This window comes from Pseudomonas sp. S3(2024), from assembly GCF_036861315.1.
Lineage (GTDB): Bacteria > Pseudomonadota > Gammaproteobacteria > Pseudomonadales > Pseudomonadaceae > Aquipseudomonas > Aquipseudomonas putida_A.
The window spans coordinates 1-112,202 of the sequence record NZ_JAZAQQ010000004.1 but is presented as its reverse complement, the minus strand read 5'-3'; the positions used below and the strand labels follow the sequence as shown (position 1 = coordinate 112,202).

The window sequence follows — 112,202 nt, the reverse complement described above, 5'->3', positions numbered from 1 at the left end:
CAGACCGATACCACCGATCACGCCAGAGCCGATCCACATCAGCCAGATCTGGTGGGTATAAATCCCCAGTGCCGAGATCAGCAGACCGCCGCACCAGCACAGTGCCGATACCACACCGGCCTTGCGTGGCCCGGCGTGTTCCAGCCAGCCACCCCAGATCGCTGCCGAGCAGCCGAGGAAGATGAAGAACAGGGTGTAGATCCAGCCGAGCATGGAGATCGGCCAGTCGCATTGCGAAGAGAAGACCTGAGCGATGAAGCTCATGTCCGGTGCGCAAGCCACCGGAGCCGTGACGCCCAATGCCTTGGACAGCGGCAGCCAGAACACCGAGAAACCGTAGGCCATGCCGATGCACAGGTGGATGGCCAGAGCGGCCGGTGGAACCAGCCAGCGGTTGAAACCGGGCTTGGCGATGATGCGTTCCTTGGACAGGAACGCAGGCTGGTCGGCGCGAAGGCCGTCCGCCGTGATGCTCGTGCTCATTGTGTATCCCCCAATTATTAGTATGGTTCGCCAGCCACTGCTCACCCTCGGCCTTTATGCACGCAGGCATGACCGTTTTTTCGGGTGAAGCTCCTTGAAGGCGCGACGTTAAGTCGCAGAAGGACGGACGAACCGGCGAAGGTTACCATTTGCACGTGACAGAAAAACCAAACTGATATCACCTTTTTCATGTCATCTGATCTCGTCCCCACAGGAAAAAGCCATGCCGATCGCTGTCCAAGCGCTGAACGATGCCAGTTACCAGGATCAACAGGACCTGCAAAAAATCTATCGTGACGCTCCGCAATGGCTGTTCGCACCGTATTCCGGGGACGCTCAACTGATCGAAAACAGCCTGGCTGACGGCTCTTTGATTGCAGGACGTTTCAACGATCGCCTGCTCGGTGCAGCACGCCTGACAAGGCACGACAGGATTTGGTACTTGTCACATTTGTGTGTACGAAAAGTCACCCGGCGCCGTGGGGTAGCCGAGAGACTGGTGAACCAAGCACAGAAAATGGCGTCGCAAGCGGGTGCCCAACTGCGCCTGCTGGCACCGGCCGGACACCTTGAAATCCAGGCGCTGGCCGCCAGATTGCAATTGCCGCTGGACGTGATCGCGACATGACAGCGCCCCGAACCGGGCGGATGCAGCGCTATACTCCCCGGCTAAATTACGAATTCGACTAACTACAAGGACTCGCCCATGAAAGCGTTCGGCAAAATCCTGGGTCTGGTACTTCTCGGGCTGTTGCTGATCATTGTGGCGGCGGGCTTCGCCCTGACCCACCTGTTTGATCCCAACGACTACAAAGACGAGATCCGCCAGATAGCCCGCGACAAGGCCCACATCGAGCTGACGCTCAATGGCGATATCGGCTGGAGCCTGTTCCCGTGGCTCGGCCTGGAACTGCATGAGGCCAGCATCGCCACCCTGATCAACCCGACCGAACCGTATGCCGACCTGCAGATGCTCGGCCTGTCCGTGCGCGTGCTGCCACTGTTGCGCCGCGAAGTGCAGATGAGCGATGTGCGCGTCGAAGGCCTGAACCTGCGCCTCAAACGCGACAAGAACGGCCACGGCAACTGGGAAGACATCGGCAAGCTGCCACCTCCCGCCACGCCTGCCGGCAGCCCGACGCCTGCCAGCCCGCCTGTTGCAGAGGCCGCCCAGCCGGAAAAACCGCCGCAGCCCATCCGCCTCGACATCGACAGCCTGACCGTCAACAACGCCCGTGTTGAATACACCGACGAGCAGACCGGCAAGCAGTACAGCGCCGAAAGCATCCAGCTGAGCACCGGTGCAGTACACGACTCAACCAACATTCCGCTGAAAGCCACGGCGTTTCTCAGCACCAATCAGCCTGTGCTGCGGGTGCGCACCGAGCTCAACGGCGAACTGCGCATCGAACGCGCCCTGCAACGTTACAAGTTCGAAGACATGAAACTGTCCGGCGAACTGACTGGCGATCCGCTGCAGGGCAAGGCCATGACCTTCTCCGCCCAAGGCCAGATTTCCCTGGACAAGGCGGCGAACGTCGCCGAATGGACCGGGATCAAGATCTCCGCCAACCAGTTGCGTGCCCTCGGTGAGCTGAAAGCCAACGACCTCGACAAGACCCCGCAGATCACTGGCGGAATCTCGATCGCCCAGTTCGATCTGGCAAAATTTGTCGACAGCATCGGCCAAACGCTGCCAGCCATGGCGCCCGGCAGCCTGAGCAAGGTCGAACTGGTCAGCCGCGTGGCCGCCACGCCAACCAGCGTGGCCTTCGACAACATCAACCTGAAACTAGACGACAGCAGCTTCAGCGGGCGCATTGCCGTGGAAGATTTCGCCAAGCAGTCGCTGCGGGCGATCCTCAAGGCTGACACGTTCGACGTCGACCGCTACCTGCCGCCGAAATCGGAAAAAGCCAAAAACGCCACGCAAGTGCGTCAGGCCGAAGTCGCCAGCACCGAAGCCGATGCCATGGCCGGCGCTGGCAGCACACCGTTGCCGGACAAACCAAGCAAAAGCGCCTGGAGCACCGAGCGTCTGCTGCCGGTCGAGCGTCTGGCCAAACTCGACGTTGATGCCGATCTGAGCTTCGGCCAACTGACCCTCGACAAACTGCCAATCCAGAACGCCGCGCTCAAAGCCACCGGCCAGGGCGGCCTGCTGACGTTGGAAAATCTGCGTGGCGGCCTGTACAACGGCGACTTCGAAGCCAAGGGCACCCTCGACGTACGCCCAAGTGCGCCGGTGCTGAACCTGCAAACCAGGATCAACCGCGTGCCGGCCGAGAAAATCCTCGAAAGCCAGGGCAAGAATCCGCCGGTCAAAGGCCTGGTCACACTGACCAGCAGCCTCACCGGCAGCGGCAACAGCCAGCAGGCGCTGATCGAAACCCTCAACGGCAACGCCAGTTTCGTGATCAACAACGGTGTGCTGCTCAACGCCAACCTTGAACAGCAACTGTGCAAAGGCATCGCCACCCTCAACCGCAAAACCCTCAGCGGCGAGCCACGGGGCAAGGACACGCCGTTCCAGGAACTCAAGGGCAACCTGACCTTCCGCAACGGCATCGCCAGCAACCCGGACCTGAAAGTGCGCATCCCCGGCATGACCGTCAACGGCGATGGCGACATCGACCTGCGGGTGCTGGGCATGGATTACCGCGTCGGCATCATCGTCGAAGGCGACACCAGCGCGATGCCGGATCCGGCCTGTCAGGTCGGCGAGAAATTCGTCGGCATCGAGTGGCCGCTGCGCTGCCGCGGCCCATTGGAACTGGGCGCCAAGGCCTGCCGTGTGGACAACGAACGCCTCGGCCAGGTCGCGACCAAAATGGCCGGTGACAAACTCAGCGAGAAGATCGATGAAAAACTCGGCGACAAGGTCAGCCCGGAATTGAAAAACGCATTGAAGGGGCTGTTCAAGCGATGACAGCGGAGCAGTTTTCCACGGCGGTGCTGGAATGGTTCGACCGCCACGGCCGCCACGATTTGCCTTGGCAGCAAGACATCAACCCGTATCGGGTGTGGGTGTCGGAGATCATGTTGCAGCAGACCCAGGTCAGCACCGTGCTCAATTACTTCGACCGCTTCATGGCCGCGCTGCCAACGGTGCAAGCGCTGGCCGAAGCGCCGGAGGACGAAGTGCTGCACCTGTGGACCGGGCTCGGTTACTACACCCGCGCGCGCAATTTGCAGAAGACCGCGAAGATCGTCGTCAGCCAGTACGGCGGTGAATTTCCGCGAGACGTCGAAAAGCTGACGGATCTGCCGGGGATCGGCCTGTCCACCGCCGGCGCCATCGCCAGCATCAGCATGGGCCTGCGCGCGCCGATCCTCGATGGCAACGTCAAACGCGTTCTCGCGCGTTTCACTGCGCAAGAGGGTTACCCGGGTGAACCGAAGGTCGCCAAACAGCTGTGGGCCAACGCAGAGCGTTTCACGCCGCACGATCGGGTCAATGCCTACACCCAGGCGATGATGGATCTCGGCGCCACGCTGTGTACGCGCAGCAAACCGAGCTGTCTGCTGTGCCCGCTGGAAAAGGGCTGCGAGGCGCACATGCTCGGGCTGGAGACGCGCTACCCGATCCCCAAACCGCGCAAGGCCATCCCGCAGAAACGCACGCTGATGCCGCTGCTGGCCAACGGCGAAGGCGCAATTCTGCTTTATCGCCGCCCGTCCACGGGGCTTTGGGGCGGCTTATGGAGCCTGCCGGAACTCGACGATCTCGACGACCTGCAACATCTGGCCGACCAGCACTCGCTGACCATGGGCGAGCAGCAGGCGCTGCCAAGCCTCATCCACACCTTCAGCCATTTCCAGCTGTCCATCGAACCCTGGCTGGTTCAGGTGCAGGAGGCCGGTCAGCACGTGGCCGAGGCCGACTGGCTCTGGTATAACCTCGCCACCCCGCCGCGCCTGGGCCTTGCCGCCCCGGTCAAAACCTTGCTCGAGCGCGCGGCCGCCGTATTGAACGCAGGAGAGTCGTCATGACCCGCACCATCATGTGCCGCAAGTACAAAGAAGAACTGCCCGCGCTGGAACGCGCTCCTTTCCCGGGCGCCAAAGGTCAGGATATTTTTGACCACGTCTCGGCCAAGGCTTGGGCTGACTGGCAGAAACACCAGACCCTGCTGATCAACGAAAAGCGTTTGAACATGATGAACGCCGAAGACCGCAAATATCTGCAGGGCGAAATGGACAAGTACTTCTCCGGCGAGGAATACGCCAAGGCGGAAGGCTACGTTCCGCCTGCGGAGTAAACCCGCAAAATCGGGGGGCGGATCGTAAGCGACGGAATTAATTTAAGAAATTTTAAAAAAGTCGTTGACGTAAATCCGAAAAACCCTTTTAATGCGCCCCGTTGCCCAGATAGCTCAGTCGGTAGAGCAGGGGATTGAAAATCCCCGTGTCGGCGGTTCGATTCCGTCTCTGGGCACCAAATACCGAAAACCCTGAATCGCAAGATTCAGGGTTTTTTTATGCCTGCGATTTGATGGCGGCTCAATCCAGTCTTTTTTCTGGGCTGCGCAAATGCGCGACGGGTTTCGAACAAAGGCGATCCGCGCTACTTTGGCCGCACCTTAAGGAAGAGGGTCATCCGCTCGATGAACCAGAAAAGAACCCGCATCCCCCTGCCCCATCCGCCACCCTATCGCCAGAGCCGGATTACATTCTGGCTGACGGTGCTGGTCGGCGTATTGATCGCCTTCCTCATCGGCGCGTCGATTTATCTGATCATCCACAGCTTGATCAGCGGATCCATCACTACCTGGAACCGAACCGGCCCGCGCCATACCTACACCCTCGCGCAGCAACCCCGAATGTTCTGGTTCGAGATCGTGTCGCAATGCATCGGCACCGTATTCCTGATAGCCGTCGGCTGGATCGGACTATGGATTCACCGAATGGCGCGCGAGCCCAGTGACAAGCAGCAGGCCAAGCGTACGCGGGGATAAAGGAAGGCGCGGGATACCCGCGCCTCGATTCCTCAATGCACCCGAGGTTATCCAGCGTCATTCCAATGGAACACCAGATTGCGTGCAGTGCCGCTGCCAACGTCTGTCACGTCACGCCGTGTTTCGCCATTGCGCGTGGCGACCACGGTGTACTTACCGGGTGGCAGTTGCACGTACACCAGCGGCCCCGTTTGGGTGAGAGTCAGCACGGTTTGCCCCGGCGACTTTTGAATCACCACATCGACATCAGCGGTGTACTGGTCTTGCGCGCCCACCGCGAACGTCATGTGCAGGTTGTAGCCGGGGGTTTGCTGAATGGCTTTTGACTCGTCCAGGCCAATCCCGCCGGACAGGTAGTTGATGCCGTTTTGCTGTTGTTGCTGGACTTGCACGCCGGCACTGTCGACCGGGTCCAGGTTGGCTGCCTGCAACATCGCCGGAAAGGCCAATGCCGCCACCGCCGCGATGGGCAGCAGGAATGAAAGAACGCGTTTCATGATGACAACTCCCGGGCTCTTGTAGAGCCCAACCGTTACTCCTTATTTGATCCGGCCAGGGAAGCACGTGTTTTAGAATGATTGGAACTTGGCCAGGGTGCGAAAGGGACTAATTCGAGACGCACTGCGGCTCGAATTCACAGAGTCGCCAACCTTCAATCCGGAATGCACTGCGTTTCAAGTGATTGCGCAGCCGGGCGTTGAAGCTCATTCTCGATCCGTCTTCGCCAAGGCCAAGTCCATATGAATTCACGCAGTCCCGCGTTTACGCCCGACACCGCAACCGTGAACGAACCTTTCAAAGAAGCTGCCGCAGATGGCTTTATGGTCGGCGGCTTCACCTGGCGTCACGCCCTGCCCGATGCGCAACGCCCGGTAGTCATCATCAATGCCGCCACCTCGGTACGCTGCCGACACTATTCATGCTTCGCCGATTACCTGTTCGCCAACGGCTTCGACGTGATCACCTACGACTACCGCGGCATCGGCGAATCGCGTCCGGCAACCCTGAAAGACCTTGAGGCTACATGGACCGATTGGGGCGCGCTGGATTTCGAAGCGATGCTCAAGCGCGCTCAACGGGAATTCCCCGGCCAGCCAATCGATGTGGTCGGCCACAGTTTCGGCGGTTGCGCGGCTGGGCTCGGCGAGTCCGGGCAGGTCATTCGTCGACTGGTGACAGTCGGCGCGCAGTTCGCTTACTGGCGCGACTATGCGCCGGCACAGCGCTGGCGCATGTTTGGTAAATGGCATTTGCTGATGCCGCTGCTGACGCGGCTCTGTGGCTATTTCCCGGGCAAACGCCTCGGCTGGCTCGAGGACACGCCAGCAGGCGTCGTACGCGACTGGAGCACGCCTGCCGCGCGCTACGAGCAGCGTCCGAGCGGCCGCCGACTGCTGAAAGCAAGCGGTCGCCTGCCCTTCGCCAATGTCCGCGCAAAGACCTTGGCGATCAGCATCAGCGACGACCCTTACGGCACGATCCCGGCCATCGAACGCCTGCTCGGCTACTTCAGTCATGCGCACAAAACCCACTTGCGCATCGAGCCGCAGGACATCGGCGAACAACAAGTCGGACATTTCGCCTTTTTTCGCAGCGCATACCAAGCCACACTATGGCCCATTGCTCTGACCTGGCTGCAAACCGGCGAGTTGGCCCCCGACACACTCGGGCGGCCAGTGCCACGCAGCTGAGCCCTTTCAACGCACGACGGAACACACCATGGCCTCCGCCAACAAGCAGCAAAAACGCGCCGCCCGGGCCAAGACCAAGGCCAAGCAGAACCGCAGCAAACGCGCCGAGGCGCCGGTCGAACTGGACCCGAACGATGACCGTATCGACTTCGAGTCGGTGGACCTGACCGAGCTGTTCAAGAAAATGATCGACGCCGAGAAGATCAGCCAGCAAGCCATGTGCACCGCGTTCCTCGAAGACCCGCTGCTGGAACTGGTCTACGAGCAGGAAGGCGAAGAAGGCGCGATGGATTTCATCCTCGCCGCGCTGATCGAGTATCGCCAGTGGTCCCAGGAAACCGACGAAGCCGGCGCCCTGGCGTGGATCGAATCCCCGGCCTTCCAGGCCGACTATGTGGCGGCGTCCGACGCGATCGCCGCACAAACCCAACAGAAGAACTGAGTTCCCATGGCATCTCTGAACAAGCAACAGAAACGCGCCAAACGCGCCAAGGCCAAAGCCAAACACATCCGCATGGTCGGCCGTAAGCCGCTGGACCAGAACGACAGCCTCGGGTATCTGGACGAGCCGATCCCGGAATACACCCTGGCGATGTTCAGCAAAATGCGCGAAGCCGAAGCCGTCAGCCGCAACGAAATGCTGCTGACCCTGCTGCGCGAACTGGCGTTCATCATCGTTGACCATCCAGAGCTGCTGGACATGGAAAACGCCGAGAACGAAGGCATGGCCGCCACTCACCTGGCCGCCGACATGCTGATCGACTACCGTATGTGGGCCGACGGCATGGACATCGAAACCGCCCAGGCCTGGCTGACCGAGCCACAGTTCATCACCGATTTCGGGGTTGCGCTGGATACTTATGGCAAGTCGGTTGAAGCGCAGGAAGACAAGAGCGAATAAATTACGCTCACAAACAAAAACGGCCGCTCGTCATCACTGACAGCGGCCGTTTTGCATTACGCGTTGCGGATCAGTTCAACACCACCGCACCACGGTTTTCCAGCTTGCGGCGGCGCGCCACCAGCAGGCCTGCGGCAACGACCATGAGGCTCAGCAGGCCGGTTGCGAGGATTTCCACGCGATGGGCTTCCTGGAACAGCATGATGGTCAGGGCGGCGACGATGAAGATGATCACCGCGTAGGTCAGGCCCGGGAACAGCCACATGCTGAAGACGATTTTCTCGCCGCGGGCCATGCGTTGTTTACGCATGCGCAGTTGCGAGAACGCGATTACCAGGTACACCAGCAGCGCGATGGCGCCGGAGCTGGCCAGCAGGAATTCGAACACGGCAGCCGGGGCCACATAGTTGGCGAAGGTGCAGAGGAACGCCGCGCCGGTCGAAAGCATGACGGCCCAGTAAGGCGTACCGCTTTTGTTGACCCGAGTCGACATCGCCGGTGCATCACCGCGCTTGCCGAGGGAGAACAGCATGCGCGACGAGGTGTACAGCGCCGAGTTCAGGCAACTGGTGACCGCGACCAGCACCACGATGTCGACGATCATTTTCGCGTTCGGAATGCCCATGCGCTCAAGCACGGTCTGGTAGGAACCGAGGTTGGCCAACGTAGGATCGTTCCACGGTACCAGGGCCACAACGATGAAGATCGATACGAGGTAGAACAGGCCGATCCGCCAGATCACCGAGTTGGTGGCCTTGGAAATCTGCTTGCCCGGGTTCTTCGATTCCGCAGCCGCGATGGTCACGATTTCGGTACCCATGAACGAGAACATGGTGGTCAGGATTGCACCCAGCACCGCGCCCATGCCGTTTGGCAGGAAGCCGCCGGAATCAAACAGGTGCGAAACACCGCTGACCTGGCTGTTCGGCAGGAAGCCGAAAACGGCCGCAAGACCCAGCGCGATGAAGCCTATGATCGCCAGGACTTTGATCAAGGCAAACCAGAATTCGAATTCACCGTAGTTTTTCACGCTGAACAGGTTGGTGACCGTCAGCAGCATGGTGATGATCAGTGCAAACGCCCAGATCTCGATCCCCGGGAACCAGGCATGGAGAATGGTCGCGGCGGCGTTGGCTTCCAGTGGAATCACCAATACCCAGAACCACCAGTACAACCAGCCGATGGTGAAACCGGCCCAGTGCCCGATGGCGCGGTCGGCGTATGTCGAGAACGAGCCGGTGTCGGGCGAGGCGACAGCCATCTCACCGAGCATGCGCATCACCAGCACCACCAGGGTACCGGCGGCGGCGTAGGCCAGCAGCACGGCGGGGCCGGCGGCAGCGATCGCGTGGCCGGAGCCAACGAACAGACCGGCGCCGATAACACCGGCGATCGACAACATGGTCACATGACGCGGTTTGAGCCCCTGTTCGAGGCCATTGGAGCTTGGGGTACTGCTCATCGGAACTACCTTTGCGAGGAAAGCGATTGCGTCCGTCCTGTCTGGTTTTCCTTCTCGTAAAAAGAAACCAACAGGGCGTTCCAGATTCTGCACGCAATAAATGCGCCAAAATGTTTCAAACTCTTCTGGGCCGCGGTTTTCAGCGAGACCGGACAGTCATCGCAAGTCATTGGAATGAATGGCAATTCGCCAGAGCGTTACCCTGCGACTCACTTTTCAGACGATTCAGCGCACCAGAAACACACTGAAAAAGTGTGGGATGCACAATTAGAGGGCGAATCGTGTACGTTCAGCCGGATAGCGCTTCCAACACCCCGCCAAAGCTGGCAACATCGCGCCTTTTTTTACGCAACACCCACGGGTTTGCACGTTCAAACACCCGTTCGGTTGTTGATGTGGCGACAGTCTGCTGTGCCGATGCGACAACCTGCCACACGCCATCCGCTTACCGCTCGTAGCGCTGTTGGCTGCCATTGAAACGCTATGCTAGCTTGGCCGCCTCGCCAGGAAGGCCCGCCAACAGCAGGAGCGCAACATATATGAGGAACGCACATGGCTGAGGCCACGCCCGCGCTTGAAATCCGCAACTTGCACAAACGCTACGGACAGCTTGAGGTGCTCAAAGGTATCTCGCTGACCGCCCGCGACGGCGATGTGATCTCGATCCTCGGTTCCTCCGGTTCCGGCAAGTCCACGTTCCTGCGTTGCATCAACCTGTTGGAAAACCCGCACCAGGGTCAGATTCTGGTGGCCGGGGAAGAACTCAAGCTCAAGCCCGCCAAGAATGGCGAACTGGTTGCCGCTGATGGCAAACAGATCAATCGCCTGCGTTCCGAGATAGGTTTTGTATTTCAAAACTTTAATCTGTGGCCGCACATGAGTGTGCTCGACAACATCATCGAGGCCCCGCGCCGCGTGCTCGGCCAGAGCAAGGCCGAGGCGATCGAAGTCGCCGAAGCGCTGCTGGCCAAGGTCGGTATCGCCGACAAGCGCCACGCCTACCCGGCGCAACTGTCCGGCGGTCAACAACAACGCGCGGCGATTGCCCGCACGCTGGCGATGCAGCCGAAGGTGATTCTGTTCGACGAGCCCACCTCCGCCCTTGACCCGGAAATGGTTCAGGAAGTACTTAGTGTCATCCGCGCACTGGCCGAAGAAGGCCGCACCATGTTGTTGGTGACCCACGAAATGGGCTTTGCCCGTCAGGTCTCCAGCGAAGTGGTGTTCCTCCACCAGGGGCTGGTGGAAGAGCAAGGATCGCCTCAGCAGGTGTTCGAAAACCCGCTTTCGGCGCGCTGCAAACAATTCATGTCCAGCAACCGCTAACGGAGCAACATGCATGCAGAATTTTAAAAAGGTCTTCCTGGCCGCCGCCGTCACCCTCGCGTTCAGCGCCGGAGCCATGGCCGAGACCCTGAAGATGGGCATCGAAGCGGCGTACCCGCCGTTCAACAACAAAGACGCCAGCGGCAACGTGGTCGGCTTCGACAAGGACATCGGCGACGCCCTGTGCGCCAAGATGAAAGTCGAGTGCAGCGTGGTTACCTCCGACTGGGACGGCATCATCCCTGCGCTGAACGCCAAGAAGTTCGACTTCCTGGTCTCCTCGCTGTCGATCACCGAAGAACGCAAGGGCGCGGTGGATTTTACTGACCCGTACTACTCGAACAAGCTGCAGTTCATCGCACCAAAAGATAAAGAGTTCAAAACTGACAAGGATTCGCTCAAAGGCAAGATCATCGGCACCCAGCGCGCAACGCTCGCCGGTACCTGGCTGGAGGACACCTACGGTAGCGATATCGAAGTCAAACTCTACGACACCCAGGAAAACGCCTACCTGGACCTGACCTCCGGTCGTGTCGACGCCATCCTGGCCGACAAGTACGCCAACTACGATTGGCTGAAAAGCGACGCCGGCAAGAACTATGAGTTCAAGGGCGACGCGGTCGTGGAAAGCGACAAAATCGGCATCGCCGTGCGCAAAGGTGATCCACTGCGTGAGAAGCTGAACGCCGCGCTGAAGGAAATCGTCGCTGACGGTACCTACAAGAAGATCAACGACAAGTACTTCCCGTTCAGCATCTATTGATCTGACCTGCGGGACCGGCACCGTGATCCGACGGCGCCGGCTCCCGGCCTTGCCTGCCGCGATTTGAAAAGAAATCCATGATTATCGACCTCTACGGATTCGGCCCGGCCCTCGCCGCCGGTGCGCTGATGACCGTCAAACTGGCGCTGACGGCCCTGTGCCTGGGACTGGTGCTCGGTCTGCTCGGCGCCTTGGCCAAGACTTCCCCGTACAAGCCGCTGCAATGGCTTGGCGGCACTTATTCGACGCTGGTGCGTGGCGTCCCGGAATTGCTCTGGGTGCTGTTGATCTACTTCGGTACGGTCAACCTGATGCGCAGCCTCGGTGAGTTTTTCGGCAATCCCGACCTGCAACTCAGCGCCTTCGCCGCCGGCGTGATTGCGCTGGGCCTGTGCTTCGGCGCCTACGCCACGGAAGTGTTCCGCGGCGCGATCCTTGCCATTCCCAAAGGCCATCGCGAAGCGGGTGTGGCGCTGGGCCTGTCGAAATGGCGGATCTTCACCAAGCTGATCATGCCGCAGATGTGGCGCATCGCCCTGCCCGGCTTGGGCAACCTGTTCATGATCCTGATGAAAGACACCGCGCTGGTGTCGGTGATCGGCCTGGAAGAGATCATGCGTCACGCACAGATCGGCGTGACCGTGTCGAAACAACCGTTCACCTTCTATCTGGTGGCGGCGGTCATGTACCTGGGCCTCACCGTGCTGGCGATGACCGGCATGCACTTCCTGGAAAAACGCGCCGCTCGCGGCTTTGCGAGGAGCGCTTCATGAACTGGGAAGTGATCATCAAGTGGCTGCCGAAACTGACGCAGGGCGCGACCCTGACCCTGGAACTGGTGGCGATTGCCGTGATTGCCGGCCTGTTGCTGGCCATTCCGCTGGGCATCGCCCGCTCCTCAAAGCTGTGGTATGTGCGCGCCTTGCCCTACGCCTACATCTTCTTTTTCCGTGGCACGCCGTTGCTGGTGCAACTGTTCCTCGTCTACTACGGCCTGGCGCAATTCGATGCAGTACGTAACAGCGCGTTGTGGCCGTACCTGCGCGATCCGTTCTGGTGTACCACCGCGACCATGACCCTGCACACGGCGGCGTACATCGCGGAGATCCTGCGCGGCGCGATTCAGGCGATTCCACCCGGCGAGATCGAAGCGGCGCGAGCGCTGGGCATGTCCAAACCCAAGGCGATGTTCTACATCATGCTGCCGCGAGCGGCGCGCATCGGCCTGCCGGCCTACAGCAATGAAGTGATCCTGATGCTCAAGGCCAGCGCGCTGGCGAGCACCGTGACCCTGCTGGAACTGACCGGCATGGCCCGCACGATCATTGCCCGCACCTACCTGCCGGTGGAAATCTTCTTCGCCGCCGGCGTGTTCTATCTGCTGATGTCCTACGTGCTGGTGCGCGGCTTCAAGCTGCTGGAGCGCTGGCTGCGCGTCGATGCCTGCCAAGGGCGTTGAAATTTCCCACGTGCTGACGGGCGAGGCCCTACTCGCCCGCTTCACCGCGCTGGATGCTTTTTTGCTTGAGCATCAGGCGCTGTGGAAACCTCGTCCGTTCACTCATCTTTCGCTCCCATGGGAAACCGCCTACCCCGAGCTGGCTTCGTGGCTACGCGGACGATCGCTGGAAGATGCAGAGCTTGTGCATAACCACCCTGCCGATCTCATCGATGCGCCGGAGCCGTTCGCTTCATTGGCGGCGTTGTCGGCTGAGCTGAGCGCAGTCGGAGAGTTGCCGGAACATGCGCTGGAAACCTCAGGCCATCGATTGAATGTCGATGTGCCGGGGCGCAAGTGGCGGCAGATCGAAGCCTTCGCCAGTCGCTTGTCTTTCACCTCGCAGCCGACGCACTGGCTGGACTGGTGCTCCGGCAAGGGACATCTGGGCCGACGCCTGTTGGGTACGGGGCAACAACTGACTTGTGTCGAATACGATCCGGCGTTGGTCGCCAGTGGTCAGGCATTAAGTCAGCGCCATCATTTGCACGCCCTGCATGTCGAGCAGGATGTACTGGCGGCAGACGCAGCGAGCGTTATAAGCGCTCAGCACACCCCGGTCGCCCTGCATGCCTGCGGCGACCTGCATGTGCGCCTGATGCAACTGGCAAGCGCTGCCGGATGTCAGCAGATGGCCATCGCCCCGTGCTGCTACAACCGGATCGATCGCAGCGAGTATCAGGCCTTGTCCTGCGCCGGCATGCGATCCGCCCTACAACTCTCGCTCGAAGATCTTTCGCTGCCCATGAGCGAAACCGTCACCGCCGGTGCAAGAGTCCGACGTCAGCGCGACACCTCCATGGCCCGACGTTTGGCCTTTGATCTGCTGCAACGACAAGTGCGCGGAATAGACGAATACCTGCCCACCCCGTCCCTGCCCAGCGCCTGGCTGGAAAAACCCTTCGCCGATTACTGCCGCGACCTGGCAGCGCTGAAAGAGTTATCCACAATCGGCACGCCAGACTGGCAGGCACTGGAAGCCGCCGGTTGGCAGCGGTTGGCCGAAGTTCGCAACCTGGAATTACTGCGCGGACTGTTCCGACGACCGCTGGAGCTTTGGCTGAATCTTGATCGAGCCATTTTCCTCACCGAACAGGGATACGTCGTACGCCTCGGCACCTTCTGCGACGCACCGCTGACTCCGCGTAATTTTCTGCTGCTGGCCGAGCGCGCTTGAAATCTATACAGCCTGTGGATAACTCTGTTGATGGTTTTCCCGTGGATCCAATATTCACGGCCGTTAGACCGCTTAAACAGCATTGGTCATTTTTTGTTCATATTGATAAAAAACCTGTAAAACAGGGATTTGCGCACAAAATGAGAACGTGTCCACAAAATCCCCTGCAATACTGCAGTTGCGTCGATCCGTTGTGCATAAGCTTCCAATCAAAACGACATAAACGGGTGAAATGGGTGCTTGAACGGTGCAGAAATCCTGCCCTAACGCTCATTCTGGCTTGATCGCGTAGCACCTCGGTTTTGCGGCTAAAAACTCGGCGACACCGCTCACGCCAAGCCTGATCCAGCGCCTGCGTAAAAATAGTCTGAATTCAGGGGTTTACAGAACCAACCCAATCGCTATAATCGTCGCCCACACGCCGGTATAGCTCAGTTGGTAGAGCAACTGACTTGTAATCAGTAGGTCCCGGGTTCGATTCCTGGTGCCGGCACCATATAGAACAACGACTTAGGCTCACCTTGCGGTGGGCCTTTTTCGTTTTAAGCCTCTGCAAGACAAAATTTTCCCCGTTTGTTCCCCGTTTCTCAAAAAGCCTAGGGCTCACAACTCGTCAGAATCCTCAACGACACCATCTGAAGTCGAGTTACGTTGAGCACGAGCACCACCCCGGATCGAGGTAGTGGTCGATCGTTGAGTGGATTCGTAGGTACCGTGATTACCGGTCAGAAGGCTGGAGCGGAAAAGTATTTAAGACTTCAATATTGCGGAGCGAGAACGGATCAACCGTATGCTCATGCTCTCCGAGATGAATGCTGTCCGCATTTGGACCTGCGAGTATTGAAGACTGATCTGCAATAACCGTGAGCAGGATTCCGCCATTGCCATGATATGCATTCAGGCCTCTTCCAAACATTTCGGCTTTATCAACGCGGGGCGTCCAACAGAAACCGACTTTGCCAGCTTCATAGCGTTCTGAGTTTTCTCCTCTGTAAAGCCGAATTTTCTCCCCTCGGTATTTGGGTAGCAGCGCACCCAGCATCATTGCAAGAGTCTTGTCGTCACCGACCTGATCCCGAATCCGCCGGCCTAGCTCAATCCACACTGAATGGAATTGATTTTTTGCTTCATCTGAAACCGCGACGCCATCCAAAAGCCTGGTCATGAAATAACTCCACTCCCCTTTTCTTTCGCCTATGTCGAAAATAAGCTTCCTGGTAGCTTCGTGATCCGAGCGAAGTATTGCTTCCACCAAGTCATGGGTATTTGTGCGACTAACCATCTGAGCAAGCCTTTTTGGGTTGTCGGGAGGATAGAGTTTGCCACCGCCAGCTTTTTGAATTTTCGACCTGACCTCCCAGTTCTGTAGGTCAGGTGCTGGAAAACTACCGGAATTCAGGTGATTCGAGCGGGAAGCCTAGAGACGCATTTTCCTGATGACTCGCCTTTGATCAGTTTCCCGCGAATGGGCGCGCCGGGCATCCGTGGTGAGCTGGTTGAGAGCTTGCACCTCGAATGCCGCCGCCATCGCGCTGGCCTTCCTGATAATTAGCAGCGCTAGTTCCGGCGGAAACACCACCTTGTCGGCGGGTAGGCAATCACACTCAATAACGGACACAGCTCTACCCTCAGTTCGCGGTTGATGCTGGCGCCGTAACGAGGGACAGCAGATGGCCTGCAAATGTTACCAGTTGAACGTGCGCAGCTACCTGGTTTCCGAGCGCTGACCAATCTGGCAATCCGACCAGTTTCCACTCCAGGGGGAGCAGCTCGTTCAAACCCTGTTCCGGCCTACTGTCAGGTCGCTGGAGATCTGGCAAATACTTGACGAGCATTAAGCGGCGGCATGCGGTCTTTAACGCTGGAGGCAGTGTAGGACGTGGACTTTGGAGGGATTGACCGGCTCCTGCTGCCGAAAATCCGTCAAGGCTCTGTCAAGAATTCATTGGCGCGCTAAGCATTTGTATGGCCAAGCATTTGACAGCCCAGCTGCCGTCCTCGCCCGCGGCTTTTAAGATAACTCCGTAAAAGTCTGGCGGCGATTCCAAATCTCATGAAGATGCCGGGCCGACCGACTGCGCCACGTTCGATGTATACCCCGATCTCATCGTAATTTCGAAAGGCTACCTGCAATGCTTGACGAAACTGAAGGCACTTCGCCATGCTGCGAGCCATATTGTGCAAGAGGTTTTGCGCTAACTCGAAGTGAACCAACAAGGATGGTTGTATGCCAAAAGGCAATCCAACAGCAGCCCAGCTTTGGCAGGGTGATGTCTCTTTCTTCTCCCTCGATACGGACCTAATCCAAGCAGCCGGGTACAACTTTGAGGGCGGAGCGCTGAAGCAACTTCCTAAACAGTTGCCTGACACTATGAGCCTCCAGCTATCAGAGGTCGTTGCGCAGGAAATAGTCTCTCATCGCATGGCAGGTGTTACGAAAGCAGTCGACGGCTTTAAAAGCTCCTCCAACGAGTTAAAGAGACTGGCTTCTATCAGCATGGACGACATCGACCAGTGCTTCGAAAAGCTCACGGTCGGAGCCAATGCATGGGCTTACTTTTATCAACAGATCAAAGACTATACCTCTACCTGCCAAGGTCAAATTCTGCCAATAGATGGTCATCTCTTGGCGCAACGCATATTCGATCTTTACTTTGATACCTCCCCGCCATTCGGTACGCGTAAGGATAAGAAAACTGAGTTTCCAGATGCCACGTCTCTACTTCTACTCGAAGATTTTGCGAAAGACAAAAAAACAATGGGCCTGATCGCATCTGGGGATGATGGTTGGAGTAAGTTTGCCGATGCGTCTGATTATTTGTACTGTGTCAGGTCAATCGATGATCTAGCTGCTCTTTTCTCCGCAACAGATGCTTATGCAAAAGCTATCGAAAGTAAAGTTATCGAGTCTGTTCAAAGTAATGAGTCATCTCTTAGAGATAGCCTCCACGATGCACTAGTTGAGCATGTAAGTGACTCGTCTTGGAGTGCGACTGACGTAGTAAGCCACACAGTTAGTAGAGTCGAAGCCGAAGTCTATGACACTAAATTCAAAGACTATAAGATAGAGTCTGCAGAGGTGTGGTCTATCAGCCCAGATAAGAAAACCTGGGTTATTGAGCTCAACATCACTGCGGCAGTCGAGCTTTCAATTAGCGCAGAGTTTTTCGCATGGGATTCTATCGATCGGGAGGAGGTCTCTCTCGGGGTAGATGTTTTCCCCTCTGAAAGCACAATCGAGATTCAAGTGTATTTTACTTGCGGCGGAGTGGAGGAAGACTCCCAACCGGAAGATTGGGATATAGAGATTGAGATCGCTAAGGGGCACTATGAATGCGATCCGATGGATGTTGAGCCGGACTTCTACGATTGAGATGGAATCCGTCCAGAGCCTGTCCAGAATCCGTCTGGGGTGTGAGACGGCCACGTCCTCTACTTTGACGTGGCCTAGGCGGAATGAGCCTCGGATGGCCAACCCGCTCGGGTTTCGTCTCATGCTGTCTCACATTCCGTCAAAGCGTGGTCAAAGTGCCGCAGGCCTTCATGGTACGGACTACAGAACCGTGCCGCGGCTACTATGGTCGCTCCGAGCTATTTGGAAGATCCGATTACTCTGCTTCTGATTCTCGACTTTGCGGCGGGAGGAACGTTTCGGGATGGGCGATCAGATACTGTTCAAACCGTTTTGCATTCCTGTATTCGTTGTATCCGGTTGCGAATAAAGCACTACCGCAGGTAAACGTAAAAACGAGACAAATCCCTATGAAAAATCCGTAAGGCGGCCCCGCTTTCAACATGACTGCGATGCCCAAGGTAGCTCCAATAACCATGAAAATCATAGCTGCGAGCATTCCGACCCAAGCGCCAATCACGTCTGAGCACCGGATTCTGATAAAAGGAGTGGGGTTCTCTGGAGTAATGACCAAGTATTTGGCGACTTGTCGAATCTGCTTCCTATCCCAAAGCCCCAGCTGGGAGAGCCTCAGTAACGCAGCTGCCTTCAGGGAGCTGGCACGAATACCCGAAGCGATGTGAAACCCTTCAAGCTGGATTGCATCATCGAGATACGTAGTAAAGGGGCTCTCCACTACCCGATCACTGCGTAGCTCTTTCAACCGTTTGTATCGCTTATGTACGAAGTGGTTATCGTAAAATTCCAGCGCCTTTACCAAGGCTGTGATCAGAATTACGACGATCCCTGCAAGTGCAGTAACGATTGCAGAACTGCTATTGGAAAAGTTTTGAATTTGCTCAAGCATCATTGTCACTATTTTAGATGGCGGAAAAGGTCATATTGCCTTCATCCCCACTACCATTCTACTTCGATCAGGAAGCTATCTGTATTGGCTATAGAGCAGTGGTGTTTTATTTAAAGTACGCGATTGAACCATGCGGTCTAACAGACTGGCATTCAGTTTGGTGTCCGTCATGGTGGCTCTCCGAGTTTCGAGAGAGCGTATCAACGGCACCGTGATTGCTGGCAATCAGTTTCGGGGCTTTATTTGTAGATACAAAATGCGCTGCCTCATCGAGACGGTCTTTCCGGGTCTAATACGCACGCTCTATCTCAAGGGACGCGAGGCCGTTAGATTAGGCCAATGCGGGCCCGGTCCACCTCTCAACATCTGGTTCTGGATCGATGCAAAGCCGTGCCGTCTTTGCTAAAGCTTTGCACCGAGCGTTTAACGCTTTGTTTAGCTCTGGTGATAGGGGGTTGCTGGACGGCACCGGAGGGTCAATATGATCAATATGCAAATGACCCTCAAAATCTTCCGGTGCGTCCACTACATCCGCTTCGAGGGCACGTACCTCAGCAGCCCTAATCGCAGCCATGCCAATATAATCGGCACTGCATATATGTTTGGACTTGGCTTTGCAGAAGTCATCCCCCATCAGCCCGGATAGAACCGACACTACTGTGACTTCTGGTGGGGGGCGAAACGCTCCATACTGAAGCTGACCTTTCTTTACCCACCCCTTTCTTAAGCCTCTAACGATCAATTCTTCATCCGTAATAGGTCTAGGCATAGGCATATGCCTGCGCCATCGAACTACGCCCACCCGAATAACTTACAGGTAGCGTGCGCTGTACTGGCGCAGCGGGCGCGAAAAAGTGCGAGATAATTTCTGCAATCTCCAGAGCGGGGATCATTCTGCTTGAGCCAGACAACGGCAAAAACGCTCCTTCTAAATCAAGGTAGAACGAAAAGTTGTCTGCTCCGATTTCAAGGTTTGCCGCGCCCGAAGCAGTTTCCCAGTCAAAGGCTATGGTTCCATTGGGCATGGCTGAGATGTCTGGTGACAGAGTCAGGAATCTTGGCGATGACGCAGTAGCCTTTGCGATCGCCAGAATATTCCTATCTGGAGCCAGCGAACCAGGTCCTGCCCAGCCGTCTTCCAAATTGGAGAGTTCATCTATGAGATTCAGCGCGTGCTGCGTCTCGAAATAACCTTGCGCTGATGTCGAAGCGGCGACAACCACAAACGATGACATTGAAATGGCTGACTGATTCAAATCTCCTGATTTTTCAAACATTTCAAACCTCCTTGGGTTTCATCATCTGGTGGATCGGAGCGGTCATGTCCATGAATATCTTCTCGATCAAGTCATGAGAAGCATTGATTACCTTCCGCAGTTCACGTGGTGATGAATCAACATTTTCGTATGTCGAGGCGAGCTCGACGACTTGGATAGGCTTTCCATCCTTCGCGCCTTCACCAATGTTCACTTGTAGTTTGGCACCGGTTTGAAGACTCGTCACATAATTCATGTTGAAAAACGTGGTTTGGTCCTCTTTAGAAACTTTTTCAAGCTCATCAGGGACTTGGAGCACGAAGCCCAAACTTCGAAGAAATGCCATTCTAGAAGTGCCTTCAAAATACTCAGTGCCGAAACCATTAATGAATCGGACATTGACAGAGAGAAACTCCGATTTTTTTTCCGTCGAACTGCGAGAGGCCAATAAAGCATCAATTCCTGAAGCTACAAGCGTCTCGAAGCTTGGCCATCCGTGATAGGGCGGTAATGCATTTACCGTGAACACCCCGGGCCCTACCTGTAAAAGGTTCTGATTGGAGCGATCGTTAGATCTAAATCGATAAACTACCTGCCCAGGAAGCGCTGGGAAACCAGGAGGAACGATACGCTCAGCTCTCTGTAAACCTCGAGCACCGCACTCTGAACCGAAGTTCATGAAGAACTCTTCGTGCTGAGACGTTTCGAGATTCATATGGAACTGCTGACCAGGGATGCCGGACAGGCCTTGAGGGGGGAACGAAATACCGGCACCCCACCTCAACTCCACAATGACCTCAATCAGCGGAGCGTTTTCAAAAGTAATTGCCATAGGCTCACATGAGAATGCTGTAGCAGTGGAAGGCTTGCTGACGAAACTCTGACAGCGCTAGAAGGCCTCGCTTCAGTATCGGACACGCCAATGAGAACGAATGCTTCGCTGCTTTCGCAGATTCGTATTCAGCATTGAGTACTGGCTCATGGCGGCTTCCTACCTGATGTGGGCGCGCGGTTCGGGATCGCAATCAGATCTACACGGGAGAGTAGCAGATGATTGCTCAATCACCGTGCCTGCATGCGTCACCACTACACGCGCATATCAGGCGTTAACAGCAGACTACATCCGGTGCGCGCCCAACGCAATCGGCCTCAATGGCGGGTGCATTGCAGTGGATACCAGCCTCGTCCCAATCGTCCCATTGCTCGAGCGCTTGTTCACGCTTTCATTCTTAGATCTGAGCGGAAAGGACAACAGTAGCTTCTTCAGCAGGCCATCAACTGTCTTGGGTCTGTCAGGGTATGAGACGTCCAGAAAGCCTACCTTGACGCAGTCTGCACGGAACAAGCCTAAAACGGCACCCAGCTTGGATTTCGTCTCATGCCTTTCTCGCATCCGTCAAAATGTGGTCAAAGAGGTGAGCCAGGTTTCACTCGCATTGCGAAGCGCCGAGGAACAGTGTGGATCTCCAGGGCCGCACTCCACGCTTCCACCACCTCATCGCTAGCGAGAAGCCCGGTGAAACTGACGCTTCCGCTCGCCTGGATCGTTATGTCTCCCAGCACGGCCATATACGCAGCGATGGTTTGCGGAAGAACAAGATGGCCGGAGCCATGACTGTCGTGAACCATCAGATCGTCTCGGCCGAGCGACACGCTGTGGAGAAGTGCTCGATACGTGCGGTGTGTGAACTTAGACAGTTCCTGGTAAAAGACTCTGCGATGAGTGGCTGCTTCCACGCCGTCCAGCTCTTCAATCAACTTGCGGATTTCGCCGTGAGAAATCGTATCGTTCCGGTACCACTTCTTCAGCGCCGATTCAGCCTTTGGGGAGCCCGCGTGCAAAAAACGCATCACGTCGATCGCTTCAACCGCATCTCGGAAGACTCGCGCAACTGGCCGGTGCCTCGTGTCCTTCAGCAGCTCCACGCAATCCAGCAATGATGCCAGCAAGTCCATAGTGATCAACCAAGTCGCCTTTTGCAGGGATTGCTCGTCGCGATGGTATTTCAGCGTATGCGGCCTGAGGCGTCTGATGATTTCACGAAGCAGGGCATCGCATTCCCTGAGGAACTGGCGCTGGGCTTCGTGCTCGTACGGGTTATCGTAGGCCTCTTGGGGATGTCGACCCCAAACGATGCTGGGCATTCTATTCTTACCGATGGTTTCGATGGCCAATCATGTGTGTTTCCCCAGTGAGGGTAAACGCCGATACCGACCATCCAGACAATATGCCGGCACTTCCTGAGCTGACCAGTTAAAACCCCTGCATTTTGATGGAAACAAAAGTGGAAACTAGCGACTGGCAACCGCTCGTTTGGTTCGCGCCAGCCTCGCGTAGGAGGGTGCGAACCAGAAGTGCGAACCTCAGTGCGAACTTGCGGCCTGCATGCATCGTTGGGTGCGTACCTATCGTGCGTACCTGGCTGCGTACCGACGCCAAACAGCTCGCCCCCACAGGTGTTTCCAACTCCATGCGTGCGTGACGACGCTGCGTGAAGGGTGCGTGAAAATTTGCCGGGAGATGGCTTCGCGCATTGACCAGGTGCGCGACGGACGTTTGCGAAGCGATTCACGCAGAGGCATTAAGTCGAAGCAAGAAGTCTCCTACCCTCAAGCACGCGTTCTTCTGCCCCGGTAGACAGATTTTGCCCGACTCGCTAACGTCCAGGCTCTTAAGAGCACCGCGCGATGGCATTTAAATGGATGTATTGAAACAACTGCAGGCAGATCTGGCCTCGTTTGCTGCCGAACGAGATTGGGGGCAATTCCACACCCCGAAGAATCTGGCGATGGCGTTGTCAGGCGAAACAGGAGAGCTCCTAGAGCTTTTTCAGTGGCTCACTCCTGAGCAAAGCGAGCGTGCGGCTCTTTCCGACGAAGCCGCACAGGCCGTTGAAGAAGAGATGGCGGATGTTTTGCTTTACCTGTTGAGACTAGCCGACAGACTGGAAGTAGATATTGCAGCGGCCGCCCAAGCAAAGATCAAGCGTAACGCAGAGAAGTATCCTATCGAAAAATCCAAGGGCAACGCGACAAAGTACTCTAGGAGAGAAAAATGACCGCGAAGGTTGTTTACCAGCCTTGTAGTGAGCCAGTTGCACGGAAGAACCTTCAGAGCACTATTCTCAACCCAATATTTCTCGACGACATCGAGGCGTTTCTTGATCCTGATCTCGCAGCAGCCCTGCGATCTCAAAACCCCTCCGGCAAACTGCATATCTGGGGCCTTTCACCCAGCTTTACAGAGAAGGCTTGGCTGGCGATGGAGCCAAACGACGTTGTTATTTTTAACTGTAAGGGAGTCGTCACGGTTGCATCGCGGTTCACTCACCGAACCCATAATCGTCAACTAGCTCTTCAGCTTTGGGGGCTCAAGGATTCAGCAAAGGGGACTACTTGGGAGCACGTTTACTTCGTATCGGATGTGCGCCATGTTTCCATTCCTTATCCTGATGTTCTTCGCTGCACTGAGAAAAAGCCCGTGATGTCGTTTTACCGTTTCGGTGCAAATGACAGTACTGAGATACTCGGTCGTTACGAAGAACTGCTCTTCGATGTTGTTGGAGTGCCTGTCAGCCTCGAAAAGGCACGTACCGAAATCAATCTGCAGATGGAGACTGATGGCGCTGGATTTAGAGCGACCCGCAACGAGCATCACTTCATTGTTAGGCACCTGTTTAAAGGGTTGCCGGTAGGGAAATGTTGCATCTGCTTAAACGAATATCCGCGGAACATGTTGGTTGCTGCTCACATAAAAAAGCGAGCCGCGTGCGATAAGAAAGAAAAACTCGATATCGAAAATATTGCGGCTCCCATGTGTCGTATGGGGTGTGACCCACTCTTCGAGTTCGGGTATATCTCAGTGAGGGATGGTGTAGTTGTGAAGCACCCTTCCATTGAGGCGTCTGATGCGATATTGCAATACATAGACAGTGTGTCAGGTAATGCCGTGCCCTCTTGGAACACGAAGACTAGGAGATACTTCGACTGGCACAGAAACACTCACGGTTTCGAGCCAGTTAAAACGACGGATTTGCTTGAAAGCTGATTTGCTGCGATCCAAGGGAGCTCTGGAGTGCTGCGCGAAAACACTACTGCCGATACTGGGCGCCAGCCCTCTGTGGGGTGTTTCGGCAAGGGAGATATGGTGCGTCGGTGGCCAGGGAATAGCGGTCACCATTGGTGGTCACCGCATATGGTCACCACCAGGGTACTCCACGCTGGATCTAACCAAACCGTGGATACCGACCTGGATACCGGCCTTGAACCGACTGTGTGACCTCCCCGACGTGACGAGTGGTTACGCGCTTTTGAACCCTGGCAAACCCTGCGCCGCTCGCCAGTCCTTCACTGTTTGCAGAATGCCTTCAGGCGAGTCGTCCTCGCCGTTCCCTGGGTAGTAAATCCAGTCAGAGGCGGCAGCGTTACCAGTTACTTCGATGAAATTTTCCAGCAACTCGTCCTGATAGTCTTCGGTACCAGCGGCGCTGCAGATTTCTTTGATCAGTGCGAGAAATTCGCTCTCCGTGTATTCGGAGAGGCTGCTTTTGAGTGCGATCATTTCGAGCTCCGGTGTGTATCAATATGGTGTTTGGGTGTCATGGCGCTGAGGTTGTCGACGTCGTAAACCTCGCCACCCTCAGAAACAGGAATTCCGTGGTGAAGCTCAAAGGATCGGCGCTTGCCCACGGTATCAATCGCCCGGGCGCGAGGCGCCATTCCTTCAAGCATTCGGGCTTTATTGCTGTCGTTGAATTGGCTAGCGAGCTCCGCATCGTTCCCTACCGCAATCCAGAAAGCCTTTCTGAAAGCATCGAAGCTGCTGAAGCTCTTTCCCCTGAGCTGATCCGCGATTCGCGTCGGCACGGGCGAACCTAGACCGACGCTGGCGCCGGCGAGCCAGATGCCTGTCACGTCTGTTCCCTGCCCAGTAACGGTGCCTGGGTTGAGACGAACATTCATCACGATGTACAACGGCTGTACACCGGAATCGGCCGGGAATACGAGAATGAAGTCTTTGTATTGGTCAGGGTAGATCGGGCTGACGATGATGCTGTCGGCCTGTTCGGTCGGCGGGTAAATCCAGATCTGCGGCGCTTGAGGTGCGCCCTCTAATGGCGGGATTCCGGAGGTGCTCGAGGGATCAACTGCCGGCGTCCAGATGAGGGTTACGCCGTCGCCGAAGTCGGCTACTTGCTGAGATCCTTGCTGGACAAATTGCACGACAGGAATCATTTCCCAATCACTGCGCTTCTGGGTGTTGTACCCGTACCCCTTCAGTGTTCCGTCGGCCTGCTCCTCAACATGGAGGCGGACGCGAGTGCGGGCCTTCTCCAGCGACTGGAGCTGGCCTTCCGTGTAGAGGGAGCTGTCACCGAGGCTCGACGGCCACAGTAGAGCGACTATCCCCGCCAATGTACCAGCGGCCACACCGGCGGTAAGAACTCCTGTACCACCAGCAGCCCCCGTTGCAGCAGAGCCGGTCGCAACACTTGCGCCCCCAGCAGCTCCAGCCGTACACAGCCCGCCACAAGAGGCAGCCGCGGCGCCAGCGCCACTCAATAGGAGAGTTCCTAGAGCGGCGGGTAAGGCACTACCACTGATTTTTTTCAGCGGGATATTTCCCGCAGCATCGGTTTCGCGACCGCCGAGGAGGGAAAACTCTCCGTAGTTGGCCAGGCTCTCGACGGGGACAAATCCGGCAGGCTTTTTGTGATCGATCACACCATCTGCAAGATCGCAGCTTTTGGTGAAGACACAGCCTTTGCTGGCAGGTTTCGTTTCGTTCTTCGTCGGGAGGTCTTTGTATTCAGCCCAGCGCTGGGCGTGAATATCGACGGGCTCGGTGCCGCTGTTGCGGTAACCCTTCGGTGGGTTGGGGACGTATCCACTCATTCCTTGATTCCTGGAATCTTTTCATCCTGAAAACCAACTCGCCGGGTGCGCGCATGGCATTTTCGAGTACGGAGAATAACCGCTCGGAACGCGGTGTCGAGTGGTGGCGCATCGCCAGGGCTACGATGCGATCTGAACATTTCAGCGAGTGTTTTTAGGCTCTAAGGCTCATCGACAGGCTTTGTATCTATGACGATCACATTCGTCGATTGTTGTAGGAGCTTTTGAACCTCGGCAGGCGAGCAACCTTTCGCATGGATCGACAGACCGGTTCCTGTATGAATGATTACTTCTCGGCTTTTTCTTGCCTCAATCCACGCAACAACAACCTTCGCTATAGCATTCCAAGGCATTGCGTCTGATAGGGCAGTGATTGCCTCCACCAGTCCCGAACCTTGAGGGTTTGTGGAAAACATATGGATGGGGCCGTGCGAAATTTCGGCTTCATCCAACGCAGCAAGGAATGTCCCCTTGCTATGTTTGAAAAGTGTTAGGCGAACCGATACATGTGTCTCTTTATTCATGCTGAACTCGTTGGTAGGCGTAAAAGCAACAGCGATATCTGTTGTAATAATTAACAGATCAGGATCTTAAGACGGGTATGTGGCATATACCTTTGTGGCGACGTAGAGGAAGAATGAAATCAGCATCGTACGATTTCGCAACACGTACATCGTTTTGGTTCTGCCGGCCACCTTATCAACCGCTTGTCGCGCTATGTGACGCATTGAGAGGTCGTTCAATTCACCCATTTCGATCATGTGCAAATAGCTTGAGTTGGCATTCATGGTTGAGATTGTCGCCTCAATCCGGAGGAAACCGAATACCGCGCTCAGTCCCATGATGAGGAGAGTTGCCAGGTACATCGTGGAGACATTTGTGCCAATGGGGCCGAAGGGCATGGTCTGCGCAAGGTAGGCGCAGGCTGCCATGGAGGCACCGAGGACGAATCGATCAAAGTTCGCAGTTTCAGAGCTCGCGCTCTGGTGTAGCTGAACGCTTCGTTCAGTCATTTTCAACTTCCTTGATTGGTTACCACTTAGAAAACGGTGCGCGACGAGTATGACGCCAATTACTACGCCCCAAGGCTCGCGTCAGCCAGCGAATTGTTCAGAGGCACGCTTTGGTCGATCGCAAGGCGCTTTCTTTGCCTGAACCGAAGTCGAGGTACGCGCGTTGGTAAAATTTTACCGAGCTACCCGAGGCGGTTTTTTTGATGCTCAGGATCTCATTGGTGTTCATGTCGTTACCGCTGATGATCCGATAGCCCGTTTCTGTTTCAGACATAGTGACGTCTGGTCGATACTCCTGCCATTGAGGGAAGACACATAGAGCGTAGTTTTTAGGTGTCTTGCTGGAGGATGCTGATAGCGCCGGCCCCTTTTCAACGAGGTCGCTTGGTGAGTAGCATCCAGCCAAAATAAGGGTCGAAGTGGCGAGAGCTGCGGCTTCAAGAAAGCGCATGGTGGCGTTATCCGTAACTGATAAAGCCGTGACGCTAACATGCGCTCGCTAAAAGCCCAATAACCGCGTTACGCCTTGTCTTCAGCGTAGATCGAAGCAGAGATGATCATCCCACCCCATCGACGATGTCCGATGCAAATCGGGACCGGGTTACCGCTTGCCGTAGTGTTCTTGGCGCTGCCGAAGGCGTAGGACGGAGAGTTCTCTGGCCCGGCGCTTTGCTTTAGTCCAGCAGCCTGTGGGCTGAGCATCTGGATAACGCCGCCGGCAGCTGTGCCAATCCCTGCACCCATGACCGCAGTCGCCGCAGCGCCAGCGGTCATGAACGACGCTATGACGATAAGCGCAACTCCGATCACTGTCTGCAGAACGCCGGCGCGCTTGCTACCAGCTATTACAGGAACAATTCGAATCTCCTGCGCCCCACCCAGCTTCAAGTCGCGCTCGCCAATGTTTCTCCGATTACGGAAAACGGCGAACTCCAAGCCTTTGCTCTTGGCGTTAGCCAGGTACTTCACAAAGCCAGGGTGATTTACGTCGACGGCCCTCACCGCTTCGCGAACGTCCCCCGTGGAGAGCTCGTACAGGTGTTCCCGACCAAAGAGTTTCCCAGCGCTACCTCCGAGCAGAATCAAAGTTTTGTTGCCGAAATTGGTGGTCATTGCCATGTCTTACTCCTGTGCGCCTTGGGCGCTGTGTTTAGGGATTTCCATTCCGAGCTGGCCGGCAAGGATCATGCGGGCGGCCATTGCGTCGTTTCGAATCGCGATCTCGCGTTTCACGTCTGGATTCCAGGCCGAACAGTGAGTCGATTTGTACGCTCGGGCTCCCCGGTATTCGATGCTCATCAGTTCGGCGGAAATCCTGGCCTCTTCCTCGGTGAAGAACGGCCCCTCAATCTCGACCCGCTGGCCGTCTCGCACGTGCTCTACCGTCCAGACGATGTACCCGCCGATCGTGCCAGGGTCAGCGGTGAAATCTGTGTCCTTGCACGCCTCGGCGAAGCGTATGTGGTGTGACATGTGTTGCCTCCTTCGGCGCCTTCGCGCCATTGATGGGCTGATGCCCGGTTGTGTTGCTCCGTGTCGCGACACGTTTTCGTGATTCGCAAAACGTGTCGCGTGATTGGGCTTCTACTTGCCGACGATGCTCAGGGTGGGCGGGAGCCTCGGACCGAACGGAGCGCCGGGCGCGAACGGATCGGGAAGCAGATGCTCGGGGCACTCCCTGATGAACTGGGTGAACGCGATCTGGCAGGCGTTGAACAGCGGGGCGTCGTTCCACTCCTGCCCTCGGCGTGCGGCGCTGTCCTCCAGGGATTGGGCGAACACCAATTCCGCCAAACCGTCCACGCCGTCTTTCCTTGCCGCCTCACGCTCAACGGTATTCACCGCCAGCAGGTCGCACACCCGGTCGAATCCCAGGCCATCCATCAGCCCTTCGGTATCCAGCATGAGTGACCGGCCGAACGCCCCCAGCACCTTGCGCAAGTCATCCCACTCGGCGCGACGGTGGTCGGCGGCCCGCTGCTCGAGCTCGGCGATAGTGCTGGCGGTGAATGGCAGGTATTGGCGCAACTTGCCGGCCTTGCGGCGTATGGCCCGGCGCTCGTCGCGGATGGAATCAAGCCGCGCACCGAAGGCCCCGCAGATTCGCCGGGTGGTGATCAGACTGGTGCTCATGCTGGCGCCGGGTTTCCTGGCTATGTCGACCAGGGCAATGACGAGGCTAGTGCTCATTAGGCTTTCTCCATGGGCGTTGAGTCGTAAGCGGCGCGCAGGTCAGCGCCAGCCGAGCAGTGGCGGCCGGTGGGCGCGTAGCAGGAACGGCAAACCATGATGTGGTTGAGGTACTGGTCGCGGAACTGTCGCCACTCAGGTGTGGCAGTGGCGGCGTTGGCATGGGGGCCAGTAACGAACTGGGCAGGGCGCTCAATACGGTTCGCCAGCACTAGGCGGGGGCGAGGTTGAGGACGACTCCACACTCTTGCGGAGTCAGCGCCAGCAATGGCCGGCGGCATGTGATCGAGCAGGGAGGACAGGAGGCTCATAAGGCCTCCTCGCCCTGATTGCTTGTCATCCAATGTTCCTGTGATTTCAAAAACACCGGCAACAGCGGCAACAATGGCAACAGCCCTGTGAACCGTGGGCTCCAGGTGTTGCCGATGCTTCCAAATTGTTGCCACCGGATTTTTACCGGCAACAGTGATAACCAAACTGAGGGGGCGAACCGGCCTCTTGTGTTGAAAATGAGGTGTGTGTTGCCAGTTGTTGCCACTTTTTTTATAGGGTGGCAACGGCTGCAAGCCGCGTCCCACAAGCCCGTTGCCGGCGTTGCCACTGTTGCCAGTGATTCTAGGTTCCTGTGAACTTGGGCAATTCGGGTAGGTGACGTTTTGGTGCCGTTCATGCGCCACCCCCTTCGCGGTCCATTGCCTCAGGATCGACCACGTACAGGCGCGCCTGGCCACCGCCTGGGAGACGGTAGTTCTTGGTTTTGCGTTCGTTGTCGCGGCGGGCGAGGACGTTCGCGCCTTCCAGCGCTTTGATGATGCGAGACAGGCCGTAGCCGTGAGCGGCTTCGATCAGTGCCGGCTTGTTGAACAGGTACAGGCGGTTATTGCCCGTCAGCTCCCAATAGCCAGCGCGGTTGAATACCTTGGTGTCAGGCGTCACGTCATCGACATCGGAAAAGCGACTGCTGCCATGGCGATCGATGAAGTCGAGAATGCCGGCGAGGATCTGCCGGTCTTCGGCATTCCCGCTGCCAACCCGGCTCAGCCATTCGCCATAGAGCAAACGGCAGTCGGCGAGGGCGGTTCCCGGCTTCCACGGGAGCAGGCCGTAGGCGATCGCCATCTCACCCGCCAGCGCGATCACGGCGAACCGATCAGCCACGCGTCCGGCTTGGGCGTTGTCCTCCACAAAGCTGGCGCGCACGCCGGCGAAGTCTTCGAGCAATCCTGCGCGGTCGTCACTCGCGAGCAGCTTCTCGACGAACGCTGGTCCGAGGTGGCCATGGTGGGCGCCGACGGCCACGGTGAGCTGGCGGTGGAAGTCTGCGCCCTCGAGGCCGTGCAACTCGTCAAAGGCGCGATGGGTGCGGGTGCCTGCGTTCACGTCGACCATGCGCAACTCAGCGCCGGCGTGGGCAGCATTGCCGGATATGGCCGCGTGCTCGGAGAGCGAGCGCTCGCCGCTGGAAAGGGTCAGCAGACGCCAGCTCAATTTGGCACGGCCTTCACGCTCACGGGTCATGGTGCCTTTGCCTTGGCCGTTGGCGAGGGAGTAGGCCATTTCCTGTACCCGTTTCGGGTCGGCGCGCTTGATCTCGTCCAGCGGCAGGATGGTGTCGTTACGGCTCGACGCCTCGATCTCAAGGCCGCCCTTGGTCATGTCCCAACTAGCGGCGAACACGCCCGGGTCACCCCACACCGACGAGCCAATCAACTGCGCCAAGGACTTGCCGCTCGAGCTGTCGCCCACCAGGTGAACGCCCCCACCCAGCACGCCGACCAGACTCAGCAGCGGGCCGGCCAACGAGCAGCCGATCGCCAGTGTCAGCACCGGGTTGCCGGCACACTTCGCGGCTACCTCTGTTTGCCATAGAGCCAGCTCACCGCGGCGGCTGAAAAGAACCTGCGCCTTGTTGCTGGCCTGGTATCGCACTTTGTCGCTGCCGATTGTCCTCCCGGGCAGCACGAACGCGCCCGATTCATGCCAACCCGGCCGGCTAGTGGTGGCGAACACTTCTGCAGGATGCTGGTCGAGCAGGTACTCCATAAACGTGCCGCGCTTCTTGAGGGCAATAATGACGCCCATCCCGAACAAGGCGCGCCGGGCGTCCTCGCCGCTGCCGCCGAACACCTCCATGGCGATGATCCACTCCTTGATGCCGCCCTCGGTGACCAGACGCAGCAATCGACCTTCGCTGCCATCGTCGCTGTTTGTGGTGCGAGCGATGACTGTGACGGGACTGGATATCCACTCATCGGTGATAGGCCGATCGCCGGTATCGCTCTCGGCGTCGTCCTGGTCAGCGGCAGCGCGCTTGAAGCTATGCCAGTAAACGCCTGGGCGAAGCTTGCGGCCCTTCTCGTTGATCACCCAATGCTCATACACCGCCCAGCAGGGGCGATCTGGCGCAACGGTCGCGGCGTCCGGCCGAAGGTTGATCACGTTGGTGTCAGGCTTGGACATGGGCGAGCTTCCAGTTGGCGAGGTCGTTGAAGTCGGTGAGGTCATCGGGGGCGCCTTCCGGCCACTCAGGAAAAGCCACTTGACCACCCACGGCTGCCGCCGCTGCGTTTGCCGCTGCGCGCCCCGGGTTGCCATCGGTGAGCCGGTCGTCGTCGCCGGCGATTACGATTGGCTGGTCCGGGTAGCGAGCACGAAGGGCCGTCGCCGCTGGGAGCAAGTTACCCGCGTTCATAGCCGCAGCAACGACATAGCCGCCGTGCTGGTGGAGGCTGGCGGCCGTCGCCCACCCTTCGCAGATGCAAAGCACAGAATCTGGCTCGATGATGCCCAGCGGCGAATAGGTGCCCTTGATCCGGCCGCCGAACAGGAAGCGCTTTTCGCCGTCCGGCGCAATTCGTTGCAGGTTGACCAAACGTCCATCCAGGTACAGCGGGATCAGCAGGTCAGCGCCACGCTGGCGTAGGCCGTAGGAGCGAACTGCCTTGGCGATCAAATACGGGTGGTCGGGTGAGGCGCGGCGCGCATTACGCCACCAGTGAATGGCTTTCTCGGCGGCCTGCTGCTGGCGCTGGAGTTGTTCGGCTTCGCGCTGGCGCCGGGCATTGTCGATCCGCTCGCGGATTTGAGCCGCTTCGCGGGCGTCCACTGGTTCGCGACTACACCACGTGCTGGTGCCACCGGCCTTCCAGCTACCGAACGCGCCGGACGCAATACCGTCAGCAAACAACGTGTACCAGCCATTGAAGGAGCCGGACTTGTCGCCAGGGACATGGAAACGGTGAATGATTCCGTCGTCCACGGGTAGCCAGTCGAGCGGGCCATAGACGGCCTGGAGCGCTTCACGGAATAGGATCGTTGCGTCTGTCATGCGGCCCCCTTCGGCGGGGTGAACCGCTTGGCCAAGTTCTCCAGTTTCTGAGTCAGACGCTCCTCATTGCAGTCACGGCCTTGGTCGCCTTCCGAAATGCGCAGCTCCAGAAAGCCGACCAGCGTCTCCACCAGCAGCACATAGCTGGCGCTGTCGATATGAGCGCCAGCAGCGGGTGGGCCGCCACTGCTCTTGCGATTGATAGGGGTCACGTCACCCATGGCTGACCTCCCGGCGATCAACACCAGCAAAGGCCCGGCAAACTTGACCGTTGTTCACACCGTGCCAGTGGGTGATGTCGTCGATTGAATCAACCAGACAGGCCGTCACCTGAGCATCAGTACTACGCATAACTACGCGCCCGCACTCGGCGTCGGCCTCGGTCAAGAACGGTCCCAGCAATGCTTTGGGTACCTTCGGAGGCGTGACGTAAAACAGTTCGGTGGCTTTTTGCGAGCAAGCCGATCCCGTCGACGCAAATGCGCCGTTTTGAATTTTCATGTTTTAAATCTCTTCGAAGTCTTTCGGTTCGAACCGCGCTGCGCCGCCGCGAATCACGCGCAAACCAAGTACCGCAGCACGTGCCACGCGATCTATAAATCCGATTTCAAGATTGGTGGTGCGCCCGCCCATTCCGGCAATCGCAAACTGAATAGCGTTGAACGCTTCAGTTTCATCGTGGGCTGCCAGCTCGAATACTTCGCTTTCGAAGAACTCGATACCCTTCTGCCAGTCCGCCGCTACGCCGGGATTGTTCCGAGGCCAGTTGATCAGTCGTCCTTCGAGATCGCGCTTCGTGAAGCTCAGGTGCTCACGTGATTGGATAGCGGTGCTCATTTGGCCACCTCCGCGGTATCCAGCGCCTTCTGCATCTGCTCGACTTCGCTGTCGACATAGTTCGCCCAGTCGTACCCGAGGAAGCTGCCCAGGCTGGCCAGCTCTTCGATATCGTGCGATTTGCCGTGCTTCAGGTCCTTCGTGATCGCGTTGAACAACACCCGCATATTGCTGATGCGTTCGTGTGTGGCGCGCAGCAGCTCAAGGGCTTCATCAGCGATGCGAGTGATTGGATGACTCATTGCACGCCCCCTGAGGTTTCAAGTGTGCGGACGATGGCCATGTGAGCGTTGTAGCGGGCGAGACGAACAGAAAGGGACGAGTTTGCGCGGAGAGCGCTCAGGGCCATACGGCGGTGAGCAAGGGCGCGAATTGCGGACGGAATGAGGGCCGGCATCTGTAAAGCTCCTTCTGCTAACGAGGAGCTGCCACGATCCTTCCTACGGGATTGGGTGGCAGCTGTGCGCGGGGTAGGAATACCGGGGCAAAAGGAGCCCGGCCAGGCCGAAGCCTGCCCGCACACAGCCGCCATAACACGGAACTGCAAGCGAAAAAAAACGCCTGCAGAAGTGATCTGGGCGCTGTTGCGCCTTTTGCTTCTCGGGTTCCTACGCCCGGTCGCTGAATTTGCAGCGACAGACAAACCATACCGACGGGCGCGACTGCTGGCAAGAAAAGTTATCGACTGTTCATCCCCGATAATGAGCAAGGCGTTCATGGGCGCAAGTCCTCCACATCGATCGGCAGTTTCAGTTGCTCCCTCAAATGGGCGACATGGGCATACACGCCTGGTTTGTCATAGCGCCAGTGCGCCAGCCGGCGACCACTGATGCTGGCTTCGTTCCTGCGCGCTATGAGTGTCTGAGAGGCGTGCCCATATCGGGCTTCACGAAAAGCCACGATGAGGCTCGCTTTCAGTTCCACGACGCGGTCCGTGTTGCGGGACAGCGACAGCAGGAAGAATGCTTGATCCTCATTGAGCAGGGCGAACCTAATATCTCCACCGCCATGCTGGCCCACCGGTCTTGCCTCCGTTTGAAACGCCAGCAAGCCGAACTCTTCAAACTTAATCAGGTAGCGCTCGATCAGCGCGATGGAGTTCTTGTGTTTGTTGTCCAACTGCTCGGCCAGCACGCGGCTGTCGACGCGAGGTTCACCCTGATACGCTGCGAGGATAATGCGGTGATTTCCCGTACGACCCTCTCCAGTCGTTTTGAAGATCTTTGCCGTCATGACGCCACCTTCTGCACCGCGCCAGCGCTCAGGTAATAGGTTGCAACCTTCTGGTGATCGCGACCGTGGTCATCTTTCAGCGTACTCAGGTGGGTAACGATGCCATGTCCCTGCGCACGCAACTCAGCAATGCGCGCTCCCGGTCGCAGAATGTTCAATAGCGCGATGGCTTGGAAGGTATTGATCGAGCCATGCTGGCTCAGATACGCCAAGAGGCGCATGCGCTGGGCGCTACCACTGGTGTCGTTATTGGTTTGCGCTGAGCAACTCATCTCGGAAGGAAGGATCTTTTCCATGTCAGGCCTCCCCAACGTCAGCGTTAACTTCGGCAACGACGAATTGAGAGCGGCAAACGAGAAAACGATTGGGCACCAATGCGTTTAAGGGTACAGAAAGGGATACAGCCGCTTTTTCCAGGCAAAGCGAACCTGTCCCCGCGCCAGCGCAGAGTTGATTGGTCATCATGGGTTAAGCCTCCTGACTGAGCAGAAAGGATTCCACAGACTCGGGTTCCCAACGGACGGAGCGGCCGAAGCGGATGGGTGCTGGAAAGCCGGGAGTCTTGGACCAGCGCCACCAGGTAGCGCGGCTGACTTGGTACTTGGCGCAGAGCTGCGCGGCGGTAGCACGTGCTCCGGGGATCGGAAGGTTAGGAACATCGGTAATGCGGGTGGCGGTTTGTGCCATTTGCGGAATCTCCAAAAACTGGAAAAACCGAGAGGATCGATCTGTAGACCACCAATACCCGCGAACAGGTCAAAAGATGGCAAGTCATCGGAAACAGTACCACTGGTTAAGAAACCAGTAGCGTATTATTCCCTCCGGTACTACAGTCCGCCCGAGCTTTACCTTTTACGGTAAACCGTAAACTGGTAGAGCCATTGAAGCCGTCTCAAACGCTTCTCCCCTCGGGGTTGTGTGCTGGCCTAGCCGGTATGCAGAGGACGCTGTAACGTCCTTTCTCGAGCAGCCCCTGGAGGTCGAAGACCAGGGGCTTTTCTATGTCTGCAATTCCAACTGTCAGCGATCCTGTCAGCAAGCACCAGAAAATCAACTTTCATGGCGTCTCATACATCGACAGAACGCTGTAGGCGTGTTCGCATGGTAGCGGCGCTTTTCAAAAAAAAGAACCAGTTTTTTTTGAATCTTCTTTGCATACTTTGCATAACTTCTTATCCCCGGACATTTTCTGGCAGAAACTTACTGTACCGCTGCGTCCCACCAGTACTCATAAGCCCCCATGAACACTCATGAGAGGGCAAAACACAAGAGCGCACCGTTCGTCGGATTGGGGCGAAACGCCCTATTGTCGGGGGCTTAAGGGGGACCAATGAGGCCCTCAACAGTCCCTAGCACAAATCATGCGCCTTTCGTAGCCGAGAATTTTTATACATAGTTTCGCTAATGTTTAACCAGCCGCGACACGTTTTGAGAATTACGAAAACGTGTCGCGACCCTGATAGAGGGTGACACTGAAGTGCGCGGACTGGACTTCCACTCAAAGTGGAAACTTACACTTAAAGTGTACTCAGCTCTGCAATGAACAGTTTTCCTGTTTATTTGCGCTTATTTGCTGTTATTTCGACTTATACGCAGTTTCTGCGCCTTTTAAGCCAGAGTTTTGGAACGGAAAATCGCTGCACCCCGCGTATTCTGGGGAATGAGCGGAGGACTGTCGGTGGTGTCCTAAAGCTTCACTGGCAGCGATTCGGACCTTGAGCTACCGCGTTGACGACGGCTTAGGCTGCTGATCCCGCCTAAAAGGCTTTCAGCCGTCGAGCCATCAGGACATTGAGTTGGATTTCTTTTTCCGACGCGAGATCGAAAAGACAGTCCCAACGTCCTTGGATTCTCCTAACGCTTTAGCCAATGCTTGGTCGAATAGCTCGATAGCTCGACGCTTCTCTGGCAGCGCCGCTTCAGGATTGTTTCGGTAGTGCCGAGATACAACACCTGTCTGGCCATGAGCCTGAAGGAGATCCGACAACCGATCGTCAACACCGTGCTTTTGCATAAGCTGTGTGCAGGTCCGGCGTAGGTCCCTTGGAGAGAATGCAGGGATCTTCACACCATCGATTAGGGAATGCTTGGAATCAAGCCAATCTGCTACGGCATGAGTAGGACTGCTAATTACGAAGGGCTGTTTACCATGTGTCGTCCAAGGCCATGGATGGTCACCATTAATTTCCCGCACGTGGCGCATGATGGTGATGGCACGGTCAGATAGCGGGACTAGGTGCGGCCGACTCATGGTCTGCCCCCCTCTTCCCTTGCGGTGAATCAATAGCACCGTGCCAGCATCAAGATCATAGTCTGCCCAGGTGGTTTCGATAAGATTCTTGATTCGCTGGCCGCCAGTCGAAATGACAAATTTAAATAGCAGCCCCATAACCGGACCGATACCGGCCGTGCTCTCAACCGTGTCCCAGAATCGCTTCAGCTCAGCGTCTGATAATGCACGTTCGACAGGAGCCGAGACTTTATCTACCTTCACCATTGCTGCTGGGTTGATTTCGAGACTATAAATTTTTGCATTGGAGCGGCCGACCACGCTCTCCGCCGTGAGCCCATGATTGAATGCCGCAACCAAGAACGAACGCATACGATCCGCCTGCACTTTGGAGCCACGCTCCCAAATCGGATTGAGGATGGTGAGGATATGATCAGCCCTAACATCCCGAGCCTTCATCCTCATCACCTCCGGGTGAGGCTCCTGCATGTTGGTCTTGAGAAGGCGCTCTAACTCTTTCACAACGCCTGGTGTTGCCTTGATCCGACGCGATTCAATGTAGTCTTGAAACAGATCGTGAAAGCTTCCGCGGGACGCCTCAATTTCCGCCAGGCGTAGACGCTCGAGCCGGTCCGCTTCTTCTAATGCAGCTGCAGCCTCTCGACTAGCCGCGGCCGCGGCCTGCTGTTCAGATATGCTCTCCAAGTACTTCGCTATACCGCCCGCAACTGCGACCTCAACTGAAATGCGCATCGCCTGCGCGCGAATGCCATCCAAGCTTTGCTCGTCTGTACCCACACGCGGCTTCTTCGCCAGCGTCCCGAGAGGCAGCCGCTTGTCGCTATCCGAGGTGCGTTCCCGGTAGTAGGCCTGAATCGCTCCGGAAGCTTTACGCTCGAGCAGCAAAGTCCCTTTTCCGCGAGAGCCGACCGGCTCCGACTGACGAGTCTTTACCGCATAGGCTTCCATCTCAGTCATCCGCGTACGCTTAGCCATTCTTTCCCCGTTTTCCCCATCCGTTCCCCGTTTCTCATGCAAAGGTACGCTAACAGGTGAAACATAGAAAGACACCAAATTGGCTACAGACCACGTAAACACTAGATCGAGCAAAACGTGTGATATTCGATGAAGCGGGACGAAGCCTCAGAGCAAACGGCTTGTAATCAGTAGTTCCCGGGTTCGACTCCTGGTGCCGCACCATACAAAACGAAGCCCCTGCAGAAATGCAGGGGCTTTGTTGTTTCTGGTACGTCCACATTCCGTCCACACTGCCTCAAGCCTGTGAAGCCCCAAATCGTCATTGATCTGGATGGCTCGTTATCGAGGGATGTGCTTCTGCCGGTGCGGGGCGCGGCACCTTGGTTACACGTACAGCTTTACCGGCCTTCATCTGACGTACAGATTCCAGCAAATCCCTCCGGAATTGTTCCAATTCATTGAGCATTAATGAGTTTTCTCATTCGGTTGCTCAGGTCGGCTACGAGCAGGCTGTCGAATAAGATCGCGCTTCAAACCTGACTGATCTCAAACACAAACGAAATCCTGCGTTGACTCGCACTCCACACATAACGCAGATGTTTGCCCTGCTTCGGAATCGACACCGCTGGCGGCCGGAAAGCGGCGACACATTCGTGGCCCGGCAGGCGAACGCTGTTGTAGAGCATCCCCCACGATTCAGACTCGCGCAGTTGTCGGGCAAATGCCTGGGATGGGCCATAGGCCTCCGGATCGGGTTGATGCAAATGTGCAAAACCATCACGAACATCATGCAGCGGCTTAACCACACGATTGACGTAAGTACGCATGGTCAACTCAAGATCCGCTTCGTTGGTGGCCGCGAGGAAACGCTCCTGGTGATAGCAGGTTTCGGCGATGGCCGCGGCCTGGCTGCTGGCGGCGTAGTAGACGCCGAAGGTGCCATCGGTGAAGCGGCTGCTTTTGCCGATGTGGGTAAACGCCGCCATCACCGGAGTTGAACCGGGGCCGGAGAGCCGGTCTTCGGGACGCACGCGGGCGAGGACGCCGGACTGCTCGATCAGGCGATCGTTGGTCAGTGCTTCCAGCGCGTAGGCGATTTCCAGGTCTTCGGGGTCGAGCACGTCTTCGAACAACGCAATCGGCGGGAAGCTGCTGTTGACGATCCGGTAGGCCTTCGGCCATTGCGGCTCAGCCAGCGGCGGGGCCTTCAACCGCGTACCCCATCGAGGTAGCGGCGCACGTCGGCGATATCGACCACCCTCCCCGCCAGCATGTAATCCAGCGCGGTCCGGCCATTGAATGGCGCCGCCGTGTTCGGGCTGCTGACCCACGTATAGGCGCGCTCGCTGCTGTTGCTGAAGATGATGCTCAAGGCCTTGTGAATGCCCATCAGATACGAGATGCGCTCCAGCGTGTCGTGCGGCAGGCGAATGTTTGGCGGCAGGTGCTTGTATTTGTAAAACGTGGTGTTGCCCACGCCGCCCAACAACGTGCGCTGCTGCTCGGCACTGCAGCCCCAGCGCTCCATGAGATTGAAGAAAAACTTCAGCGCGACGCGCCCGGCTTCGGGGACGTCGAGTTGTTCACGCGGGGTGAGGGCTGGGGATGAGGTAGGCATGATTGTCCTTCTTCGCAGGTCCGCAAGCTGAGCGTAGTACAGATATGAATATTTTCAATAGAGTTATTCGTATACGAATGAAAATCCTCAAAACCCAGGTTGACATCTCAATGCTCGGTGGCAGAGAATCCGGCTCAAGAGCGCGAAACCGACTGCCTTCAGGTGGCAATAGTCGGCGTTAGGAACCCCGTTGATGACCTGAAAATCAGCGCTCGGGTGAGACCTCTTCTCCCCTGCTTGAGGGAGCACAATATCAAGCAACATTCATGTGAAGGGCAGCCTGAGAAGGCTGCCCTTTTTCGTTTGAGCTACCGGTACCGTTGATACAACAGCTCACCATGCCGATGCTTGTTCAAGCCTTTCTTGTCACAATTCATGAAATTCCAGAGTACGTTGCCGCGCTCAACATGAACCACCACCAGCATTTGGTATCTCGCGTTGTAAGCACCGATGAAAGAGAGTCGAAACGAGGCGTCATCGTAGGAAACCCGCCATATCTCTAACGGCCTCGTCAGGGTATCTCGCGCAAATTCGGTGAACCGCTCACGGGCATTCGGGCGCTTTTCCACCGTATGAAGCAAATGCTCGCGCTTCACCAAAATCGGCACATATGGCGTTTCGATCAGAACAGCATCAAGACCATGATCAAGTCCGAAGCCTCTGGCAACCTGCTCCCACGCTGCATTAAGACTCAGTTCACCTGGCAGCTCTCTAACCGCAGAAATCAGAAGGCCGGGGTCAATATCGCGAATATCCGGTAAGCCCAGATCTTTCCAGTTTTTTTGATCGGGTAACGCCCTGCTGCCCTGCAAACTCATGGCATCGACTCGCTAGCTTCGCGGATGCCGGCATTGCCTGGAAATCCATGGCCTCGGACTAGAAGTCCCGAAAATAACTACCTGATATTTCAGCCACTTGTGCATGGGCGGTAAATAAGCCCGTTCGCTCTTTTCTATAGGAGGCTTCCGACAACGGTGCAAAACAGTGGCGTTTCGGTGTGGGAAACATTCAAAAAAGCTGTAGTTCCGAGACGTAAAAAAATGCCCGACTCGTCCGAATCGGGCACTTTTCTTGACCCCAATCACCCCCACGTCATCAAAAATCCCGATCCTGTGTCAGCTTCCAGCCATCGGCGGGGACATCAATTCGCTACTAAACCCGCGACAACTATGCTCAGGTGCTGGAATATAGCCGGCATATGACGCCGGATCGGCAGTCTCGTAAACAACAATACCCAGCCCACTTCAGAGGGCATTACCCATGGATAGCAGAACCTTACGCAACCTCATGCGCATCGTGCAGACCGGCTCGTTGTCGGCCGCAGCCGAGCATTCGTGCCTGACTGTGCAGGCCCTGGCCGCGCAGTTGAACAAGGTCGAAGAGCAGTTCGGTTTCCGCTTGTTTCGACGTTCCAACAAAGGGCTGACGCTGACGCCGCAAGGCACTGAGCTGACGCCCTACATGGACAAAGTGCTGATTGCCACGCGACAGATGGAAGAAAAGGTCGAGGCGCTCAAGGTGCCGGGCCAGCGCACATTGAAGGTTGCGTTGAACAACACGTTGTCGTCTGACTTCAACCGGCGAATGATCGGACGCCTGATCGAGGTGTTTCCCGATTACCAGATGGAATTCAGCTACGCCGAGTCGATGGAGAACCTCAGCAAGCTGAAGAATGAAGACTTTGATCTTGCGGTGTTGATCGGCCCGCAGCGGCCGGGTTTGCCGAGCATTGTTTTGCCGGATGTGCAGGTGCAGGTGGTCGGTGCCCATTGCGGGCAGGAAAACGATCCACTGACGTTGCTGGGCAACAAGTTTCAGGTGCGTCCTGCGGAAGATTGTCCGTATTCCCACAGTTTCCTGCGTTTTCTCGACGCCGGACTGGGCAATCACGAGAACGGTCAACGCATGGTCTATTCCTGCAGCGAAACCCTGACCCTGTCGTTGATCACGCAGATGGACGCAGTGGGCATGGTGTCTCGTGAGGCCGCGCAAAAGAACGGCCTGACGATTTTCCCCGGATTCGAGGATTTCCTCGAAGTGCGTCTGGCGGTGAACAACCCGAACCTGTCGGGGCAGGCCCTGAATGACGTGGTCGATCTGCCGCTACATGAACGAGCCGAGCGCAATGTACGCAGCCGTCCCAACCGCCACACTGAGAAAGAGGTTTTTGCTGAAATACGCACATAACAACGTCGGAATGGCTGCATAAAATTCCGGGCGATCGAGCTGTATGTGCTGATCCTTGATCAACAAGGGTGTCAGGCTGATCGCAGCGACGATCGCCACCGGCAGGTATTCCAGCGCCCGCGCAACGAACGGCGGCCAGTGCTCGGTGTTGACTTGCAGCGGCAGCGCGCGTGGCAGGAAGGTCACGGCCATCATCAGCGCGACCACCAGAATCAGGAACGTTTGGTCAGGCATACACCCACTCCGCAGCCCACGAACGTGGCGATGAAAACGTTGAACGGCGAAGTACCGACCAGGCTCAGCGCGCCCATGCAGACGACGGCAGCCGCGGCGGCGATGAGTTTGTTGCGGGTGTTGCACAGCGACACCAGCACGTAGAGCATCATCGCGGTCAGTGCGTAGTCGAGCTGATATTTGATCAGGTGCGATGCATATTGCGCGCAGACGGCGCCCAACAATCCACCCAGCACCCAAGAGGTGTGGCAGAACAGGTTGAAGCCGATCAGGTAACGAATGTTGACCGGCGCGCCGGTGCCCAGTTTGACGCTGTGGAACGCGAAGGACTCGTCGGTCAGACCACCGGCGTAAGCCCAGCGCTCCATGCGGCTGAGCCCCAATGCGCGCAAGGCCTTGGCCATGTACACCGACATCAGCATGTGCCGCGCATTGATCAGGAAGGTGGTCAGCACGATGGTGGTCAGCGAAGCGCCGCTGGAGATCAGCGCCAGTGCGGCGAATTGCGAAGCGCCGGCGTAGACGAACAAGCACATCGCCACCGGCAGCCACATCGGCAGCCCGGCGTTGACCGCCATCAGCCCGAACACGAACGACACCGTGAAGTAACCGGCCACCACCGGGCTGGCTTCGGCAAACGTGCGCGATGGCTGATGAGCAGCCATCAGCGGCGCACTGCCGGACGTTTCATTCATAGATCCCTCTCAAATGTCCGCTCGCCGTGGGGTTCGCAAAAACCCTGGGCAGTCCAGAATCGCTTGCCCGCGAGGTTAGCATCGTCGACGAACAGAAACATCCGTAATACACCGACCCGTTTCATGTCGGATGACGCCGCTTCCACCAACCGCTGGCCGACGCCCTGACTGCGATAGCGTGGGCTGACCGCCAAGTGGTTGATGGTGCCGCGACTACCGAGCATGCCGCCGAGAACCGCACCGACGATTTCGCCTTCGACGTCGAAGGCCAGATAGGCCGTGGTGGTCTTCTGGATCAATACACCGCGCAGGCATTTGGCGTCCTGCCATTCGCAGAACGACACTTCGTCGAACTGCCGGAAGAAGCGCTCCATGCGCTGCGCGTCCTTGGCGGTGGCGCGTCGCAGCACCACCGGCGTCGAGCACTCGACGCCATCGATTGGGGTGATCTGATTAGCGAACAATGTCGAAAGCGGTCCCGGGCCGCGAGAAGGAAATCGCCAGAATCTGCCGGTACGCCATGGCATGCGTGTGGGTGTTGCGCGCCGGAGTCACGTAATGGCGCATGTCGCGATCAAGGAAGTACGTGGTGTCGAGGATTTCCTTGTAGGTGGTCGACGCCAGTTGATGCTCGTGAACATCGTACAAACGGCTTTCCGCGCCCTCGACGTTGTTGCGCCCCCAGAAGTGCACACCACTGAACGGATAGCCGTCGCAGTGAATCCCTTCCGGGGTGATTTCCAGTTGCTTGCCGGGTTTGATCTCGATGCGGATCTGATGAATCTGGCACTGCCAAATCTCATCGTGCAATTCTTCCGGCAACACGCTTTTGTACACTTCAAAATCGGTGTCGATCAGGCTGCGCATTACCGGCGAAGTGATCACTTCATCAGAGAAGTCCTGAAAGTGCCGCACAACACCGCCCACGTAGGCGTTGTTCTCTTTCGACTGCACGTACGCGCGATGCTCGAGTTGCTTCAATTCACGTGTTTTCGGGTTGTACTCGAAGTCGCTGTAACGACGGTAACGCATGCCGGCTTCGGCCTGACCGTAATAACTGTCTGGCTCCATGTTTTCCCAACTTTTGGTCAGTCTGACGAAGTCGGCAAAATGACCGTAGAGATTGAAGTCACCACCCTGGACGTTGACATATTTGTCGCGCCGTAGCGATTCGCCCACTTCTCTGTTCAAAACGATCATTACCAAATTCTCCGCTGCGTTGAGCGGCCTAATCTATTAGGTGGAGAATTTGCGTCCATGAGAAAGAATTTCAGGCATTTAAAGCCCTGCTTGAAACGGTACTTGAAGACGCTTCAAAACAACTTTTACGTGACAAAAACACGGGTTTTTTACGGTTTTTGCGAAAAAGACGTCGAAAAAAAACCCCGAGCCAGTCGGGGTTTTCTCATGTTTCTTACACCGGATCGTTCATCAGAAGATGTTGATCGGGTAGTCCACGAACACACGCACTTCGTTGCCGCTGCTGTTGTAGTCGGCGGATTTCTGCGACACGCGCAGAATCGAGCTGCGCAGTTTCACGCTAAGGTCTTTCGCCGGACCGCTTTGCACGACGTATTTGACCTGGTTGAAGATCTCACGCTCGGTGCCGCCACTGCTGGTGTCGGTGGTGATGTTGTCGCCACGCACGTAAGCAAAGTTGTAGCTCAGGCCAGGTACGCCAAAGGCACCGAAGTCCAGGCCGTAGCCCAGTTGCCAGCTGCGCTCGTCTTCAGCGTTGAAGTCCGACCAGTACGAGTTGGCCAGGTAAATGGTGTTGCCACCGTCGCCCTGACGACGACCATCGTTCTGATAACCGCCGTACGGATAACCCAGGTTGCTGTCACCGGTACTGCGCTGGTGCGCCACGGTGAACGAGTGCGGGCCGGTGGCGAATGTGGCCGCCAGGCTCCAGATCTTGTTGTCCTGGCCGCCGGTGTTCTTGATGTCGGCATAAGACTTGTCGAGCTTGGTGCGATAGCCGTTGAAGTCCAGGGTCAGGGACTGATCCTTGTCGATCGGGAACACGTAGTTGGCGTTCACGTACTGCTTCTTCATGACGTCTTCAACGTCGGAAGCGTACAACGCCGCCTTGAACTGTTCGGTGAACTGGTAGCTACCGCCCAATACGTTGATCGACTTCAGACCACCGCTGTCACGGCCTTCAGCGCTTTTACGCGATTCGGCGGTGAAACGACCGGCGTCCAGTTGCAGGCCTTTGATCTCTTTGGAGGTGATCAAGGTACCGGTGTAGCTTTCCGGCAGCAGACGCGAGTTGTCGTAGTTCAGCACCGGCAGGGCCGGCATCTGGTCGCCGTAGGTCAGCACGGTGTTGGACACGCGGAATTTGACCGCAGCGCCACCCTTGGACAGGTCGTCAGCCGCATTGCCGCTGTCACCCTGTTTGAAGAAGTCGATACCACCGGCGCCGCTGCGGCCCTTGCCGCCATCCAGACGCAGTGCGTAAAGACCGAAAGCATCGACACCCACACCAACGGTGCCTTGGGTGAAGCCGGAAGAGAACGTACCGATGGCCGCCTGGCCCCACTCGGCTTTGTCCGGGTTGCCGTCTTTGTAATCACGATTGATGTAGGCATTGCGCAGCAGCACTTTCAGGCTGCTGTCTTCAACAAAACCCTTGGATTCGGCCTGGCCGTCAGCCATTGCCTGTGTAGCACTCAACATCCCCAGTGCGATCAGACTGATTCGCTTGTTCAACATTTTGTTTTCCTTATTACGGGTTGAAACGCGCTGTGTCGAACGGCTGAAACGGCGCTATTGCACTCTTTTTTCACCCCGAAACAAAAAGACCCGCCCACGGCAAAACCGTGTCGGGCCCTTTTATTATTTTTGAGTCATGGCGGTTGGCCACAGGCGTTGGGCCGAATCGTAGCCGCGCCCTCAATAATGTGTCAATTTCAAGAATCGTCTTTAAATAGGTAAAAATCGTCTAAGAATCGTAAATTTTGCGATAGCGCATTGCTCGGAAATGCGCTCAACCAGTGAATCCAGTGCGATTACGCGCAACCGTCGAGACCGCATTGCGCGGCGGATTGCCCCGGCTCAACCGCGACCACCGCTTGCCCCAACCAGTCGGCGAAAGCCTGAGGATTGCCAAGCCATGGGCTGATGTCGATCAAGGTGAACTGCCCGTCCTGCTCCAGCGCTAATGTCGGAAATCCCTGGCCGCCCAGTTGTGCCAAGAGCTCTCGGCTGGCTTTTACATGCGCTGTCGTATCAACGGATTTAAACGTAGCCGCAAAGGTGTCCTCGGTGTAGCCCAACTCACGGGCGAGTTCGAAAAGTACGGATTCATCGGCAATCCGCCGTCCTTCCACGTAATGCGCCGTCTGCAAACGTCCGAGCATCTGCAAACCGCGACCGTCGTTGGACTCTGCCGCCATCACCGCCGCAATCGGCGGCGTCGAATCGAAGACCGCCGAATGATCACGCAGCAGACCTTCGAAATACGCTTCGCCAAAGGGTTGTCCGGTGTATTCGGCAATGCGCCGATCGTGGGGCATGACGTAATCGCGCAGTTGCGGCGAAACTTGCTGGCGATTCGCGCCGCTCATCATTCCGCCCGCATGGGCGACGACCGGCAGTACTTGCTGCGCCGCTTGCACCAGCGGTTTGGCGCCGTAGCACCAGCCGCACAATGGATCGTAAATGTAGTGAAGGATCATGGGAGAACTCCGGCAACAAAGTAGAAATATTCGATGCCGGCAGACTATTCCTACGCGTGTTGGGGAAAAACGCCGGAATGGCTCTCAGACTGTTTCGAGAATCGGTCGAATGGATCGACCGGTCAGGATGTATCGAAATCGACATAAATTGAAACAATCTGACAGGGGAACTTCTCAGGAATAAATTACGGAAGCAAATGCAAAGCATTACCATTCGCGCGTTTGAATTTGCTTACCCTTTCGGATGCGCTTTTCCATGCCTGCCCCGTTCCGCCTCACGCCTGTCACCCTTGGATTGTCTGCCTTTCTGTCCAGCGGTTTTGCTTACTCCGCCACCGAACTGCCCGCCACCGCGATCAGCGCCGAAGAACAAGCCGAGGACCCGCGCGTCAAGATCAGCAACACCGCGACTCGCACCTCCACCCCGGTGCGTTACGTGCCGCAGGCCATCGACTCGATCAAGACCACGAACGTCGCCGACTACGGCACCAATGACATCGGTGACGCCCTGAGCGGGATTCCCAACGTCAGCAGCAGCGCCGACACGCGCTTCGACAGTCTGCGTATCCGCGGCTTCGACGCCAGCAACGACTTCTATCTGGACGGCATTCGCGACGACAGCCAGTACAAGCGCGACCTGCACAACATCGAACGGGTCGAAGTGCTCAAAGGCCCGGCGGCGGTACTTTACGGCCGTGGCAGCCAGGGCGGGATCGTCAACCGCGTGAGCAAGCTGCCCGAGTTCGGCCGTCGTTCGACCATCGAAGCCCAAGGCGGCAGCGACGACCTGCGCAGCCTGTACGCCGACCTCAGCACCGACCCCAGCGAAAACCTCAGCCTGCGCCTGAACATGGGCAACATGGATGAAAACAGCTTCCGCGACGGCGTCAGCGGCAACCGCCAGCTGTTCGCGCCGTCGATGAGCTGGCAACTGACCCCAGACTTGAACTGGCTGGTGCAATACGAATACAGCCGCTACAACCGCACCCCGGATCGCGGTATTCCCGGTGTGAATGGCCGCCCGACGGACGTCAGTCGCGAGACCACTTACGGCAACGATCACGATTTCATCGACGACAAGGCGCAGTCCCTGCGCTCGAAACTCACCTACGAGATCAACGACAACTGGCAGCTGCGCCAGACCCTCGGCGTGTTCAAGCTCGACAGCGATTTCGACAACACCTACCTGACCAGCTTCGATCCGAAAACCAACAAGGTCGCGCGCCAGCACTGGCAGCAGGATCTGACCACCCGCAACGTCTACAACAACCTTGAGCTGGAAGGCGGTTTCGATACCTTTGGTCTTGAGCATCGCCTGCTGACCGGCGTCGAGATCGGCAGCCAGCGCCGCGATCCGAAGTTGTACAACGCCGCGACCGGCAGAACCCCCGGCGCGCAGCCGGTGCCTTCCCTTGACCTGTTCAACCCCAACCGCGAGCTCCGTCACACCGGCAGCATGCAGGTGTTCAGCGACAGCCACACCGAAGTCGAAAGCCGCGCGGTGTACGTGCAGGATCAGTTGCGTCTGAACGATCAATGGCAACTGCTGGCCGGCTTGCGCTACGACACGTTCGATATCGAGTCGACCAACCAGCTCAAGAACCTCACTGAGGATCGTGACAGCCACAGCACCAGCCCGCGCTTCGGGATTGTCTGGACGCCACTGCAGAATCATTCGTTCTATGCCTCGTGGTCGAAGACCTTCTCGCCCGTTGGCGGCGGCCTGATCGGCATCACCCCGGGGGCTGCCGGCAATAGCAACGACTTGAGTCCGGAGCTGACCAAACAGAAAGAAATCGGCGTGAAAAGCGACTGGCTGGATGATCGCTTGAGCACCACGCTGGCGGTCTACGACCTGGAACTCTACAACCGCCGCACCAGCGACCCGAACGATCCGACCCTGACCGTCATGACCGGTCTTCAGCGCTCACGGGGTGTGGAACTGACCGCCACCGGCAAACTGGTCGGCAACTGGTACATGCGCGGTGGCGTCGGCGTGCAGGACACCACCATCGAAAAGGATAACAACGGCCTGGAAGGTAAACGCGTCAACAACGTGGCCAAACACAACGGCAGCCTGTTCCTGACCTAGAAACCGGAGATGGGCTGGTACGGCGAAACCGGTCTGACCCTGGTCGGCCAGCGTTATGCCGACAACGCCAACACCACCGTGCTGCCGGGTTACGGCCGCTGGGATGCGCTGGTCGGCTACCGTTTCAAGGACTGGGACTTGCGCGCGGCACTGAACAACATCACCGACCGCGAGTATTACGCCTCGGCCACCAGCCAATATCAGATCCAGCCAGGCGCACCGCGCAGTGTGGTGATGACCGGTACCTACAGTTTCTGAATGCACACAAATCCTGTGGGAGGGGGCTTGCTCCCGAAGGCGTCGTGTCAGGCAACACCATCGTCACTGACTGATTGCATTCGGGAGCAAGCCCCCTCCACAGGTTCAATGTTCGCAATGGTTTCCATCGTGCATAAAAAAGCGCCGCCATCCCGGCAGCGCTTTTACCAATCCCTGTTGTTTTTCTTATCCTTCCATCACAGCCCATAACGCTTCCAGTTCGGCCTCGCTGAACAGGCCAGCGGGGTAGCGCTCGATCATCATCCGGCGCGGATCAGGTTCCCTGATCTGACGCGTTCCATTGGACTTCAAAAAGTGCGCGACAATCTGGAGCGATTCGCCGTTGACGGCCATGGGATGCAAAGTCCGCTCGCTGACTACGTTCACTTCGGCGTTCATTTCAGCGCTCTCTCCCCGTTCGTGAGCGGCTAAGTTATCCAAGGTATATGACAGAACTGTTGAAGTTCCCCCCTCTCCCTAGTGCACTTTGTCCGATACAAGAGCTATGCCAAGGTTTCCGATTTGTCGACAGGCGGATACAAACAAGCCCGCGGTCCAACAGGGCCGCGGGCTTGTTTGAATGTGTAGCAAGCTAATCTTTGCCTGGCCGATTTATGAATCAACTCAAGCTGTTACGTCTCAACTCACTCTTTGTGCGGGGCTGGCTGTTGTTGGGTAAGGCAGTGGATATTGCCGCCGCCCAGTAACAGTTCACGGCCCGGCACCATCACCACTTCGTGTTGCGGGAACAGCTTCTGCAGGATTTCCCGCGCAGGCGCGTCCATCGGATCGTCGAAGCTCGGCGCGATGATGCCGCCGTTGACGATCAGGAAGTTCACGTAGGAACCGGCCAGGCGCACGGAAGGGTTGCGCTCCTGCGTACCGTCGACCGGATCGACACCGGCGCACTCCTCTTCGGTCGCGTACAGCGGCCCCGGAATCGGCATCTTGTGCACCGTGAACGGGCGCCCCTTGGCATCGGTGCTGCTTTGCAGCACGTTCATCGCCGCCTGGCAGCGCGGGTAGTTCGGATCCTGCGGATCGTCGGTCCACGCCAGCAGCACTTCGCCCGGGCGCACGTAGCAGCAGAAGTTATCCACATGACCGTCGGTTTCGTCGTTGAACAGACCATCCGGCAGCCAGATGATCTTATCCACAGACAGATTGTCGCGCAGCACCGCTTCGATCTCTTCGCGGCCCAGGTGCGGGTTGCGGTTGTGGTTGAGCAGGCACTCTTCGGTAGTGATCAGCGTGCCTTCGCCGTCGACGTGAATCGAGCCGCCTTCCAGCACGAAACCTTCGGTGCGATAACGCGGGCTGCGCTCGATTTCGAGAATCTTGCCACCGACCTGCGAATCACGGTTCCACGGCGAATACAGACCGCCTTCAAAACCACCCCAAGAGTTGAAGTCCCAGTTCACACCGCGCACTTCGCCGCTGTTGTTGATGACGAATGTCGGGCCGGTGTCACGTACCCAGGCATCATCGCTGGACATCTCGACCACGCGGATATTCGGCACGTCGAGGCGTGCGCGAGCGTTCTCGTACTGACCGGCCGACACGGCAACCGTCACCGGTTCAAAACGGGCGATGGCCTTGGCCACTGCAACATGCGCGGCCTGCGCCGGCTTGCCACCCAGGCGCCAGTTGTCCGGGCGCTCTGGCCAGATCATCCAGGTCTGGGTCTGCGGCGCCCACTCGGCCGGCATGTAGAAGCCATCGTCACGCGGGGTACTTTTCAAAGTGGTCATCGGAACAGGACTCCTGGGAACCGTAGAAGGGTTGCAAAGCGATGGCGACTTTATAACCGATAAATATCGTATTTTAAATGCTTTAAAATGACTCTCGTCTAAAAAAAACAGTTAAATACCGATACAAATCGAATTAGCACTGAACCCATGTGGGAGCGGGCTTGCTCGCGAAGGCGGCACATCCGTCGATATCACCTTTGAATGAAGAACCGTATTCGCGAGCAAGCCCGCTCCCACAAAAGCAGCGTTTACAGACCTTCTTCGAGTACCCGATCCAGCATGTCGACAAAGAAGTCCACACTGCGCCGCGAGGTGACCATCGGCGGTTTGATCTTGAGAATATTCAGGTCATCCCCGGTCGGTTGCATGAAGATTCCCAGCTCGCGCAGGCGATCGCACAGCAAGGCGGTTTCCTCGGTGGCCGGCTCCAGGGTCTGGCGATTGCGGATCAGCTCCAATCCCAGATAGAACCCGGAACCATGCACCGCGCCCACCAGTGGATGTTTATCGATCAGGGCTTCCAGCCGCGTCTTGAAATGCCCGCCAACCACCTGGGCGTTCTCCCAGAGCTTTTCTTCTTCCATCACATCCAGCACCGCCATGCCGATCTGGCAGCTCACCGGACTGCCGCCGGCCGACGAGAAGAAATAGCCTTCGGCCTCCAGCGCTTCGGCGATCTCCCGGCGTGTGATCACCGCGCCGAGCGGCTGACCGTTGCCCATGCCCTTGGCCATGGTGATGATGTCCGGCACCACGCCTTGCTCTTCGAAGCCCCAGAAAAAGTGACCCATGCGCCCGTAACCGACCTGGACTTCGTCGGCGATGCACACCCCGCCCTGGGCCCGCACCAATGCGTAAACCTGCTTCAGATAACCGGGCGGCAGGGAAACCCCGCCGGCGTTGCCGTACACCGGTTCACAGATGAAACCGGCCAATTGGCGCTCCTGCGCGGCGATATGCGCCAGTTGCGCTTCGACGCTGCGCACATAGTCCGGCGCAGAATCCAGGCCACGGAATTGGCCACGATAAATATTCGGCGCGGTCACCGGGTGCACCCAGTCCGGGCGGCTTTCCAGCGCGCGCGGGTTGTCGGCAACCGAGGTCGACACCGCATCGGCGCCGACCGTCCAGCCGTGATAAGCCTCCAGCACGCTGAGCATGTCGCGCCCGCCGCTGTAGGCCCACGCCAGACGGATCGCCAGATCGTTGGCCTCGCTGCCACTGTTGACCAGAAACACCCGATCCATGCCTTCCGGCGCCAGCTTCAGCAAGCGTTCGGAGAACTGCGCCACGGCTGCATAGTTGAAGCGCGAGTTGGTGTTGAGCAGCGACCACTGTCGCGCCGCCACCTGAGCCATGCGCGGATGACCATGGCCGAGCACTGCAACGTTGTTGAGCATGTCGAGATAGGAACGGCCCTGCATGTCGATCAGGTGATTGCGCCAGCCACGCTCGATGCGCGGCGGGTCGACGTAATAATGTTTTTGCGTACGGGCGAAACTGGCGTCGCGCCGTTCGAGCAAGGTTTTCGCGTCCAGCTCCGGCTCGGCATCGCAGGCCAGCCCCAGCAGTGCTGCCGGCGACGGGCACAACGCCTGCCACGCGGCAGCGCGCGAAGGACTGCAGAACAACGGCGCATCCAGCGATGCGACGCGGCTCAACTGCACAATCAACGGGCCGCTGACCGTACCCAGCACCTGACCTTTGACCAGCGCCGCACCGCTGTGCAGCGAGGCGTTCACGCCCCTCAGCCGCACGCTGAGCTGCGGTCCGTCGAGTTGCAGCACACCATCCACCGCGTGATGCAGCACACCGGCAAACGGCGCTTCCACCGCCGAGCCCTGCGGCACGCGCAACTCAACGTGCAGCGGGAACGTCTCCGGTTCGACCGCGCTGTCCACTCGCGTCTGCGACAAGCGGTATTGCCCGTAACGACTGGCCGCCAGGCCATGCGTGGCAGCGGCTTCAGTCAGCAGTCGTTGATCGATACCCTCCTGCTCCCAGTTGCCTGCCTCAAAATGCGGACTCAGGACGCCAAGATCGATCAGCGCAAATTCGCGCCCGACCAGCTCTGGCAACAGTGGCGCAAAACCCTCGCTGCCGATCGCCGGAAGACGCTGGCCGACTGACGTGAGGATCGCCGCTTCCATCAATGCCAGCGGCACCGAAGTCGCCACATGGAAAATTTCCCATTCGTGACCGAGGTTGTCACGGCTGTAGGTGTTGCCCGGATCGATGCTGACCTGTTGCTCGCCACTGAGCACCAGCACCGCCGCCCGCGCCACGATCAACGGCCACAACGCCAACAGCTCTTCATGTTGCAGCGGATTGACCGCGTGATAGGCCTGCACCGCTGGCAGAATCACAAACGGATCACCGCCGGCATGGTGCAGCAGCGCCGCGCACGTCACCGACAGATCGGTGATACGCCAGGTGCGCACCAGATCACCGAAGTCGATCACGCCCTGCAATTGCCAATGACGCTTGGCATCGCGTTGCCAGACAGCGTTATCGTCGGTGATGTCCATGTGGATCGCCTGCACCGGCAGCTTGTCCTGCAACGGCTGCAAGCGACGTTCGGCCTGTTCGGCGGCGTGCGCGATCAAGGCGCGCTGGCCCTCATCCCGAATCACCGGCAGCAGGTGGCTGATCAGCGCACTGGCGTGGCGCGCGTCCCATTGCAGCGTGCGCTGAAGGCCCGGGTGATCGAAGCCGGCCAGCGCCAGGTCCATCTCGCCACACAACTGACCGAATCCAGCCACTACGTCATGGCCCAAATGCTCAAGATGAGTCAGCGGCTGACCTTCGATGTAGTCCAGCAACCGCACGTGCACTGGCTCGCCGTCGGTTTCCAGCGACAGCAGATCCTCACCATTACTGGCCGGGATCACTCTGGGCACTTGCACCGACGAGTGCTCGGCAAGGTACTTGAGGCCTGCATGCTGAGCCTGCAACTCCACAAGTGCATAATCGCCGCGGCAGATTTTCAGGACAAAGCGCCCACGTTCAGTGTCGACCCGATAATTCAGGTCCTGCTGACTGCCCAGCGCCAGTAGCGTGCCGCTGAGCCCGTAATGCTCGGCCAACCACTGCCGGGCCTGCGCTTCAGAAACCTGCGGGCTGGGCAAACTGGCGCGATGAATCAACGTGGCGAGCGGCATGGGACGACCCCTGAGATTTTATTAGGTGCCTATATCGCCATTGCTGCAGTGGATGCGCAACCCCCGATCGCGGTTATTCCAGCGCTCGCATCCGTCGGGGCTTTGCGCAAGAATGTCGGCCATCCACACCTATCCGGAAACCCCTCATGAATGTAATCACCACCGATCTGCCCGGTGTTCTGATCATCGAACCCAAGGTATTTGGTGACGAGCGCGGCTTCTTCTACGAGAGTTTCAACGCCAAGGCATTCCAGGATGCAACCGGTCTGGACACTCAATTCGTTCAGGACAACCATTCGCGCTCGCAGAAAGGCGTGCTGCGCGGCCTGCATTACCAGCTGCAAAATACCCAGGGCAAACTGGTTCGGGTGACCGCCGGTGAAGTGCTTGATGTAGCCGTGGATATCCGTCGCAGTTCGCCAAATTTCGGCAAATGGACGGCTGTACATCTCTCCGCCGAAAACTACCGTCAACTGTGGATCCCGAAAGGTTTCGCCCATGGTTTCGTAGTGCTGAGCGAGTTCGCCGAATTCCTCTACAAGACCACCAACTACTACGATCCATCGTCGGAACGATGCATTCGCTGGGACGACCCTGCTCTGGGCATCGACTGGCAACTGGACGAAGCGCCGAAGCTGTCGGCCAAGGATCAGGTCGGTGCCTTGCTCAAGGACGCTGACGTCTTCGCCTGAGCCTAGGCATAATGCGCCTGTTCACTCAGGCGCATCCGGCTCATGAAACCATCTCTCCCCCGCAGACCCCGCTGGCGCAGCCTCGCCCTGCTGGCGCTGTGCCTGGCGCCGCTGCTGTGGCCGCTGGAGCATCTGGCCGAGCGCTATTACCGCAGTGAACTGGCCGGACAAAACCGCCAGACCCTCGACCTCTACGTCGCCAACCTGCTGGGCACCCTGCACCGTTATGAAGTATTGCCGCAGATCCTCGGCGACCTGCCGGCCCTGCGCGCCGTGCTCGGCGCACCGGACGACGGCGTCACCCAGGGCAATGCCAACCGCCTGCTGAAAAACATTGCCGCACAGACTGGCGCCGAAGTCATGTACCTGATGGACACCAGCGGCCAGACTCTCGCGGCGTCGAACTGGGACAAACATGACAGCTTTGTCGGGCGCAATTTCGCTTTCCGTCCGTATTTCAGCGAAGCGATGGCCGGACGTCTGGGGCGTTTCTTCGGCCTCGGTACCACTTCGGCCAAACGCGGTTATTTCTTCGCCGCGGCAGTGCGCAACGGCGAAAAAATCATCGGCGTGCTAGTGATCAAAGTCGACCTCGATCACACCGAAAGCCTGTGGGGCAAAACCCCGGAACAACTGTTGGTGACCGACCACAACGGCGTGGTGATTCTCACCTCGCGCCCGGAATGGCGCTTTCGTTCAACCCGCATTTTGAGCGACACCGAGCGCTCGGCAATCACCGCCATCCTGCCTTATCCGACCCGCGAGCCACGTCCGCTGAACCTCAGCGACAGCGCCTGGCTGACCCAAACCGTCGATATCGCCGAAACCGGCTGGAGCGTCAGTATTCTTGCCCCGCGCACGCTGATCGATCGTCCGGTGCGCACCGTGGTCGCAATCGGCGGCGCCACGCTGTTGGTGGTGATGCTGTTGCTGGGGCTGATGATGCAGCGTCGCCGGCATTACCTGGAACGCATCGCCTTCGAAGCCAAGGCCCGTCGTGAACTGGAAGGTCGGGTGGCCGAGCGGACCAGCGATCTGGAAGGCCTCAACCGCCGCCTGAAGCAGGAAGTGCTGGAGCGTGAACAGGCCCAGCAGGAGCTGGTCCGCGCCCAGGACGATCTGGTGCAGGCTGGCAAACTCTCGGCGCTGGGCACCATGTCGGCGAGCATCAGCCACGAGCTCAACCAGCCGCTGGCGGCGATTCGCAGTTATGCGGAAAACGCCGAAGTGCTGCTCGATCATCAACGCACCGACGACGCCCGTGGCAATCTCAAACTGATCAGCGAGCTGACCGGGCGCATGGCCTCGATCATCGCGCACCTGCGCGCCTTCGCCCGCCGTGATCGCCACGCCCCGGAAAGCGTCGCCCTGCAACCGGCGCTGGACGATGCGCTGGCGTTGCTGGCCAAACGGCGCCGCAGCATGGAAGTCGAGCTGATCCGCGACCTGCCCGCCGCCACGCTGTGGGTCGAGGCCGGGGAAACCCGTTTGCGTCAGGTGCTCGGCAATCTGCTGGCCAACGCCCTCGATGCGCTGACCGAAAAAGGCCCACCGCGCAAACTGTGGCTGAGTGCCGAATCCACCGCCGAGGGCGTCAATCTGTACATTCGCGACAACGGCCCGGGCTTTTGCATGGAGGCCCTCGGCCGCGCCAGCGAGCCCTTCTACACCACCAAGACCCGCACCCAGGGCCTTGGTCTGGGGCTGGCGATTTGTGAAACCCTGATGCGCGCCTTCGGCGGTGAACTGTCGTTCGCCAACCACAAGCAAGGTGGCGCCTTGATCACCCTGCGGCTGCGCGCCGGTGCGCCCGGGGTCAGCCTGCAACCGTCCGAGGATCGAAGTGCATGACCATCGACAATCGCATTCAGGTGGTGTTGATCGACGACGATCCGCACCTGCGTCAGGCCCTCGGCCAGACCCTGGACCTGGCCGGGCTGAAAATCCTTCCGCTGTCCGAAGCCAAAGGTCTGGCCGGGCAACTGGAGCGTGACTGGCCCGGCGTGGTGGTCAGCGACATCCGCATGCCGGGCATGGACGGCCTGGAGCTATTAAGCGAATTGCACGCTCAGGATCCGGAGCTGCCGGTGCTGCTGATCACCGGCCACGGCGATGTGCCGCTGGCGGTGCAGGCGATGCGTGCCGGCGCCTATGACTTTCTGGAAAAACCGTTCGCCAGTGACGCGCTGCTCGACAGCGTGCGCCGCGCCTTGGCCCTGCGCCGGCTGGTACTGGACAACCGCAGCTTGCGTCTGGCCCTGAGCGATCGCAACGAACTGAGCGCGCGACTGGTCGGCCACTCGGCGCCGATGCTGCGCCTGCGCGAGCAGATCGGCGCGCTGGCGGCGACCAAGGCGGATGTGTTGATCCTCGGTGAAACCGGCGCTGGCAAAGAGGTCGTGGCCCGCGCGCTGCACGATTTGTCGAGCCGGCGCAACGGCCCGTTCGTGGCGATCAACGCCGGGGCGCTGGCCGAATCGGTGGTCGAAAGTGAGCTGTTCGGGCATGAGCCGGGCGCGTTTACCGGCGCGCAGAAACGCCGGATCGGCAAGTTCGAATTCGCCAACGGCGGCACGCTGTTCCTCGATGAAATCGAAAGCATGAGCATGGACGTGCAGGTGAAACTGCTGCGCATGCTGCAAGAGCGCGTGGTCGAACGTCTGGGTGGCAATCAGTTGATCCCGCTGGACATCCGCGTCATCGCCGCGACCAAGGAAGACCTGCGTCAGGCTGCCGATCAAGGGCGTTTTCGCGCCGACTTGTACTATCGATTGAACGTTGCACCGCTGCGCATTCCGCCACTGCGCGAACGCGGCGAAGATGCGCTGGTGCTGTTCCAGCATTACGCCGACGAAGCCAGCGCCCGACATGGCTTGCCACCGCATGAACTGCAGCCGGCGCAACGCGCCTTGCTGTTGCGCCACACCTGGCCGGGCAACGTGCGCGAACTGCAGAACGCTGCCGAGCGCTTCGCCCTCGGTCTGGAACTGGCGCTGGATAACAGTGGAAGTGAAGGCGGCGGCACCGCTGTGGAAGTCATCAGTGGTGGCCTGAGCGAGCAAGTGGAAAACTTCGAGAAGTCGTTGATTGCCGCCGAGCTGGCGCGCTCGCACAGTTCGGTGCGCAGCCTCGCCGAAGCCCTGGGTATTCCGCGCAAGACCCTGCACGACAAACTGCGCAAGCACGGCTTGAATTTCGCCGACAGTAACGCCCATGGAGACGAAGCCGAATGAGCCGCGACAGTCACTATCTGGAATCGGTGCTGCATCACGACATTCCCCTGACCCGCGAGATGGGCCTCAAGGTCCTCGCCTGGCACGAGCAACAGCTGAGTCTGCACTTGCCGCTGGAGCCGAACGTCAATCACAAAAGCACAATGTTCGGCGGCAGTCTCTACTGCGGCGCGGTGCTGGCGGGTTGGGGCTGGCTGCATCTGCGCCTGAAAGAAGAAGGCATCGACGACGGGCACATCGTGATTCAGGAAGGCCAGATCAGTTATCCGCTGCCCGTGACCGGTGATGCCACGGCGATTTGTCCGCCACCGGAAGCGGCGGTCTGGAAGAAGTTTCTGGCGATGTATCAGCGTTATGGGCGCGCAAGGTTGACGCTCAATACGCGAATCGTCAACGCCGGCAGTGATGAGAATGCAGTGACGTTCAGCGGGCAATACGTTCTGCACCACTGAACGTCAACAGCCCCTCACCCTGACCCTCTCCCGGAGGGAGAAGGGACTGACCGAGGCGTCTTGCGTAGGCATCGACCTGAAAGATCGGCAGCGATTATGGATTCAGTAGAACTGGCTCAAGTCGGTGAACCTCACCAGCATCCCCCAATCGGCCCCCTCTCCCTCCGGGAAAGGGCTGGGGTGAGGGGAATCGAGAATCCACCCACTTACCCCCGAGCCAGTTCCAGCAATCTTGAACGCCACGCCGCCTTCGCCGGCAACGCCAGAAAGAACTCATTGAGCAGCGATTCCCGCGCCGGATAACAGAACGCTTCGCCCTGCAGATCCAACACTTCGCCGCCAGCACCTTCGAGCACGCCCTGCGCCGCCGCGGTGTCCCACTGCGAAGTTGGCGCCAATCGCGGATAACAATCCGCCGCCCCTTCGGCCAGCAGACAAAATTTCAGCGAACTGCCGATGTTTGCCAGTTGCAACTCGCCCAGGCTGGCGCTCAGACCAGCAAGCAGCCGCTCTTGCTCCGGACTCGAGTGCCGACGGCTCGCCACCACGGTGAACGCTTCACCGGGCGCGAGCACCTCACGCACCTCAATCGCCACCGGAGAACCACCTTTGTCCCCACGCCACGCGCCGAGACCGGCTCCGCCGACATAGAACCGGCCATTGGTCGGCATCGTCACCACGCCAAACACCACCCGCCCGTTTTCGATCAGGGCGATGTTCACGGTAAATTCTTCACTGCCGCTGATGAACTCCTTGGTGCCATCCAGCGGATCCACCAGCCACCAACGCTGCCACCCGGCGCGCACGCTCTGCGGGATGTTGGCGTCTTCCTCGGACAGAATCGGAATACTGGAGTCCAGCGCGGTCAGCCCGGCGACGATGACATGGTGCGCGGCCATGTCCGCTGCGGTCACCGGTGAATCATCGGACTTGGCGGTGACCTCCACGCCAGAGCGCCAGAACGGCAGAATCGCCTCGCCAGCCTGCAACGCCAGCTCAACCACCGGCGCCATCAACGGATGGGAAAACTTCATCGACATCTCACTCATGACTGAAAGAACCCGCGCTGCGTCAGCAGATCACGCGCCAGATACAGCGCCGCCAGGGCACGGCCTTCGGTAAACTGCGGGTTTTGCGCCAGCGCCGCCAGTTCACGCAGGTTGACCTTGTCGACGCGCATCGGCTCCGGCTCGTCGCCCTCCAGACGCTCCTCGTACAAATCGGTGGCCAGCACCACCTGGATCTTCTGGCTCATGTAACCGGGCGATAACGACAACTCGGTCAGATGTTCCAGCTGGCGCGCGCCGAAACCGGCCTCCTCCTTGAGCTCGCGCTCGGCCGCTGCCAGCACATCTTCACCCGGCTCGATCAGGCCTTTGGGCAAGGACAGTTCGTATTCGTCGGTGCCGCCGCAGTATTCCTCGACCAGCACCGCGTGCTCGCTGTCGAGCATCGCCACAATCATCACCGCGCCATAACCCGCGCCTTTGCCGACCAGACGCTCGTAAGTGCGTTCCACGCCATTGGAAAAACGCAGCTTCAGTTCTTCGACGCAAAACAGACGACTGGTGGCGACAATCTCGCGGGCGAGTACAGTGGGTTTCTGGCGCATGCAAAGCTCCTTGGCGTGAACGCGCTACTATAACGCGGCTTTCCCGATTGTTTGTGTCGGATATCTTTCTACCGCTCGAGACGTTGCCATGCCTTCTTTACCGTGGTCTGACATCGATACCGTCCTGCTGGACATGGACGGTACCCTGCTGGATCTGCACTTCGACAACCATTTCTGGCTGGAACACCTGCCGCAACGCTACGCCGAACTGCACGGGGTGAGCCGGGCCATGGCCGAGATGGAATTGCAGCCGCTGTTCGAGCGCCATGCCGGGCAACTGCAGTGGTACTGCCTGGATTTCTGGAGTGCCGAACTGAAGCTCTCGGTGCGCGAGCTGAAACTGGAAACCGCGCACCTGATCGCCCTGCGTCCGGATGCCGACACCTTTCTGCGGGCGATCAAAAAGGCCGGCAAACGGGTGATCATGATCACCAACGCCCACCGCGATTCACTGTCGTTGAAACTGGAACGGATCGAACTGGCGCCGTACTTCGAGCGGCTGATCAGCTCGCACGATTACGGTTTCCCCAAAGAGAATCCGCAGTTCTGGGATGCCTTGCAGGCGGATATCGATTTTGATCCGGCACGCAGTCTGTTCATCGACGATACGTTGCCGATTCTGCGTAGTGCGCGGGAATTTGGCGTGACGCATTTGTTGGCGGTGAAAGAGCCGGACAGTCGCAAGGGGCCGAAGGACACGGCTGAGTTTGCGGCGGTTGAAGACTACCGCGATTTGATTCGGGGTCTCTGATTTCCTGTAGGAGCTGCCGAAGGCTGCGATCTTTGATTTTAAGAAGCAAGATCAACAGATCGCAGCCTTCGGCAGCTCCTACAGGAGTTGTGAGTTATTCCGGGATACGCAGGGTCTGGCCCGGGTAGATTTTGTTTACATCTTTGAGCATTGGTTTGTTGGCCTCAAAGATCTTGTTGTACTGATTGGCGTTGCCATACACCGCGAGGGAAATCGCACTGAGGGTGTCGCCTTTTTTCACCACGACAAAACGTGCGGCAGCCACAACCGGCCCGGTCACGGTGATCTGATCATCAACACTGCCCACGCCTTCGATGTTACCCACCGCCAGCAGAATTTTTTCCTTCTCCTCCTGGCTTGCAACTTCACCGGTGACCGTCACCTTATCACCGTCCACGGTTGCCTGAACATTCGGGTTGCCCAACCCGACCTTGCTGATATGTTCCTTCAACTGCTCGCTGGCATTGGCATTACCCGGGGTCAGCAGGTCGATCAGCTTTTCACCGGCTTCTTTCACAAAGCTCAACAGACTCATAGCGCACACTCCTTGATTGGGATTCCAGACGTCCAAGCCTAGACCACACCAGACCAACCCGGTTCCGGGCCGACCAATGACCCGGCAGCCGCTTGATCGACGCCATCTATCAATAGATCGACAGTACCGATTAGACGCGACAAGTTGCCGCGCCTAGTCTTAGCGTTGATCAATCCGTCGGTGATGCCATGAACGCCAAGCGCCCAACTTGCGCGGCGCCTGCAATCGAAACACCCGCGCCCGCCGCCAGCCAGACCTACAGCTACAGCGATCTGCCCCTCGTGGAATCGGCCAGCACCGCGCTTGCCGAGGAAGTCGCGTTGGCGATTGCCTACAACGGCATCAGTCAGGCGGTGATGCTGGTGACGCCGACCGATCTGGAAGACTTCATCGTCGGTTTCAGCCTTGGCAGCGGCATAATCGAAGACGCCAGCGACATTTATGACCTGCAACTGACCGGCGCAGGCTCGGCGCAATACGCGCAGGTGACCATCGCCAACCGCGCGTTCTGGAACCTCAAGCAGCAGCGCCGACAACTGGCCGGCACCAGCGGTTGCGGTCTGTGCGGCGTTGAAGCCGTCGAGCAAGCCTTGCCCGATCTGCAAGTCCTGCCCGGCGCACCGTTGCCGCCCGCCGCATGGCTCGACGGTCTGCGCCAGCGCATCGGCGCGTTCCAGCCGCTCGGTCAGCACTGCGGCGCGGTACACGCGGCGGTGTTCATGAACGCCAGCGGTGAATTGCTGCTGGGCCGTGAAGACATTGGCCGGCACAACGCTCTCGACAAACTGATTGGCGGCCTGATCCGCCAGAAGATTTCCACAGAAGGCGGCCTGGCGATTGTCACCAGCCGTTGCAGTCTCGAATTGATCCAGAAAGTTTTACGCGCCGGCATCCAGACTCTGGTCAGCCTGTCCGCGCCCACGGGCCTTGCCGTGCAATGGGCCCGTCGCCACAACCTCAATCTCATCCACCTGCCGCAGAAGAATGCGCCGCGGGTCTACAGCCCAGCGATGGAGAATCAAGCGTGAGCCAACATCATCAAGCCGACCAGAAACCTGTCCCGCGCTACAAACCTTACAAAGGTGCAGCCGGCGGCTGGGGTGCGCTGATCAGCGTGGCCCAAGCCTGGTTGACCAGCGACAACGCGTTGAAAAACCTGCGAATGATGCTCAAGACCAACCAGAACGGCGGCTTCGACTGCCCGGGCTGCGCCTGGGGCGATTCGCCGGAAAGCGGCATGGTCAAGTTCTGCGAAAACGGCGCCAAAGCGGTGAACTGGGAAGCGACCAAGCGTCGGGTGGACAGCAAATTCTTCGCCAAACACAGCGTGACCTCGTTGCTGGAGCAAAGCGACTACTGGCTTGAATACCAGGGCCGCCTGACCGAGCCGATGGTCTACGACGCCGAGACCGACCGCTACAAACCCATCGCCTGGGACGATGCCTTTGCAATGATCGGCAAACACCTGCAAGCACTGTCGAGCCCGGATCAGGCCGAGTTCTACACCTCGGGCCGTGCCAGCAACGAAGCGGCGTACCTGTATCAGCTGTTCGTGCGCGCCTACGGCACCAACAACTTCCCCGACTGCTCGAACATGTGCCACGAGGCCAGTGGTGTGGCGTTGGCGCAAAGCGTTGGCGTCGGCAAAGGCACGGTGACCTTCGACGACTTCGAACACGCCGACGCGATTTTCGTCTGGGGCCAGAACCCCGGCACCAACCATCCGCGGATGCTCGAACCGCTGCGTGAAGCGGTGAAGCGCGGCGCGCAAGTGGTGTGTATCAACCCGCTGAAAGAGCGTGGCCTGGAACGTTTCCAGCACCCGCAGCACCCGATCGAAATGCTCACCAACGGCGACAAGCCGACCAACACCGCGTACTTCCGTCCGGCACTGGGCGGCGACATGGCAGTGCTGCGCGGCATGGCCAAATTCCTCCTGCAGTGGGAACGCGACGCACAAAAAACAGGCGCTCCGGCCGTGTTCGACCATGACTTCCTCAATGCCCACAGCACTAACGTGCTGGAATACCTCGGGGTTGTCGACGACACCTCATGGGAGCAGATTGTCGAGCAATCCGGCCTGACCCTGGTCGAGATCGAGCAAGCGGCGCGCATGTACGCCAAAGGCAAGAACGTCATCATGTGCTGGGCGATGGGTATCACTCAGCATCGCCATTCGGTGCCGACCATCCAGGAAATCGCCAACCTGATGTTGCTGCGCGGCAACGTCGGCAAGCCGGGCGCCGGCCTGTGTCCGGTGCGCGGTCACAGTAACGTGCAGGGCGACCGCACCATGGGTATCAACGAGCGTCCACCGGTGGCGTTCCTCGATTCCCTTGAGCGGCGCTTCCAGTTCAAGGTGCCGCGTGACAACGGGCACAACGTGGTCGAGGCGATCCACGCCATGGCCGAGGGCCGCGCCAAGGTTTTCATCGGTCTTGGCGGTAACTTTGCCCAGGCCACGCCGGACAGCCCGCGTACCTTCGCGGCGCTGAGCAATTGCGACCTGACTGTGCAGATCAGCACCAAGCTCAACCGCAGCCATCTGGCCCACGGTAAAGACGCACTGATCCTGCCGTGCCTGGGTCGAACCGATATCGATATCCAGGCCGAAGGCCCGCAAGCGGTCACCGTGGAGGACTCTTTCAGCATGGTTCACGCGTCCAACGGCCAGTTGCAGCCGCTGTCGAACCAGATGCGCTCGGAACCGGCGATCATCGCCGGCATCGCCGCCGCCACGCTGGGCAGCAAACCGGTGGACTGGAACTGGCTGGTGGCCGATTACCGGCGCATCCGCGACCTGATCGCCGATACCATTCCGGGCTTCAAGGACTTCAACGAGAAGGTCAAGAACCCGGGCGGTTTCTACCTCGGCAACAGTGCCGGTGCACGCAAGTGGAACACCCCGTCGGGCCGGGCCAATTTCCGCGCGAACATGCTGCCCAAGGATCTGGTGCACGAGCGTACCCGCGCCACCGGGCAACTGCCGGATCTGATCCTGCAATCGATGCGCTCCCACGATCAGTACAACACCACGATCTATGGCCTCGACGACCGTTACCGTGGGGTCAAGGGTCAGCGCGATGTGCTGTTCGCCAACGAGGCCGACATCATTCGCCTGGGCTTCCGCCCGGGACAGAAGGCCGACATCGTGTCGATCTGGGACGATGGCCGTGAGCGTCGGGTGAAGGGCTTTACCTTGCTCGCGTTTGATATTCCGGCGGGGCAGGCCGCGGCTTATTACCCGGAAGTGAATCCGCTGGTGCCGCTGGAAAGCACCGGGGATGGCAGCCATACGCCGACATCGAAGTTCATTGCGATCCGGCTGGAGGCAGCAAGCGAGACTGGGTTGATCATGGCCAAATCTGCGTAAAGCGTTGCCTGGACTGACCCCTTCACGAGCAAGCCCGCTCCCACTTTGGAATGCATTTCAAATGTGGGAGCGGGCTTGCTCGCGAAAGCGGTGGCACATTCAACAAAACTCTTCGTACCTTGCACCCTTCCAACGCCCACAAAAAAGGCCGCTTTTTCACAAAAGCGGCCTGTCCGAAGTAGCTAAAGACCGGCGAAAATCGCTTAAGTTCCGCATACAAAACAGCAACTTGCATAATTGTATACAAGTCGTGTTATTCGTCGGATTTCGATTGTCAGCCTTGTTACACAGCCTCAGGATCGGCGCCGTCATCCCTTTGAGGCTCCTCTATGAAGTTCTCCTCGATTCTCTTGTTGTCCCTTGGCCTGGTCAGTGGCTTCGCTTCTGCCGGAGGCACCACCGAAGCAGGTGTGGGCGGCGCATTGGGCGGGGTTCTTGGCTCGGTCGTCGGTCAGTCTTTAGGCGGCAGCACAGGTTCAACCATTGGCGCAGCTCTGGGCGGCGCGGGTGGTAGCGCGGTCGGCGCCAACAAACACAGCCGTGGCGAAGCGGCCATTGGCGGTGCGTTGGGCGCAGCCGGCGGTAACGTGGTTGGCCGCAGCATGGGCGGTACCACCGGCAGCCTGATCGGTGCCGCAGCAGGTGGCGGCGCCGGCGGCGCGCTGGGCAACTACATGGGTAACCAGAGCAACGACGAGGGTCGTCATTACGATCGCGGCCGTGACGACCGTCGCTACTATCGCGACCGTCACCCTGGCCGTGGCCACGCTTATGGCCACCGCAAGCATCACCGCTACTATCGCGACTAATCCGTTGCGTTAAGCGCGAAAGCAAAAATCGCAGCCCAAGGGCTGCGATTTTTTTTGCTCTGGTTCAAACCACCAGACGCTCCAGCGCGTCACGCAATCTGCCTGGAATCGGCACCGGCTGATTGCTCGTCCGGTCCACGAATACATGGACAAAACGCCCCGCCGCACACGCCTCGCTTTCACCGACCTTGAACACCGCCAGTTCATATTGCACCGAACTGTTACCCAGCTTGCCGACCCGCAGACCGATCTCGATCAGATCCGGGAAAGCGATCGAGGCGAAATAATCGCAAGATGAACTCACGACAAAACCCACTACCTCGCCGTCGTGGATATCCAGGCCACCGACCTGAATCAGGTAAGTGTTCACGGCGGTATCGAAAAAGCTGTAGTAGGTGACGTTGTTGATGTGGCCATAAGCATCGTTGTCGTGCCAGCGGGTGGTGATCGGCTGGAAATGCGGGTAATCGGCGCGTTGCGCCATGGTGCTGGACATCGGTATCGACTCCTTGAGTTATCTGTCCAGTCTAAAGGTAAAAACCTTTGCCTCGCGCCGCCAGCTCGCCAATCAGTGGCGCCGGCCGCCATTGATCGCCCTGTCGCGTCTCCAGCGCCAGCAAGCGCTTGTGAATGTCCGCCAGCCCCTGATCGTCCGCCCAGGCCATCGGGCCGCCTCTGTCCGCCGGGAAGCCGTAGCCATTGATGTACACCTGATCGATGTCATGCGCCGATTCGGCAATGCCTTCCTGCAGAATTTTCGCGCCCTCGTTGACCAGCGCCAGAAGACACCGCTCGAGGATTTCCTCGGACCCAATCTCCCGGCGCTGAAAGCCGAGGCCTTCGCTGACGCTCAATATCAGCGCATCGACCTCGGGATCATGCTCGGCCTGACGACTGCCTGGCTCATAGTGGTAATAACCATTGCCGGATTTCTGCCCGAATCGGCCCATCTCGCACAAGCGGTTGTCGACCTGAACCTCTGGCGCATCCTGCCCCTTGCCGGCCAATTCGCGCGCGCGCCATTCCAGATCGATGCCCACGACGTCATACATGCGGAACGGTCCCATGGCGAAACCGAAGCCCTGCAAAACCGTATCGACCTGCTGTGGATAAGCGCCCTCGAGCAGCATCTTGCGCGCCTCCAGTACATACGGATGCAACATGCGATTGCCGATAAAACCGTGGCAGTTGCCCGACACCACACTGACCTTGCCCATGCGCTTGCCCAGAGTCAGTGCGGCTTCCAATACCGCCGGTGAAGTCTGCGCCCCGCGAACGATTTCCAGCAGTTTCATGATGTGCGCGGGGCTGAAGAAATGCAGGCCGAGCACTTGCGATGGACGTTTTGTTGCAGCGGCAATCGCATCAATATCCAGTGCCGAGGTGTTGCTCGCCAACAACGCCTCAGGCTTGAGCAGGCCATCCAGTTCGCGAAAGATCTTCTGCTTGAGCGCGAGGTTTTCGTACACCGCTTCGATCACCAGATCGACATTACGGATTGCCGGGTAATCCGCCGCCGCGCTGATCCGGGCAAGACGTGCATCCGCTTCGACCTGATCGATCCGGCCCTGGCGCACGTTGTGTGCATAAGTCTGCGCCACGGTGCCCAGCGCCTGTTCGAGCATCTGTGGGTTGTTATCGACCCACTGCACGGCGATGCCGGCATTGGCCAGGCACATGACAATACCGCGGCCCATGGTGCCCGCGCCGATCACGGCAGCTCGCTGAATATCGATGGATGTCTGGCTCATGTTGTTCTCTTGTTGGCGATCCGAAGACAGCCTTCACCATAGTCAGGCACCGGGCGTTTTTGAAGTTTATTACCGTGATGAGCGACATTCAGCGCATGAATACAGGCCGCCATGGCATCACACGCTCCCACAGGGTTTGTATTTACTCGAGCAGATGATTGTCAGCCCAACTGCGGACTTCCGCGTACGGATACTGCTCCAGCGCCGCATACCCCGAGATCGTCCGCGCCTTCAACTTGGTAAACAGCGGCACGCTGATCCCGCACAGAAAACGCGTCAGGCGCTCCGCCGTCGGCACATGGCCGGTGTGCTGTTCGTGCCTGTGGATAAAATCACCGCACAACGCCGCGAAGTTCTTATCCACAAGCGCTGGCAACTCGGGAGGTGCCGGCAGCCGCGCGACATCACCGTGGCACACCGAACAGTGCCCGCAGTGCTCGGGCGCATTGTGGTCGCCGAAGTACTCGGCCAGGCGATAACCCAGGCAGCGCTCAGTGGCGAACAGTTCGAGCATGGCGTGAATCCGCGCGACTTCAGTCTGTTCATGCCGGGTGAAGTACTCGTGCAACTCGGCGCTCAGCACAGCGCTGTCGAAATCGCTGTGCAGCACGTTGTAGACCTCGGTCATCTGCTTGCTCTCAAGCTCGACCCAGCCCTTCTCCTGAAAATAATCCAGCGCCGTCACCACCCGATTGCGCCCAGCTGAATACTGCGTGTACATCGCCTCGAAATTCACCGTGGCCCAGGTACGTGCGCGGCTGGAGGTGTGAATGATGGCCGCGACAAACTCCCTGCGCTCTCCCTCGAAACGCTCAAGCAACGCGTCCGGCTCCAGCAGGTATTTGAAACGGTACTCGGCGTAATAGGCATAGCGCGGCGCGATCAGGCCACGCAACTCCATTTGCACCAGCAAAGTCTTCAGCGGCAGCGTGCGAATGTTGCTCTGATCGGCCAGTGGACCGAGCAGGAACTCCCACTGTCCTTCAGCTGCGGCAGCCTGCATTTCCTCCAGCACACAACGAATCCCCTCGCGCTCCGGGGTATCGCCGTAGACGAAGTTTTCCAACACGTTGAGGCTGTCACGGTTGGCCAGCACCAGGCAATCCGACGGCTGTCCGTCCCGTCCGGCGCGACCGATTTCCTGACTGTAGTTCTCGATGGATTTCGGCAGGTCGAAATGCACCACGTTGCGGATATCGCTCTTGTCGATGCCCATGCCGAACGCAATGGTTGCGACTATGCAATTGGACTGCCCGGCCATGAAGCGCTTCTGGATCGCCTCGCGCTGATCGTTGGGTAAACCGGCGTGATAAGCCTCGGCCTGTATGCCGTTGCGCCCCAGATGCTCGGCGATGTGCTCGGCGGTTTTCTGCAGCGTGACGTAGACGATGCTCGGCTGGCTCGCGCGCTCGCTCATCCACTCCACCAGCCGCCGGCGCTTGTCCTGGCCACGCACCGGTTCCACCAGCAGATTGAGGTTTGGGCGATAAAAACCGGTGGTCACAACATCTTCGGCAGCAATGGCGAATTTGGCTTGCATGTCGGCGATGACTTTCGGCGTCGCCGTGGCCGTCAGCAGCAGGGTTTGCGGGATATTGAACTGACGCTGGTAGTCCGGCAGCTTCAGGTAGTCGGGGCGGAAGTTGTGGCCCCACTCCGAGATGCAGTGCGCCTCGTCAATCACCAGCAGCGAGATCGGCACCTGCTGCAAAAAATTGCGAAAACGCTCGTTCTTCAGGCGCTCCACCGAGATCATCAGGATCTTCAATTCACCCGAACGGGCGCGGGCCATCACATCATTGGCGTCATCGCGGCTTTGTGCCGAATCGATGCTGCCGGCACTGATGCCGTGACGCTTGAGGAATGCCAGTTGATCCTGCATCAACGCCAACAGTGGCGAGACCACCAGGGTCAGATGTGGCAGCAACAGTGCCGGTACTTGATAGCACAGCGACTTGCCAGACCCGGTGGGGAAAATCGCTGCCGCCGAGCGCCCGGCCAGTACCGCGCTGATCACGGCTTCCTGCCCGGGTCGAAACTGTGGATAACCGAAAACCTGTTCCAGGGTGTTGTGCATGCGCTGTCACTCCGTTGACCGCTGTGATGCCAACAGCCTAGCGGGCGATCGCAGCGAGTCGAGAAAAGGCCGGGGTCAATTCAATACGGGATGATACAGCCAATAGCGCAGATAACTCGGTCCACTGTAGGAGCGAGCCTGCTCGCGAGGGGGCACAAAACAGCGATACAAACTTACCCGTTCAGGGCCGCAAAACCGCCACTCGCAGTTGCTCGTTCAACACCTGCTCATGCACGCCCTGGCTCTTGCTCGCCCACAACGCATGAGCCGGGCTGATGTCACCGGTGAAGGCCGCCGCCAATTGCCGCAGTTCCGCAACACTGCGCACGCGCGGGCAGAACGGCTGCCCGTCACAGTCAACGCTGGCGTTGCGATAGGTGCTCAGCAAACGATCCCACAGACCGTCACGCACCTGCCTGATCGACTTGAGCTGCACATGCGGCACACCCAGTCGCTGCTCCAGCCCTGCCTCGTCCAGCGCTTCACTGGCGAGCAAGGCCCTGCCGAACATCAACACCTCGGCGCGCGAGGCGGTATCGATGCCAGTCTGGCTGGAGAGCGCATCGGGCCAACCGGTGCGTTCGAGGTCGGCAAACGTCCAGCTGTTGCCGACACCAGACGCCATGGCCAAACGGCAACCACTGGCCCACAGCAATAAAATCGAGGCCATACGTAGCCACTGCATACTCAATTCCCTTTAAGCGCGTATCGGACGTTTGGAAACGTCCTACAGATTCTGGCGCGCACCATACATAGATCTGCCAAGAAACGCCTGTGAATCCTGTGGGAAATTTCTGCGCTAGGGGTTTCACCCCGAAAAAACCGCAAAACCTTGTAGGGCATATGCCCGGCCCTCGGAAAATCCCCTACGAACGGCGTCCATTGCGGCGCTCTTGTGAGTGCTCGCCACCCACTTCTATAGTGGCCGGCGCGACTGACCACTGAATCAGCCCCGCCCGAGTGCCTTTGTAAAGGACAAGCCTCACCATGATTACCCGCTATCGCCCTTTGAAGACTTGCTACAACGAAAATCCCGTATTGGTCATCGACACTCAGTCCAGCCATCGCGATCTGCTTGATGCCGCTGACCAGCGACTGCGTGCGGCCAGCGATCTGCTGGAAACCCTTTACTGTTTATGTTTCAAACAGGCCGACGTGAAAGATATACCTAACATCGTCAATGCTCTTTATTTATTAGTGCAGGATGGCTGTGACTTGCTCGAAGTGGCAAAACATAAAACCCAACAACAGACCGACACTGAAAACAACTAAAATCCAGAAACAACAGAATTCTTTAATAAACGGCCAAAAAAGACCTAAGTTGTTGACTCTTACTTTAACCGAGAGCAACACAATGACTGTTTTAACTATATTTTTTTGCGGAACTGGTTCCAATAAATTCGACGTAGCCCACGAAAACTTCTGGAACGGCGAACTGATTTCCACCTTGGCTGCCAATCATACGGGTTACGAGTTTGCCGAGTGGATCGTGGTTGATGGCCCCGGCAGCGGCAACCTGCAGGCCGACGATCTATTCACCAAGACCAAGGAATACGGCCTGAGCGGCACCTTGTTCGGCAAGGGCTGGGAAGAAAACGTGTTGCATGCGCTCAATATCATCAAGGGCAAGTGCGACTGGCAACGCGAGCAACTGACTGAAGCCGAATACAATCGCCTGAAAGCTGCCGGCATTCCGATCGAAGATGTAAAAGTCGAGGGCTCCTGGTTCTGGCGCAAATATAATTACGGTAATCGCAGCATTACCCAGCAGCAATTACAGGAAGGAATCATCAAAACCCACCGCAAGGATGGTGTTATTCCTACTCAAGTCAATCTCGTCGGTTGGAGCCGGGGCGGCATCAGTTGCCATATGTTGGCCAATGCAATGTTCAAGGACAGTCTACTGAAAAACATCCCGGTCAATATTTTTGCTCTTGATCCCGTGCCAGGCATTGGTAACTTTCAGGAAGAGCGCGTCAAACTCGCGGGCAATGTCAAAGAGTATGTAGCGTTCTATGCTCGTGACGAACGCTCCAAAGGTTTCAGCTGCGTCATCCCACAGACCGCTACCGGCACTAAAACCTACATCTATCCTATGGCTGGCCGCCACGCCACCATGGCCGGCAATGCCACCAGCAGCGGCGGCGTCCCGACCGGCGCCAGTGATCTGAAAGCGCTGTCCGAGCCCGGACGCATCGTGCGCCACCTCGCCGAAACCTGCCTCAAACGCTGGGGCGTGCAACTGCAAAAAACGTTGAATCTGACCCAGGCCGATCTGGAAAACCTCACCAACGGCATCGCACGCGACGAAGCCAAATACACACTGATGCACAAACATTCCTACACCTACTTCACCGAGCTGGATCAAGGCGAGCGCTACGTTTCGCTGGGCAGCAAAGGTGTACCGTTCACCAGCGTGAAGGGCGAGATCTACAAGCCGGCGACCGGTCTGGCAACCAGCTTGCTGGATATTTCGGCGTATCAGCATTTACGTTGAAAAACGAAGAAAGATCGGTAGGAACGTCCGATGAGATCTTCATCCCGTTCCTACATGCCAAGACTCTTTGTCGCCTATCGCGGCTTGAGGTCACAAATCTATAGTCGTGACTGTCGCTGGCAAATCAGCGGCTCGGGCTTGGTCACCCGGTGGGACACATAAATGCGTCCGTTGTATGCTGCCGGCAATTCAAATGTCTGCACGCTTAATGGTGGCTGTGTTTGGGACGCCTTTGAGCGTGCCGGACTTGTGTGTTCCTTCGGTTGACCAACCCGAACACAGTTCGCCTCCCATCGCTTGGTCACGGTGGGATGAATCCTCACGACATTTGGAATACACACTATGAAAGCATGGACCCCGCTTCCTCTCGATCGCTACCGCTCACTCGAATCCAGCCTCACCGACACCAAGCCCCTGACCATCGACACAACGGCCAACCCGCAAGACATCCTCGAATGCGCCGTCCAGCGCCTGCGTGCCTCCAGCGACCTGCTGAAAACCCTCTACTGCCTCAGCTTCAAACAAGCCGACGTCGAAGACATCCCCCATATCACCCACGCCCTCTATCTGCTGACGCAGGATGGCTGTGACCTGCTGCAGGTCGCGCAGCAGCAGATGCCCGGCTGGAAAGCACCGCTCTGAGGCTGACAGTCTTCCGGTCGCTCTCACGCCTAACCTGATACAGATGAGCAACACTCGTGCAAGCATCGAAAATCCCAACCAATCCGTCCACACGATTGCGCTACACTGTAATCCTGCACCAAGAGGCCCATGCCATGAGCAAATTGACGTTCCAGCAAAAGCAGGCTTATTACGAAAAAGTACGTCGGTCTAACTACTTGGCGAGCCTGCGTCTAGAAGGGTTCGATACCAATCGTAGCGATGCTGAAAGACCGCTTCCATCACGGGAATCAGTCATCGAAAAATACCGTCAGAACACACGCTAATGGTGGACAAGTACGGGGTCGGGCAAGACCCCTACTGCTATCCTGGAAGTGATGTTCTGCGTAACTTGCTCAATATTCGCTGTGAAGAAGAACTGCAGAAAGCAGAGCGAGAACTATCAGAGATCGCTATCAGTCGATTTCGTCTTCCTCCCCCTCCATATGATCTAACCCTTTTTCAACATATCCATAGAACTCTGTTTTGCGATGTCTACGACTGGGCCGGGCAGCCGCGAACAGTCAACATTCAGAAGGGGGATACCTTTTTCTGCACCGCAGAAAGAATTCTCCCAGAGGCAGAGAAAATATTTCGCGCCATGGAACGTAATGCATGGTTCGTGGGGCTGAACAAAGAAGAGCTCGTCGTGGCTATCGCCGAAACCTATGGCGACTTGAATGTCATTCATCCTTTTCGCGAAGGTAACGGGCGTGCTCAGCGCATCCTTTTTGAGCAGATCATCATCAATGCGGGCTTTACGGTTGATTGGTGGCTGATCAAGGAAGACGCTTGGATTTCGGCAAATGTTGATGCGGTTGCATGTGACTATCGTGGACTTGAAGATATCTTCGAGAACTGTATTGGCGGGCCACTCCTCCCTTAAGTGGCATTATTCTGGCCGTTTACCCCAAATTCTGCGGGAATAATGGCAGTCAAGCCGATAACGACAGCTAAACCGTCACCCACAAAAAAGCCGCCCCTAGAGGCGGCTTTCTCATTACTGCAACCAATCTTACAACTTAGGACCCGCAGCCTTGATCGCGTCGCTCACTTCGAACTTCTTGAAGTTCTCGATGAACAGACCGGCCAGCGCCTTGGCAGCTTCGTCGTACGCAGCCTTGTCAGCCCAGGTGTTGCGTGGGTTGAGCAGGTTGGTTTCAACGCCCGGTACGGCCAGTGGCACGTCGAGGTTGATGGTGTCCAGGTGCTCGGTGGCAGCACCGATCAGCGCGCCGCTCTGGATCGCTGCGATCACCGCACGGGTGGTCGGGATGTTGAAGCGTTTGCCGACGCCGTAGCCACCGCCGGTCCAGCCGGTGTTGACCAGGTAGACCTTGGAGCCGAAGCCGCGGATGCGCTTGATCAGCAGTTCTGCGTATTCGCCAGCCGGACGCGGGAAGAACGGTGCGCCGAAGCAGGTGGAGAAGGTCGACTTGATGCCGCTGCCCGAACCCATTTCAGTCGAGCCCACCAGCGCGGTGTAGCCGGACAGGAAGTGATAGGCCGCTTGTTCTTCGTTGAGGATCGACACTGGCGGCAACACGCCGGTCAGGTCGCAGGTCAGGAAGATCACCGCGTTTGGCTCGCCGCCCAGGTTCTTCTCGGAACGCTTGGCAACGTGCTCCAGCGGGTAGGCCGCGCGGCTGTTCTGGGTCAGGCTGACATCGGCGTAGTCAGCGTGTTTGGCGTCGTCGATGACCACGTTTTCCAGGACTGCGCCGTGCTTGATGGCTTTCCAGATGACCGGCTCGTTCTTCTCGGACAGGTCGATGCACTTGGCATAGCAACCGCCTTCGATGTTGAACACCACGCCTTCGCCCCAGCCGTGTTCGTCGTCACCGATCAGGTAACGGCTCTCGTCGGCGGACAGGGTGGTTTTACCGGTGCCCGACAGACCGAAGAACAGGGTCACGTCGCCTTCTTCGCCGATGTTGGCAGCGCAGTGCATTGGCAGCACGTCAGCGGCCGGCAGCAGGAAGTTCTGCACGGAGAACATGGCTTTCTTCATTTCACCGGCGTAACGCATACCGGCGATCAGCACTTTCTTCTGCGCGAAGTTGATGATCACGCAACCGTCGGAGTTGGTGCCGTCACGCTCAGGCACGCACTCGAAGTTGGCCACGTTGAGCACTTGCCACTCTTCACGACCGGCCGGGTTGTACTGGGCCGGGTTGATGAACAGGCAACGACCGAACAGGTTCTGCCAGGCAGTCTGGGTGGTCATTTTCACGGCCAGGTAGTGATCTTCAGCCGCACCTACATGCACGTGGGAAACAAAGTGCTCTTGCGCGTTGTTGAACGCCTCGACACGAGCCCACAGCGCGTCGAACTTGTCGGCCGGGAACTTGCGGTTGATCGGGCCCCAGGCGATAGCGGCCTGGGTGGAAGGCTCTTCAACGATGAAACGATCGACTGGCGAACGGCCGGTGCGATGACCGGTGCGGACTACCAGAGCGCCGGTATCGGCAAGCTCGCCCTCACCGCGTTGCAGGGCTTCTTTAACCAGATCATCAACACTCAGATCGGTGTACACGGCGTTATTGGCTTGCGTCATGAGGTTCCCCGTCGGCCAGTGGCCGAGTGTGCTCCAAACGTTTTGTAGTAGAAAGTCGTGCACTACTACCGCGAAAAAAGTGGGCCGGATTATGCCAGAAAAGCCCAAAAAGAGTAGGGTCCTCCCGTCGTAACGGCGAAATTCCGTCGTTACGCAGTGAATTTACCTGCGCTGAACCGTTTTAGTGCCGGGTATCTGACGGCGTGTCGACGCCTGCGCCAGCGAACAATTGAGCAATATCGGCCGCATCGAACAGGTAACGCTGGTTGCAGAACTGGCAATCGATCTCGATTTCGCCACCGCGTTCTGCCACCAGTGCCTGCGCGTCTTCCAGACCCAGACTGACCAGCGCATTGCCCGAGCGTTCCCGCGAGCAGCTGCAACGGAAGCGCAGGTTCTGTACATCGAACAGGCGCACCTGCTCTTCGTGGTAGAGGCGATGCAGGACGGTTTCGTTGTCCAGGCTGAGCAATTCATCGGCGGTCAGGGTGCTGGCCAGGGCGGTGATGTGCTGCCAGCTTTCGGCGCGCTCTTCTTCGTCTTTCAGGCGGTCGGCCGGCAGTTGCTGCAGTAGCATTCCTCGAGCACGGCGGCCGTCGGCGAACAGCTTGAAGCGGGTGCCGACCTGTTGCGACATGACGAAATAATTGGTGAAGCATTCCGACAGGGTTTCACCATCGAGGTCGACGATACCCTGGTAACGCTGGCCGATCGTCGGGTCGACGGTCAGGGTCAGGTCACCGCCCGGCATCAGGTCGGCAAGCGTGGCATCCGCAGCGATCTGCTCGGCGTTGTATCGCGCCAGGCCACGGATCTCGCGCTCGCTGGAGCATTCGATCATCAGCAGCGGAATCGGCCCTTCGGAGCGTGCCTGCAAAATCAGCAAGCCGTCGAACTTCAGGGTGCCCACCAGCAGCGAGGCGGCCGCCATCAGTTCGCCCAGCAATTGCGCGACCGGCTCCGGGTACGGGTGCTTGGCGAGAACTTCGGCGTAGCTGCGTTCCAGCGCCACCAGTTCGCCGCGAGTGTCGCTGTCATCGAAGATGAAGCGTTGGGTGTAGTCGGTATCCGGTAGGTCGGTCATAGGTCTGGGTATCTGAATTGATGACAAAATGGTTACAAAAGATGAAAATCCCGCGCTTCTCCGCACCCGTTTGGTGCGAAATGTTCAGCCACGGGAGGCATTTTATGAACAATCCGGGTTTGTTCCAATCACGGTGGAACCTCGGCCGGCTGGTTCTGTGCAACGTAGTGCCATTGGCGCTACTGGCTTTCTGGTTATGGCCTACGGGCCAGATGCTGTGTGTGATTTTCGACGAGTGGCTGTTCCGCTCGCTCAATGCACCACTGGCCAGCAACCCCATATGGCTCCACATCTGGGCAATTGCAAGTCTGCGTCCGTTCGACATCGTCGTCGGTCTGATCCTGCTGACGCTGCTGATCAAGGGTGACTGGGTGTTCAAGGCGATTGATGTACGTCGCGCCTTCTTCGGTTTTTTCTCGATTCTGCTGTTGATGGTGGTGATTCGCGCGCTGTTTTCCAAATTCGCCGACTACATGGACTGGCAGCACAGCAGCCCATCGATGGTGCTGGAAGGCGCGGTGCACCTGAGCGACTATTTCCCGCATCTGGAAAAAGCCTGGGAGCTGAAGGATCGCTCGAGCCAGAGCTTCCCCGGTGACCACGCTTCGGTGTTGCTGATCTGGGCGCTGTTCATGGGCGTGTTCAGCCGTACTGTCGGCCAGTTCCTGACAGTCTGGGGCCTGGCGTTACTGTTCATGCTGCCACGTCTGGTAGCCGGCGCGCATTGGGGCCAGGACGATTACATCGGCGGCATGCTGCTGGCGGTGTGGGCGTTGGGCTGGGGTTACTACACACCGTTCGCTTATCACGCCGCCAACTTCTGGCTGAAGGTGACTGCGCCGGTTTTCGCTTTACTGGGCAAGCTGCCGCTGGTTTCGCGGATGAGCGTGGTGTCTGCCCGTTAATGGGTTGAATGCTGAAAAGATCGCAGCCTGCGGCAGCTCCTACATGTGAATACATTTTCCCGTAGGAGCTGCCGCAGGCTGCGATCTTTTTATTCGTGGCTGTTCCCACGAAATTTAAACAGATCCCGCCGCTGCTTCTTGCTCGGCTTGCCATCAGTGCTCACGCCTAACGCTCCGGCCTTGCGCATCGCCGCTGCCGCTTCACGTTTGGCAATACTCGCCTCCGTCTCGGTATACAGCGTCTGCGCTTCGGGCGCGCCGCGACGCACGATCGACAAGGCTTCAACCCTCACCGTGCGCTCTTCAAAGCCGGTACGAATCTCGAATTCATCGCCAATGCGTGGCTCTTTGCCAGGCTTGCAGCGGTCGCCTCGGCAATGCACCTTGCCACTCTCGATGGCCGCTTTGGCCAAGGCCCGGGTTTTATAAAAGCGCGCCGCCCACAACCACTTGTCGAGACGGACCTTGTCGTCCTCTTCGCTTTTTTGTGCCATGGAATTTCCTCATTCTGAAATATTGATGAACTGTACTACCGTTTCTGTCGTGCCATGAATTACCCCGTCCCGGATTACAATGCACACCTGCCGACACCTGCTTGAGGGGTCGGCGATCCGGGCCGTAGATATCTGTCGCCTTTTAACCCTTATTCTGCGTGAATACCGCGAATTCGGCCGCACGCGGCCCGAGCGGTTTCTGCCGGTTGAGCACCTTTGAAGACATTTGACCATTTGACCGTTGTCGGTCTGCGCGAGTGGGTGGCGCTCCCTGATCTGGGAGTCGCCGGTCTGCGGGCGAAAATCGATACCGGTGCCAGCACCTCCAGCCTGCATGCCACCGACATCGAGCCGTTCGAACGCGACGGCGAGAAGTGGGTGCGTTTCACCGCGCACCTGGGCACGGTGGTGCAGTTGCGTCACCGGCGCTGCGAAGCGCCGCTGGTGACGCGCAAAACCATTAAAAGCTCCAACGGCCAGGCGCAGGTGCGCTATGTGATCAGCACCACCCTGGCCCTCGGTGATCGGGTCTGGGCAGTCGAGTTCACCCTCGCCTGCCGCAAGTCCATGCGCTATCGCCTGTTGCTCGGTTCCAAAGCCCTGATCGATGGCCAGTTGGTGGTCAATCCGGGCATCAAATATGTACAAGACAAGCCGGTGTTCCCGGTATCTACCTCCTCCACAGGTGTTGCATGAAGATCGCTGTGCTGTCGCGGAATCCGCGTCTGTATTCCACCCGTCGTCTGGTCGAGGCCGGCACCGAGCGCGGGCATGAAATGGTGGTGATCGACACCCTGCGCGCCTACATGAACATCGCCAGCCACAAGCCGCAGATCCACTATCGCGGCAAGCCGCTGGAAGGCTTCGATGCGGTAATCCCGCGGATCGGTGCGTCGGTGACGTTCTACGGTTGCGCCGTGTTGCGCCAGTTCGAAATGATGGGGGTGTTTCCGCTCAACGAATCGGTGGCCATCGCCCGCTCGCGGGACAAACTGCGTTCGCTGCAACTGCTGTCGCGTCGTGGCATCGGCCTGCCGGTCACCGGTTTCGCTCACTCGCCGGATGACATTCCCGACCTGATCGACATGGTCAACGGCGCGCCGCTGGTAATCAAGGTGCTGGAAGGCACCCAAGGCATCGGCGTGGTGCTGTGCGAAACCGCTACGGCTGCCGAATCGGTGATCGAGGCGTTCATGGGCCTGAAGCAGAACATCATGGTCCAGGAATACATCAAGGAAGCCGGCGGTGCCGACATCCGCTGCTTCGTGGTCGGCGACAAGGTGATCGCAGCGATGAAGCGTCAGGCCAAGCCTGGGGAATTCCGCTCCAACCTGCACCGAGGCGGCAGCGCCAGCCTGATCAAGATCACCCCGGAAGAACGCATGACCGCGTTGCGCGCGGCCAAGGTCATGGGGCTGGCCGTGGCGGGTGTGGATATCCTGCGTTCGAACCACGGGCCGCTGGTGATGGAGGTGAACTCGTCGCCGGGCCTGGAAGGGATCGAGACCACCACCGGTAAGAACGTGGCGGGGATCATCATCGAACACCTTGAGAAGAATGGCGGGCCGAACATGACCCGGACCAAAGGCAAAGGCTGATCCGTTTGAAATGTGGTGGCTGACAGGGCGCCTTCGCGAGCAAGCCCGCTCCCACATTTTGGAATGCGTTCCCCTGTGGGAGCGGGCTTGCTCGCGAAGGGGCCATCAGCCCCGCTGAATATCCCGATCGTCAGACGGCATCCCGCGGCAACATCAACCCCAATGGCAACCGCACCCGCGCTTCCAGTCCGCCTCCGGAGCGGTTGCGCAGCTCTACATTGCCGCCATGCATCGAAGCAATCCGCTTCACGATCGCCAACCCCAGCCCCGTACCTTTCCCGCCCCGGGCACGGTCGCCACGGGTGAACGGGTTGAAGATCGCCTCAAGCTCCGACGGATCGATCCCCGCCCCTCGGTCCATCACGCTCAGCACCACGTACGGCGCGCTGGTGTCACCGGACACATAAGCCGCGACCTCGACGCCACTGCCGGCATGGTTCAGGGCGTTGCCGATCAGGTTGTTCAGCAGCCGCTTCATTGATACCCGGCGCAGTGGAAACGGCTGGATCGGTTCCAGACGCAGACGCACTTTCTCTTCGCTCTGGTTGTACGGCGCGGCCACCTCACGCACCAGATCGCTCAAGTCCACTTCCTCCACCGACTCGTCACGACCGTCGCGAATGAACGCGAGGAACTGGTCGAGAATCGCGTCCATGTCTTCGATGTCGCGCACCATGTCGTCGGTCAAATCGTTGCGGTCGCCCATCAGCTCCAGCGACAGACGCAAGCGGGTCAGCGGCGTGCGCAAATCATGGGAGACCCCTGCCAGCATCAGCTCGCGCTCGCGACCGGCCTGTTCGACGTCTTCGGCCATCTGGTTGAAGGCGCGATACACCTCGGTCATCTCACTGGGTGTATCGCTGATCGGCAAACGCACGCTTCGGCCCTGGCCGAGTTGTCGGGCGGCGTACACCAAGCGCTTCAATGGCTGGTTGAGCTGGCTGACGAAAATCCACGCCGAGGCGGTGGACAGCAAGCCAATGGCGAGGAACCAGCCGAGTACGTTCCAGATTTTCTGGCCGCGCAATGGATGCGGGTACAGCGGCACTTTCAGCCAGCCGTCACCGAGGCTTGGTGCACGCACCCACAGCGCCGGCGGCGAGTGCATGCGCAAGCGCACTTCGGTGTCGGCGCCCAGTTCTGCCTGCATCTGCCGCTGATAGATTTCACTGTAAGGCCAGTGTTGTTCGCCCTCCGGTACACCGGCGCCGACCACCCGGATCAGGGTCGCGGCATCGGCGATCTTCGCGCGGTTTTCTTCATCAGCCGCCCAATAGGCGCGCAGCGTCAGGGCGACGCCGTGGCTGTATTGGCGATCCACCAGCACGTCCTCGTTCATCAACAGATAAACCAGGGTCAGCGCCTTGGAAAACAGCACGACGATGAGCACCAGCCACAGGGTGCGGGAGAAAAAACTTTGGGGGAACCAGACGGGGGTTTTCATCGATAACCGTTACACACTTGCAGGAGCGAGCCATGCTCGCATATTGCGGATTGCGAGTCTGCGTAGAGGGTCGATCAACCCGATCTGCGCAGACCCGCTCCTACAAATCGCCGATCACTTGGTGGCGGCGCCGTCCGGTACGAACACGTAGCCCACACCCCAGACAGTCTGGATATAGCGTGGTTTCGACGGATCCGGCTCGATCATCCGGCGCAGGCGGGAAATCTGCACGTCGATGGAACGCTCCAGGGCATCCCACTCGCGACCACGGGCCAGGTTCATCAGTTTGTCGCGGGTCAGCGGCTGACGCGCGTTCATTACCAGCGCCTTGAGTACCGCAAACTCACCGGTGGTGAGCATGTGCACTTCTTCGCCACGTTTCAGCTCGCGGGTCGCCAGCGACAGCACGTAATCACCGAAGGTGACGTTTTCGTCTTCGCTGCCCGGCGCGCCCGGCACCGGTGCGGCCTGACGCCGCAGAACGGCTTTGACCCGCGCCATCAGCTCGTCCGGGTTGAACGGCTTGGCCAGATAGTCATCGGCGCCCAGCTCCAGGCCTTTGATGCGGCTCATCTCATCGCCCTTGGCGGTGAGCATGATGATCGGAATCTGATTGTTCGCCGCTCGCAGGCGACGGCAGGCGGTCAGGCCGTCTTCGCCCGGCAGCATCAGGTCGAGGACGACCAGATTGAACACTTCACGCGACAGCAGACGGTCCATTTGCTCGGTGTTCGGTACGGCACGGGCACGGTAGCCCTTGCTGACGAAGAAACGTTCCAGCAGGCTGCTCAGCCCCGGATCGTCGTCAACAATTAGAATTTTTTCGCCTTCAGCATTGTTTGCAGTGCTGCTCATTGGATGCTCCTTTTAGCTCGGCGCGCATTATGGCGTAGCTGCCGTTATACGCACCGTGTGCATTGTTAGCAGATTTTTCCTTCACTGCCAGAAAACCGGGGTTTCTACCTACAGACTGCTACACCCCCGAATGACAGAACGCTGGTTATAATGCGCGGCGTTTTGTGCCAGGCAACGTCTGAATCGTTACCGCAGGTGGCCGCGATATTTTCCGGGCCTGCGCAGTAATTATTCGATTTCACGGGTCAATGGGGTGCCTTTTGACCCAGGCAGCGGCAATTTTCTAGCCGCTCAACCAGACTCCGGGCCTTTATTTCCGTGCCTGCGAGCCTGCTTTCACAATATGTCAGGTGGTTTTATGGACAGCATCAACAGCCGCATCGCCGAGGAACTCGGCGTACGCCCGCAACAGGTCGAAGCGGCCGTCGCGCTACTCGATGAAGGCTCTACCGTTCCCTTCATCGCCCGTTACCGGAAAGAAGTCACCGGCAGCCTCGATGACACCCAGTTGCGTCATCTGGAGGAGCGTCTGCGCTACCTGCGAGAACTCGACGAACGGCGCATCAGCATCCTCGCCAGTATCCAGGAGCAGGGCAAACTCACCCCTGCCCTCGAACGCGACATCAAGCTCGCCGACACCAAGACCCGCCTCGAAGACTTGTACCTGCCGTACAAGCAGAAGCGCCGCACCAAGGGCCAGATTGCCCTGGAAGCCGGCCTCGGCGAGCTGGCCGACGGCCTGTTCAACGACCCGAACCTGACGCCAGAAACCGAAGCCGCACGCTTCGTCGACGCCGAGAAAGGCGTAGCCGACGTGAGAGCTGCGCTGGAAGGCGCCAAGTACATCCTGATGGAACGCTTCGCCGAAGACGCCAGCCTGCTGGAGAAGCTGCGCAACTTCCTCAAGCAGGAAGCGACCATCAGCGCCCGCGTGATCGCCGGCAAGGAAGAAGAAGGCGCGAAGTTCCGCGATTACTTTGAACACGACGAGCCGCTGAAAAGCATGCCGTCGCACCGCGCACTCGCGATTTTCCGGGGCCGCAACGAAGGCATCCTCAGCTCCGCGCTAAAAGTCGGCGACGAACTGCCGGGCACCATGCACCCGTGCGAAGGCATGATCGGCCAGCAATTCGGCATCCAGAATCAGAACCGCCCGGCCGACAAATGGCTCGGTGAAGTGGTGCGCTGGACCTGGAAGGTCAAGCTCTACACGCACCTGGAAACCGACCTGCTCGGCGAGCTGCGCGACGGCGCCGAAACCGAGGCGATCAACGTCTTCGCCCACAACCTGCACGACCTGCTGCTGGCCGCGCCGGCCGGCCCGCGTGCAACTCTGGGCCTCGACCCGGGCCTGCGTACCGGCTGCAAAGTCGCGGTGGTCGACTCCACCGGCAAGCTGCTCGATCACGCCACGGTTTACCCGCACGTGCCGCACAACAAATGGGATCAGACCATCGCGATTCTGGCCGCCCTGTGCGCCAAGCACTCGGTTGACCTGATCGCCATCGGCAACGGCACCGCCAGCCGCGAAACCGACAAACTGGCGATCGAGCTGATCAAAAAGTATCCAGCGATGAAGATGACCAAGGTCATGGTCTCCGAGGCCGGTGCATCGGTGTACTCGGCGTCGGAACTGGCTGCCAAGGAATTCCCGGATCTGGACGTGTCGATCCGTGGCGCCGTTTCCATCGCCCGTCGTCTGCAGGATCCACTGGCCGAACTGGTGAAGATCGATCCGAAATCCATCGGTGTCGGCCAGTACCAGCACGACGTGTCGCAGCTGAAACTGGCGCGTGGTCTGGATGCGGTGGTCGAGGACTGCGTAAACGCCGTCGGCGTCGATGTAAACACCGCCTCGGTGGCCTTGCTGGCGCGGATTTCCGGTCTCAACGCGACCCTGGCGCAGAACATCGTCGCTCACCGTGACGAGCACGGCGCATTCAAGACCCGTGCGGCGCTGAAGAAAGTCGCGCGTCTGGGCGAGAAAACCTTTGAACAGGCCGCAGGTTTCCTGCGCGTGATGAACGGCGACAACCCGCTCGATTCCTCGGCTGTTCACCCGGAAGCCTATCCACTGGTACAGCGCATCGCCGCTGAAACCGACCGCGACATTCGCTCGCTGATCGGCGACGCCGCGTTCCTCAAGCGTCTGGACCCGAAGAAGTTCACCGACGAGACCTTCGGTCTGCCCACCGTCACCGACATTCTGCAAGAACTGGAAAAACCGGGTCGCGACCCGCGTCCGGAGTTCAAGACCGCCGAGTTCCAGGAAGGCGTCGAAGACCTGAAAGACCTGCAACTGGGGATGATCCTCGAAGGCGTCGTCACCAACGTGACCGCGTTCGGCGCGTTCGTCGACATCGGCGTGCATCAGGACGGTCTGGTGCACATCTCGGCGTTGTCGGAGAAGTTCATCAAGGACCCACGCGAAGCGGTGAAGGCCGGTGACGTGGTGAAAGTGAAGGTCATGGAAGTCGACATCCCGCGCAAACGCGTCGGCCTGTCGATGCGCATGAGCGACACCCCAGGCGAGAAAATCGACGGTGCCCGTGGTTCGCGTCCGGGCTCGGCACCGCGCCAGTCGTCGAACAACGCGCCACGCAAGGAAACGGCCACAGCCGCACCGGTGAACAACGCCATGGCTTCGCTGTTCGCCAACGCCAAGCAGTTGAAGAAACGCTGATGGAGATTCCGGCCGGGCTCGTCGAGAGCGCGTTTTTCAAGCTGTTGGGCTGCCGCCTGCACAGCCTGGAAACCGGGGTGGCGCAAGTCACCCTGGTGCTGGAACCGCAACTGCGCAATCGCGGCGGCAAATTGCACGGTGGCGCGCTGTTCAGCCTGGTCGATATCGCCATGGGGCTGGCCTGTTCCAGCACCCACGGCTTCGATCAGCAGAGCGCGACCATCGAGTGCAAGATCAACTACATCCGCGCCGTATCCGACGGTGAGGTGCTGTGCACGGCGCGGGTGATCCACCCGGGCCGCCGCACGCTGGTGGTCGAGGCCGACGTGATGCAGGGCGACAAACTGGTCGCAAAAGCGCAAGGCACGTTCGCTGTCCTGTAGATGTTGTTCATCATTTTGAGTTAATTTCGGCGCTGTGATCGCAGCGTCGAGCTTTTCTGTGGGAGCGGGCTTGCTCGCGAAGGCGGTGTGTCAGGCAAATTGATGTTGACTGACACGCCCTCTTCGCGAGCAAGCCCGCTCCCACAGGGATCGCATAATCTTCGCGTGCATCTGCCAGATTCAGGGATTGAAGTCGGCGGTTCGAAAGGGGCTTCGTGAGCCCGAAAAACCAGGCGAAAACGCCAGTTTCAACTTCACCCTTGTAGACCGTCCTGCCCACCCCCATATTGGGGCGACTGACGCGTGAAGGAATCCAAATTGAGCGAACTTCTCAACCGCCGCCTGGCTCTGCTCGGCGAGCGCGCCAACCTCTCTCTGCTCGAACAGTGCCTCCACGGTATCGAACGTGAATGCCTGCGCGTGACCAGTGAAGGTCGTCTGGCGCAAACGCCGCACCCGGAAGCCTTGGGTTCCGCGCTGACCAATGAACAGATCACCACCGACTATTCCGAGTCGCTGCTGGAATTCATCACCCCCGCCCTGCCCGATCCGGCTGACACCCTGGCGAGCCTGGACAAGATTCATCGCTTTGCCTACAGCAAGCTCGGCAACGAGTACCTGTGGAGTCCATCGATGCCGTGCCCGTTGCCGGCCGAGGAAGACATCCCGATCGCCTATTACGGCACCTCCAACATCGGTCAGCTCAAGTACGTCTACCGCAAGGGCCTGGCCCTGCGGTACGGCAAGACCATGCAGTGCATCGCCGGGATTCACTACAACTTTTCCCTGCCGGAAAAGCTCTGGCCGCTGCTGCGCGAAGCCGAGGGTTTTGTCGGCACCGACCGCGACTTCCAGTCATCCTCGTACATCGCGCTGATCCGTAACTTCCGCCGCTACAGCTGGCTGCTGATGTACCTGTTCGGTGCTTCGCCAGCGCTGGACGCAGGCTTCCTGCGCGGCCGTTCGCACCAGTTGGAACAACTGGATCCGGACACCCTGTATCTGCCGTACGCCACCAGCCTGCGCATGAGCGACCTCGGTTACCAGAGCAACGCCCAGGCCGGCCTGACGCCGTGCTACAACGATCTGGCGAGCTACACCGACAGCCTGCGCAAGGCCGTGGCCACGCCATACCCGCCGTACGTGGAAGTCGGCACGCACCAGGATGGCGAGTGGGTACAGCTCAACACCAACATCCTGCAGATCGAAAACGAGTACTACTCCAACATCCGCCCGAAACGCGTGACCTACACCGGCGAGCGGCCGATCCAGGCCCTGATGGCCCGGGGCATTCAGTACGTCGAAGTGCGTTGCCTGGACATCAACCCGTTCCTGCCGATGGGCATCGACGTCACCGAATCGCGCTTCCTCGACGCGTTCCTGCTGTATTGCGCGCTGAACGACAGTCCGCTGCTGACCAACACTTCGTGCGGCAATGCCACTTCTAACTTCCTCAGCGTGGTCAAGGAAGGTCGCCGTCCGGGCCTGCAATTGCAGCGCGACGGTGAAGCGGTCGAATTGAAGGTTTGGGCAACCGATCTGCTGGAAAAAATCGCACCGCTGGCGGCATTGCTCGATCAGAGCCATGGCGGCGACGCACACAGCAAGGCGCTCGACGCGCAACTGGCCAAGGTCAAGGATTCGTCCCTGACCCCATCGGCCCAAGTGCTGGCGACCATGGCCGAGCACAAGGAAAGCTTCGCGCAATTCTCCCTGCGCCAGAGTCAGGCGCATGCCGAGTTCTTCCGCAGCGAGCCGTTGGCTGCTGATGAACAGGCGAAGTTTGAAGAACTGGCGCGCTCGTCACTGGCGCAACAGGCGGAGCTGGAGCAGAACGAGGTCGGCGATTTCGATGTGTTTGTCGGGTCGTATCAGGCGAGTATTCTGGCGATCAGCAACTGACATCAGAAGGTTCTTCGAACCTTTTCGCGAGCAGGCTCGCTCCCACATTAGATTGCAATCTCCTGTGGGAGCGAGCCTGCTCGCGAATGACCGCGCAGCGGCCAGGCTTAGATTTTTCCGCTCATAAGCTAAGTCTAAAAAGTTATTTATTTTTAGATTCTTAGATCATTTAGTCTCCTTTCACGCCGATCGTCGGTCGCCTGATTTGGAGCACTCCCCCATGAAACTGAATTTCCCGCTTCGCCTGCTGGCCGTGGCCTCGTTGGCTGCTGCGAGCTTTCTGGCGCAGGCCGCCGACCTCACCGTCGCCTACCAGACCACCGTCGACCCGGCAAAAGTCGCCCAGGCCGATGGCGCCTACGAAAAAGCCACCAAGGCCGACATCAGCTGGCGCAAGTTCGATAACGGCGCCGACATCATCGCTGCCATCGCTTCCGGTGACGTACAGATCGGCTACCTCGGTTCCAGCCCGTTGACCGCCGCCATCACCCGCAAGGTTCCGGTGGAAACCTTCCTCATCGCCACCCAGATCGGCGCCGCCGAAGCACTGGTCGCTCGCGATGGTTCCGGAATCAAGAGCCCGCAGGATCTGGTCGGCAAGAAAATCGCCGTGCCGTTCGTGTCCACCGGACACTACAGCCTGCTCGCGGCGTTGAAGCACTGGAACATCGATCCGTCGAAAGTCACCGTGCTCAACCTCGCCCCGCCAGCGATCATCGCCGCGTGGAAACGCGGTGATATCGACGCCACTTACGTGTGGGATCCGGCCCTCGGTGTGGCCAAGGAAAACGGCAAAGTGCTGATCACCTCCGGCGAACTGGCCAAGTTCGGCGCGCCGACCTTCGATGCCTGGATCGTGCGCAAGGACTTCGCCGAGAAGCACCCGGAAATCGTCACCGCGTTCGCCAAGGTCACCCTCGACGCCTACGCCGATTACCGCAAGGATCCTAAAGCCTGGCTCGCCGACCAGTCCCACGTCGACAAGCTGGTGAAGCTTTCCGGCGCCAAGGCCAGCGACATTCCATCGCTGCTGCAGGGCAACGTCTACCCGCTGGCGGCTGATCAGGTGATCAGCCTCGGCGCGCCGACCACCAAAGCCATTACCGACACCGCCGCGTTCCTCAAGGAGCAAGGCAAGGTCGAAGCCGTACTGCCGGACTACGCGCCGTACGTCAGCGCCAAATACATAACCAATTGATCGGGAGTGGACTGCGATGGCCTTGCTACAGCTGGAGCGCATCAGCGCACAGTATCCCGGCAGCCCGGAACCGGTGCTGGCGGACATTTCCCTGACCCTCGGGCCTCAGCAATTGCTGGTCGCCCTCGGCCCGTCCGGCAGTGGCAAGACTTCGCTGTTGAACCTGATTGCCGGCTTCGTCGAACCCAGCGCCGGGCGCATCACCCTCGACGGCGTGCCGGTCAAAGGCCCGAGCGCCGAACGTGGCGTGGTGTTCCAGGATGATGCGCTGCTGCCTTGGCAGGATGTGCTGGCTAACGTGGCTTTCGGTCTGGAGCTGGCCGGTGTCGCCAAAGACAAACGTGAAAAGATCGCCCGGGAAATGCTCGCACTGGTTGATCTCTCGGGGTTCGAAAGCCGCCGCATCTGGCAACTCTCCGGAGGCCAGAAACAGCGCGTCGGCCTGGCCCGCGCCCTCGCCGCCGACCCGCGCGTGCTGCTGATGGACGAACCTTTCGGCGCCCTCGACGCATTCACCCGCGAGCAGATGCAGGAGCTGTTGCTGCAAGTCTGGCAGCGCACTGCAAAACCGGTGTTCCTGATTACTCACGACATCGAAGAAGCGGTATTCCTCGCCACTGACCTGATTCTGCTGGCGCCGAATCCGGGGCAGATCGTCGAGCGTCTGCAGCTGGATTTCGGTCAGCGCTACGCTGCCGGTGAGTCGGCGCGGGCGATCAAATCCGACCCGCGTTTTATCGAAACCCGCGAGCACGTGCTGAGCAAAGTGTTCTCGCAACGCAGCGCCGTACAACGGCAGGAGCGCGCATGAGCAGTTACGACGTTTCCGCCCCGGCAGTGAAAACCCCATCGGTGGCGATTCCGCAGCGCCGCAGCCTCAGTACGCGGTGGATCAGCCTGCTGACCCTGTTCGCCTTGCTGGTGATCTGGTGGACGGTGACCGCCAGCGGTTTGATCGAACCGCTGTTCCTGCCACCACCCTCCGCCGTGCTGCAAAAAGGCTGGTTGCTGGCGACCACCGGTTACATGGATTCAACTCTGTGGCAGCACCTGGGCGCGAGCCTGAGCCGCATCGGTCTGGGTCTCGGTTTCGCGATTCTGACCGCGGTGCCGGTGGGCATTGCCATCGGCGCCAACCGTATTGCCCGTGGTGTGCTTGATCCGTTGATCGAGTTCTACCGGCCGATTCCGCCATTGGCTTATCTGCCGCTGATCGTGATCTGGTGCGGTATCGGCGAGCTGTCGAAAGTGCTGCTGATCTACCTGGCGATTTTTGCGCCGATCGCCATCGCGACAGCCACCGGTGTGCGCACTGTAGACCCGGCGAAATTGCGCGCTGCGCAGTCGCTCGGTGCCACTCGCGCACAACTGATCCGCCATGTGATTTTGCCGAGCGCCCTGCCGGACATTCTCACCGGTGTGCGCATTGGTCTGGGCGTTGGCTGGTCGACCCTGGTCGCCGCCGAACTGATCGCCGCCACCAGCGGTTTGGGGTTCATGGTGCAGTCGGCTGCGCAATTTCTGGTCACCGATGTGGTGGTGCTGGGGATTCTGGTGATCGCCCTGATCGCCTTCGCCATGGAAATGGGTCTGCGCGCCCTGCAGCGCAAACTGGTGCCGTGGCACGGCCAAACCCACTGACAAATTTCATGTGCCCCCTGTGGGAGCGAGCCTGCTCGCGAAAGCGTCGGATCAGTCACCGCACTGTCGCCTGACACTCAGCATTCGCGAGCAGGCTCGCTCCCACAAAAGCATGACACCCCGAATTCGAAGAGAAAGACCATGAGCAGCCTGACCATCACCCCATTAAGCTCGGCTCTCGGCGCGCAGATCAGCGGCGTCGACGTCAGCCAGCCGTTGAACCTGGAACAGCGCGACGCCATCGAGCAGGCGCTGCTCAAGTATCAGGTGCTGTTCTTCCGCAACCAGCCGATCGAGCCTTCGCAACAGGCACGTTTCGCCGCGTACTTCGGCGACCTGCACATTCACCCGATCTACCCGAACGTGCCGGAGCAGCCCGAAGTGCTGATCCTCGACACCGCGGTCACCGATGTCCGTGACAACGCGATCTGGCACACCGACGTGACCTTCCTGCCAACGCCGGCGATGGGCGCGGTGCTCAGCGCCAAACTGCTGCCAGAGTTCGGCGGCGATACGTTGTGGGCCAGCGGGATTGCCGCGTATGAAGCACTGTCGGCACCGATGAAAAAGCTGCTCGAAGGGCTGACCGCGACTCACGATTTCACCCGTTCGTTTCCGCTGGAACGCTACGGCAATACGCCGCAAGCCCTGGCGCAGTGGGAAGAAGCAAGGCGCAAGAATCCGCCGCTGTCGCACCCGGTAATCCGCACTCACCCGGTGAGCGGACGCCGTTCGTTGTTCGTCAACGAAGGCTTTACCTCGAAGATTAACGAGCTGTCGGAAACCGAGAGCGAAGCGATTCTGAAATTCCTGTTCGCTCATGCAACGCGGCCGGAATTCACCATTCGCTGGCGCTGGCAGCAGGACGATATTGCCTTCTGGGACAACCGCGTGACCCAACATTACGCGGTGGATGATTACCGTCCGGCACGACGGGTGATGCAGCGGGCTACGGTGTTGGGGGATGTGCCGTTCTTCAAATAAGGCCTGATTGCTGTGTTGTTTTCAAAGGCCCCTTCGCGAGCAAGCCCGCTCCCACAGTTTGATCGTGTTTCTTCAGGGAAGAACGCGATTAACTGTGGGAGCGGGCTTGCTCGCGAAGGCGTCAATGCAGGCGCCAGGTCAACCAGCGCCTGACAATTATTCAGCAGTCGACGGCTTCTCCCACAGATTGATCCCGCCCTCTTGGGCAAACCGGTCGATCTCCGCCAGTTCCTCAGCACTGAAACTCAGATTCTTCAACGCCCCGACGTTCTCGATGATCTGCTCCGGCCGGCTCGCGCCGATCAGCGCCGAGGTCACCCGTGGATCACGCAGGGTCCAGGCCAGTGCCAGTTGCGCCAGGCTCTGGCCGCGACGTTTGGCGATCTCGTTCAACGCGCGCACGTGGGCAATGTTGGCCTCGGACAAGTGCGAAGCCTGCAGCGAACCGCCACCTGGGCGGTTGACCCGCGCATCCGCCGGCACGCCGTTGAGGTACTTGTCGGTCAGCAGACCTTGCGCCAGCGGGGTGAAGGCGATCACGCCAGTGCCGAGTTCTTCGGTGGTGTCGAGCAGGTCTTTTTCGACCCAGCGATTGAGCAGGTTGTACGCCGGTTGATGAATCAGCAGCGGCAGTTTCCATTCCTTGAGCAGCGCAGCGATCTCGCGGGTTTTCACCCCGGAGTACGACGAAATGCCGATGTACAGCGCCTTGCCCTGTTGCACGGCAGTGGCGAGGGCGCTGGCGGTTTCTTCCAGCGGGGTGTCCGGGTCGAAGCGGTGCGAATAGAAGATATCCACATAGTCCAGACCGAGGCGCTGCAGGCTCTGGTCGAGACTGGCCAGCACGTATTTGCGCGAGCCGCCGCCCTGGCCGTACGGGCCGGGCCACATGTCCCAACCGGCCTTGCTTGAAATGATCAGTTCATCGCGGTACTGCTTGAAGTCTTCGCGCAGCAGGCGACCGAAATTGATCTCGGCGCTGCCGTACGGCGGGCCGTAATTGTTGGCCAGGTCGAAGTGGTTGATGCCCAGGTCGAACGCGGTGCGCAGCAGGGCGCGCTGGGTGTCGATCGGCGTGCTGTCGCCGAAGTTGTGCCACAAGCCCAGCGACAGCGCCGGCAGCACCAGACCGCTGCGGCCGACGCGGCGGTAAGGAATGGAGTCGTAGCGGTTTTCGGCAGCGGTGTAAGTCATCGAATCCTCTCTTGTTTGATTGACAGCAAATTGAGGGTGAATCCCAAACCTGTGGCGAGGGAGCTTGCTCCCGCTCGGTTGCGCAGCAACCGCAAACCCATCCAGCGCGGTATGCCTGGCTGAATGCGATTGCAGGTTTTAGGCCTGCTTCGCAGACCAGCGGGAGCAAGCTCCCTCGCCACAAAAGTCTTTACACAAATTTGTTTATGGGTCGGGCAAGCCCCAGGTTTTCGCGCAAGGTCCGGCCCTCATACTCGGTTCTGAACAGCCCACGCCGTTGCAGTTCCGGCACCACGCCGTGGGCGAAGTCTTCGAGCCCGCCCGGCAGGTGCGGCACCAGCACGTTGAAGCCATCCGCCGCGCCCTGTTCGAACCACTCCTGCAAGCGATCAGCGATCTGCGCCGGTGTGCCGACCAGACTGTAATGCCCTCGTCCGCCGGCAATCCTGCGGCCCAATTCGGCGAGGGTCAGATTCTCCCGCCCCGCCAGTTCCGTCAGCAATTTCTGCCGGCTCTGCTGGCCGCTGTCGGTCAGCGGCAAATCCGGTAGCGGGCCGTCCAGCGGGTACTTCGACAAGTCGAAGTTGCCCAGCATACGCCCAAGCAACGCCACGCCAACCTCCGGCTCGACCAATTGCTGAAACGTTTCACATTTTTCCTGCGCTTCGGCTTCTGTCTGCCCGACGACAACAAACACCCCGGGCATGATTTTCAGCGAATCGGCACTGCGTCCGTACTTGGCCAGGCGGCCCTTGAGGTCGGCGTAGAACGCCTGTGCGCCGGCCAGCGAAGTCTGCGCGGTGAACACCACCTCAGCGGTCTGTGCCGCCAGCTCACGCCCGGTCTCCGATGAACCCGCCTGCACAATCACCGGTTGCCCCTGCGGCGAGCGCGCCACGTTCAGCGGGCCTTTCACCCGAAAATGCTCACCGACGTGATCCAGCACGTGCAGCTTCGACGGGTCGTAATACGCGCCACTTGCCTTGTCGCGGACAAAGGCATCGTCCTCCCAACTGTCCCACAGCCCGGTGACCACCTGATGAAACTCGCGGGCACGGCTGTAGCGTTCGGCGTGGCCGATGTGTTCGTCGCGACCAAAATTCAGTGCCTCGGCGGCGTTGTCCGAGGTCACCAGATTCCACCCGGCGCGGCCACCCGACAGATGATCGAGCGAAGCGAATTTGCGCGCCACGTGATACGGCTCGTTGTAGCTGGTGGTCGCCGTGGCGATCAGGCCGATGCGCTCGGTCACCGCGCTCAGAGCCGAGAGCAAGGTCAGCGGTTCGAAGTGATCGGAGCGCGCCATGCGGCTGGCGATGTCCTGCGTCGGCGCGGCCACACTGTCGGCGACGAACAGCGTGTCGAACTTCGCCGCCTCGGCAATCTGCGCCAGACGCTTGTAGTGGGCGAAATCCAGACCGGCATTCGCCGGTACCTGCGGGTGCCGCCACGCGGCGACGTGGTGCCCGGTGGCCATGAGAAAGGCGCCAAGTTTCAGCTGTCTGCTCATCTCAGAAATCCTTGCGCAGTTGCACGCCGAAGTAGCGCTCGTCATCCCGTGGCACGGCGCGGTAGATGTAGCTGCCGCCGCTGGCCAGCAACGGTGAGTAGGACTTGTCGGCGAGATTCTTGCCCAGCAGCGCCACGCGCCAGCCGTTGCTGTAGTCGGCGAGCGCGACGCTGGCGTTCCAGATGCCATAGGCACCCTGTTTGGTGTCGGCGTTCTGGCTAATGTCGTACTGCACTTCGCTCTGCCAGCTGTAGTCGGTGCCGAGCTCGATATCGAGGCCGTTGTCCAGCGGGATGCTGTAGTCGGCGCGCACGTAGCTTTTCCAGTCGGGGCTGAACGGCAGTGGCTTGCCATTGACGTTGCACGAGGCTGCAGCGCCCGCCGGGCAGCTGAATTGGTCGATGCGCGCGCGGGTGTAGGCCAGCGCCCCGGAGAACTTCAGTTGCTGGGTCGCCTGCAAGGCGTAATCGAGTTCGACGCCTTCGGTGCTGACACTGCCGGCGTTGATCAGGCGCGTCACCACTTGCCCGGCGACGGTGTCGAAAAAGTTCGCCTGGTAGTTGTCGTAATCGCTGTGGAACACCGCAAGGTTGGTGGTCAGCCGATTGTTCCAGCTCGTCGCTTTGATGCCCGCCTCCCAGGTGTTCGAGGTCTCCGGTTTCAGCGCTTCGGTGTCACGCGGCTGCATGTTGAAGAACACGTTGTACGCCGGGCCTTTGTAGCCACGCGAATAGGTCAGATACGTGGTGACCGCATCGCTGAGGTCGTACTGCACACCTAGCCGACCGGACCAGCCGTCCTCGTCTACCGAACCGGAACTGCTGGTTGCAGGTTGAATACCACTGACCGTGGTCGCCGAGGTCGAGACGCGACGGTGATCGTATTCAAGATCATCGTGGGTGTAGCGCAGGCCGGCGATGCCACGCAAGTCCGAGGTGAAGTTCAGCGTGGCTTCGCCGAACGCGGCGTAGCTGTCGCTGGTGGTGCTGTAATCGGCGACGCCACGGTCGGTGCGTGTGGTGGTGGTCAAGGTGCGCTGATAGGTCTCGTCATCCTTGCCGTGCATGTAGAACAGGCCGCCAACGTATTCAAGGAACTCACCTTTCGGCGAGGCCAGGCGCAGCTCCTGCGAGTACTGGTCGAAGGCCAGCTCGCCCTTGTCGGCGGTGCCGGGGAACGCTGCAGTGATCGTGCTCAGCCGATCGCCGTCCTGATACTGGGTGTTGTCCCAGCCGCGCCACGCGGTGATCGAGGTCAGTGTGTAATCGCCCAGTTGCCAGTCGAGCTGGCCGGACAGGCCCTTGTTGGTGTCCTCGACATGGCTGCGGGTATCGGTGTTGATGTCGCGGTTGTGGTTGCTCGCATAGACCGGGCTCAGCGCGTTGGCGAAGGCCGGGGTCAACGACTTGCTGACGACGCCGTTGGGACCGTCGTCGTGGGACTGCATGTAGTCGGCGATCAGGGTGAAGGTGACGTCATCGTTCGGAGTAAATTCGAGTTTGCCGCGCACCCCGCGATGGTTGTAGCCGTTGACTTCCTGGCCGTTGTGCTTGTTATCGACGTTGCCGTCGTAAGTGCCGAACAGGGTGCTGATCGACCCCTTGAGCGTGTCCGGAATCAGGCTGCCGCCAATGCCGAAGCGGGTGCGGCTTTCATTGCCGCTGTAGTACGACTGGTCGATGTAACCGTGGGTCTCGTTGGTCGGCGCCTTGCTGGTGATGTTGAGCACACCAGCCGAGGCGTTCTTGCCGAACAGCGTGCCCTGCGGGCCGCGCAGCACTTCGACGCGCTCCAGATCCAGCAAGTCGAGAGTGGATTGGCCGGGACGCGCATAGACCACGCCATCGATCACCGTGGCCACTGTTGGCTCGACGCCGGGCGAAGTGGAAATCGTGCCGACGCCTCGCACAAACAACGAGGTGTCCTTGTTCGACGCACCGGTACGGAAATTCAGCGACGGCACTTGCTGGACGATGCTCGCCACGCCGTTGCGGTTGTCGCGTTCCAGTTGTTCGCCGTCGATCACCGAGACTGCCACCGGCACCTTCTGCAGCGACTCTTCACGGCGGGTGGCGGTGACTGTGACGGACTTGAGGGTCGGCTCTTGTTCGCTGCTGTCGGCGGCGAAAGCCGTGGGCAGCGGCAACGCCGCCAGCCCGGTAAAGATCCAGCCAGCGGCGCGAATCGACTGCGCCAGTTTGTGTGTCGCCCCAGGAATGTTGTGCATGGTTGCCCGCTCGAAATTGGCCCTGAACCGCTGCCGTTCTACGACGACAACGCCTGAATCGGTGTCTTTGGCATTCGCTCGAGCGAGTAGCAGACAATGCGCTTTGTTAGCGCTAACATCGCCAGTATTGGCAAGCTCGGCATAGAGCGTCCAATACTGAAAAATTACTTTTATATTCTTTTTGGTTTTTAAGAAGGATCAAGCCTTGAGCCAGGAAAAGCCCCGCAAACGCCGTGGCGCCGGACGCGTGACCCTCAATGCGGTAGCGCGCGAGGCGGGTGTGTCGGCGATTACCGTGTCGCGCTATTTCAATCAGCCGGAATCGGTCTCGCCGGAGCGCCGCGAGCGCATTGCAGCAGTAGTTGCCGAGCTGGGTTATGTGCCGAATCTGGTGGCCGGCGGCCTGGCCTCGGCGCGAGGGAAAATCGTCGGCATGGTGATTCCGAACATCTCCGGGCCGATCTTTGCCAACACCATTCAGGGCTTCAGCGACACCCTCAGCCGCCACGGTTATCAGCTGCTGCTGGCGTCGAGTTACTTCAGTACCGAACAGGAAGAAAACGCCGTGCGCGCGTTTCTCGGCTGGTCGCCGGCAGCGCTGGTGCTGACCAGCCACTTCCACAGTGCGGGCACCGAAAAGATGATCGCCGAAGCGGACGTTCCGGTGATCGAAACCTGGGATTACCAGCCGGATCGCGAGCCGATGCAGATCGGCTTTTCGCACTATGAAGTCGGCGTGACCGCTGCGCGTTATCTGCACGACAAAGGCTATCGCCGTATCGCCTTTGTGCAGAACAGCGCCCCTGGTGACCTCAGTGCCCTCGAACGTCGCGACGGTTACGCCGCCACCGTGCGCGAGTTCGGACTGCAACCGTGGGTGTTCGCCCCGGACGCCGACCGCGCGCCGTTCGAAGCCGGCAAGCAAGCGATGGAAGCGCTGATGAACGCCTCCCCGCGCCCCGACGCGATCATCTTCGCCAACGACAACCTCGCCGCCGGCGGCTTGCTCGCCGGGCAACGCGCCGGCATCAAGATCCCCGAAGACTGCGCCGTGCTCGGCTTCGGCGATTACCCGTTCGCCGAGATGCTGTTGCCGAGCCTGAGCACGATCAAACCCCCGGCACTGGAGATTGGCGTACTGGCGGCAACGCGGGTATTGGAAAGCCTTGGGGTGTTGCCGAGCGATGATGTGCAGCGGCTGAATCTGTTGCAGTGCAACGTGATCGAGCGAGAGAGCACCTGACATACATGCCTGCGGCAGCCCCTACAGGTTGTTCGTCATGCCGACAATTCGCGTAACGCAGCTGCGGCCAGAAATCCGGAGCGGGAACTGTAGCGTTGATCACGCCGGACTGTTTGATCAATACGCTCCAGCAGTTGCTCGGGCAGCGTGGCGTTGAAGCGTACCGACTTGCCGAAATAGGGCGTGATATCAAAGTCGACAACACCCCAGATTCCACCCGCGTAATCCGGGTTGTCGAGATGTGCATCAATATCCTGAACTCGAGGCAACGGTGCACCATCAGCCACCAGCCCCTCATAGTGCAGGGCCAGAGCCTCCTGAGTGTTTTCAAAAGCTTCGGCTACCGTGCTCCCTGCGGAGAAGCACCCCGGTACATCCGGGACAATCACTCCGTAGTCCGAGTCGGCATCCTTGTGCAAAACGACCGGGAATTTCATAAACGTGAATCCTTCCTCTGACGTGTCCATAACAGGACTTTCACTTCCAATAACGGGCTTCATTTCAACCCCGCCTGTTTCAAAATGCTGTTGATCGTCCCTTTGGGAAGGTCTGAATCCGGATGCTTGATCGTCACCCGACCCGGCTTGCGCGGATGCTTGTACTGATGGTGACTACCCTTCACTGCAACCAGATACCAACCATCCTCCTCGATCATCCTGATCATTTCCCGACTACGCATTTCCTTCGCCCTTTTCGACAGCAAGAGCTGGTCACTCTAGGGCGTGGACAACCGATTGATACACACAATACACACTCGGATAAATATTAGCTGAGTGAACAAACACCCGATTATTGGTTCGACCAACGGCAGACGCGGTCCAGCGAGAAAGGGCCTTCTCGTCCAGATACATTTGAATGAGTCGCGAAATATGTCGATCGAGAAGGGTTGGCTCGTATGGTTGTGGGCTGACTTGTCTATGCTCTAAATGACACCGAGGTGGCCCTTTCGCGAGCAAGCCCGCTCCCACAGGATCTTGGTTGTACGCAGAATCTGTGAATGACCGAGATCACTGTGGGAGCGGGCTTACCCGCGAAGGCGTCCGATCAAGCACCGCATAACCCGCAGGCACGCCTATGCACACCGCAATCATCATCTTCTTCGGCCTGGTCCTGCTGGCCCTGATGCTCTACATCGGCGAGCGCATTGGCTTCAGCCGGCAGACCCTGGCCTACAGCTTCGCCGCGCTGTGGCTGGCGTTGACGGTGATCAATGGTGCGGTGGGGGTGGTGCATGCCAGGCAGCCGCTGGGTTCGGAGATCGCGGTGGGCAGTGCGGTGTTCGGGGTGCCGATGGCGGCGATGGTGTTGTTCATGGTGCTGAGCGCCGAATCGTGAAACGTCCCGGCGCTCAATTGCCGATCAACGCACCAGATGCAGGAACTGCATGTGGCGTTCGTACTGGTCGAGGATGTCGTTGATGATCTGTTCCTTGGTGTAGCCGACCAGATCGTAGTCCTGACTGCCCTCGCTCAAGTGCACTTCAGCGCGGTAGTAGCGGCGGTTGTTGAGTTGCTTGGACCCCATGCCACCCCGAGCAAACGACGGCGTGAAATAGCCGCGCATCTGCACCTGGTAGATGAACGGATGCTGCTCACCGTGGCCGATTTCCAGGCTGATGTTGTCGTGCGCCGGGTCCGGCTGGGTGACCACGTTCAGACCCTTCTCGACAAATACCGCCGTCACTTCTTCAATCGCCGGGCGCACCGTGGTGTCCATGAAGCGGTACACCTCGTCGCGTGACGGGAAGTGCACCGCCTGACTGAGACGTTGGCGCCAGCCGCCCGTGCCTCGCCGCGAACCGGAGACCGGTGCCAGCGAATGCAGTTGCGCGATCTGCTTCTGCGACTCCAGATAGAACGCCTTGTGCAGGCCCCACATCATCAGCAGCAAAATCATCGAGAACGGCAGCGAGGTCAGTACCACCGCCGATTTCAGCGCATCGATGCTGCCGGAGAACAGCAACGCGCTGGTGATCAACGCGGTCATCGCGCCCCAGAACACTCGCAGCCATTTCGGCCCGTCTTCGTCCGGGTTGCCGCCTTTGGCCGACAACGTCGACAGCACCACGGTGCCGGAGTCGGCGGAAGTGACGAAAAACACGAAGCTGATGAACACCGTCACCGCGATGACAGTCTTGCTCCACGGGTAGGTTTCCAGTAGCAGATAAAGGCTCATCGACGGATTGTCGAGGGCCGACATGCCCAGCGCCGACATGCCGTGATTGAGCACCTGATCGATCGCACTGTTGCCGAAAATCGACATCCACGCCAGGGTGAAACCGAGCGGAATCAGCAGCACGCCGAAGACGAATTCGCGGATGGTGCGGCCACGGGAAATCCGCGCGATGAACAGGCCCACGAACGGCGACCATGCGATCCACCAGGCCCAGTAGAACACCGTCCAGCCGCCGAGCCAGTCGCTTGGTTTGTCGTAAGCGTAGAGGTCGAAACTCTTCATCGGCAACGCGCCGAGGTAATCGCCGAGGTTCTGGATCAGCGTGTTGAGCAGGTGCTGGGTGGGGCCTGCGAACAACACGAACAGCAGCAGCGCACAGGCCAGCAGCATGTTGATGTCGGACATCACCCGCACGCCCTTGTCCACACCCGACACGGCGACAATGATCGCCGCGCCCATCATCAGCGTGATCAGGCCGACCTGAATCCATTGGGTGTGAGCGATGCCGAACAGGTAGTCGAGACCGGAGTTGAGGTGCAATACGCCGAAGCCCATGTCGGCACCCAGACCGAACACCGTGGCGATGATGCCGAAGCCGTCCACCGCGTAGCCGATAGGGCCGTTGATGCGCTTGCCGATCAGCGGGTACAGCGCCGAACGCAAGGCCAGCGGCAGGTTATGCCGGTAGGCGAAATAGGCCAGCGCCATGCCGACGAAGGCGAACACGCCCCAGCCGTGCAGGCCCCAGTGCAGAAACAGAATCTGCATCGCCTGCCGCGCCGCATCGGCGGTGCCGGCCTCGCCTTGCGGCGGTTGGGCCAGGTGCGTCAGTGGCTCGGATACGCAAAAGAAAAACAGCGTGATGCTGATCCCGGCGGCAAACAGCATGCCGGCCCAGGACAGGTAACTGAACTCGGGTTCGTCGTGGTCGGCACCGAGTTTGATCTTGCCGTAGCCCGATAACGCGGTGACCACCACGAAGACCAGATACAGCGTCATCGCGAGCATGTAGTACCAGCCGACCGTGTTGGCCGCCCAGTTTTGCGCAGCCAGCAACCAGGCTCCTGCCTGCTCCGGCATGGCGATGACAACCAGACCAAACAGCAGAATCACCGTCGCGGCGAAGTAGAACACCGGCGGATTCATGCGCACCAGACCGCTGGCGGGGGTAGACGATGCACTCATGAAACGTGCACCTCGAGGGGTTGAAACGTGGCTGAAATGATCGGACTCAGCAAAGGCAAGCCTCCTGTTGTGAGCGGGCAGCGAACCACCGGTTTAACTTGAATGAACGTTCAAGTTAAACATGGATAGGGTGGTAAGGACTAATCGCAGGGCCAGGCGGTAGTTTTCCTACAATAGCCCAAGGAGGGGTATGACGTGGGTTTGAGGGGATTCGTTCAATGGAGAATTGGCTGAATGCCATTATCTCGATCTGACCCAAAAAACCATTCGCGAGCAGGCTCGCTCCCACATTTGAAACGCATTCCAGTGTGGGAGCGAGCCTGCTCGCGAAGAGGCCTGACGCGGCAACGCAGATTCAGGAACTTACTTCTGCGTCCCATCATCATGCTGCAGATTGGCCTGAGTCAGGTTGCTCCCTGCCGGCACGCTGCGCGTCAGCCACACATTACCGCCGATGGTCGACCCTTGGCCGATAGTGATCCGTCCCAGAATCGTCGCGCCGGCATAAATCACCACGTCGTCCTCGACAATCGGATGGCGTGGATGGCCCTTCTGCAACTGCCCGTCTTCATCCGCCGGGAAGCGCTTGGCGCCCAGAGTCACGGCCTGATAGATCCGCACACGCTCGCCGATGATCGCGGTCTCGCCGATCACCACACCCGTACCGTGGTCGATGAAGAAACTGCGGCCGATCTGCGCGCCCGGGTGGATATCGATACCGGTGGCCGAATGCGCAATCTCCGAACTGATCCGCGCGAGTAACGGCAGCCCGGCGCGATACAAATGGTGCGCCAGACGATGGTGAATCACCGCCAGAATCCCCGGATAGCACAGCAACACTTCATCGACGCTGCGCGCCGCCGGATCGCCGTGATAGGCGGCCAGCACGTCGGTATCGAGCAGGCTGCGCAGGCCCGGCAAGGCCAGGGCGAAATCCTGAATGATACGGATCGCCTGAGCTTCGACGTCGGCATCGCCTTGAGCGCTGTGCCGCGCGACATAACGCAACTCCAGCCGCGCCTGCGCCAGCAAGGCATTCAATGAGGTATCGAGGGTGTGGCCGACATAGAAGTCCTCACTTTCCTCACGCAGATCCACCGGCCCCAGCCGCATCGGGAACAACGCACCACACAGCGCCTCGAGAATCTCGGCCATCGCGGCGCGAGACGGTAACTCACGGCCACCCTGCTCGCCGCTGGCCCGGCCATTCTGGGTACGCCACTGATCCCGCGCGGTACGCAGTTGGCTGACGATGGTCTGCAATTGCCAATGGCTGGAACGCTCGCTCACGGTAAAGACTCCTCACGGGCGGCCGGACGGTCTGGCCGCGTCAACGGCGATTACTTTACGGCATGCCGGCGAGGGCGAATTAAGAACCGATAGTGCTGGTCTAAGCACATTTGGCTATAAGCAATTCACGGTTGCCCCGCTAAAACGGCCTGCCTATAGTCCTGTCATCTTCCTCCGCCAGTACGGGCTCATGATCAAACAACAGCTGGATCGCTTTAACCGTCTCGACCTGCTCGGCCAACCCACGCCACTGGAAAAACTCGAACGCCTGTCCGCCTGGCTGGGCCGCGATGTGTACATCAAACGCGATGACCTGACGCCGCTGGCCATGGGCGGCAACAAGCTGCGCAAACTCGAATACCTCGCCGCCGACGCCCTCGCCCAGGGCGCCGACACGCTGATCACCGCCGGCGCCCTGCAATCGAACCACGTGCGCCAGACCGCCGCGCTGGCGGCCAAACTCGGCCTGGGTTGCGTGGCGTTGCTGGAAAATCCGCTCGGCACCGACGACAGCAACTACACCGGCAACGGCAACCGCCTGCTGCTCGATCTGTTCGACACCAAGGTCGAGTTGGTGGACAACCTCGACAACGCCGACGAACAACTGGCCGCACTCGCCGTGCGCCTGCGCAGCAATGGCAAGAAACCGTATCTGGTGCCGATCGGTGGCTCGAATGCCCTCGGTGCATTGGGCTACGTACGTGCCGGTCTGGAACTGGCGGAACAGATCAAGGACACCGGCCTGAATTTCGCCGCCGTGGTGCTGGCCTCGGGCAGCGCCGGGACCCACAGCGGTCTGGCATTGGCCTTGAGCGAAGCACTGCCGAAATTGCCAGTGATCGGCGTAACGGTATCGCGCAGTGAAGAAGACCAACGCCCGAAAGTGCAGGGTCTGGCCGAACGCACGGCGGAGCTGCTGGGTGTGAAATTACCAGTGAACTTCAAGGTCGAGTTGTGGGACGAATACTTCGGCCCGCGTTACGGCGAACCGAATGCCGGGACACTGGCGGCGGTGAAACTGTTGGCCAGTCAGGACGCGGTGCTGCTCGACCCGGTATACACCGGCAAGGCCATGGCCGGCCTGCTCGACGGGATCGGCCGCCAGCGTTTCGACGAGGGCCCGATCATCTTCCTGCATACCGGTGGGGCGCCGGCGTTGTTTGCCTACAAGGACGCTCTGAGCGGTTGAAGCGCCTTTGTGGCGAGGGAGCTTGCTCCCGCTGGGGCGCGCAGCGCCCCCAAACTTGCTTCCCCATTTTCAGTTGAACACTGGCGGCAGGTATTGCGACTGCTGCGCAGTCAGGCGGGAGCAAGCTCCCTCGCCACAGGTCAAGGCCTCATATTCCATATATGAATATCAAATTAGATATTAAGTATTTTCAAGTCTAAAGCAGACATCTTATAGTCTCGCCGCAGGCGAATTTCGGGCAAGACGCATAAGCTGCTTTAGGGCACGATAACGCAGTCGTTCAATTCCCGGATTCGCCAACTTTCCTTAAGCGTCTTCCATAAGAAAACACAGGGGCTTGTCATGAATTTTTCCGCACTACGTCGCACTCTGCTGGTAGGTTCGCTGGGCCTTGCACTGAGCGCCGGCCTGATCGGCCAGGCAACCGCCGGTGAGCAGCTGCAACAGATCAAGGACAAAGGCGTTATCAACGTCGGCCTGGAAGGCACTTACCCACCGTTCAGCTTCGTTGACGAGAACGGCAAACTGTCCGGTTTCGAAGTCGAACTCTCCGAAGCCCTGGCGCAGAAACTCGGCGTCAAAGCCAAGATTCAGCCAACCAAGTGGGACGGTATCCTCGCTGCGCTGGAATCCAAACGTCTCGACGTCGTGGTCAACCAGGTGACCATCTCCGACGAACGCAAGAAGAAGTATGACTTCTCCGAGCCGTACACCGTATCCGGGATTCAGGCGCTGGTGCTGAAGGACAAGGAAGCCAAGTTGAACATCAAGACTGCCGCCGACCTGTCCGGCAAGAAAGTCGGTGTCGGCCTGGGCACCAACTACGAACAGTGGGTCCGCGCCAACGTGCCGGGCGCTGACGTGCGTACCTACGACGATGATCCGACCAAGTTCGCCGACCTGAACAACGGCCGCACCGACGCCATCCTGATCGACCGTCTGGCTGCCCTTGAATACGCCAAGAAAGCCCCGAAAACCGTGGCTGCCGGTGAAGCGTTCTCCCGTCAGGAATCCGGTATCGCCCTGCGCAAAGGCGAGCCTGAACTGCTGGCTGCGGTGAACAAGGCTCTCGACGAACTGCGTGCCGACGGTACCCTTGAGAAGCTGTCGAAGAAATACTTCAACGCTGACGTCACCAAATAATGGAAGAAGCTTTCCAACTCGCACTGGACTCCGCGCCCTTTCTGCTCAAGGGCGCGTATTACACGGTCATCCTCAGTCTGGGCGGCATGTTCTTCGGCTTGCTGCTGGGCTTCGGCCTGGCCTTGATGCGCCTGTCGCGCTTCAAACTGGTGAGCTGGATTGCCCGCATCTACGTGTCGTTCTTTCGCGGCACGCCGTTGCTGGTGCAACTGTTCGTGATCTATTACGGCTTGCCGCAATTGGGTCTGGAACTGGATCCGCTCCCAGCGGCGCTGATCGGCTTCTCGCTGAACATGGCCGCTTATGCCTGTGAAATCCTGCGGGCCGCGATCGGTTCGATCGAGCGCGGCCAGTGGGAAGCCGCTGCGAGCATCGGCATGACCCGTGCGCAGACCTTGCGCCGGGCCATCCTGCCGCAAGCGATGCGCACGGCCCTGCCGCCGCTGGGCAACAGCTTCATTTCGCTGGTCAAGGACACGGCACTGGCCGCCACCATTCAGGTGCCGGAACTGTTCCGCCAGGCGCAACTGATTACCGCCCGGACTTTCGAAGTCTTCACCATGTATCTTGCCGCCGCGCTGATCTACTGGATTCTGGCCACGGTGCTGTCGCACCTGCAGAACAAGTTGGAAGAGCGGGCCAATCGGCACGACCAGGAGTCCTGACCCCATGATTGTCGTGGAAAAACTGACAAAGCAGTTCAAGGGTCAAGAGGTGCTCAAGGGCATCGATCTTGAGGTGAAGGAAGGCGAGGTCGTGGCCATCATCGGCCCCAGCGGTTCGGGCAAGACCACGTTCCTGCGCTGCCTGAATTTCCTTGAGGAACCCACCAGCGGCCGGATCAAGGTCGGCGATATCGAGATTGATACCCGCCGCCCGCTGAGCCAGCAGCAGAGTCTGGTGCGCAACCTGCGCCAGCACGTGGGTTTCGTGTTCCAGAACTTCAACCTGTTCCCCCACCGCACCGCACTGGAAAACGTCATCGAAGGGCCGATCGTGGTCAAGAAGATGCCGCGCGAGCAAGCCGTTGCCCTGGGCATGAAGCTGCTGGCCAAGGTCGGTCTGGCCGGCAAGGAAGATGCGTATCCGCGTCGTCTGTCCGGTGGTCAGCAACAGCGCGTGGCGATTGCCCGGGCGCTGGCGATGGAGCCGGAAGTGATCCTGTTCGACGAGCCGACTTCGGCCCTCGACCCGGAACTGGTGGGCGAAGTACTGGCGACCATTCGCGGTCTCGCTGAAGAAAAACGCACCATGGTCATCGTCACCCACGAAATGGGTTTCGCCCGCGACGTGGCTAACCGTGTGGTGTTTTTCGACAAGGGCGTGATCGTCGAGCAAGGCGAAGCCAAGGCGTTGTTTGCCAACCCGAAAGAAGAACGCACCAGACAGTTTCTCAGCAAGTTCCTGAATCACGCCTGAGATACTTATTGCCTTGAGTCATTAACTTCCATGGACGGAAGTTTTACTTACCGCGCCTGAAAACTTCCAAATCCCTCCAGCTTAAACCTGTCAAAACAATACATATATGTTCTGCAACAGATACAAGTAATCTGCGGCGCGCTTTCGTGCCTGTGAAATGATCTAAATCGACCGGCACAAAAATCGCGAAACTCGCGAAAAACCGTAGTTCCATTCGCCATCACCGCTAGGCAGGATGCCTCATCAGCGTAGGACGCTTCTGATTAATCGGTAATTCACAGATTAACTAAGGCACTCTATTGACACTCTTTCCGGCACGCTCTTATCTAGTCGCCAACCGGCACCAATTAGTTGAATCAACGCTTACTCAGCCCGAACAAAGTTCACGGTTGTATTACCGATTCATCACGCCTTTTGTTGTTTCAAGAAACGGACTTCGCCGCAAGACTTCAAGGAGAGAACCCGATGACCCGCACTTCGCACGCCCCCGAACTGGCAGCGCCGAATCTGGCGTCCGCATCCAACAACGCCATCAATCTGGCCGCTGCCGCGCATTTGCTGATCGATGTCCTGCCCTACCCCGGCATGGACGCCGGTGATCTAATCGAACTGTTCTGGAACAACTGCTACGTCGCCTCGCGAGTCTTGACCAGCGAAGATGTCGGCGCCTCGATCAGCCTGCGGGTGCCGGAAAGCTTTATCGCCAGTGGCACCGCACGGATTCACTATCGAGTGATGCAAGTCGGTCAGGGGCCGGCGTTGTCGGCGGCCACGCGGGTGCAGGTCAAGCTCGACTGCCCTGGCGGCCAGCCTTCGCCACTCTGCGGTGACGAGAATCAGCAACTGGCACCCGTCTCGCTGCCCGACACCATTCGCCGCCAGGGCGTGAATCCCAATCAGATCAAACGCGGTGTGCCACTGACCATCGAACCCTACCTGAACATGGCCGAGGACGACGCCATCACCTTGCGCTGGGGCGACGTGCGTATGGACCTGGCCCGGATCACCGCTGCCGATGTTGGCCTGCCGATTCAGGTCTGGGTGCCACCGGCAGTGATCGTCGAGGGGGGTGAGGATCTGCGTCTGGACGTGACCTACTGCGTCATCGACTGGGTGGGCAACAACTCACGCTGGGCGCCGCCCCGGACGCTGAAGATCGGTTGCGTGAATCCTTATCTGAAGGTGCCGCTGCGCCAAGCGCTGAAGGCTGCTGAATCGACCAAGGATTGATGCCGCATTCCTGTGCTCATGGGGCTTTGTAGTGGGTGATTTAGCGAAACGTCGCACCGCCCCGATGGACTGCGAAGCAATCCCGTTTTTTATGACTCAGAAAAGGCCGCTGCGCGGCCTGTCGGGGATGAATCCCCTCACCACAGGTTGTATTGCCACGGCTGAGAGACTGTTAACCAACCCGACCACCGCCCCTTCTATACATATTCCTAAAAGTTAGTTTATTTAATATTTATACACGCTTAGGGTATATGAACCGGACCACCGGACATTCTTTCGTTCGCCGCACTTTTGCGGCGTTTTTCATGAGATGTGAGGTAGGTAGTATGGTCCGGAACACAATCACCCCAGTGCAGATCGCCAGGGCATTGCGTGCAGCCAAGGAGCGGCACTGATGTCCAGTCTGGCAGACGCAAATCTCCAGTCTGATCTGGACATCGCCCCGTTGTTGTTGCCCGCGCAGGTCTTGCGCAACGACGCCCAAGCCATCAAGGCTGCCCACGAACTGGCGCAAGTCGCCCGCGCGCAGGCCGCCAAACGTGATCGTCAGCGCAAGCTGCCGTGGTCGGAAATCGAACAGTTCACCCGCAGCGGCCTCGGCAGCATTGCCATCCCGCGCGAATACGGTGGCCCACAAGTTTCATTCGTCACATTGGCCGAAGTGTTCGCAATCATTTCCGCGGCCGATCCGGCGCTGGGACAGATCCCGCAGAACCAGTTCGGCATCATCAACCTGGTACTCGGCAGCGCCACCGAAGCGCAGAAAAAACAGCTGTTCCAGAGTGTTCTGGAAGGTTGGCGCATCGGCAATGCGGGTCCTGAGCGCGGAACCAAAAATACCCTGGAATTGAAAGCCCGCATCACCGCCGACGGCGATGACTACGTGATCAACGGCCAGAAGTTTTATTCCACCGGCGCGCTGTTCGCGCACTGGGTGGCGGTCAAGGCGCTCAATGACGACGGCAAACAAGTGCTGGCCTTCGTCCGCCGTGGCACCCCGGGCCTGCGCATCGTTGATGACTGGTCGGGCTTCGGTCAGCGCACCACCGCCAGCGGCACGATTCTGCTGAACAACGTGCGCGTAGAGTCGAGCCTGGTCGTCGATAACTGGAAAATCAACGAGAAGCCAAACACTCAAGGCGCCGTGTCGCAGCTGATTCAGGCGGCCATCGACGCCGGCATTGCCCGTGGCGCCATCGACGATGCCATTGAATTCGTCAAAACCCGCGCGCGGCCCTGGATCGACGCCAAGGTCGAACGCGCCAGCGATGACCTCTACGTGATCGCCGACATCGGCAAACTGAAAATCGAACTGCACGCGGCTGAAGCACTGTTGCGCAAGGCCGGCAAAGTGCTCGACCAAGTCCATGCCGCGCCGCTGACCGCCGAGTCCGCCGCCCGCGCTTCAATTGCGGTGGCCGAGGCCAAAGTGCTGACCACCGAGATCTCGCTGCAGGCCAGCGAAAAACTCTTCGAACTGGCCGGCAGCCGCGCGACCCTCGCCGAATTCAACCTCGACCGCCACTGGCGCAACGCCCGGGTGCACACCCTGCACGACCCGGTGCGCTGGAAATATCACGCGGTCGGCGCCTATCGCCTCAACGGCACTCTACCGGCTCGCCATTCCTGGATTTAACGACCAGACATCTGGAGAAGCATATGACTTATTCTCACCCCGTCGCGGTCATCACCAGCGATGAGCAAGCCCTGATCGTCGCCAGCGACCTGGCCGAAGATTTCAAACGCGACAGTGCCGTGCGCGACCGTGAACGCCGCCTGCCACTGCCGGAGCTCGACGTGTTTTCCCGCTCTGGCCTGTGGGGCATCAGCGTGCCCAAGGAATACGGCGGCGCCGGCGTGTCCAACGTGACCCTGGCCAAAGTCATCGCCCTGATCGCTCAGGCCGACGGCTCCCTCGGACAGATTCCGCAGAACCATTTCTACGCCCTCGAAGTGCTGCGCGTTAACGGCAGCCACGAGCAGAAACAGCGGCTGTACGCCGAGGTGCTGGCCGGTCAACGTTTCGGCAATGCCCTGGCGGAACTGGGTACCAAAACCGCCCACGACCGCGTCACCAGCCTCAAGCGTGACGGCGACGGCTATCGCATCAACGGGCGCAAGTTTTACGCGACCGGCGCGATCTACGCGCAGCGTATCCCGACCTCCGTGGTCGATGAAAATGGCGTGCAGCAACTGGCCTTCGTCCCGCGTGACAGCCAAGGCCTGACGGTCATCGACGACTGGAGTGGTTTCGGTCAGCGCACCACCGGCAGCGGATCCGTGGTGTTCGAAGACGTCTACGTTGCCGCCGAGGACGTAATACCGTTTCAGAGCGCTTTCGAGCGTCCGACCACGGTCGGCCCGCTGGCGCAGATCCTTCACGCCGCCATCGACACCGGCATCGCTCGCGCCGCTTATGAAGATGCGCTGCACTTCGTGCGCAGCAAGACCCGGCCATGGATCGACTCCGGTAACGACAAGGCCACCGAAGACCCGCTGACCCTGAAGAGCTTCGGCCACTTGAGTATTCGCCTGCACGCCACCGAAGCGCTGCTTGAGCGCTCTGGCGAATTCCTCGACAAGGCCCAGGCCGAGACCAATGCCGAAACCGTCGCTGCCGCCTCGATTGCCGTCGCCGAAGCACGGGCGATCAGCACCGAAATCTCCTTGGCCGCCGGCAGCACGCTGTTCGAACTGGCCGGCAGTCAGGCGACCCTGATCGAGCACGGCCTCGACCGTCACTGGCGCAACGCCCGGGTGCACACCCTGCACGACCCGGTGCGCTGGAAGTATCACGCGGTGGGCAATTACTACCTCAACGATGAAAAGCCTCCGCTGCGAGGGACCATCTGATGAGCGCCGCGAAAAAGAAGATCCTGCTCAACGCGTTCAACATGAACTGCATCGGCCACATCAACCACGGTCTGTGGACGCATCCGCGCGACACGTCGACGCGCTACAACACCATCGAGTACTGGACCGAGCTGGCGCAGTTGCTGGAGCGCGGTTTGTTCGACGGACTGTTCATCGCCGACATCGTCGGCGTGTACGACGTCTACCAGAACTCGGTGGACGTCACGCTCAAAGAGTCGATCCAGTTGCCGGTCAACGACCCGCTGCTGCTGGTGTCAGCGATGGCCGCCGTGACGAAAAACCTCGGCTTCGGCCTCACCGCCAACCTCACTTACGAGCCGCCCTATCTGTTCGCCCGCCGCATGTCGTCGCTCGATCATCTGAGCCGTGGTCGGGTCGGCTGGAACATCGTCACCGGTTACCTCGACAGCGCCGCCAAGGCCATGGGCCTGCGCGAACAGGTCGAGCATGACCGTCGCTACGATCAGGCCGACGAGTACCTCGAAGTGCTCTACAAACTCTGGGAGGGCAGTTGGGAAAACGGCGCGGTGCTCAATGACCGTGAGCAGCGCATCTACGCGCAGCCGGAGAAGGTGCACAAGGTCGAGCACCACGGCGAGTTCTATCAAGTCGAGGGTTATCACCTCTGCGAGCCGTCGCCGCAGCGCACACCGGTGCTGTTCCAGGCCGGCAGTTCGGACCGCGGTTTGCTGTTCGCCGGGCGTCATGCCGAATGCGTGTTCATCAGCGGCCAGAACAAACCGTCGACCAAAGTGCAGGTGGACAAGGTCCGCGCCAGCGCCGTCGAAGCCGGACGCAATCCCGAGGACATCAAGGTGTTCATGGGCCTCAACGTGATCGTCGGCGCGACCGAAGCAGCCGCGTGGGCCAAGCACGCCGAGTACCTGAGTTATGCCAGCGCCGAGGCCGGCGTCGCGCATTTCTCGGCCTCCACCGGGATCGATTTTTCCCAATACGAAATCGACGAACCGATCCAGTACGTCAAGAGCAATGCCATCCAGTCCGCCACCAAAAATCTGCAGAACAACGACTGGACCCGACGCAAATTGCTCGATCAGCACGCCCTCGGTGGCCGCTATATCACCGTGGTCGGCTCGCCTGAGCAAGTCGCGGATGAACTGGAATCGTGGATCGCTGAAACCGGGCTCGACGGCTTCAACCTCACGCGCATCGTTACCCCGGAAAGCTATGTCGATTTCATTGAGCTGGTGATTCCGGAGCTGCAACGGCGTGGGTCGTACAAGACTGCGTATGACAGCGGCAGTTTGCGCGAAAAGCTGTTTCACGGGGCGGCGCAACTCCCTGAGCAACACATCGGGTCTTCATTTCGCCGCTAAAAGCTTCGCGAGCAAGCCCGCTCCCACAGGGGGGAAAGCATTCCAAAATGTGGGAGCGGGCTTGCTCGCGAAGAGGCCCGACCAGACACCACAAAATTCATGCACTGACTGGAAAAACCACCATGACCAAGAAACTCCTGACCCACCCAGTCAAAGCACTGGCCCTGGCCTTCGGCCTGTTCAGTTCGGCGGTGTTCGCCGCCGATGCACCACTGAAAATCGGCACCACCGCCGCCTTCGCCATTCCACTGGAAGCCGCCGTCGAAGAGGCCTCCAAACAAGGCCTGAAAGTCGAACTGGTGGAGTTCACCGACTGGATCGCACCGAACGTCAGCCTCGCCGCCGGCGACATCGATGTGAATTACTTCCAGCACATCCCGTTCCTCGAAAACGCCAAGGCTGCCTCCGGTTTTGACCTGGTGCCGTTCGCCCCGGGGATCATCAACAACGTCGGCCTCTATTCGAAAAAATACAAAAGCTTCGACGAGTTGCCGGAAGGCGCCAGCGTCGCCATCGCCAACGACCCGATCAACAGCGGTCGCGGTCTGCAACTGCTGGCCAAGGCTGGTCTGATCACCCTGAAACCGGGGGTCGGCTACAAGGCCACCGAAGACGACATCGTCGCCAACCCGAAGAAGATCAAGATCCTGCAAGTCGAAGCCGTGCAACTGGTGCGCGCCTACGATGACGCCGATCTGGTCCAGGGCTACCCGGCCTACATCCGTCTGGCGAAAACCTTCGATGCCGGCTCGGCGCTGCTGTTCGACGGTCTCGACCACAAGGAATACGTGATCCAGTTCGTCATCCAGCCCAAGAGCAAAGACGACCCGCGCCTAATCAAATTCGTCGACATCTACCAGCACTCGCCGGCCGTTCGCGCCGCGCTGGATAAAGCTCACGGCAAGCTGTATCAGGCCGGTTGGGAAAGCTGAACATGACGGCCGCGATCCAACGGCGACTGGAGATTCCAGAGCCAGAAAATGCTGAAAAAACCGAACTGCATCCCGAGCTGAATCGCGCCCACGTGCGCTTCATCGGCCTGGGTAAAACCTACGCGGGTCGGCAAGGCCCGGTCGCGGCCCTGCAAGGCATCGATCTGGCGATCCAGCGCGGCGAGGTGTTCGGCATCATCGGGCGCAGCGGCGCCGGCAAGTCGTCGCTGATCCGCACGATCAATCGTCTGGAACAACCGACTGCGGGGCGGGTGCTGATCGATCAGGTCGACATCGGCGAGTTCGATGAAGACCGGCTGGTCGCCCTGCGCCGAAGGATCGGCATGATCTTCCAGCACTTCAACCTGATGTCGGCCAAGACCGTGTGGCAGAACGTCGAACTGCCGCTGAAAGTCGCGGGCGTACCGAAGGCGCAACGCGAGCAGAAGGTGCGTGAACTGCTCGAACTGGTCGGCCTGCAAGCCAAGCACAAGGCTTACCCGGCGCAGCTCTCCGGCGGGCAGAAACAGCGTGTCGGCATCGCCCGCGCATTGGTGCATGACCCGGACATTCTGCTGTGCGACGAAGCCACTTCGGCGCTCGATCCCGAGACCACTCAGTCGATCCTCGGCCTGCTGCGCGAGATCAATCAGCGCCTGGGCCTGACCATTGTGCTGATCACTCACGAAATGGCGGTGATCCGCGAAATCTGCGACCGCGTGGTGGTCCTGGAACACGGGCGGATCGTTGAGCAAGGCCCGGTCTGGGAAGTGTTCGGCAATCCGCAGCACGAGGTCAGCCAGACATTGCTCGCGCCGCTGCAACACGCACTGCCGGAAGAATTGCAAAGCCGTCTGCATGCTCAGCCACCCTCCCCGGGCGCGGCGGTGGTGCTGCGTTTGCAGTTCACCGGTGGCGCCGCCGACGAGCCGGATCTGGCGGCGCTGTTCGCCGCTCTCGGCGGACGCGTGAAGTTGCTGCAGGGCGGCGTCGAACGGATTCAGGGGCATGCGCTGGGACAACTGTTACTGGCGGTCAGCGGCTCGGCCCTGAGCGCCGAACAATTGCGCGAGCGCGCCGGGCAGTGGGCGCAACGAGTGGAGGTATCGGGTTATGTGGTTTGATCGTTTGCTGCAGGGATTCATCGACACCTTCCTGATGGTCGGCGTGTCGTCGCTGATCGCGTTGCTGGTGGGGATCCCGATGGCGGTGATTCTGGTCACCAGCGACAAGGGCGGGATCTATCAGGCGCCGCTGCTCAACCGGGCGCTGGGCGCGTTCGTCAACCTGTTCCGCTCGATCCCGTTTCTGATTCTGATGGTCGCGCTGATTCCATTTACCCGACTGATTGTCGGCACCACGTACGGTGTGTGGGCGGCGGTGGTGCCGCTGACCATCGCCGCGACGCCGTTCTTTGCGCGGATTGCCGAAGTGAGTCTGCGTGAGGTCGATCACGGCTTGATCGAGGCGGCGCAGGCCATGGGCTGCCGACGCTGGCACATCGTCTGGCATGTGCTGTTGCCTGAAGCGCTGCCGGGGATCGTTGGAGGGTTCACGATTACGCTGGTGACCATGATCAACTCGTCAGCCATGGCCGGGGCGATTGGTGCCGGCGGTTTGGGCGATATCGCTTACCGCTACGGTTATCAACGTTTCGACAGCCAGATCATGCTGACAGTGATTGTGTTGCTGGTGGCGTTGGTGGCGGTGATTCAGTTGGGTGGAGATCGTCTGGCGCGGGGCCTGAACAAGCGTTAAGGCATGCCGCGCCTCTGAAACCGCTATCGCGAGCAGGCTCACTCCTACAGGGGAACACATTTCAAATGTAGGAGTGAGCCTGTTGTGGTCGAATTTTTTTAGACCATGATGTAGGAGCGGCGATTTAAGGAAGCATCATGGGATATCGGGTTGTCACGTCAGAGGAAAA

The 112,202-nt window shown here is 59.0% G+C and carries 111 protein-coding genes, 2 tRNA genes and 2 pseudogenes (1 of these 115 running past the window's edge); 56 read left to right on the top strand and 59 right to left on the bottom strand.

The genetic code is table 11. The features are described 5' to 3' along the window. Positions 1–483 carry the start of an OFA family MFS transporter gene (locus VLA07_RS12320; RefSeq protein WP_333989346.1) on the bottom strand. The gene continues 1,182 nt to the left of window position 1, outside the view, so the window shows 483 of its 1,665 coding nt (coding positions 1–483); it begins with the start codon at positions 481–483; the stop codon falls past the left edge of the window. A 223-nt stretch (positions 484–706) separates the two neighbouring features. On the opposite strand from VLA07_RS12320, the gene VLA07_RS12315 reads away from it, so the two are divergent. From VLA07_RS12315 to VLA07_RS12290, 6 genes are all read left to right on the top strand, one after another. Continuing rightward, complete coding sequence (locus VLA07_RS12315; protein WP_096796695.1) at positions 707–1,111, top strand: acetyl-CoA sensor PanZ family protein; 405 nt, start codon at positions 707–709, stop codon at positions 1,109–1,111. A 78-nt stretch (positions 1,112–1,189) separates the two neighbouring features. Continuing rightward, positions 1,190–3,412 (top strand): AsmA family protein, encoded by a 2,223-nt coding sequence (locus tag VLA07_RS12310; protein ID WP_333989345.1) that lies wholly within the window; start codon positions 1,190–1,192, stop codon positions 3,410–3,412. Further along, positions 3,409–4,476, top strand: coding sequence for an A/G-specific adenine glycosylase (gene mutY / locus VLA07_RS12305; RefSeq protein ID WP_027611250.1), 1,068 nt, complete (start codon positions 3,409–3,411; stop codon positions 4,474–4,476). The genes VLA07_RS12310 and mutY overlap by 4 nt, the downstream gene beginning before the upstream one ends. After that, positions 4,473–4,745, top strand: coding sequence for an oxidative damage protection protein (locus VLA07_RS12300; protein ID WP_008024947.1), 273 nt, complete (start codon positions 4,473–4,475; stop codon positions 4,743–4,745). The genes mutY and VLA07_RS12300 overlap by 4 nt, the downstream gene beginning before the upstream one ends. A 103-nt stretch (positions 4,746–4,848) precedes the next feature. Then, positions 4,849–4,924, top strand: a tRNA-Phe gene (locus VLA07_RS12295). Positions 4,925–5,090: 166 nt separating this feature from the next. Further along, positions 5,091–5,441, top strand: coding sequence for a hypothetical protein (locus VLA07_RS12290; RefSeq protein WP_333989344.1), 351 nt, complete (start codon positions 5,091–5,093; stop codon positions 5,439–5,441). 47 nt (positions 5,442–5,488) lie between these two features. Here the strand turns inward: VLA07_RS12290 and VLA07_RS12285 are convergent, their stop codons facing one another. Then, positions 5,489–5,938: a carboxypeptidase regulatory-like domain-containing protein gene (locus VLA07_RS12285; protein ID WP_333989343.1), complete on the bottom strand. Its 450-nt coding sequence runs from the start codon at positions 5,936–5,938 to the stop codon at positions 5,489–5,491. A 243-nt stretch (positions 5,939–6,181) separates the two neighbouring features. Here VLA07_RS12285 and VLA07_RS12280 point away from each other — a divergent pair, with 243 nt between their 5' ends. The 3 genes from VLA07_RS12280 to VLA07_RS12270 are packed head-to-tail and all read left to right on the top strand — an operon-like array spanning position 6,182 to position 8,033. Further along, positions 6,182–7,132: an alpha/beta hydrolase family protein gene (locus VLA07_RS12280; RefSeq protein WP_333989342.1), complete on the top strand. Its 951-nt coding sequence runs from the start codon at positions 6,182–6,184 to the stop codon at positions 7,130–7,132. Positions 7,133–7,160: 28 nt separating this feature from the next. Further along, entirely contained in the window at positions 7,161–7,574 is a 414-nt protein-coding gene (locus VLA07_RS12275; RefSeq protein WP_123585613.1) for a hypothetical protein, read from the top strand. 6 nt (positions 7,575–7,580) lie between these two features. Beyond that, on the top strand, positions 7,581–8,033 hold the full coding sequence (locus tag VLA07_RS12270; protein ID WP_333989341.1) for a hypothetical protein: 453 nt from the start codon (positions 7,581–7,583) through the stop codon (positions 8,031–8,033). Between the two features lie 70 nt (positions 8,034–8,103). On the opposite strand, the gene gabP is transcribed toward VLA07_RS12270, so the two are convergent. Next, complete coding sequence (gene gabP / locus VLA07_RS12265; protein WP_027611243.1) at positions 8,104–9,495, bottom strand: GABA permease; 1,392 nt, start codon at positions 9,493–9,495, stop codon at positions 8,104–8,106. 552 nt (positions 9,496–10,047) lie between these two features. On the opposite strand from gabP, the gene VLA07_RS12260 reads away from it, so the two are divergent. The 6 genes from VLA07_RS12260 to VLA07_RS12235 all read left to right on the top strand — a co-directional run bounded on the left by VLA07_RS12260 (position 10,048) and on the right by VLA07_RS12235 (position 14,755). Next, positions 10,048–10,821, top strand: coding sequence for an ABC transporter ATP-binding protein (locus tag VLA07_RS12260; RefSeq protein WP_007961695.1), 774 nt, complete (start codon positions 10,048–10,050; stop codon positions 10,819–10,821). A 13-nt stretch (positions 10,822–10,834) separates the two neighbouring features. Next, positions 10,835–11,584 (top strand): ABC transporter substrate-binding protein, encoded by a 750-nt coding sequence (locus VLA07_RS12255; protein ID WP_095137950.1) that lies wholly within the window; start codon positions 10,835–10,837, stop codon positions 11,582–11,584. A 77-nt stretch (positions 11,585–11,661) separates the two neighbouring features. Beyond that, a complete protein-coding gene (locus tag VLA07_RS12250; protein ID WP_007961693.1) occupies positions 11,662–12,357 on the top strand; it encodes an ABC transporter permease in 696 nt (231 codons plus the stop codon). Then, positions 12,354–13,043: an ABC transporter permease gene (locus VLA07_RS12245; RefSeq protein WP_333989340.1), complete on the top strand. Its 690-nt coding sequence runs from the start codon at positions 12,354–12,356 to the stop codon at positions 13,041–13,043. Before VLA07_RS12250 ends, VLA07_RS12245 begins: the two co-directional genes overlap by 4 nt. After that, positions 13,024–14,259: a methyltransferase gene (locus VLA07_RS12240; RefSeq protein WP_333989339.1), complete on the top strand. Its 1,236-nt coding sequence runs from the start codon at positions 13,024–13,026 to the stop codon at positions 14,257–14,259. Before VLA07_RS12245 ends, VLA07_RS12240 begins: the two co-directional genes overlap by 20 nt. Positions 14,260–14,679: 420 nt before the next feature. Then, positions 14,680–14,755, top strand: a tRNA-Thr gene (locus tag VLA07_RS12235). A 222-nt stretch (positions 14,756–14,977) separates the two neighbouring features. Here VLA07_RS12235 and VLA07_RS12230 read toward each other — a convergent pair. Beyond that, a complete protein-coding gene (locus VLA07_RS12230; protein WP_333989338.1) occupies positions 14,978–15,424 on the bottom strand; it encodes a hypothetical protein in 447 nt (148 codons plus the stop codon). A gap of 1,062 nt (positions 15,425–16,486) precedes the next feature. Here VLA07_RS12230 and VLA07_RS12225 point away from each other — a divergent pair. Next, positions 16,487–17,632, top strand: a complete 1,146-nt coding sequence (locus VLA07_RS12225) for a PIN domain-containing protein (RefSeq protein WP_333989337.1) — start codon at positions 16,487–16,489, stop codon at positions 17,630–17,632. 235 nt (positions 17,633–17,867) lie between these two features. Here the strand turns inward: VLA07_RS12225 and VLA07_RS12220 are convergent, their stop codons facing one another. The 4 genes from VLA07_RS12220 to VLA07_RS12205 all read right to left on the bottom strand — a co-directional run bounded on the left by VLA07_RS12220 (position 17,868) and on the right by VLA07_RS12205 (position 21,949). Continuing rightward, entirely contained in the window at positions 17,868–18,518 is a 651-nt protein-coding gene (locus VLA07_RS12220; protein ID WP_333989336.1) for a hypothetical protein, read from the bottom strand. Positions 18,519–19,279: 761 nt separating this feature from the next. Next, positions 19,280–19,795 carry a hypothetical protein gene (locus VLA07_RS12215; protein WP_333989335.1) on the bottom strand — a complete coding sequence of 172 codons (516 nt, stop codon included), beginning with the start codon at positions 19,793–19,795 and terminating at the stop codon, positions 19,280–19,282. 1 nt (position 19,796) lies between these two features. Further along, positions 19,797–20,606, bottom strand: a complete 810-nt coding sequence (locus tag VLA07_RS12210) for a TIGR04255 family protein (protein ID WP_333989334.1) — start codon at positions 20,604–20,606, stop codon at positions 19,797–19,799. A 575-nt stretch (positions 20,607–21,181) separates the two neighbouring features. Beyond that, positions 21,182–21,949 (bottom strand): hypothetical protein, encoded by a 768-nt coding sequence (locus VLA07_RS12205; protein ID WP_333989333.1) that lies wholly within the window; start codon positions 21,947–21,949, stop codon positions 21,182–21,184. Between the two features lie 524 nt (positions 21,950–22,473). On the opposite strand from VLA07_RS12205, the gene VLA07_RS12200 reads away from it, so the two are divergent. Then, complete coding sequence (locus VLA07_RS12200) at positions 22,474–22,833, top strand: nucleotide pyrophosphohydrolase (RefSeq protein WP_333989332.1); 360 nt, start codon at positions 22,474–22,476, stop codon at positions 22,831–22,833. Then, positions 22,830–23,822 carry a hypothetical protein gene (locus tag VLA07_RS12195; RefSeq protein WP_333989331.1) on the top strand — a complete coding sequence of 331 codons (993 nt, stop codon included), beginning with the start codon at positions 22,830–22,832 and terminating at the stop codon, positions 23,820–23,822. Before VLA07_RS12200 ends, VLA07_RS12195 begins: the two co-directional genes overlap by 4 nt. Before the next feature lie 252 nt (positions 23,823–24,074). Here the strand turns inward: VLA07_RS12195 and VLA07_RS12190 are convergent, their stop codons facing one another. The 23 genes and pseudogenes from VLA07_RS12190 to VLA07_RS12080 all read right to left on the bottom strand — a co-directional run bounded on the left by VLA07_RS12190 (position 24,075) and on the right by VLA07_RS12080 (position 39,914). Continuing rightward, entirely contained in the window at positions 24,075–24,335 is a 261-nt protein-coding gene (locus tag VLA07_RS12190; RefSeq protein ID WP_333989330.1) for a bacteriocin immunity protein, read from the bottom strand. Further along, on the bottom strand, positions 24,332–25,669 hold the full coding sequence (locus VLA07_RS12185) for an S-type pyocin domain-containing protein (protein ID WP_333989329.1): 1,338 nt from the start codon (positions 25,667–25,669) through the stop codon (positions 24,332–24,334). Before VLA07_RS12185 ends, VLA07_RS12190 begins: the two co-directional genes overlap by 4 nt. Positions 25,670–25,830: 161 nt before the next feature. Continuing rightward, complete coding sequence (locus VLA07_RS12180) at positions 25,831–26,193, bottom strand: hypothetical protein (protein ID WP_333989328.1); 363 nt, start codon at positions 26,191–26,193, stop codon at positions 25,831–25,833. A gap of 66 nt (positions 26,194–26,259) precedes the next feature. Further along, a complete protein-coding gene (locus tag VLA07_RS12175; RefSeq protein ID WP_320329470.1) occupies positions 26,260–26,682 on the bottom strand; it encodes a hypothetical protein in 423 nt (140 codons plus the stop codon). 97 nt (positions 26,683–26,779) lie between these two features. After that, entirely contained in the window at positions 26,780–27,133 is a 354-nt protein-coding gene (locus VLA07_RS12170; protein ID WP_333989327.1) for a hypothetical protein, read from the bottom strand. Between the two features lie 68 nt (positions 27,134–27,201). Then, positions 27,202–27,801, bottom strand: coding sequence for a tail assembly protein (locus VLA07_RS12165; protein WP_442969542.1), 600 nt, complete (start codon positions 27,799–27,801; stop codon positions 27,202–27,204). A 3-nt stretch (positions 27,802–27,804) separates the two neighbouring features. Next, positions 27,805–28,155, bottom strand: a complete 351-nt coding sequence (locus VLA07_RS12160; RefSeq protein WP_333989326.1) for a hypothetical protein — start codon at positions 28,153–28,155, stop codon at positions 27,805–27,807. A gap of 111 nt (positions 28,156–28,266) precedes the next feature. Next, the gene (locus VLA07_RS12155; protein WP_333989325.1) at positions 28,267–28,872 is read right to left on the bottom strand and encodes a hypothetical protein; all 606 of its coding nucleotides are present in this window, start codon (positions 28,870–28,872) and stop codon (positions 28,267–28,269) included. A 307-nt stretch (positions 28,873–29,179) separates the two neighbouring features. Next, positions 29,180–29,542, bottom strand: coding sequence for a hypothetical protein (locus tag VLA07_RS12150; protein ID WP_333989324.1), 363 nt, complete (start codon positions 29,540–29,542; stop codon positions 29,180–29,182). Then, entirely contained in the window at positions 29,539–31,332 is a 1,794-nt protein-coding gene (locus tag VLA07_RS12145; protein WP_333989323.1) for a DUF927 domain-containing protein, read from the bottom strand. The genes VLA07_RS12150 and VLA07_RS12145 overlap by 4 nt, the downstream gene beginning before the upstream one ends. Then, on the bottom strand, positions 31,319–32,200 hold the full coding sequence (locus VLA07_RS12140) for a toprim domain-containing protein (protein WP_333989322.1): 882 nt from the start codon (positions 32,198–32,200) through the stop codon (positions 31,319–31,321). The genes VLA07_RS12145 and VLA07_RS12140 overlap by 14 nt, the downstream gene beginning before the upstream one ends. Next, positions 32,197–32,421, bottom strand: a complete 225-nt coding sequence (locus VLA07_RS12135; RefSeq protein ID WP_333989321.1) for a hypothetical protein — start codon at positions 32,419–32,421, stop codon at positions 32,197–32,199. The genes VLA07_RS12140 and VLA07_RS12135 overlap by 4 nt, the downstream gene beginning before the upstream one ends. Further along, positions 32,414–32,701 (bottom strand): hypothetical protein, encoded by a 288-nt coding sequence (locus VLA07_RS12130; protein ID WP_333989320.1) that lies wholly within the window; start codon positions 32,699–32,701, stop codon positions 32,414–32,416. Before VLA07_RS12130 ends, VLA07_RS12135 begins: the two co-directional genes overlap by 8 nt. 3 nt (positions 32,702–32,704) lie before the next feature. After that, entirely contained in the window at positions 32,705–33,037 is a 333-nt protein-coding gene (locus VLA07_RS12125; protein WP_333989319.1) for a hypothetical protein, read from the bottom strand. Continuing rightward, the gene (locus VLA07_RS12120) at positions 33,034–33,279 is read right to left on the bottom strand and encodes a hypothetical protein (protein ID WP_333989318.1); all 246 of its coding nucleotides are present in this window, start codon (positions 33,277–33,279) and stop codon (positions 33,034–33,036) included. The genes VLA07_RS12125 and VLA07_RS12120 overlap by 4 nt, the downstream gene beginning before the upstream one ends. A 472-nt stretch (positions 33,280–33,751) precedes the next feature. Beyond that, entirely contained in the window at positions 33,752–34,270 is a 519-nt protein-coding gene (locus tag VLA07_RS12115; protein WP_333989317.1) for a Rha family transcriptional regulator, read from the bottom strand. Further along, a complete protein-coding gene (locus tag VLA07_RS12110) occupies positions 34,267–34,566 on the bottom strand; it encodes a helix-turn-helix domain-containing protein (RefSeq protein WP_333989316.1) in 300 nt (99 codons plus the stop codon). Before VLA07_RS12110 ends, VLA07_RS12115 begins: the two co-directional genes overlap by 4 nt. Position 34,567: 1 nt before the next feature. Beyond that, a complete protein-coding gene (locus VLA07_RS12105; protein WP_333989315.1) occupies positions 34,568–34,735 on the bottom strand; it encodes a hypothetical protein in 168 nt (55 codons plus the stop codon). 1,318 nt (positions 34,736–36,053) lie between these two features. Beyond that, positions 36,054–37,469 (bottom strand): tyrosine-type recombinase/integrase, encoded by a 1,416-nt coding sequence (locus tag VLA07_RS12100; protein ID WP_333989314.1) that lies wholly within the window; start codon positions 37,467–37,469, stop codon positions 36,054–36,056. Positions 37,470–37,818: 349 nt separating this feature from the next. Then, positions 37,819–37,944 (bottom strand): annotated as a pseudogene (locus tag VLA07_RS12095) (helix-turn-helix domain-containing protein); the annotation flags it as partial. A 64-nt stretch (positions 37,945–38,008) separates the two neighbouring features. Beyond that, positions 38,009–38,689, bottom strand: coding sequence for an RES family NAD+ phosphorylase (locus VLA07_RS12090; protein WP_285373140.1), 681 nt, complete (start codon positions 38,687–38,689; stop codon positions 38,009–38,011). Continuing rightward, the gene (locus tag VLA07_RS12085) at positions 38,686–39,096 is read right to left on the bottom strand and encodes an MbcA/ParS/Xre antitoxin family protein (protein WP_285373141.1); all 411 of its coding nucleotides are present in this window, start codon (positions 39,094–39,096) and stop codon (positions 38,686–38,688) included. Before VLA07_RS12085 ends, VLA07_RS12090 begins: the two co-directional genes overlap by 4 nt. A gap of 308 nt (positions 39,097–39,404) precedes the next feature. Then, complete coding sequence (locus VLA07_RS12080; RefSeq protein ID WP_333989313.1) at positions 39,405–39,914, bottom strand: PBECR2 nuclease fold domain-containing protein; 510 nt, start codon at positions 39,912–39,914, stop codon at positions 39,405–39,407. Positions 39,915–40,356: 442 nt separating this feature from the next. On the opposite strand from VLA07_RS12080, the gene VLA07_RS12075 reads away from it, so the two are divergent. Continuing rightward, positions 40,357–41,283: a LysR family transcriptional regulator gene (locus tag VLA07_RS12075; RefSeq protein WP_007961685.1), complete on the top strand. Its 927-nt coding sequence runs from the start codon at positions 40,357–40,359 to the stop codon at positions 41,281–41,283. Here the strand turns inward: VLA07_RS12075 and VLA07_RS12070 are convergent. From VLA07_RS12070 to VLA07_RS12045, 6 genes are all read right to left on the bottom strand, one after another. Beyond that, a complete protein-coding gene (locus tag VLA07_RS12070; RefSeq protein ID WP_007952614.1) occupies positions 41,200–41,517 on the bottom strand; it encodes an AzlD domain-containing protein in 318 nt (105 codons plus the stop codon). The genes VLA07_RS12075 and VLA07_RS12070 overlap by 84 nt on opposite strands. Further along, entirely contained in the window at positions 41,496–42,212 is a 717-nt protein-coding gene (locus VLA07_RS12065) for an AzlC family ABC transporter permease (protein WP_027611235.1), read from the bottom strand. The genes VLA07_RS12070 and VLA07_RS12065 overlap by 22 nt, the downstream gene beginning before the upstream one ends. After that, complete coding sequence (locus tag VLA07_RS12060) at positions 42,209–42,586, bottom strand: GNAT family N-acetyltransferase (RefSeq protein ID WP_003220700.1); 378 nt, start codon at positions 42,584–42,586, stop codon at positions 42,209–42,211. Before VLA07_RS12060 ends, VLA07_RS12065 begins: the two co-directional genes overlap by 4 nt. A gap of 79 nt (positions 42,587–42,665) precedes the next feature. Beyond that, positions 42,666–43,412: a 2OG-Fe dioxygenase family protein gene (locus tag VLA07_RS12055; protein ID WP_003220699.1), complete on the bottom strand. Its 747-nt coding sequence runs from the start codon at positions 43,410–43,412 to the stop codon at positions 42,666–42,668. Between the two features lie 231 nt (positions 43,413–43,643). Beyond that, the gene (locus tag VLA07_RS12050) at positions 43,644–44,930 is read right to left on the bottom strand and encodes an OprD family porin (RefSeq protein ID WP_226499805.1); all 1,287 of its coding nucleotides are present in this window, start codon (positions 44,928–44,930) and stop codon (positions 43,644–43,646) included. 296 nt (positions 44,931–45,226) lie between these two features. Continuing rightward, the gene (locus VLA07_RS12045; RefSeq protein WP_333989312.1) at positions 45,227–45,895 is read right to left on the bottom strand and encodes a DsbA family protein; all 669 of its coding nucleotides are present in this window, start codon (positions 45,893–45,895) and stop codon (positions 45,227–45,229) included. A gap of 256 nt (positions 45,896–46,151) precedes the next feature. Here VLA07_RS12045 and VLA07_RS12040 point away from each other — a divergent pair. Further along, a pseudogene (locus VLA07_RS12040) lies at positions 46,152–48,245 on the top strand (TonB-dependent receptor). A gap of 186 nt (positions 48,246–48,431) precedes the next feature. On the opposite strand, the gene VLA07_RS12035 reads toward VLA07_RS12040, so the two are convergent. From VLA07_RS12035 to VLA07_RS12025, 3 genes are all read right to left on the bottom strand, one after another. Beyond that, a complete protein-coding gene (locus VLA07_RS12035; RefSeq protein ID WP_007961849.1) occupies positions 48,432–48,644 on the bottom strand; it encodes a hypothetical protein in 213 nt (70 codons plus the stop codon). A gap of 245 nt (positions 48,645–48,889) precedes the next feature. Further along, on the bottom strand, positions 48,890–49,996 hold the full coding sequence (gene aguA / locus VLA07_RS12030) for an agmatine deiminase (protein WP_007961848.1): 1,107 nt from the start codon (positions 49,994–49,996) through the stop codon (positions 48,890–48,892). A gap of 248 nt (positions 49,997–50,244) precedes the next feature. Further along, complete coding sequence (locus VLA07_RS12025) at positions 50,245–53,157, bottom strand: aminotransferase (RefSeq protein WP_333989311.1); 2,913 nt, start codon at positions 53,155–53,157, stop codon at positions 50,245–50,247. A 146-nt stretch (positions 53,158–53,303) separates the two neighbouring features. On the opposite strand from VLA07_RS12025, the gene rfbC reads away from it, so the two are divergent. From rfbC to VLA07_RS12005, 4 genes are read left to right on the top strand one after another with little or no spacing between them, the layout of a single operon-like run. Continuing rightward, complete coding sequence (gene rfbC, locus VLA07_RS12020; RefSeq protein WP_333989310.1) at positions 53,304–53,849, top strand: dTDP-4-dehydrorhamnose 3,5-epimerase; 546 nt, start codon at positions 53,304–53,306, stop codon at positions 53,847–53,849. A 42-nt stretch (positions 53,850–53,891) separates the two neighbouring features. After that, entirely contained in the window at positions 53,892–55,700 is a 1,809-nt protein-coding gene (locus tag VLA07_RS12015; RefSeq protein ID WP_330206730.1) for a sensor histidine kinase, read from the top strand. Continuing rightward, positions 55,697–57,082, top strand: coding sequence for a sigma-54-dependent transcriptional regulator (locus VLA07_RS12010; RefSeq protein ID WP_027611226.1), 1,386 nt, complete (start codon positions 55,697–55,699; stop codon positions 57,080–57,082). Before VLA07_RS12015 ends, VLA07_RS12010 begins: the two co-directional genes overlap by 4 nt. Beyond that, the gene (locus VLA07_RS12005) at positions 57,079–57,534 is read left to right on the top strand and encodes a YiiD C-terminal domain-containing protein (protein ID WP_333989309.1); all 456 of its coding nucleotides are present in this window, start codon (positions 57,079–57,081) and stop codon (positions 57,532–57,534) included. Before VLA07_RS12010 ends, VLA07_RS12005 begins: the two co-directional genes overlap by 4 nt. 206 nt (positions 57,535–57,740) lie before the next feature. On the opposite strand, the gene cysQ is transcribed toward VLA07_RS12005, so the two are convergent. Beyond that, complete coding sequence (cysQ, locus tag VLA07_RS12000) at positions 57,741–58,574, bottom strand: 3'(2'),5'-bisphosphate nucleotidase CysQ (RefSeq protein ID WP_098966709.1); 834 nt, start codon at positions 58,572–58,574, stop codon at positions 57,741–57,743. A 5-nt stretch (positions 58,575–58,579) separates the two neighbouring features. Next, positions 58,580–59,146, bottom strand: a complete 567-nt coding sequence (nudE, locus tag VLA07_RS11995; protein ID WP_047600934.1) for an ADP compounds hydrolase NudE — start codon at positions 59,144–59,146, stop codon at positions 58,580–58,582. A gap of 88 nt (positions 59,147–59,234) precedes the next feature. Between nudE and yrfG the strand changes: the two genes are divergently transcribed. Next, complete coding sequence (yrfG, locus tag VLA07_RS11990) at positions 59,235–59,897, top strand: GMP/IMP nucleotidase (RefSeq protein WP_333989308.1); 663 nt, start codon at positions 59,235–59,237, stop codon at positions 59,895–59,897. A gap of 94 nt (positions 59,898–59,991) precedes the next feature. Here yrfG and lysM read toward each other — a convergent pair whose 3' ends face one another. Next, positions 59,992–60,432 (bottom strand): peptidoglycan-binding protein LysM, encoded by a 441-nt coding sequence (lysM, locus tag VLA07_RS11985; RefSeq protein WP_027611221.1) that lies wholly within the window; start codon positions 60,430–60,432, stop codon positions 59,992–59,994. Between the two features lie 188 nt (positions 60,433–60,620). On the opposite strand from lysM, the gene fdhD reads away from it, so the two are divergent. The 3 genes from fdhD to VLA07_RS11970 all read left to right on the top strand — a co-directional run bounded on the left by fdhD (position 60,621) and on the right by VLA07_RS11970 (position 64,614). Further along, the gene (gene fdhD, locus VLA07_RS11980) at positions 60,621–61,460 is read left to right on the top strand and encodes a formate dehydrogenase accessory sulfurtransferase FdhD (RefSeq protein WP_247268386.1); all 840 of its coding nucleotides are present in this window, start codon (positions 60,621–60,623) and stop codon (positions 61,458–61,460) included. Beyond that, entirely contained in the window at positions 61,457–63,805 is a 2,349-nt protein-coding gene (locus VLA07_RS11975; RefSeq protein WP_333989307.1) for an FdhF/YdeP family oxidoreductase, read from the top strand. Before fdhD ends, VLA07_RS11975 begins: the two co-directional genes overlap by 4 nt. A gap of 329 nt (positions 63,806–64,134) precedes the next feature. Continuing rightward, positions 64,135–64,614: a glycine zipper domain-containing protein gene (locus VLA07_RS11970; protein ID WP_027611218.1), complete on the top strand. Its 480-nt coding sequence runs from the start codon at positions 64,135–64,137 to the stop codon at positions 64,612–64,614. 64 nt (positions 64,615–64,678) lie between these two features. On the opposite strand, the gene VLA07_RS11965 is transcribed toward VLA07_RS11970, so the two are convergent. From VLA07_RS11965 to VLA07_RS11950, 4 genes are all read right to left on the bottom strand, one after another. After that, positions 64,679–65,110 carry an acyl-CoA thioesterase gene (locus tag VLA07_RS11965; RefSeq protein ID WP_097086913.1) on the bottom strand — a complete coding sequence of 144 codons (432 nt, stop codon included), beginning with the start codon at positions 65,108–65,110 and terminating at the stop codon, positions 64,679–64,681. Positions 65,111–65,141: 31 nt separating this feature from the next. Further along, positions 65,142–66,365, bottom strand: coding sequence for a 3-hydroxyacyl-CoA dehydrogenase (locus VLA07_RS11960; protein ID WP_333989306.1), 1,224 nt, complete (start codon positions 66,363–66,365; stop codon positions 65,142–65,144). A 142-nt stretch (positions 66,366–66,507) separates the two neighbouring features. Beyond that, positions 66,508–68,442, bottom strand: a complete 1,935-nt coding sequence (locus VLA07_RS11955) for a RecQ family ATP-dependent DNA helicase (protein WP_333989305.1) — start codon at positions 68,440–68,442, stop codon at positions 66,508–66,510. A gap of 181 nt (positions 68,443–68,623) precedes the next feature. Further along, entirely contained in the window at positions 68,624–69,127 is a 504-nt protein-coding gene (locus VLA07_RS11950; protein ID WP_103368284.1) for a polysaccharide deacetylase, read from the bottom strand. A gap of 302 nt (positions 69,128–69,429) precedes the next feature. Here VLA07_RS11950 and VLA07_RS11945 point away from each other — a divergent pair, with 302 nt between their 5' ends. The 5 genes from VLA07_RS11945 to VLA07_RS11925 all read left to right on the top strand — a co-directional run bounded on the left by VLA07_RS11945 (position 69,430) and on the right by VLA07_RS11925 (position 72,485). Further along, positions 69,430–69,714 carry a hypothetical protein gene (locus VLA07_RS11945; RefSeq protein ID WP_096796724.1) on the top strand — a complete coding sequence of 95 codons (285 nt, stop codon included), beginning with the start codon at positions 69,430–69,432 and terminating at the stop codon, positions 69,712–69,714. Between the two features lie 82 nt (positions 69,715–69,796). Beyond that, positions 69,797–70,939, top strand: a complete 1,143-nt coding sequence (locus tag VLA07_RS11940) for a hypothetical protein (protein WP_333989304.1) — start codon at positions 69,797–69,799, stop codon at positions 70,937–70,939. A 342-nt stretch (positions 70,940–71,281) separates the two neighbouring features. Then, entirely contained in the window at positions 71,282–71,581 is a 300-nt protein-coding gene (locus VLA07_RS11935; protein WP_333989303.1) for a hypothetical protein, read from the top strand. Between the two features lie 134 nt (positions 71,582–71,715). Next, entirely contained in the window at positions 71,716–71,886 is a 171-nt protein-coding gene (locus tag VLA07_RS11930) for a YhfG family protein (protein ID WP_096796727.1), read from the top strand. Then, positions 71,886–72,485 carry a putative adenosine monophosphate-protein transferase Fic gene (locus VLA07_RS11925; protein ID WP_247268393.1) on the top strand — a complete coding sequence of 200 codons (600 nt, stop codon included), beginning with the start codon at positions 71,886–71,888 and terminating at the stop codon, positions 72,483–72,485. The genes VLA07_RS11930 and VLA07_RS11925 overlap by 1 nt, the downstream gene beginning before the upstream one ends. Before the next feature lie 129 nt (positions 72,486–72,614). On the opposite strand, the gene VLA07_RS11920 is transcribed toward VLA07_RS11925, so the two are convergent. Both VLA07_RS11920 and hslO read right to left on the bottom strand, forming a co-directional pair. Further along, positions 72,615–74,156 carry a phosphoenolpyruvate carboxykinase gene (locus VLA07_RS11920; protein ID WP_007964688.1) on the bottom strand — a complete coding sequence of 514 codons (1,542 nt, stop codon included), beginning with the start codon at positions 74,154–74,156 and terminating at the stop codon, positions 72,615–72,617. Between the two features lie 181 nt (positions 74,157–74,337). Further along, the gene (hslO, locus tag VLA07_RS11915; RefSeq protein WP_247840776.1) at positions 74,338–75,240 is read right to left on the bottom strand and encodes an Hsp33 family molecular chaperone HslO; all 903 of its coding nucleotides are present in this window, start codon (positions 75,238–75,240) and stop codon (positions 74,338–74,340) included. A gap of 104 nt (positions 75,241–75,344) precedes the next feature. On the opposite strand from hslO, the gene VLA07_RS11910 reads away from it, so the two are divergent. Then, entirely contained in the window at positions 75,345–76,145 is an 801-nt protein-coding gene (locus VLA07_RS11910) for a phosphatase PAP2 family protein (RefSeq protein ID WP_333989302.1), read from the top strand. Between the two features lie 89 nt (positions 76,146–76,234). On the opposite strand, the gene VLA07_RS11905 is transcribed toward VLA07_RS11910, so the two are convergent. Then, entirely contained in the window at positions 76,235–76,639 is a 405-nt protein-coding gene (locus VLA07_RS11905) for an RNA-binding S4 domain-containing protein (RefSeq protein ID WP_027611206.1), read from the bottom strand. A 216-nt stretch (positions 76,640–76,855) separates the two neighbouring features. Here VLA07_RS11905 and rimB point away from each other — a divergent pair, with 216 nt between their 5' ends. Continuing rightward, positions 76,856–77,335: a retropepsin-like aspartic endopeptidase RimB gene (gene rimB / locus VLA07_RS11900; RefSeq protein WP_003220644.1), complete on the top strand. Its 480-nt coding sequence runs from the start codon at positions 76,856–76,858 to the stop codon at positions 77,333–77,335. Further along, complete coding sequence (rimK, locus tag VLA07_RS11895) at positions 77,332–78,237, top strand: 30S ribosomal protein S6--L-glutamate ligase (protein ID WP_007949201.1); 906 nt, start codon at positions 77,332–77,334, stop codon at positions 78,235–78,237. Before rimB ends, rimK begins: the two co-directional genes overlap by 4 nt. A 130-nt stretch (positions 78,238–78,367) precedes the next feature. Here rimK and VLA07_RS11890 read toward each other — a convergent pair whose 3' ends face one another. Both VLA07_RS11890 and ompR read right to left on the bottom strand, forming a co-directional pair. Continuing rightward, on the bottom strand, positions 78,368–79,681 hold the full coding sequence (locus VLA07_RS11890) for an ATP-binding protein (protein ID WP_027611205.1): 1,314 nt from the start codon (positions 79,679–79,681) through the stop codon (positions 78,368–78,370). Between the two features lie 114 nt (positions 79,682–79,795). Further along, the gene (ompR, locus tag VLA07_RS11885) at positions 79,796–80,536 is read right to left on the bottom strand and encodes an osmolarity response regulator transcription factor OmpR (protein WP_003220637.1); all 741 of its coding nucleotides are present in this window, start codon (positions 80,534–80,536) and stop codon (positions 79,796–79,798) included. 358 nt (positions 80,537–80,894) lie between these two features. On the opposite strand from ompR, the gene VLA07_RS11880 reads away from it, so the two are divergent. The 7 genes from VLA07_RS11880 to tauD all read left to right on the top strand — a co-directional run bounded on the left by VLA07_RS11880 (position 80,895) and on the right by tauD (position 89,327). Then, positions 80,895–83,219 carry a Tex family protein gene (locus VLA07_RS11880; protein WP_333989301.1) on the top strand — a complete coding sequence of 775 codons (2,325 nt, stop codon included), beginning with the start codon at positions 80,895–80,897 and terminating at the stop codon, positions 83,217–83,219. Further along, positions 83,219–83,602: a PaaI family thioesterase gene (locus tag VLA07_RS11875; RefSeq protein ID WP_049827816.1), complete on the top strand. Its 384-nt coding sequence runs from the start codon at positions 83,219–83,221 to the stop codon at positions 83,600–83,602. The genes VLA07_RS11880 and VLA07_RS11875 overlap by 1 nt, the downstream gene beginning before the upstream one ends. Before the next feature lie 318 nt (positions 83,603–83,920). Then, positions 83,921–85,504 (top strand): glutamate--cysteine ligase, encoded by a 1,584-nt coding sequence (gshA, locus tag VLA07_RS11870; RefSeq protein WP_027611204.1) that lies wholly within the window; start codon positions 83,921–83,923, stop codon positions 85,502–85,504. 220 nt (positions 85,505–85,724) lie between these two features. Next, positions 85,725–86,702: a taurine ABC transporter substrate-binding protein gene (tauA, locus tag VLA07_RS11865; protein ID WP_027611203.1), complete on the top strand. Its 978-nt coding sequence runs from the start codon at positions 85,725–85,727 to the stop codon at positions 86,700–86,702. Positions 86,703–86,718: 16 nt separating this feature from the next. Next, positions 86,719–87,513 (top strand): taurine ABC transporter ATP-binding subunit, encoded by a 795-nt coding sequence (gene tauB / locus VLA07_RS11860; protein WP_098966679.1) that lies wholly within the window; start codon positions 86,719–86,721, stop codon positions 87,511–87,513. Next, positions 87,510–88,343 (top strand): taurine ABC transporter permease TauC, encoded by an 834-nt coding sequence (gene tauC / locus VLA07_RS11855; protein ID WP_333989300.1) that lies wholly within the window; start codon positions 87,510–87,512, stop codon positions 88,341–88,343. Before tauB ends, tauC begins: the two co-directional genes overlap by 4 nt. Positions 88,344–88,484: 141 nt before the next feature. Beyond that, positions 88,485–89,327 (top strand): taurine dioxygenase, encoded by an 843-nt coding sequence (gene tauD, locus VLA07_RS11850; RefSeq protein WP_115988447.1) that lies wholly within the window; start codon positions 88,485–88,487, stop codon positions 89,325–89,327. A 156-nt stretch (positions 89,328–89,483) separates the two neighbouring features. On the opposite strand, the gene mgrA is transcribed toward tauD, so the two are convergent. From mgrA to VLA07_RS11835, 3 genes are all read right to left on the bottom strand, one after another. Continuing rightward, positions 89,484–90,521: an L-glyceraldehyde 3-phosphate reductase gene (gene mgrA, locus VLA07_RS11845; protein WP_285373159.1), complete on the bottom strand. Its 1,038-nt coding sequence runs from the start codon at positions 90,519–90,521 to the stop codon at positions 89,484–89,486. A gap of 190 nt (positions 90,522–90,711) precedes the next feature. Further along, positions 90,712–92,031 carry an LLM class flavin-dependent oxidoreductase gene (locus VLA07_RS11840; protein WP_333989299.1) on the bottom strand — a complete coding sequence of 440 codons (1,320 nt, stop codon included), beginning with the start codon at positions 92,029–92,031 and terminating at the stop codon, positions 90,712–90,714. Between the two features lies 1 nt (position 92,032). Continuing rightward, a complete protein-coding gene (locus VLA07_RS11835) occupies positions 92,033–94,258 on the bottom strand; it encodes a TonB-dependent receptor (RefSeq protein ID WP_333989298.1) in 2,226 nt (741 codons plus the stop codon). 205 nt (positions 94,259–94,463) lie between these two features. Here VLA07_RS11835 and VLA07_RS11830 point away from each other — a divergent pair, with 205 nt between their 5' ends. After that, on the top strand, positions 94,464–95,501 hold the full coding sequence (locus VLA07_RS11830) for a LacI family DNA-binding transcriptional regulator (protein WP_097086887.1): 1,038 nt from the start codon (positions 94,464–94,466) through the stop codon (positions 95,499–95,501). A 35-nt stretch (positions 95,502–95,536) separates the two neighbouring features. Here VLA07_RS11830 and VLA07_RS11825 read toward each other — a convergent pair whose 3' ends face one another. Beyond that, positions 95,537–95,938 (bottom strand): type II toxin-antitoxin system HicB family antitoxin, encoded by a 402-nt coding sequence (locus VLA07_RS11825; RefSeq protein WP_003220616.1) that lies wholly within the window; start codon positions 95,936–95,938, stop codon positions 95,537–95,539. A gap of 59 nt (positions 95,939–95,997) precedes the next feature. Further along, the gene (locus tag VLA07_RS11820; RefSeq protein ID WP_027611194.1) at positions 95,998–96,180 is read right to left on the bottom strand and encodes a type II toxin-antitoxin system HicA family toxin; all 183 of its coding nucleotides are present in this window, start codon (positions 96,178–96,180) and stop codon (positions 95,998–96,000) included. Between the two features lie 395 nt (positions 96,181–96,575). Between VLA07_RS11820 and VLA07_RS11815 the strand changes: the two genes are divergently transcribed. Beyond that, the gene (locus VLA07_RS11815; protein WP_097086885.1) at positions 96,576–96,836 is read left to right on the top strand and encodes a hypothetical protein; all 261 of its coding nucleotides are present in this window, start codon (positions 96,576–96,578) and stop codon (positions 96,834–96,836) included. 24 nt (positions 96,837–96,860) lie between these two features. Here VLA07_RS11815 and betT read toward each other — a convergent pair whose 3' ends face one another. Both betT and epsC read right to left on the bottom strand, forming a co-directional pair. Further along, a complete protein-coding gene (betT, locus tag VLA07_RS11810) occupies positions 96,861–98,822 on the bottom strand; it encodes a choline transporter BetT (protein ID WP_166496387.1) in 1,962 nt (653 codons plus the stop codon). A 402-nt stretch (positions 98,823–99,224) separates the two neighbouring features. After that, positions 99,225–100,151: a serine O-acetyltransferase EpsC gene (gene epsC / locus VLA07_RS11805; protein ID WP_027611192.1), complete on the bottom strand. Its 927-nt coding sequence runs from the start codon at positions 100,149–100,151 to the stop codon at positions 99,225–99,227. Between the two features lie 190 nt (positions 100,152–100,341). Between epsC and VLA07_RS11800 the strand changes: the two genes are divergently transcribed. The 11 genes from VLA07_RS11800 (at position 100,342) to VLA07_RS11750 (ending at position 112,033) form a co-directional block, all read left to right on the top strand. Continuing rightward, the gene (locus tag VLA07_RS11800) at positions 100,342–101,340 is read left to right on the top strand and encodes a D-cysteine desulfhydrase (RefSeq protein ID WP_330206718.1); all 999 of its coding nucleotides are present in this window, start codon (positions 100,342–100,344) and stop codon (positions 101,338–101,340) included. 342 nt (positions 101,341–101,682) lie between these two features. Continuing rightward, positions 101,683–102,483 (top strand): cystine ABC transporter substrate-binding protein, encoded by an 801-nt coding sequence (gene tcyJ, locus VLA07_RS11795; RefSeq protein WP_086794003.1) that lies wholly within the window; start codon positions 101,683–101,685, stop codon positions 102,481–102,483. Beyond that, positions 102,483–103,148 (top strand): cystine ABC transporter permease, encoded by a 666-nt coding sequence (gene tcyL / locus VLA07_RS11790; RefSeq protein WP_003220607.1) that lies wholly within the window; start codon positions 102,483–102,485, stop codon positions 103,146–103,148. The genes tcyJ and tcyL overlap by 1 nt, the downstream gene beginning before the upstream one ends. 4 nt (positions 103,149–103,152) lie before the next feature. After that, the gene (gene tcyN, locus VLA07_RS11785) at positions 103,153–103,902 is read left to right on the top strand and encodes an L-cystine ABC transporter ATP-binding protein TcyN (protein WP_095137897.1); all 750 of its coding nucleotides are present in this window, start codon (positions 103,153–103,155) and stop codon (positions 103,900–103,902) included. Between the two features lie 465 nt (positions 103,903–104,367). Beyond that, positions 104,368–105,132 (top strand): hypothetical protein, encoded by a 765-nt coding sequence (locus VLA07_RS11780; RefSeq protein ID WP_097086878.1) that lies wholly within the window; start codon positions 104,368–104,370, stop codon positions 105,130–105,132. Between the two features lie 394 nt (positions 105,133–105,526). After that, the gene (locus tag VLA07_RS11775) at positions 105,527–106,768 is read left to right on the top strand and encodes an SfnB family sulfur acquisition oxidoreductase (RefSeq protein ID WP_097086876.1); all 1,242 of its coding nucleotides are present in this window, start codon (positions 105,527–105,529) and stop codon (positions 106,766–106,768) included. Between the two features lie 23 nt (positions 106,769–106,791). Further along, the gene (locus VLA07_RS11770) at positions 106,792–107,985 is read left to right on the top strand and encodes an SfnB family sulfur acquisition oxidoreductase (protein WP_183784553.1); all 1,194 of its coding nucleotides are present in this window, start codon (positions 106,792–106,794) and stop codon (positions 107,983–107,985) included. Next, the gene (locus tag VLA07_RS11765) at positions 107,985–109,343 is read left to right on the top strand and encodes an LLM class flavin-dependent oxidoreductase (RefSeq protein WP_333989297.1); all 1,359 of its coding nucleotides are present in this window, start codon (positions 107,985–107,987) and stop codon (positions 109,341–109,343) included. The genes VLA07_RS11770 and VLA07_RS11765 overlap by 1 nt, the downstream gene beginning before the upstream one ends. A 122-nt stretch (positions 109,344–109,465) precedes the next feature. Continuing rightward, a complete protein-coding gene (locus tag VLA07_RS11760; protein WP_333989296.1) occupies positions 109,466–110,275 on the top strand; it encodes a MetQ/NlpA family ABC transporter substrate-binding protein in 810 nt (269 codons plus the stop codon). Between the two features lie 2 nt (positions 110,276–110,277). Then, positions 110,278–111,399, top strand: coding sequence for a methionine ABC transporter ATP-binding protein (locus tag VLA07_RS11755; RefSeq protein ID WP_333989295.1), 1,122 nt, complete (start codon positions 110,278–110,280; stop codon positions 111,397–111,399). Beyond that, entirely contained in the window at positions 111,389–112,033 is a 645-nt protein-coding gene (locus VLA07_RS11750) for a methionine ABC transporter permease (RefSeq protein ID WP_027611182.1), read from the top strand. The genes VLA07_RS11755 and VLA07_RS11750 overlap by 11 nt, the downstream gene beginning before the upstream one ends. Positions 112,034–112,202: the final 169 nt, after the last annotated feature.

What these genes read in the sequence shown, in the direction of transcription:
- VLA07_RS12315 (WP_096796695.1), top strand. Translation starts at nt 707, where the DNA reads ATGCCGATCGCTGTCCAAGCGCTGAACGATGCCAGTTACCAGGATCAA.
- VLA07_RS12310 (WP_333989345.1), top strand. Translation starts at nt 1,190, where the DNA reads ATGAAAGCGTTCGGCAAAATCCTGGGTCTGGTACTTCTCGGGCTGTTG.
- mutY (WP_027611250.1), top strand. Translation starts at nt 3,409, where the DNA reads ATGACAGCGGAGCAGTTTTCCACGGCGGTGCTGGAATGGTTCGACCGC.
- VLA07_RS12300 (WP_008024947.1), top strand. Translation starts at nt 4,473, where the DNA reads ATGACCCGCACCATCATGTGCCGCAAGTACAAAGAAGAACTGCCCGCG.
- VLA07_RS12290 (WP_333989344.1), top strand. Translation starts at nt 5,091, where the DNA reads ATGAACCAGAAAAGAACCCGCATCCCCCTGCCCCATCCGCCACCCTAT.
- VLA07_RS12285 (WP_333989343.1), bottom strand. Translation starts at nt 5,938, where the DNA reads ATGAAACGCGTTCTTTCATTCCTGCTGCCCATCGCGGCGGTGGCGGCA.
- VLA07_RS12280 (WP_333989342.1), top strand. Translation starts at nt 6,182, where the DNA reads ATGAATTCACGCAGTCCCGCGTTTACGCCCGACACCGCAACCGTGAAC.
- VLA07_RS12275 (WP_123585613.1), top strand. Translation starts at nt 7,161, where the DNA reads ATGGCCTCCGCCAACAAGCAGCAAAAACGCGCCGCCCGGGCCAAGACC.
- VLA07_RS12270 (WP_333989341.1), top strand. Translation starts at nt 7,581, where the DNA reads ATGGCATCTCTGAACAAGCAACAGAAACGCGCCAAACGCGCCAAGGCC.
- gabP (WP_027611243.1), bottom strand. Translation starts at nt 9,495, where the DNA reads ATGAGCAGTACCCCAAGCTCCAATGGCCTCGAACAGGGGCTCAAACCG.
- VLA07_RS12260 (WP_007961695.1), top strand. Translation starts at nt 10,048, where the DNA reads ATGGCTGAGGCCACGCCCGCGCTTGAAATCCGCAACTTGCACAAACGC.
- VLA07_RS12255 (WP_095137950.1), top strand. Translation starts at nt 10,835, where the DNA reads ATGCAGAATTTTAAAAAGGTCTTCCTGGCCGCCGCCGTCACCCTCGCG.
- VLA07_RS12250 (WP_007961693.1), top strand. Translation starts at nt 11,662, where the DNA reads ATGATTATCGACCTCTACGGATTCGGCCCGGCCCTCGCCGCCGGTGCG.
- VLA07_RS12245 (WP_333989340.1), top strand. Translation starts at nt 12,354, where the DNA reads ATGAACTGGGAAGTGATCATCAAGTGGCTGCCGAAACTGACGCAGGGC.
- VLA07_RS12240 (WP_333989339.1), top strand. Translation starts at nt 13,024, where the DNA reads ATGCCTGCCAAGGGCGTTGAAATTTCCCACGTGCTGACGGGCGAGGCC.
- VLA07_RS12230 (WP_333989338.1), bottom strand. Translation starts at nt 15,424, where the DNA reads ATGACCAGGCTTTTGGATGGCGTCGCGGTTTCAGATGAAGCAAAAAAT.
- VLA07_RS12225 (WP_333989337.1), top strand. Translation starts at nt 16,487, where the DNA reads ATGCCAAAAGGCAATCCAACAGCAGCCCAGCTTTGGCAGGGTGATGTC.
- VLA07_RS12220 (WP_333989336.1), bottom strand. Translation starts at nt 18,518, where the DNA reads ATGCTTGAGCAAATTCAAAACTTTTCCAATAGCAGTTCTGCAATCGTT.
- VLA07_RS12215 (WP_333989335.1), bottom strand. Translation starts at nt 19,795, where the DNA reads ATGTTTGAAAAATCAGGAGATTTGAATCAGTCAGCCATTTCAATGTCA.
- VLA07_RS12210 (WP_333989334.1), bottom strand. Translation starts at nt 20,606, where the DNA reads ATGGCAATTACTTTTGAAAACGCTCCGCTGATTGAGGTCATTGTGGAG.
- VLA07_RS12200 (WP_333989332.1), top strand. Translation starts at nt 22,474, where the DNA reads ATGGATGTATTGAAACAACTGCAGGCAGATCTGGCCTCGTTTGCTGCC.
- VLA07_RS12195 (WP_333989331.1), top strand. Translation starts at nt 22,830, where the DNA reads ATGACCGCGAAGGTTGTTTACCAGCCTTGTAGTGAGCCAGTTGCACGG.
- VLA07_RS12190 (WP_333989330.1), bottom strand. Translation starts at nt 24,335, where the DNA reads ATGATCGCACTCAAAAGCAGCCTCTCCGAATACACGGAGAGCGAATTT.
- VLA07_RS12185 (WP_333989329.1), bottom strand. Translation starts at nt 25,669, where the DNA reads ATGAGTGGATACGTCCCCAACCCACCGAAGGGTTACCGCAACAGCGGC.
- VLA07_RS12180 (WP_333989328.1), bottom strand. Translation starts at nt 26,193, where the DNA reads ATGAATAAAGAGACACATGTATCGGTTCGCCTAACACTTTTCAAACAT.
- VLA07_RS12175 (WP_320329470.1), bottom strand. Translation starts at nt 26,682, where the DNA reads ATGACTGAACGAAGCGTTCAGCTACACCAGAGCGCGAGCTCTGAAACT.
- VLA07_RS12170 (WP_333989327.1), bottom strand. Translation starts at nt 27,133, where the DNA reads ATGCGCTTTCTTGAAGCCGCAGCTCTCGCCACTTCGACCCTTATTTTG.
- VLA07_RS12165 (WP_442969542.1), bottom strand. Translation starts at nt 27,801, where the DNA reads ATGGCAATGACCACCAATTTCGGCAACAAAACTTTGATTCTGCTCGGA.
- VLA07_RS12160 (WP_333989326.1), bottom strand. Translation starts at nt 28,155, where the DNA reads ATGTCACACCACATACGCTTCGCCGAGGCGTGCAAGGACACAGATTTC.
- VLA07_RS12155 (WP_333989325.1), bottom strand. Translation starts at nt 28,872, where the DNA reads ATGAGCACTAGCCTCGTCATTGCCCTGGTCGACATAGCCAGGAAACCC.
- VLA07_RS12150 (WP_333989324.1), bottom strand. Translation starts at nt 29,542, where the DNA reads ATGAACGGCACCAAAACGTCACCTACCCGAATTGCCCAAGTTCACAGG.
- VLA07_RS12145 (WP_333989323.1), bottom strand. Translation starts at nt 31,332, where the DNA reads ATGTCCAAGCCTGACACCAACGTGATCAACCTTCGGCCGGACGCCGCG.
- VLA07_RS12140 (WP_333989322.1), bottom strand. Translation starts at nt 32,200, where the DNA reads ATGACAGACGCAACGATCCTATTCCGTGAAGCGCTCCAGGCCGTCTAT.
- VLA07_RS12135 (WP_333989321.1), bottom strand. Translation starts at nt 32,421, where the DNA reads ATGGGTGACGTGACCCCTATCAATCGCAAGAGCAGTGGCGGCCCACCC.
- VLA07_RS12130 (WP_333989320.1), bottom strand. Translation starts at nt 32,701, where the DNA reads ATGAAAATTCAAAACGGCGCATTTGCGTCGACGGGATCGGCTTGCTCG.
- VLA07_RS12125 (WP_333989319.1), bottom strand. Translation starts at nt 33,037, where the DNA reads ATGAGCACCGCTATCCAATCACGTGAGCACCTGAGCTTCACGAAGCGC.
- VLA07_RS12120 (WP_333989318.1), bottom strand. Translation starts at nt 33,279, where the DNA reads ATGAGTCATCCAATCACTCGCATCGCTGATGAAGCCCTTGAGCTGCTG.
- VLA07_RS12115 (WP_333989317.1), bottom strand. Translation starts at nt 34,270, where the DNA reads ATGACGGCAAAGATCTTCAAAACGACTGGAGAGGGTCGTACGGGAAAT.
- VLA07_RS12110 (WP_333989316.1), bottom strand. Translation starts at nt 34,566, where the DNA reads ATGGAAAAGATCCTTCCTTCCGAGATGAGTTGCTCAGCGCAAACCAAT.
- VLA07_RS12105 (WP_333989315.1), bottom strand. Translation starts at nt 34,735, where the DNA reads ATGATGACCAATCAACTCTGCGCTGGCGCGGGGACAGGTTCGCTTTGC.
- VLA07_RS12100 (WP_333989314.1), bottom strand. Translation starts at nt 37,469, where the DNA reads ATGGAAGCCTATGCGGTAAAGACTCGTCAGTCGGAGCCGGTCGGCTCT.
- VLA07_RS12085 (WP_285373141.1), bottom strand. Translation starts at nt 39,096, where the DNA reads ATGCCTACCTCATCCCCAGCCCTCACCCCGCGTGAACAACTCGACGTC.
- VLA07_RS12080 (WP_333989313.1), bottom strand. Translation starts at nt 39,914, where the DNA reads ATGAGTTTGCAGGGCAGCAGGGCGTTACCCGATCAAAAAAACTGGAAA.
- VLA07_RS12075 (WP_007961685.1), top strand. Translation starts at nt 40,357, where the DNA reads ATGGATAGCAGAACCTTACGCAACCTCATGCGCATCGTGCAGACCGGC.
- VLA07_RS12070 (WP_007952614.1), bottom strand. Translation starts at nt 41,517, where the DNA reads ATGCCTGACCAAACGTTCCTGATTCTGGTGGTCGCGCTGATGATGGCC.
- VLA07_RS12065 (WP_027611235.1), bottom strand. Translation starts at nt 42,212, where the DNA reads ATGAATGAAACGTCCGGCAGTGCGCCGCTGATGGCTGCTCATCAGCCA.
- VLA07_RS12060 (WP_003220700.1), bottom strand. Translation starts at nt 42,586, where the DNA reads ATGGAGCGCTTCTTCCGGCAGTTCGACGAAGTGTCGTTCTGCGAATGG.
- VLA07_RS12055 (WP_003220699.1), bottom strand. Translation starts at nt 43,412, where the DNA reads ATGATCGTTTTGAACAGAGAAGTGGGCGAATCGCTACGGCGCGACAAA.
- VLA07_RS12050 (WP_226499805.1), bottom strand. Translation starts at nt 44,930, where the DNA reads ATGTTGAACAAGCGAATCAGTCTGATCGCACTGGGGATGTTGAGTGCT.
- VLA07_RS12045 (WP_333989312.1), bottom strand. Translation starts at nt 45,895, where the DNA reads ATGATCCTTCACTACATTTACGATCCATTGTGCGGCTGGTGCTACGGC.
- VLA07_RS12035 (WP_007961849.1), bottom strand. Translation starts at nt 48,644, where the DNA reads ATGAACGCCGAAGTGAACGTAGTCAGCGAGCGGACTTTGCATCCCATG.
- aguA (WP_007961848.1), bottom strand. Translation starts at nt 49,996, where the DNA reads ATGACCACTTTGAAAAGTACCCCGCGTGACGATGGCTTCTACATGCCG.
- VLA07_RS12025 (WP_333989311.1), bottom strand. Translation starts at nt 53,157, where the DNA reads ATGCCGCTCGCCACGTTGATTCATCGCGCCAGTTTGCCCAGCCCGCAG.
- rfbC (WP_333989310.1), top strand. Translation starts at nt 53,304, where the DNA reads ATGAATGTAATCACCACCGATCTGCCCGGTGTTCTGATCATCGAACCC.
- VLA07_RS12015 (WP_330206730.1), top strand. Translation starts at nt 53,892, where the DNA reads ATGAAACCATCTCTCCCCCGCAGACCCCGCTGGCGCAGCCTCGCCCTG.
- VLA07_RS12010 (WP_027611226.1), top strand. Translation starts at nt 55,697, where the DNA reads ATGACCATCGACAATCGCATTCAGGTGGTGTTGATCGACGACGATCCG.
- VLA07_RS12005 (WP_333989309.1), top strand. Translation starts at nt 57,079, where the DNA reads ATGAGCCGCGACAGTCACTATCTGGAATCGGTGCTGCATCACGACATT.
- cysQ (WP_098966709.1), bottom strand. Translation starts at nt 58,574, where the DNA reads ATGTCGATGAAGTTTTCCCATCCGTTGATGGCGCCGGTGGTTGAGCTG.
- nudE (WP_047600934.1), bottom strand. Translation starts at nt 59,146, where the DNA reads ATGCGCCAGAAACCCACTGTACTCGCCCGCGAGATTGTCGCCACCAGT.
- yrfG (WP_333989308.1), top strand. Translation starts at nt 59,235, where the DNA reads ATGCCTTCTTTACCGTGGTCTGACATCGATACCGTCCTGCTGGACATG.
- lysM (WP_027611221.1), bottom strand. Translation starts at nt 60,432, where the DNA reads ATGAGTCTGTTGAGCTTTGTGAAAGAAGCCGGTGAAAAGCTGATCGAC.
- fdhD (WP_247268386.1), top strand. Translation starts at nt 60,621, where the DNA reads ATGAACGCCAAGCGCCCAACTTGCGCGGCGCCTGCAATCGAAACACCC.
- VLA07_RS11970 (WP_027611218.1), top strand. Translation starts at nt 64,135, where the DNA reads ATGAAGTTCTCCTCGATTCTCTTGTTGTCCCTTGGCCTGGTCAGTGGC.
- VLA07_RS11965 (WP_097086913.1), bottom strand. Translation starts at nt 65,110, where the DNA reads ATGTCCAGCACCATGGCGCAACGCGCCGATTACCCGCATTTCCAGCCG.
- VLA07_RS11960 (WP_333989306.1), bottom strand. Translation starts at nt 66,365, where the DNA reads ATGAGCCAGACATCCATCGATATTCAGCGAGCTGCCGTGATCGGCGCG.
- VLA07_RS11955 (WP_333989305.1), bottom strand. Translation starts at nt 68,442, where the DNA reads ATGCACAACACCCTGGAACAGGTTTTCGGTTATCCACAGTTTCGACCC.
- VLA07_RS11950 (WP_103368284.1), bottom strand. Translation starts at nt 69,127, where the DNA reads ATGCAGTGGCTACGTATGGCCTCGATTTTATTGCTGTGGGCCAGTGGT.
- VLA07_RS11945 (WP_096796724.1), top strand. Translation starts at nt 69,430, where the DNA reads ATGATTACCCGCTATCGCCCTTTGAAGACTTGCTACAACGAAAATCCC.
- VLA07_RS11940 (WP_333989304.1), top strand. Translation starts at nt 69,797, where the DNA reads ATGACTGTTTTAACTATATTTTTTTGCGGAACTGGTTCCAATAAATTC.
- VLA07_RS11935 (WP_333989303.1), top strand. Translation starts at nt 71,282, where the DNA reads ATGAAAGCATGGACCCCGCTTCCTCTCGATCGCTACCGCTCACTCGAA.
- VLA07_RS11930 (WP_096796727.1), top strand. Translation starts at nt 71,716, where the DNA reads ATGAGCAAATTGACGTTCCAGCAAAAGCAGGCTTATTACGAAAAAGTA.
- VLA07_RS11925 (WP_247268393.1), top strand. Translation starts at nt 71,886, where the DNA reads ATGGTGGACAAGTACGGGGTCGGGCAAGACCCCTACTGCTATCCTGGA.
- VLA07_RS11920 (WP_007964688.1), bottom strand. Translation starts at nt 74,156, where the DNA reads ATGACGCAAGCCAATAACGCCGTGTACACCGATCTGAGTGTTGATGAT.
- hslO (WP_247840776.1), bottom strand. Translation starts at nt 75,240, where the DNA reads ATGACCGACCTACCGGATACCGACTACACCCAACGCTTCATCTTCGAT.
- VLA07_RS11910 (WP_333989302.1), top strand. Translation starts at nt 75,345, where the DNA reads ATGAACAATCCGGGTTTGTTCCAATCACGGTGGAACCTCGGCCGGCTG.
- VLA07_RS11905 (WP_027611206.1), bottom strand. Translation starts at nt 76,639, where the DNA reads ATGGCACAAAAAAGCGAAGAGGACGACAAGGTCCGTCTCGACAAGTGG.
- rimK (WP_007949201.1), top strand. Translation starts at nt 77,332, where the DNA reads ATGAAGATCGCTGTGCTGTCGCGGAATCCGCGTCTGTATTCCACCCGT.
- VLA07_RS11890 (WP_027611205.1), bottom strand. Translation starts at nt 79,681, where the DNA reads ATGAAAACCCCCGTCTGGTTCCCCCAAAGTTTTTTCTCCCGCACCCTG.
- ompR (WP_003220637.1), bottom strand. Translation starts at nt 80,536, where the DNA reads ATGAGCAGCACTGCAAACAATGCTGAAGGCGAAAAAATTCTAATTGTT.
- VLA07_RS11880 (WP_333989301.1), top strand. Translation starts at nt 80,895, where the DNA reads ATGGACAGCATCAACAGCCGCATCGCCGAGGAACTCGGCGTACGCCCG.
- VLA07_RS11875 (WP_049827816.1), top strand. Translation starts at nt 83,219, where the DNA reads ATGGAGATTCCGGCCGGGCTCGTCGAGAGCGCGTTTTTCAAGCTGTTG.
- tauA (WP_027611203.1), top strand. Translation starts at nt 85,725, where the DNA reads ATGAAACTGAATTTCCCGCTTCGCCTGCTGGCCGTGGCCTCGTTGGCT.
- tauB (WP_098966679.1), top strand. Translation starts at nt 86,719, where the DNA reads ATGGCCTTGCTACAGCTGGAGCGCATCAGCGCACAGTATCCCGGCAGC.
- tauC (WP_333989300.1), top strand. Translation starts at nt 87,510, where the DNA reads ATGAGCAGTTACGACGTTTCCGCCCCGGCAGTGAAAACCCCATCGGTG.
- tauD (WP_115988447.1), top strand. Translation starts at nt 88,485, where the DNA reads ATGAGCAGCCTGACCATCACCCCATTAAGCTCGGCTCTCGGCGCGCAG.
- mgrA (WP_285373159.1), bottom strand. Translation starts at nt 90,521, where the DNA reads ATGACTTACACCGCTGCCGAAAACCGCTACGACTCCATTCCTTACCGC.
- VLA07_RS11840 (WP_333989299.1), bottom strand. Translation starts at nt 92,031, where the DNA reads ATGAGCAGACAGCTGAAACTTGGCGCCTTTCTCATGGCCACCGGGCAC.
- VLA07_RS11835 (WP_333989298.1), bottom strand. Translation starts at nt 94,258, where the DNA reads ATGCACAACATTCCTGGGGCGACACACAAACTGGCGCAGTCGATTCGC.
- VLA07_RS11825 (WP_003220616.1), bottom strand. Translation starts at nt 95,938, where the DNA reads ATGAAATTCCCGGTCGTTTTGCACAAGGATGCCGACTCGGACTACGGA.
- VLA07_RS11820 (WP_027611194.1), bottom strand. Translation starts at nt 96,180, where the DNA reads ATGCGTAGTCGGGAAATGATCAGGATGATCGAGGAGGATGGTTGGTAT.
- VLA07_RS11815 (WP_097086885.1), top strand. Translation starts at nt 96,576, where the DNA reads ATGCACACCGCAATCATCATCTTCTTCGGCCTGGTCCTGCTGGCCCTG.
- betT (WP_166496387.1), bottom strand. Translation starts at nt 98,822, where the DNA reads ATGAATCCGCCGGTGTTCTACTTCGCCGCGACGGTGATTCTGCTGTTT.
- VLA07_RS11800 (WP_330206718.1), top strand. Translation starts at nt 100,342, where the DNA reads ATGATCAAACAACAGCTGGATCGCTTTAACCGTCTCGACCTGCTCGGC.
- tcyJ (WP_086794003.1), top strand. Translation starts at nt 101,683, where the DNA reads ATGAATTTTTCCGCACTACGTCGCACTCTGCTGGTAGGTTCGCTGGGC.
- tcyL (WP_003220607.1), top strand. Translation starts at nt 102,483, where the DNA reads ATGGAAGAAGCTTTCCAACTCGCACTGGACTCCGCGCCCTTTCTGCTC.
- tcyN (WP_095137897.1), top strand. Translation starts at nt 103,153, where the DNA reads ATGATTGTCGTGGAAAAACTGACAAAGCAGTTCAAGGGTCAAGAGGTG.
- VLA07_RS11780 (WP_097086878.1), top strand. Translation starts at nt 104,368, where the DNA reads ATGACCCGCACTTCGCACGCCCCCGAACTGGCAGCGCCGAATCTGGCG.
- VLA07_RS11775 (WP_097086876.1), top strand. Translation starts at nt 105,527, where the DNA reads ATGTCCAGTCTGGCAGACGCAAATCTCCAGTCTGATCTGGACATCGCC.
- VLA07_RS11770 (WP_183784553.1), top strand. Translation starts at nt 106,792, where the DNA reads ATGACTTATTCTCACCCCGTCGCGGTCATCACCAGCGATGAGCAAGCC.
- VLA07_RS11765 (WP_333989297.1), top strand. Translation starts at nt 107,985, where the DNA reads ATGAGCGCCGCGAAAAAGAAGATCCTGCTCAACGCGTTCAACATGAAC.
- VLA07_RS11760 (WP_333989296.1), top strand. Translation starts at nt 109,466, where the DNA reads ATGACCAAGAAACTCCTGACCCACCCAGTCAAAGCACTGGCCCTGGCC.
- VLA07_RS11755 (WP_333989295.1), top strand. Translation starts at nt 110,278, where the DNA reads ATGACGGCCGCGATCCAACGGCGACTGGAGATTCCAGAGCCAGAAAAT.
- VLA07_RS11750 (WP_027611182.1), top strand. Translation starts at nt 111,389, where the DNA reads ATGTGGTTTGATCGTTTGCTGCAGGGATTCATCGACACCTTCCTGATG.